Origin of the sequence: Flavobacterium sp. 38-13 (assembly GCF_001899155.1) — a bacterium.
Taxonomy (GTDB): Bacteria; Bacteroidota; Bacteroidia; order Flavobacteriales; family Flavobacteriaceae; genus Flavobacterium; species Flavobacterium lindanitolerans.
In genome coordinates, this window is sequence record NZ_MKVG01000018.1 from 30,851 (window position 1) to 146,193 (window position 115,343).

Consider the following 115,343-nt stretch of genomic DNA (forward strand, 5'->3'; position numbering starts at 1 on the left):
TGTTAGGTAGAAAAACAGAAGCCTTTACTATGGCAACGAAATTGGCAAAAGAAATGTCTTCCAACCGATGGATGTCAACACAAACTACTGCTTATTGTTTGTATGCGATGTCGAAATTCGCACAGCAGAACGGAACGAAGGGAATTGATGTAAGCTTTACCAGCAGAGGTAAATCGGAAACGATTAAAACGGCAAAAGCATTTGCTGACAGAAGCCTGCAGGTAACCGGAAGTGGCAATTCGGTTACGGTTAAAAATAATAAAAATACGACACTTTACATAAAAGTGATTACGAGCGGCATCCTGCCTATCGGACAGGAACAGACAGAACAGAGAGGCTTGTCTACAGATATTACTTTCCGTGACCGAAAAGGAAATGCCATCAATGTTGCTTCACTGGCACAAGGAACGGAATTTGTAGCAGAAGTTACGGTTTCCAATACCAAAGGCGAAACGGTTGAAAATGTTGCCCTGACGCAGATTATTCCATCGGGCTGGGAAATTGTCAATACGCGTTTCACGGATTATGGAAGTTTTGCGGACAACAAGGTAGATTATACGGATATTCGTGACGACCGTACGAATTTTTATTTTACGCTCAAGTCAAATGAAACCAAAACCTTCAGGATTCTGCTGAATGCATCCTACCTCGGGAAATATTATTTGCCGGGAGTACAATGTGAAGCAATGTATGACAATTCCTATTATGCCAGAACGCAGGGACAGTGGGTTAATGTCGTGAAATAACACCTTGAAGGTAAAGCCTTTTGTGAAGAAGCCTAATTGGAGTAGGAATTGAAAAGTAAGATAAAGGCGTTTTTTAAACGCATATTGGATAGGATAAAACGCAATCCGAAGAAATCTGTTTTCTTCGGGTTGCTTTTTATTGCCTACTATTTTTGCCTGCCAAGAACACTTTTTGAGCAGCCTTATTCTACCGTAATTGAAAGCGAAGAAGGTGAGCTTTTGGGAGCTAAAATTGCCCGTGACGGACAATGGCGGTTTCCGGCACAGGATTCCATACCTGAAAAATTCAAAAAATGTATCGTCTATTTTGAAGATGAACATTTTTACCAACATCCAGGATTCAACCCGATTGCGATGGTCAAAGCCGCAAAACAAAATCACGATGCGGGTAGGGTAGTTCGTGGCGGAAGTACGTTGACACAGCAGGTTATCCGACTTTCAAGAGGTGAAAAGAAAAGAAACTATTTCGAAAAGCTGGTCGAGTTGGTATTGGCAACCCGTTTGGAATTTCGCTATTCCAAAGAAAAAATATTAGAATTGTATGCCGCCCAAGCTCCCTATGGGGGAAATGTTGTAGGTCTGGAAATGGCTTCCTGGCGTTATTTTGGAGTACAGCCGCATCAATTATCCTGGGCCGAAACGGCAACATTGGCGGTACTTCCCAATGCGCCCAGTCTGATTTATCCGGGTAAAAACCAACAAAAACTTCTGAATAAGCGGAATGGCTTGCTAAAAAAATTATATCAGGAAAAAATAATCGATAAAACTACCTATGAGCTTTCCGTATTGGAAGAGTTGCCTCAAAAGCCTTATGACTTGCCCCAAATAGCGCCGCATTTGCTTCAAAATGTTGCCAGAAGACAAGAAGGCACAAGAGTAAAGACAACGGTCAAATTTGCACTTCAAAATCGCGTGAACCAAATCGCCACGCAATATTATAATCAATACAGACAGTCGGAAATTTATAACCTGGCCATAATTGTTGTAGATGTCGAAACAAGAAATATCCTGAGTTATGTAGGTAATTCTCCAACAGACAAAGACCATCAAAAAGATGTTGACATTATTACGGCTCCAAGAAGTACAGGTAGTATATTAAAACCCTTGCTCTATGCTTCGATGCTTGATGCAGGAGAAATACTTCCTAATACTCTGGTTCCGGATATTCCAACACAAATTGCGGGTTATAGCCCTAAAAACTTCGATTTGACTTATGACGGAGCTGTTCCGGCACATCGAGCCCTGTCGCGTTCGTTGAATATTCCTTCAGTACTGATGCTTAAAGACCATGGCGTTTATCGTTTTTACGACCAATTACAGCAGTTTAAGTTGCGGGATATCAACAAGCATCCAAACCATTACGGACTCTCACTCATTCTTGGTGGAGCAGAAAGCAATCTTTGGGATTTGACGAAAACCTATGCCGGACTAACTTCTACTTTAAATTACTTTACGACGCATTCGGCAAAATACCGTACGGATGAATTCAAGGAACTGAACTGGTTGCACGGAGCAAAATTGGATTTCGGAAAGGAATCTTATGATAAGAAAAACTTAGGCGCGGCGTCTATCTGGCTAACCTATAACGCCATGAAAGAAGTCAACCGTCCGGAAGGTGACGAAGCCTGGAAATTCTATGACTCATCACTGGAAGTGGCCTGGAAAACAGGAACCAGTTTTGGCAACCGCGACGGATGGGCCATCGGGACAAATTCAAGATATGTAGTAGGAGTGTGGGTTGGAAATGCTTCCGGTGAAGGACGTCCTTCTTTGACAGGAGTAGGAAGTGCGGCACCTGTTTTGTTTGATGTGTTCAATCTTTTGCCCAGAAAAAAATGGTTTACGACTCCGTATGATGATTTGGAAGAAGCCGAAGTTTGCCAGTTGAGCGGACATATTGCAGGCGAATATTGCCCCAAAATCAAACAGTGGATTCCGCTAAAAAGCAAACAGACTACGGTTTGTCCTTATCATAAATTGATACATCTTGATGCTTCGGGAGAATATCAGGTAAACAGCAATTGTGAAGATGTAGACCGGATGGTAGCAAAACCCTGGTTTGTATTGCCTCCGGTTATGGAATTGTATTATAAGACCAAGCACATCAATTATGTTCCATTGCCGCCTTTTCGGGCAGATTGTCTCGGATCTTCTTCTTATTCAATGGATTTTATTTACCCAAAAGAGAATGGCAAAGTCTATCTTACCAAAAATTTTAACGGAGAAATCCAGCCCTTTATCATAAAAGTGGCCCATTCCGACCAAAAGGCGAAACTATTCTGGTATCTTAACGATAAGTTTTTAGGTACAACACAAACTTTTCATGAGATGTCTGTAGAAGCAAAAACCGGAAAATATTACATTACGGTAACAGATGAAGCCGGAAATGAAATCAGCAGGAGGATTGAAATTGTAAAAGAATAGCAGTTTGTATAGAACAAAAAAACCGCCAATCTTGCGAGAGGCGGTTCTTTTATCTAATCTTTAATTTCATTTCCATTTTTATCATAGAAATGATATTCTAAAAACGTGTAAGCGTCACGAGGTATTATTTTCACCCATTTTTTATGTTCAAAAAACCATTTTGAACGTAATGATGGAAAACCTTTAGTAAGGTATGCTGCCACAAAAGGGTGTGCATTCAGCACGATTTTTTTGTGGGCTTTCAATAGTCGTTCGACATCTGAAGTAATTTTATCTACAATCGAGATCGGAGCATCAATTTCCCCATGTTCATTGTTAGGGTCTTCTTCTCTGGTCTTAATATTCACTTCAGGTCGTACTCTTTGCCGTGTAATCTGGATCAAACCAAATTTACTAGGCGGCAAGATTTTGTGTTTGGCTTTATCATCGCTCATTTCTTCTCTCAGGAAATCGAAAAGGACTTTACGATTTTCCGGATTAGACATATCAATAAAATCGACAACAATGATGCCGCCCATATCTCGCAGGCGGAGCTGTCGTGCCACTTCAGCAGCGGCGATGAGGTTTACTTCTAAGGCTGTATCTTCTTGATTGGAAGCTTTGTTTGAACGGTTTCCGCTGTTGACGTCTATAACGTGCAAAGCTTCAGTGTGTTCAATAATCAGATAAGCTCCTTTGCTCATGGATACTGTTTTTCCGAAGGAAGTTTTGATTTGTCTCTCTATGTTATATTTTTCGAAGATAGGCGTGTCTTTGGATTGATAAAACTTTACTATTGATTGTTTTGAAGGGGCAATTTCTTGCAGATAATCCTTCGTTTCATTGTACAACTCTTCGTCATCTATATGAATTCCCGTGAAGGTATCATTGAATACGTCCCGTAAGATGGAGGAAGCTCTGTTGAGCTCTCCTAATACTTTTGACGGATGATGAGCAGTTGGTAATTTTTTGCACATTGCAGTCCATCTGCTGAGCAGATTCTGCAAATCTTTGTCTAGTTCGGCTACTTTTTTGCCTTCTGCTACTGTTCTCACAATAACACCAAATCCTTTTGGACGGATTGACTGTACGAGTCGTTTAAGACGATCTTTTTCTTCTTTGGATTCTATTTTTTGCGATATAGAAACTCTGTCAGAAAAAGGAACGAGAACAATAAATCGGCCGGCAAGAGAAAGCTCTGAGCTAATTCTCGGACCTTTGGTCGATATAGGTTCTTTGACAACTTGTACTAAAATGGACTGGTTGGCACTGATTACATCAGTAATAACTCCATCCTTATCAATCTCTTTTTCAAAAGGAAAGCTTTTTAGGGAGAAATCTTTTAATTTACCTGCGCTTACAAGTTTTATGAATTTCAACTGAGAAGTCAGATTAGGACCCAAATCGTGATAATGTAAAAAGGCATCTTTTTCAAAGCCTACGTTTACAAAAGCAGCATTTAGTCCCGCAACGGGTTTTCTGATTTTGGCAATAAAAATATCGCCCACCTGAAAGTTGCTTTTTTCTTCTTCTTTGTGTAATTCAATTAGTTTTCCATCTTTTAATAAGGCAAAATCTACGGCATCCGAACCAGATCTGATGATCAGTTCTTTATTCACACTGTAAATTTTTATCTGTTTTTTCAGAAAATAGAAGATAGAGAAAAGAGTGTAGATTTAAAATCTAAAATCTAAAGTCTAAAGCCTAAAATCTTATCTACAGATGGATTAAACAATAATTTAACAGGTATTGTACCCGGAGAAAATAGAGTCACAAAAGAAAAAATCAAAGGCATAACAGCGCCTCATTTTTTATTCTTTCTTCAATAATTCTATTTTCAAATTTCAATGAACTATAAATATTCTTAAAAAAGAAAAAAGTAGTCAGACTACTTTTTCTTCTTATGACGGTTAGCTCTCGCTCTCTTTTTACGTTTGTGAGTCGCTACCTTATGTCTTTTTCTTTTTTTACCACTTGGCATATTTTGAAAATTTAGTGATTAATAAATTAGTTTACTTTAGCTTCGGTATTCGTTTTAACTCCTTCAACAAAAACTTTTGCCGGTTTGAATGCAGGAATATTGTGTGCAGGAATTTTAATTGTAGTGTTTTTAGAGATATTTCTACCTGTTTTTTCAGCTCTTGTTTTGATGATGAAACTACCAAAACCTCTTAAGTAAACATTATCACCCGTTTCCAAAGAGTTTTTTACTTCGTCCATAAAAGATTCAACTGTTGCTTGAACATCTCCTTTTTCAAGACCTAATTTTTCTGAAATTTTCGCAACGATATCTGCTTTCGTCATTTTCTTTCTATTTTAAATTTATTGTGTAAAATTTTGAGGTTGCAAATATATGAATTAAAAAAACAATATTTCAACCATAAACGATTAAAATTTAATAACATAAACTTTTACTTTTGCTAACCAATTTTATCTGATGGAATTTTCTAACTTATTAATCCAATGGTATTTACAAAATAAACGCGATTTACCCTGGCGAAATACGGTCAATCCGTACCATATTTGGCTGTCAGAAATTATGCTCCAGCAGACGCGTGTGGCGCAGGGTTTGCCTTATTTTTTGTCATTTACCAGTTCATTTCCAACCGTTTTAGATTTGGCAAATGCTGACGAGGAGCAGGTATTGAAGCTTTGGCAGGGTTTGGGTTATTATTCAAGGGCAAGAAACCTTCACAATACGGCAAAATTGGTGGCATTTGAAAGGGGTGGTGTTTTTCCGGATAATTATAAAGAACTGTTACAGCTAAAAGGAGTAGGTGAATATACTGCTGCGGCCATCGCTTCTTTTTCGTATAATGAAGTGGTTCCGGTGGTTGATGGAAATGTTTTTCGCGTACTGTCGCGATATTTTGACATTGAAACGGATATTGCTTCCATTGGAGCCAAAAAGGAATTTACAGAGTTGGCAAGCGAACTCATTCCACACGACAATCCTGCTTTGTTCAATCAGGCCATTATGGAGTTTGGGGCGCTGCAATGCGTGCCTAAAAATCCGGATTGTGGAACATGTGTGCTGAATTCGGGCTGTCTGGCACTGCAAAAGAATAAAGTAAACGAACTTCCCGTCAAGTTGAAGAAGACAAAAGTGCGCAATCGCTATTTTAACTATCTTGTTTTTTCAGATGACAACCAGAATCATATTGTAAGAAAACGAACCGAAAAAGGAATCTGGCATAACCTCTATGAATTTCCATTAATCGAGACGGCAGCTGAAGTCGATTTTGATACGATTTCAAAATTAATTTTTGAAGAATATGGTTCAAAGTTTGAAATTTTTTCAATAAAGCCGTTAAAAAATGACGTTATTTTGCATAAATTATCACATCAGCATTTGCATATTCGCTTTTTTCGGGTGTCTGTTCAAGGCGAGATGGAAAATGCAATGTCTTATGAATCAATGATTTCATTGCCATTTCCAATTGTAATTTATAATTTTATAGAAAAAGATTTGCCATAATTTATAAGGTTTATCAGAAATTATTATATTTGAAGGTTTACTAACTCCCCACGAAAAATGAATGGTACGCTAAATAAAGTGATTTTAATTGGGCACCTAGGCGATGATGTCAAGATGCACTATTTTGAAGGTGGTAACTGCATTGGCAGATTTCCACTGGCTACGAATGAAATTTATATTAACAAGCAGACAAACGAAAAGATTGCTTCTACGGAATGGCACAATCTTGTTGTCCGGAATAAAGCAGCCGAAATCTGTGAAAAATATCTGTCAAAAGGCGACAAGATATATGTTGAAGGAAGGATAAAATCCCGTCAATGGCAAACAGAAGAAGGTGTTACAAAATATACTACCGAAATCCAGGTGACAGAATTTACTTTCCTGACAACGAAAAAAGATATTGAAGCTGGTAAGCAAGGGTCATCAGTTGATGTAAAATCTGCCAATTTTGATTCTAACTCACCTGAAGAAGATTTGTACTAATAATGTTTAGAAAAAGTATAGGCCTTTTTATTTCCGGATGTATTCTTGCTTCTGTATGGGGTTGCCAGAACGACACAGTTCCAAAACCGGCAGGACAATTAAGACTGGAATATCCAAAAGCCCAATATGTACACTTTGAAAATAATTGCCCTTATACGTTTGATATAAACGAAGACGCAATTATTTCGCAAAAAGGAGATTGTGATTTTACAATCAGCTATCCAAAAATGAAGGCCACAATTTATCTGACTTACAAACCTGTTAAGAATGATATTGAGGCACATTTAAGAGATGCCCAAAATCTGACTTACAAACACACTATTAAGGCTGATGATATTGTGGAGCAGCCTTTCGTGAATGAAAAAAGCAAGGTTTATGGTATGTTCTACCGGGTTGGCGGCAATGCGGCAACTAATGCCCAGTTTTATGCTACAGACAGTCTAAAGCATTTTGTCACCGGTTCTGTATATTTTTATGCAAAGCCTAATTTTGACTCAATTATGCCGGCCTCAAGCTATGTCAAAAATGATATGCAGGTATTGATGGAAACATTAAAATGGAAATAAAAAAAGAGAACCAATTTGGTTCTCTTTTTTGTTTTATCTTGTTTTGAGAAGCATTAAGCGCTTTTTGCTTTTTTCTCATCTGTACCACAAGATTTCTTACCTGAACAGCATCCGCCTGCTTTTGCATCTTTAGCTTTATCATCGTGGCAAGAAGCTTTCTTGTCGTCTTTTTTCTTTTTCTCTTTTTCCTTTTCTTTCTCTTTGTAAAGCATTGCTTTGTCAGCAGATGATTTTACATTAGAAACTTTGTAAGTGGTTCCGCCTGCAACAGCTTCTACTGTTTCAACTAATGTTTCAGGAGTTTGTTTTGCAGCATCATAAGCTACGGTAGCTGTTTTCTTTTCGAAATCAACTTTGGCTTCCTGTACGCCGTCCAGGCTGGCTAATTTTTTCTCAATGGTTTTTGCGCATCCAACAGCACATGACATTCCGTCGATTTGGAAACTTGCGGTTTGTAAGTTTTCAGCAGTTGGTTTCGTTGCAGTCGTGTCTGTAGCAGTTTCTGTCGGTTCTCCGGTTTCTGTTGCTTTTGGCTCGTTTTTGCAGCTTACGAATAACATTCCTGAAAGCGCAAGGATAAGTAATGATTTTGAAAAATTCATAATGTTGTATTTAAATTTGAATTAACAATCCCTTTGAATTTTAAAGGTTTACAAAATTAATAAAAAAAGAAACGGGAAATTCGTTAAAATGACAGAATTTTGGGCTGTAAAAAATGAGTTATGAAAGCAGTGCAGTCCAAATGGATTTTCTTATTCTTCCTTTCCTTGATTTGGGGGAGTTCCTTTATTCTGATAAAAAAAGGTTTGGTGGGCCTTACGCCATTTCAGCTGGGCTCGTTGCGGATGATTTTTGCGGCTGTTTTTCTTTTGGCAATAGGCTTTAAAAGCCTTAAAAATATCAAGCAGCACCAATGGAAATATATTGCACTGACGGCAATGATGGGGACTTTTTTTCCGGCATTTCTTTTTTCGATTGCCCAAACACAAATTGACAGTTCTATCAGTGCTGTTTTAAATTCACTCACGCCTTTGGCAGCATTGGTTTTAGGGGCATTGGTTTTTGGGCTGAATTTTCAAAGAAGGCAGATTTTTGGTGTGACGATTGGCTTGTTTGGGAGTGTTTTGTTGATTTTGAGCGGAGCTGTAAACCATCCCGGACAGAATTACTGGTTTGCGACCCTGGCTGTCTGTGGTGCTATTTGTTATGCTGTGAATGTCAACCTGATTAAAAAATATCTTTCGGATGTAAATCCTTTGAGTATAACGGTAGGCAATTTCGCCGTTTTATTGGTTCCGGCTCTTATTATTCTGTTTACTACAAATTTTCATGAAGTGGTACATCTGCCAAATGTAAAAACGTCGATGCTTTTTATAAGTGTCCTGGCCGTATTTGGAACCTGTGTGGCGAATGTGTTGTATTTTAAGCTGATACAGATTTCTTCCCCGATTTTTGCTTCATCCGTAACCTATATGTTGCCAATTGTGGCTTGCTTTTGGGGTATTCTGGATGGCGAAAGCCTTACTCTGGTTCAGGCTCTAGGCGCTTTTATCGTATTGATCGGGATTTATTTGTCTGCTAAAAAATAAACTCGCAATTCTATTTAATTTTAAGCTTTGCGTCATTGCGTCTTTGCATGAAACAGTTGCTCGCAAAGACGCAAAGTTTATAATACTTCTGCATGAAAATATTTCGTGTTTCTCCTTTGGGTGAAATTTACCGCATAAAAAAAGACTGCCATTGCTGACAGTCTTTTTAATTTTATGTTTGATTCGGATTATTTGAAATCTGCATCAGAAACACCTTCGTTGATTTTTACATCAGAAGCTGTTAATTCGATTTCGATACCCACATTTAATGTAGTTTTAAAAGGAACTTTTACGCCTTTTACATCTTTGTAGTCAGAGAAAGAAACTACCTGAGTCATTTGCTGTCCCTGCATTTCCTCAGTGTTTGCTTCTGCCAGTTTCAATCCAGTTGTTACATCATAGTAAAGCGTCTTTTTACCGTCTTTGATAGCATATGCCTCTTTTCCGTCAATAGACTCGATTCCGGATAAAGTGATTCCAGGTTTTGTAGCCAAAGTCAATTCCGGGAAAGGAAGAGAATAGAATTTTGCGTTAGCAATTTTATCTGCGCTGTAGTCTTCTTTTTGACCTTGAGCCGACTCATATCCTTTAGTTCCGTCAAAAACTTCTTTGCTTAATGTTTGGCCCATACCTTTAACTTCGTCAACTTTTTTACCGGCTGCAGAAGATTTTCTTGTCATGGTAACATCAATTCCCTGAACTTTTCCGTTTAATGTAGAGAATACAGTTTTTACTGACTTCGCATTTTTGTCTCCACCAATTGCTTTGATGTAGTTGTCAAATACAGTTTTTGCTGTTACACCGGCAGGAACCGCTTTTTTAGCAACAGGCTTATCCACCTGGTTTCCGAATTTGTCGAAATAGAACATCGGGATTCCAAGTTTTTCAAGACCTGGCAATACGTCACTTCCTTTACCTGTAATGATAACTCTTGTATTGTCAGCAAGGAAATACTTGTTTGCTACTCTCATGATATCATCAGCAGTTACTGCGTTGATGTTCTTGATGTAGTTTTCGTAGAAATCACCAGGAAGGTTCTGTGTTTTGGTCAATAAAGCATAACGGGCAACAGTTCCCGGTTTTTGGATTTGCATTACGAAGTTTCCAATGTATCCAGCCTTTACGTTTTTCAACATGTCCGGAGCTACTTTTTCAGTTCTGATTCTTTTCAATTCTTTGAAGAATTCAACTACAGCGCTATCAGTTACGGCATTTCTAACCTGAGTGTTAGACTTGAATTTTCCAACATATTTGTCACCTCTAATGTTTGAACGGGCGCCATATGTCCATCCGTGAGCTTCTCTCAGGTTCATGTTTAGGTAGCTGTTGAAGTCACCACCAATAATTTGATTAGCCAAAAGAACAGCGAAATAATCTTTATCAGTCATCTTTAGGTTAGAAACGTTAACCAAAGAAATTTCAGACTGAACAGCGTTTGGCATGTCCACAAAGTTAATCTGTGTGTATTGAACATCTTTTGGGTCAGCATAAGTGATTACCGGAGCGGTAGCTTTTTTCCATGAACCAAAATATTTCTCAACAGCCTTTTTAACGTCTTTGAATTTTACATCACCTGTAATAACAAGGTAAGCGTTAGCAGGAACAAAGTAAGTAGTATAGTTCATGATGGCATCATTCAAAGTAACTTTGTTGATGCTTTCTTCAGTAAGATATTCTCCGTTTGGATGATTTTTTCCGAAAACCAATACATCTTCAACACGTGAAGCTACAGCCTGAACGCTTTTCTCCTGAGTTTTTAAGCCTTCAATCAGTTTTGTTTTTTCTTTGTCAAGTTCTTCCTGAGTGAAAACAGAGTTTAAAGCTCCGTCAGCCATCAATTCAAGAATTCTGTCAGAATATTTTGAAAGACCTGAAGCATAAGCTCCGTTAGCGCTAAATCCGATGTTAGCCCCAAGAAAATCAATTTCTTCGTTGAAAGCATCTTTTGACATCTTTTTAGTACCGCTTCCAATTAATGCGCTGGTAATTTCAGCAACACCTTTTTTATCGCCTTCTGCGTAAGGAGCATTGTCTAATGTCAGGTTGTAGGAAACTCTTGGAAGTTTATGGTTTTCAACAACCATTACTTTCAATCCGTTTTTTAATTCAAAGGTTTCAGGCTTCCCGATATTGATAACCGGAGCAGGACCTGGTTTTGGCTGTGGTCTGTCTTGTGCTTGCATAATTACTGTTAAGAACAAGCTTGATAAAATGAATATTGTCTTTTTCATGATGTATATCTTAGTTTTGAGCTTTGTCTTTTGCTGGTACGTAATCCAAAATCAATCTTTGGTTCGGGTTCAGGTATTTTTTTGCAATATCTCTGATTTCCTCACGAGTGATAGAGCGATAGATTTCAATCTCGGTGTTGATAAGGTTGATATCGCCGTACAGCATGTAATATGTAGCCAGGTTTTCTGCAATTCCTTCTACTGAAGCATTGCTGTTTACATATTGGTTCTCAAATTTATTCTGTAATTTCTGGAAATCTTTCTCAGAAATTAATTCTGTTTGAAGTTTAGTAACTTCTTCATCGATTTCTTTTGTAAGTGCATCAAGAGAAGTATCTCCCATTGGCAAACCATAGATGAAGTAAACGCCGTAGTCTTCCTGGCTGTAGTTGAAAGCGCCAATTTCTAAAGCCATTTTCTTCTGGTCAACGATTTTTTTGTAAAGTCTTGAACTCTTTCCATCGCTAAGGATAGAAGAAATCATATCCAAAACTTTTGCATCACGGGTTTTCATTGAAGGCGTTCTGTATGCCGTTACCAACATCGGAATCTGGATGTTTGGGTCTTCATAAGTAGCCTTAATAGTTTGAGTGATTGGGTCTTCAGTAAAAGTCTGTTTTGTAAGGTCTGTTTTTCCTTTTGGAATTGACCCGAAATATTGTTTTACCCATTTGATGGTTTTGTCGTACTCAATATCACCTGCCACAACAAGAACTGCGTTGTTAGGAACGTAGAACTTTTTGTTGAATGCCTGGAATTCTTCCAGAGTTGCAGCATCTAAATGTTCCATAGAACCAATAGGAGCCCAACGGTAAGGGTGTTTTTTGAACATGTTTTGTTTTACGGCAGTAATAAGATTTCCGTAAGGCTGGTTGTCTACACGTAATCTTTTTTCTTCCTTAACAACTTCGTTTTGCGTATCAACTCCAATTTGGTTGATTACAGGGTGCATTAATCTTTCAGATTCCATCCATAAACCTAACTCAAGGCTGTTAGAAGGGAAGATTTCATAGTAGTAAGTCCTGTCGTCTGAAGTATTTGCGTTATTGGTTCCTCCGTTTCCGGAAACAATTTTGAACCATTCTCCACGACCTATATTTTTTGTTCCTTCAAATAAAAGGTGTTCAAAAAAGTGAGCAAAACCAGTTCTTTCCGGATTTTCGTCTTTGGCTCCAACGTGATACATTACCGAAGTAATTACAACTGGAGCTGATTTGTCTTGATGCAAGATCACATGAAGACCATTTTCTAGTGTATATTCTTCAAAAGCTACTTTTTGAGCTGAAGCAACACTCCCGAGCATGAGAACTGAACCCAAAGCCATTAATGATTTTTTCATAACGATTAATAAATTTGTTATTGATTTTGACATTAGTATGCCAAATATGTGTTTTGTTACGCCAAATGTAGTTTTTTTTTAAGATTTATTCATGTAAATATAACTTTTTAACGGCTGAATGTTTTTACTTTTCGGAATGTTCTTTCCCGGGGTTAAAATGCTGTCTCTTTGAAGGTTGAATTTTTTTATAAGAACAATTGCAGGATTAATATTTAATCGTATATTTGCAACCTTAAAATTTAACTAAACATTATTGTTATGTACGCAATCGTAGAGATAGCAGGGCAACAATTCAAAGTAAGCAAAGACTTAAAGGTTTATGTTCACCGTTTAGCTAACAAAGAAGGAGATGCAGTTTCTTTTGCAAAAGTTCTTTTGTTGGATGATAACGGAACAATCACTTTAGGCGCCCCGGCTGTAGAAGGTGCTTCAGTAGAAGCCAAAGTGTTACAACACTTAAAAGGAGACAAAGTAATCGTTTTCAAAAAGAAAAGAAGAAAAGGTTACAAAAAGAAAAACGGACACCGTCAATATTTGACTCAAATCCAAATTTCCGGAATTACTGTTTCAGGTGCTAAAAAAGCTGCTGCTAAGAAAGAAGCTGCTCCTGCAACTGAAGAAGCGGTAGAAGCTCCAAAGAAAAAAGTAGCTAAGGCTAAAAAAGAAGATACTCAAGAATAATTAACATTTAAAACCAGTACGTCATGGCTCATAAGAAAGGTGTCGGTAGTTCCAAGAATGGTAGAGAATCAGAATCGAAACGTTTAGGTGTTAAGATTTATGGTGGTCAAGCTGCTATTGCTGGAAACATCATCGTTAGACAAAGAGGTTCTAAGCACAACCCGGGAGAAAACGTTTACATGGGTAAAGATCATACTTTACATGCAAAAGTTGACGGAGTTGTTAAGTTCCAGAAAAAATCTGATAACAAATCTTTCGTTTCTGTTGTTCCGTTTGAAGCATAAGAAAACCAAGATTTTTAGATACAAAAAGCCCATTCGAAAGAATGGGCTTTTTTGTTTTATTTGATTTTTGCTTTTTCTAAGGTTTCATTATAACCTTCCTTCATGTCTTCTTTGGCTTTTTGTGCTCCTTCTTTGATATCTTCAGAAGTTTCTTTTATGCCATCTTTGGTTGCTTCCCAGGCACTTTTTGCCTTGTCAACCGCAATCTGTGCTAATCTTTCGGCTTCCTTGTCGCCTTTTGCCTTAGCTTCTGCTAATTTCTTTTCAGCCTCGTCCAGATTGGCTTTCGCCTTTTCACTTAATTCTAGGTTCAGGCCGTTTTTCGTTGTCGTGGTGGTCACGGTCGTTTTTCCGTCTTCAGTTGTTGTTGTAACTGTTTCTTCTTTCTTGCAGGATGTAGCGAGAAACATACCGCCTATCGCTACCATAAACATTACTTTTTTCATTAGGTTGTTATTTAGTTCTTATAAAAATAACAAAAAAGAAGAATATACAACATTAAGTAGGGTTGATTATCGAAAATCTATATTAAAATATATTCCGATAGGCACTTAATACTTTACGACTCTGCGCCTTTGCGAGCAACTATTTTCACGCAAAGGCACAGAGTCGCAGAGTTTGTAAAGGGAGAGAACTCCTGTTTTGCGTCTTCTTTCATTTTGATATAAACTTCCGGATTGGAATTTAAGAGTAGATAATTCGGAAAGGAACAATGTTGATGGCCCGGTTTTCAATCATCAATTTTAAATCTTCACTCAGGAAATACCATTCTTCCTCATTATAATAGTCTTTGTCCTTTCTTTCGAGATAGATGTCAATAGTGGGAGTATAGCCCACATTGCTGTCCAGGCTCGTCTGTATGCCATTTTTTACTTCCACTCTTGTAATAGCATCACCAAAATGATTTTTGCAGAGAATGATAATGTCCTGACGCGTTACCACTCTCTGGTTAGAAACCAGGTTTTCACGATATGCATAGATTTTCTCCGAATTGGAAAGTTCGTCTTTTCCGCCCTGGGTTGTAGACAGAAACATAATGTTGTCTCTTTCAAAATCAGAACCTTTATGGGCGACCAATCTTGAAAAGGTATTAATCTTGTTGGCGCTTTCGCCATTGGTTGTCCAATATTTGGCGAATAAGGTTCCTTTGTTGGAATTGCTGGTAGTATTGAGTATTAAATACGGGTTATTGATATTTTGCATACCTACCTGTGACATCTTATTTCTGAAACGTGAAATAATCTGGTTGATTTCTTTCAGGTTATTGTCTGTAAAATCATGTCCGAGTCTGGAAAATGCCGCGGCTTCATCCCGAATCAGGTCAATGAGATAGTTTATTTCTTCCGTCGCATTTCTTTCGTCAAAACGGGCGATGCCTCCAAAACGTAGGTAGGCATAGTCGTTGTCGCCCTTTTCATCATCGTTTTTGATAACGTCAAACTCGTTGTTCTTGTCATCAGTAACCGAGAAAAGCTCAAGAAAAAACTCGTTGTTCAGGTTCAGCGGATAAATATTCAGGAGGTTTTTGATATTTCCCTGTACCTCATTCAGTTTTTTGTTGATGACAGGAAAACAATTGTTGGCGCAGAAGATTTCAGAAAGAATATCTTTCCCGATAACATTAGGAAACTCAATGCGAATCCAAATCAGTTTTTCGTCGGCCAGAACTTTTAATTCTTCAGCAGGAATAAAACTACTCAATTCTGAAGGCAAGGAATAGTTATTATCAATATTGATAATGTCTTTTATAGTGATAAAATTCTTGCGGAAATAGTCGTTTGCGTGTTCCTGTGTCCGTTCAATATGATAGAATTCTTCCTGAATGAGTTCACCGTAATTGTTGGAATAATTTTCATCGTTGTTGTATCCTTGCACAGTCTGCAACAGATGGTCGTTTAAATACCATTTGGCACGTGGCAGAAAGTGGAAAAAGGTATTCCTGTTGTGGATATTTTTCAGATAAAAATAAAACATCAGGTCTTTGATGATTCCGTCGCCCTGGTGTTTTAGTCCAAGCCAGATGGTTCCGTGAGGTGCCGGCTTAATGTAATTATTACTGCTGACCGTTTCCCGGAACTGTTCTTTCACAATCTGCTGTACTCCGCTTGGAAGGATTACATAGTTGAGTTTATTGCGGTTCAATTTTACAGGCTTTGTTGGCCCGAAAAAATAGTTTTTGATTATGTTTTCTGTTGGATTGTACGGATTTGCCTCTTTTTTCTGGAAGTAAAACTGATGGTGGTCATTTAGTATCACTTCATTTTCTACAGGATAAGCCCTCACAATGGCTCTTGCCGGTGTTGCTTTAGCCGATGCTGTTGGTGTAAGGATATCGACCAGCCGTTCTGTAATCCTTCTTCGGCTGGAATAGATTTCGTTGGAAATTTTTTCCAATTCTTTGGCGCATACATCAAAAAGCAAATTGACAATAGGGTCAAAGACATTTTCCAGTTCCACGTCAGAATAGCCCCATTGTTTGGCGGCACGTTTGAGTAGTCGGTCTTTAATCTGATCTTTTGATAATGAATTCATTGATGATGCTTTTATTTAAATGAAAATGGCGCTAGAAAATAAGAACTCTTGTAATAATAAGGCTGGTTTGTTTTTTTGATTACTCCGTAAACCACAATGTCAAGACGTTTTTTGACGCGAATATTGGTTTCGTAGCTTACCGTATCTTCACTTACGCCAAGCGTTACATCGGTAACGGTCAGTCGCTTTTCATATTTTTTTACCTTTTCATGTACAGATTCCTTAATCATGTCTTTTAGCTGGTTGGCATTAGACAACAGGTTAAAATCGGTTTCCCAGATAATGGTGCCAAAATCGTCATCATATTTATATTCTCCGAAAATCGTAGTGATTATCAGGGAAATATACTGTGCCAAAGATTCTTCGATAGTGACTTTCCTTATATCTTCACCGCTTGACAGCCGCTTAAAATCAATTGGAATCTTGTAGTATAGGTCTTTCATGTTCTATCGTAAATTTAATGGCTCCTTCTTCATTTAATGTGACTTTCAACGAATCGCCTTTTTTGATTTCGTTGGAAATAATCATGCGTGACAATGGCCTTTTTAACTGATTGCGGATAGTTCCTTTGATTGGTCGCGCCCCATATTCCGGCGTGAAACCCATCAGGGCAATCTGTTCTTTGTCTTTTTCGTCTATATGCAGCGTGATGTCCAATTTTTCCAGAAGCTGCAAAAGTTCTTTCTTTAAATGGATATCGAAAATTCTCGAAACGCTTTTTCTGCTGATTGGTGCAAATGGGATGATTTCCGTAAGACGTCCTAAAAACTCGGGTCTGAAATAGCCGGTCATCAATTGAATAAGGTCGTTTGATTTTGGGATGATGTCTTTTTCAAATGATTTTACAATAAAATCAGAACCAATATTTGAGGTAAAAAGAATTACCGAGTTTGAAAAATCACCTTCCTTGCCTAAACGGTCGTGGAGTTTTCCTTCGTCCAGTATTTGTAGGAATACGTCAAAAACTGATTTATGGGCCTTTTCAATTTCGTCAAACAAAACGATGGAATACGGTTTTTGTCTGATTTTGTTAACAAGAAGTCCGCCTTCTTCATAGCCTACATATCCTGGAGGTGCCCCGTATAAAAGTGCTGCAGAATGTTCTTCTTTAAACTCTGACATGTCCAACCGGATAATGGCATTCTCGTCACCAAAAAGGAAGTCAGCCAATGATTTTGCCAATTCTGTTTTTCCGGTTCCTGTTGGTCCCAAAAAGAAAAAGGAACCTATTGGCTGTCCTGGTTTTGTGAGTCCGGAACGGGATTCCAGTATGGCATCAGAAACTACTTTCACGGCATGGTCCTGACCAATAACTCTCTTTTTTAGGGTATTTTCTATATCGAGTAATCGTTCGCGTTCATCAGATTTTACTTTTCCTGCCGGGATTCCGGTAATACCCGAAACCACGTGCGACAGGTGTGATGGGGAAACAATGTTTTCTTCTTCATTCAAGCGTTCCAGGCTTTCTAAAAGACTTTCCAGATGCGCTATTTTCTTATCGCTGGCAACAGAAGAGAAATTGTCCTCGTCTTCGCTGAAAAGCTTACCGGTTTTATTTTGGATATCAGAATGAAGCCAAAGCATCTTTTCTTCTTTTTCAATTTCCTCAATACTATCATTGATGGCCGAAAGCTGTTTTTTTAATTCCGGCAGTTCTTTTTTGATAGTTTCTTTGGCCACTTTTAAAGATGACATGGTTCTGTCAATCAAATCCAGGGCAGAATCCGGAAGCGATTTTTCCTTCAGATAGCGTTTTGAAAGTCGGATAGATTCTTTAAGTCCTTCTTCATCAATGCTAAAATCATGATGTGTCTGGTAATGCGAAATCACATTTTTAATCATTCGTAAAGCCAATTCCTGATTAGGCTCGTGGATTTCCAAAGTTTCAAAACGTCTGGAAAGGGCATCATCCTTACCAAGCGATTTTCTGAATTTTTCTGTAGTTGTGGCTCCAATAAAAGTAATGTCGCCCTTAGAAAGTTCAGATTTTATAATGCTGCCAATACCATTGCCCTGATTGGAATCAAACAGTTCGTGGATATCGTCTATAAAAAGTATCGGCTTTTCATAGCCCTTTACTTCATTGAAGATTTTCTGTAAACGGTCTTCTACTTCGCCTTTGTAGGAAGCACCGGCGAATAAAGGCCCGATATTGATTTCAAAAACCGAAGCATTATTAAAGGCTGCCAAAATAGACTTGTCTCCAATTTTATGGCAAAAGCCTTCAATTAGTGTCGATTTCCCGACACCGGATTCTCCGATAACGATAACGTGTGGTTTCAGTTTTCGGTTTAATATTTCTGTAATGGTCTTTAGTTCTTCATCACGTCCAATCATCGGGATAGATTGCTTTGACTTCAGATGTTTTATTTTGTCCGTACAGTATTTGTCTAAGGTAGAGCTTCCTGTTGGGGTGATTTTTGTTTTTTCAGAATTGTTTTGCGGTTTTGCAGTTCCTGAATCAAACATTGATGATAAATCAGCAGGCGTCAAAGGCAATGACTTTAGCTGGTCGTGTGAAAATCCCACGCCGGGAGTTACCAGTGCTTTTAGGATGGGAACAAAGCTGGTTTCGTCACCCGTCTTCTTTGCAATATCTTCGGCTTCTGTCAGCACGGCATTCATACCGCTGTCCGGAGCCGGGTCATCGCTTGGTTTAGAAGATTTTGGATACTCGCTGATTCGGATATCGGCCCATTCATCCAAATAAAACACGTCTATTCCTTTGGCATCCAACTCACGCATGAAATTGAATTGCGGATTCAAAAGCGCCTTTAGCAAATGAGCAGGAGCATACTTTTGGTTGAAATTATCCTTCGCATATTGTTTTGCAATATGAATTGCCTGCAAAATATCTTCTGTGACCATGATTTTCTGATTTAGTTCGTCCTTCTGTTCAATTGCTGCGTTAATCTCAGGTCGCGGAGCAATTCCTTATTCTCTTCTTCGTATTCTTTTAATTGCTTGTTGAGCAGGTCAATTTCCTTTTTAGAATCATTGACTTGCAACAACAGTTTCTTTGTTTTAACCAAATCGTTAATCGTCAGAATGACATTGTCATATAGTTTTAGTCCCTGGTCAGAATCGGCAGGGATTTTTTCTTTCAGGTCTACCAATTCAAAGCTGATGTTCTGTTCAATGAACTGGAAGCTTTCAGGAGCCTTGTCTAATGAGTCAATCAAAACGCCAATGTGCTCCAACCTGTCAGAGAATTGTTTCTGAAAGTTAAACTCGGTCATGATTTTGTCATTTTCGCTTTTGAGAACTTCATTTTCTTTCAAAGGCAGCTTGTAATTGAAAAATATTGCAAAAAACAATACTCCGGTTGTGATGATAAACATCAATAGGAACAAGAGGAAAGCGGAAGTTCGTTCTTTTCTATTTAAAATATCCATGTTTGGTGTCGATTTTGGGTTGGTTTATTCTGCTAAAAAGGTTGGCGATGAATTAGGAGAATTATTGTCTTTGTCACTATTGCCAAAGAAGCTTGGCTTTTCGTTTCTGACAATATTTTCGTTGACAAAGATTCCCGTGTCGCGTTTTTTGCCGATATAGTCGAGCTGGTTTAAAATAGTAAACAGATAGTCAATTTTTGAAATAAAAGTATTGACCTGGTTTACGGTTGGCTCAATATCATAAGCTTTGTATTTGGTGTTTATAGTTTCAGAAAACAGCCTTTCATAGTCGCCACTGGAGATTTCTGTCCATTCCGAAAAATAGTTGAAAAGCATTTCTTTTCCGTCTCCCGAAAAAGAATCAAAGCTGTTTTTGATGATTCGCGCCAAACTGACCGTGTTTTCCAATACTTCCATCGGTTTCATGGAGAAATTCACCCATTTGCTTCTTGTGATGTTTTGGGCCACATAACTCAAAATCTTTTCGCAGGCTTCAAAAACCATATTGGCAATCAGGTTTTCATCTTCTGTACTGTTCCTGAACCTGATTTTTTGGGAAATCTGAACCGAATTGAACTCCAACTGCTTGAAGAAAGATTCGTAGTTTTCAAATAAGGTAATCAGGGTAGGATGGCTGTTGATTGTAAGACTTGGCGGAATAAAATCGGTCAGGATTTCATAGTTGTTAGCCGAAGTCTTGAATTTAGCCAAAGGAAATTGTAAAGCGCCAATATTATTTTGGTTGACTTCGCTTTCAATAACGCTGGTCAGGAAATAACGAGACATGGCATTTGGAAAACGTGGCGGCACTTCCTCCATGTTTTGCTCGCCCGTTGGTATTCTTTGGAAAGGATCGACATTCAGTAAAAGAAAGTAATTGTTTTCTTTAAGGTCGAAATCCTTCAACTCAATTTTCTCGTTAAATTCTCCGGTATAGTCGGTAATCTCAATTCTTCCTCCACCCGGAGTTACCGCCTTGAGAAGTTTAATGCTAACGCTTAATTCGTTGTGAGCATCGATAGAAATTGAATACTGGAATGGTCTTGACAAATGAGTCGACAATAAGCCGTAATTCAGTTCATTTACGCCAAGATTGCGCGCATCCCGAACCAAATCTTCAATATTGTCCTGTAAAGTGATGAAATGGTTTTTGTTGATCTTCATTCCATCGATCCAGTTTACCGGAAAGTGTTTTATATTTTCAGCCATAACTAAATGAAATTATATTCGTTGACAAATTATCGTTGCTCCGTCTTTAATGTTGTTAGTGTCTATTGCTAGTTCGGGGTCTATGTAATCGGATGAGCTGAACCATTTCGGCTTCGTGTAAAAATACCATCCGTAAGGCTGGTTTTTATCGTCCAGATAGCGGACCTGGCTGTTAGGGTTCTTCTCGTTGTAATCGTTTATGAAATAATAAAACAGTTTGCCAAAGTCAAAGGCACGCGGTGCTTTTACTTTGAAATTGATAATTGTTGAATCGTTCGCTTTTTTCGTAAATACTAAATTTACGATAATTATATTTCTCATTTCAGAAATATGGGGTGCCGGATATTTTGAATTTACCGGATAGAACCATCTTTTATGAAGTTTGGCCGGAATCGAAATGGCAGTTCTGAAAAGACAAAAACAAAGTGTCGGAATCAGGAAAAAGAGCATGGCTCCCAGATAATAATACATATACGGCAGTTCCTGGAAATGTCCTACCAGCATAATTACAAAGGCTTCCATGAAAATTCCGGACACAATAGCAATAAAAATTTCCTTGTAGATTTCCTTTGCATCAAACTGCTTGAAATAGAGATGGAAAAATGTCAGGTGAATGGCACCGGCAATTAGTAAATAGACCTGAAACGAAATAAAACGGATGTTTACCGTTGTGTCTTTTAAATTAAATAATATGGCCCCAAAAACAAGGAGCATGAGTCCTTGACAGAGTATATAGATAAAATAGCTTTTTTTCTCTTGCCTGAATTTGGGCGTTTTCATCCCAATAAACATGCTGATAATCATCGCTACTGCAATGGCTAAAAAGATATAGACTAAGGTTTCGGTTCCTCCGATGTGGTTTAGATATTTTCTCATATTACTGTTGATATTCCGAGTCTTGATTTATAAATCGTATCGTCCATTGCAAAAAGTTCGTCTTCTGAATTCAATTGGATTTCAAATGAGTATTGCATTTGGAAAGGCAGAAAAAGGTTGAAGAACGTAGTCAAAAAATTCTCTAATACGTGGTCGTCAAAATAATCGGGAAGATTGTCAGGATTTTTTAACGGTCCAACGATGAAATTATATTTTTTCAAAAATATTTCCTGGTTGCTTTGCAATGTAGTGGTGATGCCCATAATCATTTCGCCTGAATTTTCCTCAATATCATGGCCGTTTTCCAATTGGATGTTTTTAGACGTGTAACTCACTTCTTCTCCCAATATTTTTTCCAGCATTTTGCTGATATCGGAAATGTTTTGACCTGAATTTCCTTTGAGTTTCATCAGCGCATAAAACATTTTTACGGTCAATACATCCGGAATGTTCTTTTCGATGCCTAAAATCATTCGGATGATGTCGGCAATTCCGTTAGTGCTTAATTTGGAGAAAAAATCAGATTCATGCCTTTCTATCTGATGGCGGAACCGGAAAAGCTCGTTTTCTAAAGGATTATAGAAATGACGGGCTTCTTTTTCTTCTTTTTTGCGAATTTTGAATTCCTGCGAAGGGTCGTGCCTTTGGTCACGGTTTCTGTAATTATGCGTGATGCTTTCCGGCAATATATCATAAAAACCGTCACGGCTGGTATTGATGTGCAGGATGTCCGAATCGTTCACATCTGTTGTGATGCTCATCGTATCCTTGCTGAATTTTCTGTAAAAAACGCCATTTGCCTTCAGGACAATATCCAGGTCGTCTGTTTTGTTTTTCAGAAGCGCATCAAATAACAGTTCGGCCTTCAGGTCGAAAGGTGTCAGGTTTCTATGATTTTCTATAAAAAATCGATTTTTTGTCATAGCTAATTATTGCTTAAATCTGCCAGCGGCTACGAAATTTTTTTTCCAATATGCTTTTTTTAAGCTTGAGATTTCGACACCTCCGACCAGGTTTGCTGAAAAAAACTTATTGTTCTTGAGATAAATTCCAACATGAGAGATAATTTTTTCATCGGTAATCCTGAAGAAAACCAAATCTCCCTCCCGTAATTTTTCGTCTGACTTAAACAATTCAATCCTGTTGTCCATGCTCATTTCTGAAGCAGTCCTCGGGAGTTCTTTTTTATATACATGTGAATAAAGCTCCTGCATCAAAGCAGAGCAATCAATACCAGCTCGTGTTTCTCCCCCGTAAATATATTTCGTGCCTTCCCAGCTTTTTATAAAAATGTACAGTTTTTCGTTTATTATTTCTGTTTCACTTACTTCCAATTTTTTTGCAAAATACTTTCGGTCATCGTCGCTCAAAGTAGTACTGTAGGAATATTTTGCATTTGAGTTTTTCTTATTGTTTCCAGCTTGCGATTTAACGAAATCATCGGTAATGACAAAGTCTTTTTTAGGCAGGCAAGAGACAAAACATACACTCATAAGGCTTAAAAAAATAAACTTTTTAAACATATTAAATGGCGTTTTAGTTCTGCAACTCTTAACTAGATAGATAAATATTCGTTGAGCTTTTGAAGGGGGAAGCTGATTATCTAAATATAAAAATTTTGGGAACTAATTTATACATTTAGGATTTAATATCCATTTCCATGATGTTAAATTAATACTTTTTACCCATTAAATTCACAATTAACACTTAGACAAAGTGAATTTAACAAAATATTATCATTAATTAGGAAGGCAGGAAAATCAAGTGTTCGCGCTTTAAGCATATGTTAAATCCTTGTGACTTTAACAATAATTTTTTTCATAAACTATTTTAACTTGAAAAACCAAAGGAAATTTTTATAAATTTGGAATAAGACAAATTTCGCTTATTTATCGCCCCCAGCAATTTATAATTAATAATTATAAAATGAATAAGAGTAATCAAATAAAAACCCATTTTGATGGAAAAATTATATTGTTCTTCTTTATAATTTTTGTCATGTCATGTGGGCTGCTGGCCTTTAAGATAAACAATAAAGCGATTTGCACCGTAAAGGAGTTCAAAATCGATGCTCCTACATTTAAAGCAGGTGAGTTAATCACTTTTTCAGATATTACCCCTAATTCCTATGAGTGGAGATGGTATTTTGGGGACGGGAGTAAAATTTCTTACCGTTCAAAAGTAGCACACTCATTTTCTAAGCCAGGAAAATACACCGTAAAGCTTTTGGTTAACAACAGCTGTACAATTGAAAAAACGATTACCATTCTTCCAAAGAATGATGTGATTGATGAAAGTCTATTGCCTAAATTTTTTGCTCCTACAGTAGTATATGAAGGCGAACAGGTACGTTTCAGAGACTCAACAGCACATGCCAAATCATGGGAGTGGAGATTTGGAGACGGAATCAAAATTGATGCGATTGATCAGAATCCTACCTATGTATACAGGATTCCGGGAGAAAAAATAGTGTCGCTGGTTGTAAATGGCGATATTAAATATGTAAAGCAGAAAAAAATAACAGTACTACCTGCCAAAAAAGAAACTAAAGATGTTGTTTCTGAAAGATTGGCAAGAAGAAGCAGTTCCAGAGCCGATATCGTTGATGAATATTTCAAGCAATTACCGGAAGCGCCAAAACGAAGTGCCGAAATTGCCGGAATTAATGAGGAGAAATTCAAAGCCATATTGATGGGCATTTGTGAAGACAAACTTTCTTTTGATAATGTAAAACGTTATTTCTGCGAGGACGATCTGCCACTGGTTAAGCTTCGCAATGGGAAAACAATTTCACTGAAAGAGCTTGATGATGCAATTCGTGACAGAAATATCAACATCAAAAAGATCGAATTGCAAAGAGACCAGGACGGATGCGTAACAGTTATCAATCTGAACTACAGATACAAAACAATTTTTTAAAGCTCTTTCTCTATACTATAAAATTAATATTTAATACTAGACAGCATGGCAAATTCATTTTCAAACAGTTATGGAATCGGGGGTAACGAAGTCAGACAGGAAGGTCAGGAAAGCATTCTCGAAATCCCACAAAATAAAACTTTAATCGCCCAAAAATTAACGCCTAATACGCCTGTGCGTCCGGAAATCGTTACAGGTTTAAAAAATATGGATGAGGTTTTTGAACATTTTGATCCAAAAATCAATGTGGCTTTCGAAGATGAAGACGGTAAAGTTACGCGTGAAGAATTAGGATTTAAAAATATTGGAGACTTTTCTATTAATGGTCTTATAGCCCAAAGTCCGTTTCTGACAGATTTAAAAACTAAAAACGAACAATATCAAAAAATGATCAAACAATTAAAAACCAATAAGGTTTTAAAATTGGCGCTTCAGGATCCTGATGCAAGACAGTCGATCATTGATACTATTGAAGCATTAATAAAAGAAATTGAACAATCTGATAAATAATTAAGCCATGGCAAATCAAGAAAACACTAAAGCAACAAATACAACATTGGCGAATCAGGAACGTTCAACCAGAACACTGGAACAAAATGTTGAATCTTTTATACAGTACGGAGGCTTCGATTTATTGGAAGGCGCTATTGAAGGTGTCCAGAACCTAAACCCTGAGCGTAAAGCACGTAAAAATATTTTCTTAAGCGAAAGCAGCAAAAAAGCAGAGCGCCAGGCATTAAAAACAGTGCTTAAGCTTTGGGCAGAATCATTAAAGACCACAGACAATCTGTTGGATTTGGTTTCTGAAAGTGCTAAAAAATCAGATATAGCTGAACAGACGCTAAAGAAAAACCTTGCTATTGCTGTTGCAGAGTCAAAAGAACTGGAAGAAAACTACAGAACACTTTCGCTTTTCTATAAAAATACTGAAGAAAGTAAAGTTAAGAATGTGTCCATCATGAATGCAGAATTGGACCAGTTGAAAGATCTTGACAATTCTCGTTTTATCGATAACATTCAGGAAGAATTAGTAAACGGATTTGACCGTTTGGATTTACGCCAAAATTACTCGCTTTTAGTAATCCCCGGCTATTTGGGCTCGAACAAGGTTATTGAAAAATGGGCAAAGATTGCTTATGATAATAAAGTAATGCTGATTACAGATTTCCAGCATTTGGATGAACCGGATGATGTTATGGAAATGTTTGAATCAGCTAACCTGACAGGTGGTGACACCTATCGTTCTAATGTAATGATGGCATGTAACTGGCTGGTAGGTCGTGGAAAACATGATGAAATCGAAGAAGACGATCATTTATTTATTCCGCCATCGACTGCATTGGCAGGAAAAGTATACAACACTTTGATGTCTCAGGTAACTGCTGGTAAGAAATACGGAGGAATCAACGAGGTTGACGGAGTAAAATTCGACTTAAAGAAGAGCGAAATTGCCAACCTTGAAAATTTAGGATTGATCCCGATGGTAAACGAGTATGGAAAAGTTATGGCTTTTTCGGGCAAAACGCTTTTCAACGGTGACAACCTTGGACTTCAGACATATTCTGTTGTAAGGGTTTTTGACTATGTGACCAAAGTGCTGATGGATTTCCTAAACAGAAGAGCTTTTGAAAACTTCAATGCCAAAACAAGAAAGGAAATCCTGAACCAGATTGTCAAATTCTTAGACAATGTTGCCGGACCAGACAAGCTTATTGAAGATTTTGAAATCAAGAGATTTGAACAGGATCCGAATCAGAAAGACAGAATATTTTTGGATATCCGATTGAAACCGTATTTCCCGGCTAAGAATTTCCTTATCAAAATGGATGGCCAAAAAGGTGATGACGGTAATGATTGGGATACTGAATATGCTGAATCAAAATAAGATTGGGCTGAAACATCCTTATAATGTTAAAAAACAATGTATTAGCATTAATTTCTTGATAATTTAACCTCAAATTAATTGCAGGGAATTTAAAAAATTAATATCTTAGAGTAACTGAAAATCAGAATAGTAGAATAGAAAATCCCCCCAACTTCTATCACAATTAATAAATTTTAATCTTTAAATTTTTTTATTATGTCATTCAAATCAAAACTAAAAGTTGGCGGAAAGGAATTAAACATTTTGAACGCTTCGTATGATTTGCATCAAGAAGTAGATGCTAGTGGTCGCCCATCTTCTGTTACACGCGGAGGAACAATCAATTTAACTGTCGAATCAACCGGAGATTCATTCTTTTTTGAATGGATGACTAACAACTTCGAGAGAAAAGACGGATCAATCCAGTATGTTAAGCGCGATACCGACGCTAAACTTAAAGAAATGAACTTCAAGGAAGGATATCTTGTAAAATACAGAGAGTCTTTCGATGCTCAGGATGGAAATCCTTTAACTGAAACCTTCACAATTTCTGCAAAAGAAATTTCTATGGGTGGCGGTGAGCACATTAACGAATGGGTTTAATTCAATTAGAATTACTTTCAAGTTTTTAATGATAAAGGGTTTGTGCTGTTACATTCCCTTTATCATTATATCGTACTATTTGCAGTTTTTTTAATTATTTAAATCTATCTACTTATGTCATTTTTAGCAAAGCTTGAAATTGATGGAGAGGTATTGAATGTTTTGGAATTTCAATGCACTCTTGGTCAAGATACAGATAAAAGCGGAAAGCCGTCTGCTGATCCGGCTGGCGGAAAAATCCGAATCGTTGTAGAATCTACAAAAAGTACCATGCTGTTTGATTGGATGGTAAGCAATTCCCAGACTAAAAACGGTAAACTGACTTTTTACAGGCGTGACGCCATATCGAAAATGAGGGAGCTTCAATTTAAAGAAGCCTATTGCATTCGATATGATGAGGCTTTTGTTGCCTATAATACTATGTCCATGAGAATTGAAATCGTGATTTCAGCAAAAGAAATTAATATGAACGGTTCTCAATTTGTAAGAAACTGGCCGTTGAAATTCTAAAATAAATTTTATGGACGAACTTAATACTAAATTTTTTATAGGGTTGAGTTGGCATTTCGGCGGAGGTCCAAAATCATATTTTAGCGGTACAGCCGGCGTGGGTGTCAGCAGAAGATTTGGTCCGGTTGATCCGGGTGTTAACATCGCCATCAATGCCTATAATGGAGGTATGGGAGCGCTTTCAGGCAGTAATGCCATGAATTTTGATGTTGTCATGACCGGGAAACTGACAGTTGGTGGGGGTCGTACCAATCCAATGTCTGTCTATCCTTTACATATGGATAGCGGAACAGGAATGGAAGACACCTATAAATATTCAGGAACACTCGGAACCAGCATGGTCCTGAACAATAACGACAGGAATCAGCAGGTAGGTTTTGTACAGCTAAGAGCCGGTAATTTCGGTTTCCAGTTCTACAATGACTTTGGCGGTTTTAAGAAAATTGGTATTGCCGATGGACACGATCGTTGGTGGACCGGAGGTGGAAAGGTGATCCTGGGAAATAACAGAAGCAACTATCAGATGATTATTGCCAGTGATGTTTTTACAGCTGACACTGATTCTGAAAGTGTTACTGATTCTGAAGCTGCTAAACGAAGTCTTGCTGATTTTGAACAGCGACATATTGGAAGCAGCGGATTTGAAAAATTCAAGGATAAGGCATTCAACTATACGCCTACTACAGCTACTGAAGTTGGTCAGGATTTTTTAAATTTTAAAAGAGATGGAGTTGCGTGGAATCCTAATGCACATTCATTTGACCTAAACCAGGGAAGAACTTCTTTTCATGCAAGAACGCCACAAGGTAGTATAGGAATCAATGGAATTGGCCAAGGCCATATGTATTCGCAGGATATGATACACCGATTTATAAATTTTCACCTGATCCCGTCTGAAAGACCAAACTATTGGGAAGTACAGATAGGACCTAATATTAATACAGGATTTTAATGAAAAATAATTTATGGATTATGATGCTCCTGGCGGCTCTTTTTTTTTCCTGTTCCAAAAAGGTATACGTCAGGAATGACTATCATTTGTTTGAGGAAAATTTCACCCTTGCTCCGGATGCGCTTTTGAGAACAGACGGAGTTTATGTTTTAGAATCTATCTGGAATAAGGATACGGGAGAACGTAAGGCTGATGAGCATATTTTCTATAAATTTTACAATACCGGGCAAGCAAATCTTACTGTTGATTTGGATAGCAAAATAAAAAGGGAAGAGGACTATCTCGAAAGCATTAAAGAACATATTGCTTCAACCAATAAAGCTGGATTTAAAACCCATTTGGAAGGATATTATCGTCTTCAGGGCAATAAAATAGTGATAGAACGTATTACCATACCCCGTGATGTGGCAGTTTACAGCTATGGATATGTAGAGAACGGAAAGCTGGTAATTGTTACAGAAACTATTGACGGAAAAGGAAAGTTTAGCGACAAGCATTTCACAGATAATTATAAGGCAACCTATGTTTTTGTGCCTTTGGAAAAATCAGGGCTCAGTAATTTGAAGCCCGGATGGTAATCAGAAAAAGATGAAGATTGGGAAAAAATACATACTCCTGTTTTTTTTCTTGGCTATACAGTTACATGGTCAAGAAAAAAAATATGCCGTTTCTGATCTTGATAATGCCTATCTTCAGGAAATGAAAGCTGAAAATGCGGAACTTTCTGCAAGGATTAAAACCTTTCCTCAGGAAATACAAGACATCAACAAGAAAGTCAGTCAGGCTATTCGTGAAAATAATGCTTCAAAAGCATTGGAACTGGCTGTTGAAATGGATAAAAAATATCCGAAAAACGCCGACATCAAGAATTTTATCGGGAAGCTGAAAACCAAAGAAGCAAAATATGATGAAGCCGTACTGCTTTTTGATGAAGCTTTGGCTATCAATCCGGGTAACAAATGGTTTTACATAAACAAAGCAACAGCTTTGGCGGAAAATAACAAAATTGAGGAAGCGCTAAAAACAATAGAAAAGCTCAATTCGGCCTATCCAAATTGGAGTATCGGCTATAATTTTAAAGCGTCCTTATTCAGAGAACTGAATCAGCAGAATGAAGCCCTGAAAGCTTATGAACAGGCTTTAAATGCAGCACCTCCAAGCGCTCAGATACTGACAAACAGGGGGGACTTTTACTTGGAATTAAGCAGAGAAGAACAGGCAATTGCAGATTATAAAAAAGCATTGGAAATACAGCCGGATTATGCTAGAGCGAAGGAAAAACTAAAATCAATTCCAAAGACGGTTTCCGATAAGAAATAAAAACAGTTTATTAAAAAAAGTAGAGTCATGCCAATCAGTACTCAGATAAAAATAGAAATAGCAGGAGAAACACTTACCCGTTTTTCAAAATTAGTGATCGATCAAAAAGTGCATACGCACCATAGATTTTCACTACTGCAGCCTTTACCTAAAGAATTTGTAAGCCAGGCCATTGATAAGGCTCAAGGTTATATTGGGCAAGCCATAAAAATAACAATCAATCCGTCCAATATGATGACGGCCTCTCCATTAACTTTCAATGGTATTATTACCGAAGCTCAGATGGTTCGTACAGCTGGAGCTTCCGGAGGTATAATTATTAATGGTTTTAGTCCGACTATTTTATTGGAAGGTACACCTAATACGAAATCATATACTGATAAGTCGCTTGCGGATATCGTTCAGGAAGTGACAGGTAATTATTCCGCTGATAGTCTTAAACCGGCCGTTTCCGTACAAAAAGATGCCTCTTTACCCTATACGGTACAATATTCGGAAAGTGATTTTTCTTTTTTATGCAGGATTGCACAGAAAAAAGGACAGTGGTTTTATTTCAATGGAGAAGAACTGGTATTTGGTAAACCGAAATCTAAAAACTTTACTTTAGAATATGGCAGGTCACTTCATTCCTTTAATATTGAAATGAGGGCCAAATCTCTTGGATTTGAATATGTGGGTTACGATCCATCCAATGGTGAAACCCAAAGAGCAAGCTCTTCAGAAGCGAATTATCAGCCCGAAGGTTACTCAAAATCCGTATTCGAATCGTCAAAAAAACTATTTCCAAATTCGTCAACAATGCTGTATTTCCATTCTTTGGAAGAAGGAAATTCAAAAACCCATTTGACAGACCGTGTAACGACCCAATTGCAGTCTCGTGCTGCGGATCTCGTAACTGCAAAAGGCGATTCTGATGAAACAGGATTAAGAATAGGCGACGTAATAAACATCAAGGAGCCGGCTTTTTCGCTGACAGGAAATCTTTTGGACGGATTACAGGAACAAAATTTTGGCAGTTATATCATTACTGATATTATGCATATCTGCGATGAGTCAGGAAATTATCACAACACTTTTGATGCTGTGCCTGATACGGTCGTTTCACCACCCTATGGCAACGTACACAGTTTTCCGGTTGCAGAATCACAGCCGGCTACTGTAATTTCAAATGATGATCCGGCCGGACTGGGAAGAATTCAGGTTGCTTTTGCCTGGCAAAAAGATTCAGGTGCCAATACACCATGGATTCGTATGACCAATCCGCATTCCGGAGGAGGAAAAGGATTTTATTTTATTCCGGAAGTAGGTGAGGAAGTCCTTGTTGGTTTTGAAGGAGGAAATGCTGAAAAACCTTTTGTATTGGGCGCTATGTATAATGGTTCTGCCTTGAGCGAATATCACACTTCTGGGAATGATAAAAAAGTAATCCAAACCCGTTCTGGTACGAAAGTAATCATGAATGATGCCGAAGGAAGTATCTTTATTGAAGACCCGAGTGGCAATACATGGCTTATGGATGGAAAAGGAAATATCAATGTAAATGCTCCAAAAAACATGACGTTTACCATTGGCGAAAACTTTAATATTTCTGTAGGTAAGGACATGATTACAAACATTGGCGAAAACAGGACTACCAATGTCACATTAAAAGATAAGCTGCAGGCTCAGGAAGCATTTGAAACGATTGACCAGAATAAAACAGTCAAAGTAAGCGGTGACCTGAAAGAAAGTACCGGAACGACGACACACAAGGCAGAACAGGGAGATATATTCTTCCAAAGTGCCGGTGTTGCCAAAGTGTTGGGAGCTATAGATGCTAAAGTGAATAAAGGATAAACATTGAGGCCAAAATCATACAAATGAAAATCGCGAAATCTTATTTTTTCTTCTTGTTGCTCTTGCTGGCCTTCAGTAGTTCCTGCAAAGAAAACAACACAAGTAAAAACGATAAAGACAAAGCACTTAAAGACAATAGTACAAAAACAATGAATGTAGAAAAATTTTACTGGGAAGAAAACATCAATAGCCCGTTAGGGTATCCTGTTGAGGTCTACAGAGGTGGACTCGAAGCCAAAGACGGGAGCTATGTGAGTTTGAGTCTTGGTCCTGATGCAGGCAACTGGGGAGAATTAGGAAGCGGAATGAGCTCAGGCGAGAAACCTGTTCCAAACCGGCTTAATGTAACCTGGATTTCATATGCAGAAAATATTTTCTACGACATCGATACCGAAATTGACCATGATAAAATGGTAAAGCTTTTTAAGGAAGGCTACGAAGAAAATAATAAGAAATGGGGCCGAAGAAAAGAAAATTATAGAACCATAATTGTAGGTTTTGCGCCGGGTGGAGTAGCCGTAATCTGGTTGGCCGGAGCGGGGAAGCAAGTAGAAATAGGCAGATATCAGGCAGAGAAAATTACGATTCCGCAGGAAGAAATTGACAAACTGGATAGCCATGACAAACTTCTTTTTGATGAAGCTAATGTCAAGAGAATCATGTCTAAAGAAAGTTTTGTGCCGCTGGAAGTTCAGAAAGCAAATCAAAACAAACCGATTCCCTTCGGATTATGGGACACTTATAGAAAACAGTACGATTGGAAAATTGACTTTGTTGTAGATAACGGCGGAAAAGTAGCCGATTTCAGCTATACTTTATTTAATGGAGAACGAGATGAAATCTTTCCTGAAAATCTTCCGGAAAAAACATATGCCAAAAGAGCTATACCAAAGCAGTTGAGTTTGGGATGGCACGACCAGCAAGGACAGCTTTATGGAGGTTCTCTCGATTTTAATGAAAAAGAAATCTTTAATGCATTTGCTGCTATCTATGAAAAAGACCCGAATGCCAAAGCAACGCTGGTACTTACGGTAAATAAAACAAACACATATCTGACGGTTACGCTGAAAACAGATGATAAAACAATAGCATTAAAAGAAAACAATATCAATATTTTCAAATCGCGTAAGAAATAGATTTGAAATTTTTGACAGATTAATAGAATAGCCATGGGTAAGAGTTTTGTATATAACACCGGTGAATCAAAAGGTCCTGAAGAAGAGCTGGAAATGACTTTTGGCGTCTTTATTGATGGAACTTTAAACAATAAAACAAACACGGAACTTAGAAGGAAATACAGGAACGGCGGTGTCGAAAATTTGACCGATGAGCAGATAGCGGAATCGGTAAAAAGAGATGAAGCAGCTTATAAAAGGCTGATGAAAAAAGGCGTTCCTGCAAATCCTACAGAATATGAACAATACTTAATCGGTTCCCACAGAACCTATATGGACAAAATGGGAACCGACAACAGCTACAGTAACGACTACACAAATGTAGCCCGGATGTGGAAGTATTGTGACAAGGAATACCGTATCTATGTTGAAGGTATGGGAACAGATGACAAGCAAAAAGACAGCCAGGATGGTTTTGCTTTTGGAGCAGGATTAACCGGAGTCAGGGCCAAAGTAAGAAAGGCTTGCGAAATCATGGCCAATAAGATTAATGAAGAAAAAAGAAAAGGTAATAACAGAAACAAGGTACTGACCAAAATAACGGTCGATGCTTTTGGTTTTAGCCGTGGTGCTGCTTCAGCACGAAATTTTGTACATGAAGTAAATGTCAAAAAAGCATATGAACCCAAGCCATTCAATATGCCGGACGGTTATTATCCTATAGACCCGTATTCTGAAGGAATGCCGGTTAGAAAATACAGGAGAACCATTGGCGATGCAGATGGATTGGAAGTAAATTCTGAAGTTTTGGTGGAAGGAAAACTGCCAAGAATGGGACATTTGGGGTATAGCATCCTGAAAAATACAGATATAACCGCTGAAGAACTGGAAGATATCACACTTGTAGTACGATTCATCGGGATTTATGATACGGTTTCTTCCTATGGTGAAGGAGGAGGAAGATTGGGAGAATATGATGTTAATGGTGAATTGAAAGATGACAGCTTTTTTAAGAAAGCGGCAAAAGAAGTATTCTCCACTCATTTTGATAATGACGTGGAAGAATTGCAACTGAATAATTTGGGCTATTTCCAAAAGATGGTGCATTTCACAGCAAAAGACGAACACCGGAAAAATTTCTCGCTGACCCGAATCCGACAAATCAAGGACAGGGCGATTGAAAAAAACCTCCCGGGTGTGCATTGTGACATTGGCGGCGCCTATGAAAATGAAACGGAGTATAAAGACGAAATAGAAACATCAAACCACAAACCATTGTGGCAGCTGGAAAAATACAGGCAGGAATTAATAGCCGGAGGTTGGTATCATGATGACCAGATAGAAATAAACAACAAGTTCTGGAATTTTTTAACGAGTGGAATTGTATACAGAAAGCTGAGCGGAACACGATATGTCAGAAAAGAATACAGCTATTTGCCATTACATTTCATGGAAGAATTTGGCAAGGACATGATGAAAACCCAGGCAAAAAGTAATGCACTGATTGATGACCTTACAATCCAATACAGCGTTGAAGGTAATCAGATATTAAAACAGGCAAAAACATATCTGGAAGGCTATATGAAAGATGAAATTCCGGAATGGGATTTTGTCAGTGACGAAGAATTGGCAAGAAGGAAACAGGAAAGAATCAACAGAGAAAATCTGGAAAAACTGTTGGAAGAACTGGAAAAAAGCAAAGTTTACGAAGAACAAAATGCAACGGGATTTGACGGGCAAAAGCAATACTGGCCAACCATGCCTCCTGGATTGGGGCAGGAACCGGAACCGGATCCCGATCCAAATGTTATAAACATAGAAGAAGTTGTGGTGACAGCCTATCATCCGCAGACGCTCCTGAGAAAATTGCGTAACCAATATTTCCATTGGTCGGCATCAAGAGACTGGTTTGGTATGGAACCTGCAAAGAATAGAATTAGAGGTGAATATTAAGATTATAAAGAATGATTTCAATAGTTCACGGATTAAGAGAATACCATCTCGAGCCTAAGGTTGGAGCACGATATAGCTATCGGTTTGAAACAATAGTTGACGATTTTTCGAATAAGAGAAGTCCGGTTCACAAATCGTATATTAGGGAAGTACAGATTATGCCAATTGGTAAAGAAGGGTATTTGGACGTTTATCAGATTTTTACGGCCAGAATTTCTATCAAAAGTAATGTAGCAGTAGCTGATGAATATCTGATAAAACAAATTGGTTATGCCTTTGACGAAATAGAAGCCGGAGTAGATTATACAGGAAAAATTGTACGTATCTTTAATAAGGAAGAATTGAGTTCCAGATGGGATAAAACAAGGGAAAGGCTTGAAGTTGAATATGAAGGGAAATTTATACAAAACTATTTTAGTCAGATTTCCAAAATTCTGAATGATGAAACCAGACTAATCGAATTTTTGTCGACCTATAAAATGTTCGGACTTTATTTTCATGGTTTGTTTGGCAATTATCTTTTATGGGAAATGCCGATAGTCAGAAAAAAAATAGTCGATGATTTTAAAAATTGTGAAGCGGAAGAAAAGATTCATCCGGAAAAGAAAGAATGGGTCAGATATCAAATAGAAGGCAGGTCGGAAAACATAAATAAATACGAAGGAGAACTGCTATACAAAGATTATCAATTGCAGGAAGCTTTGATTGAAATTGAAGATGATACGCAATCTGTAAAATATGCCACGCTTTTTTTAGGTTAGAAAAAGCACAAAATATGTTGCCATGGAAGATGTCAAAGAAAATAATAAAAAAGAAATAGCCGAAAAGCGGGAAGAGCGCGAAAAAGAGGATAAAGTCTCTGAAGATCTCAAGCTTGTCATTGATATGGCAAAAATACAATGTACGCTTTGTACAAATCCGCAGGGAATCCTGAAGGTCAATTTTGACACGCCTACAACCCAGGATAAATTGACTGCTACGGTTGTTGAAAAAGACATGCGAAGCCTTATTTTTATGGGAACCTGTATCAAAAGCCCCAATAGTGCCGCTCCATGTGCCTCAGTAATGCAACTCGGAGACTGGAAAGATGTGGGAACACTTAAAGTTCAGGATCAATTTCCGCTGTTGAAAAAAAGTACGATTCCGTGCAATTATGGTGGAAGCACCATAGAAATTACTGATAGCGGGCAAAGGAGTGCCCCGGCTGAAGTTGCCGCTGTCGCAGCACCGGTACCTCAGGAGGAAGAAGTTTTAGTAAACGGACATTTCTACAATACAGATGGCACTTTTGAAGGAAAGGCCGATAAGAAAGAATATAAAGGAAGTGTAAACGACGTATATGTATGCTCCGGAAAAGAAACTAAAAATGATTCCAAGGGAAAACCGGTTGAGGTATTCAAAAATGCTGAGCTTCTGAAAGAAAACGGGACAAATATTACACATTCTGATTTTTGTTATGTAGCATACATTGTCAGCCATGAGGCAGGTGAAGAAGATCTGAAAGAATTGAAATGTATTGCTTATGCCAGCTTTAATCGGGCAAAAAATACAAAAACAACATGGAAAAAATTGCTTTCCACAGGATATTCATCTGTTCCAAATAAAACAGAATTGTCACAGACCAAAAAAGACAACAAATCAAAATTAACCAGACAGGCACTTTTTTATGTTTTACAAGATAAAGATGACCTGACAAAAGGAGCTGAGTTTTGGGATGGAACCGACTTTTTAGCCTGGGGAAATTCTGAAACCAATCCCTATAACAAATTAGGACAGAATAAATTCGATGAATATAAGTTTGTTGAGATTCCAAAAGATGTTTACGATGAGTTTTTGAAAGCTAACGGAACTTCTGCCCGATACAAGGATAAAGAAAATCACGATGCCAAAACAGATAAAGGAACCCACGAACACACTAAAAAGAAAGTCAAAAAACCTGTTATAGGAAAAGATGGCAAACAGGAAAAAGGAAAAGACGGCAAACCACTATTTCAGGAAGTAGAAGTTGCCGATAGAATAAAATACGCCATCCCTGCTTCTGACTTTACAGATACGAACAATTGGACAAGTGGTAATTTTTATTATGATACAGGTGTCAAAACCACAAATGGAATATCCGGAACTATTGCTGCCGGAAAAAGTGTTTTTTGGAAACTAACCCCAACAAGATTAACCAATGCAACTGAAGTTAAAAAATAAAATTATTACAACGGTAATCCTTTCTTTCAGTACACTGCTATTGTCTTTTTGTGTCTCAAAAATGACCTCAGAAAACTACACTATAGCATGGGTACAGCAGATTACGGTTGAAAATGGAGAGAAAACAACCGATAATTTTTATGGTATTTTCCCTAAAAATAATGACACAATCTTTATTTACAAAGCTGCTGAAGATGACCCAAAGCGAATCGAAAAGCAATACCGGTATACTTTTAAAAAAACACCAAAAAATACAAACGCAATTGATTTTTATTACAAAGAAGATACGCAGCCTGAAGAAACCATAAGGGTTCGGTTTGAAAAAAATAAGGTGTTTGTTAATGATGATAGCTATACCGTAAATGAATCCTACTATAAATTCCTGATGCAAAAAGTATTACAGGAAAATTCGGTTCTTGAATTAGCAGCCTTGACAAAAGATGGTCTAGGCGATTATCAGCCACTATTTGAGCCGTTAAGTAAAAACTGGGGACAAACTAAATCAGAAAAAGGATTTAAACTTTTGGAAATTGCCACCAAAAACAAAAACAACCAGACCGATTCTCAGTTTTTTCAGCAAAAAGTCACTTTTTCTTATAGCAAGCAAGGTGATTTCTTAAAAGCAGAAGGGGAAAATTATAAGAAGACAAAGGCTAAAGCCAATCAGAAATATCTTAAATATGACATTTCAGAAACCAATGAAAGATCGTCTTCTGAGATTGAATTGTACCAGAATAAAAAGACGCTTTCAGATTCTGTGTCTGTCAGATGGGAACAATTTTCAACGGCAAAAGAATACAGTTTTATAAAATACCAATCCAAATTGCAGAAAAAAATAATAAGCCAAAAGCCAAAACCAGATAGCGATTTTACGAAGTTTTTTTAAAAAAAGTTTTTTTTGTTTTAAATAGCGTTAAGGTTTTATATCCAGAATGTTACGATAGTATTTTTTCTTAATAAAAAGTTAAAGAAATCAATTTTAAGCCATAAAAACAGTAAATTCACTACACATAATTCGACAAACTTCCCCCCTCGAAATCTATTAACCATTAAAATCTAATGCTATGTCGATCAGCACTCAGATTCAGATTCAGATTGGGGGAGAAAACCTGACCCGCTTTTCTAAACTTGTCATCAACCAGAAGGTGCATTCGCACCATCATTTTTCTATTTTACAGCCACTTCCAAAAGAATTTGTAAGTCAGGCTATAGACAAGGCTCAAAAATATGTAGGGCAGTCAGTCACTATCAATATCAAGCCCTCTAACATGATGACAAATTCTCCGTTGATTTTTAACGGAATCATCACAGAAGCCCAAATGATCAGAACGTCCGGAGCTTCAGGCGGTATCATTATCAATGGTTATAGCCCTACAATTTTACTGGAAGGTCCGCCAAACACCCGTTCCTTCAATGACGAAACCTTATCAGGAATAGTTAAGGAAATATTGAAAGATTATTCAGGCGACAGTCTGAAACCGACTGTAGAAATTTCAAAAGACACAGCACTGCCTTATACCGTTCAATATGCGGAAAGTGATTTCTCATTCCTTTGCAGGATAGCGCAAAAAAAAGGACAATGGTTCTTTTTTAATGGTGAAGAGCTACAGTTTGGCAAACCGAAATCTAAAAACTTCACATTGGACTACGGAAGAAGTCTGCATTCTTTCAATATTGAGATGAGGGCAAAATCACTCGGATTTGAATACCTTGGTTATGACCCATCCAATGGAGATACTCAGAAAGCCAGCTCGGCCGAAGTAGATTACCAACCTCAGGACGGCTATTCAAAAGCGATTTTTGAGTCCTCCAAAAAACTTTTTACAAACACTTCTACCATGCTGTATTCCCATTCTTTAGAAGAAGGGAATTCCAGAACGCACCTGATCGACCGTGTTACCACGCAGTTGCAATCGCGAACCGCAGATATGGTTACGGCCAAAGGTGAATCCGATGAGACCGGTTTGCGTATTGGTGATGTAGTATCGATTAAGGAACCTGCTTTTTCCCTGACTGGAAATATTCTGGATGGTCTGCAGGAGCAGAATTTTGGAAATTATATCATTACCGATATCATGCATGTTTGTGATGAGTCGGGCACCTATCATAATACTTTTGATGCTGTTCCGGAAAGTGTTGTTGCTCCGCCTTATGGAAATGTACATAGTTTTCCAACAGCTGAATCACAACCGGCAACCGTGATTTCTAATGCTGATCCTGCCGGACTCGGACGCGTTAAAGTAGCCTTTGCCTGGCAGAAAGATGCTGGTAAAAGTACGCCTTGGATACGAATGGTAAACTCACATTCCGGTGGTGGCAAAGGATTTTATTTTGTGCCTGAAGTTGGCGAAGAAGTATTGGTGGCTTTTGAAGGCGGCAATGCAGAAAAACCTTTTGTATTGGGAGCAATGTATAACGGAAGCGCTTCCAGCGGATATAGCACGTCAGGAAACGACAAAAAAGTAATCCAGACCCGTTCAGGAACAAAAATTATCATGGACGATGCGGCCGGAAGTGTATTTATTGAAGACCCGAGCGGAAATACCTGGCTTATGGACGGGCAAGGCAATATTGATGTCAATGCGCCCAATAACATGAAAATAACGGTGGGCAAAAATCTGGATATCAATGTTGGAGAAAACATGGCCACTACAATAGGTGCCAACGAAAATATCTCAGTTGGTAGCAATAAAACAGAAACTATTGGGAAAAACTACATTCAATCTTCTGAAAATAAAAATGTTACGGTTAAGAATAATAAAACCGACAATGTTGGAGAAAGTTACAGGCAGATTACAGGAAATTCGGATATCCAGACTTCTAAAGGTGATTTAAAATTGAGAGGAACTACGCTAACGGTAATCCAGGGCGGTAAAGATGTGAAAGTTAGTAAAGGATAATCTTATTTATAGTATAAGTTATGGCTACAGAACAGCACAAGGCTCAACTCGAAAAGAAAAGAGCGGAACGAAAAGAAAAGGATTCCGGAGATTCTCCTTCAGAAAAGCGAGAAGTAGTCATGCATGGCGCCAAGCTAAAATGTGAATATGCACAACAGTTGGGTGAATTAAAAGTAACTTCGAACGAATTGAGGCTTCAGGATCAATTATGGGCTACACAAGGCGATGGCAACAATATGATTAACCTTCAATTTAAAGGAACCTGTGGACATCCCAAATGGCCTGCAAGAAACATGCAGCCGCCACCCTGTATGAGCGTGATAAAATTAAGTCCATGGGAAAATCTTGGAACTACTGAGGTACAGAACCAGAAAGTGCTGGTCAAAGAATCAACGATAACCTGCAATCCTGAATTTAATACGGCAGTAGCAAGCCCAATACCCAATGTCGAAAGTATTGCGATTAAGCCATCTCCACTAATCATAAATGCCCATTTCGCAAAATTTGAGCTAAAAACGGAAAAGAATGTCACCACTTTCAATTTAACAAAAGTAGATGAACGCGGATTAAGTTATGGTGTTGCCTTAGTTATAGAAACCGTTGGGTTAGCTGGAAAAAAATTGAAAGTAAAAATAAAAAGCGGTGTCAGAAAAGTACTTTCAGATGTGGATACGGCAATAAGTTTTATTGATTTAAAAGATATTGATGCCATTACAAAACCGGAGAATTATAAAAATGTAAAAGCAAAAGACGAATTTGAAGTGGAAATAGGAAAATTAGCGTCTGATGCTACATTATCAAATAAAGATACTTTTAAAGATAAAGGCATTTTAAAATTAATGCTCAACCAAAAACCGGATGATTTGTCATTTGATTTGGCAAAACTCATTGCAGCCGATGCCAGTAAAGAAGCGTTGGTTTATGTAGAAATAAATTGCTCAGAACCTAATGTGGAATACATGGGAGTTGACAGTGGTTCAGGCACCAAAAATGCCTTCTTAAAAGAAGAGGGTAAGTATTTCAAAATAAAAAACAAAGAACAGGCCTGGCTTACAACAGCCAGAAAAGAAATGGAAAAAGGAGTAACCGAAGCCACTCATTGCAATACTATCATTAATGATTACCATCAGGTAAACAGGGAACACAAACCTTCCGGCTGTGCAACGATTACCAATGCGTGGTGCGCTTCATTTGTGGGCTGGTGCTTGACCCAAAACAGTTTTTCTGCCCAATGTGATCCCGGAGCTTACAGTTACGGACATACCAATACAAGATATCGAAATAAGAAAGTGGTAAAAGACGGAAAAACGGTCATATTGCCAGACCATTTTGATGATCCGGTTTGGGCTAAAACCACTAATGGCGGCAAATTAGCTTTAGGCTCGATATGTGTCGTAAACAATAAAAAGCACGTCACTTTTGCCGTAGCTAAAAATAAAGAAGGAACCCATCTGTTCGGATTAGGAGGAAATCAGGGAGATGCCGTTAAAGTTAGTGCTTACAGTGTAAGAAATTCAAGTGTTTATCCAATAGAGTATACAATTAACGAAGAAGATTATGAATTACCAATCTATTATAGAGAACTTAAAGGTGAAAGTGTTACTTAGGCTTTTATTACTGGTTGCTTTTCTTCCAAATGAAGTTGTATCACAAGTCGTAAAAGTTGATTCGATCTCAATTTCTAAAGAATGGAAAGATTGCAACGGAATGAACAAGTTGACAGTAAACGTAAATGCTTTATGTAATCCTGATGAGCCTCCTTTTGATGGTCATAAAACAATGATTGATGTAAGCCTCAAAAACAAAAAACATTCCTTAAATGTGCAATTCGATGATCCGGATTATCAAATGGAAATGATTGCTTTTAGTGAGAAAAACATTTGGTTTTATAACTTAAAAAAAGCCAGGGTAATTTTTATTCCGTTCTCCTATTGCAGTAATTCTGATTCAGAGAAAAAGCTCTCTTATATTATTTTATATAACGACAAAAAATATTTGTATCACATTCCTTTTAAATGCACAGAAGAAGACGATTGTGTTCTGAATGCAGATTTAAATAAATCCATGAGTGATTTGAATCCTAAAATAAGGACGGAACTCATAAAGAAAATTAAATCCCACTATAAAAAAGGAAGTGACTTCAACTAAAAAACCAAATTGCAATGGCACAAAGTGAAGAACAAAATAACGAATCGTATTCAGCAAATCCGAATCAAAAAGTATATGATACGCCACATGTTGTTGATCATTTAGTGGATGTTATTGCCATTTATTTTGCCGAAAAAAAGAAGAAATTTAAATGGACACCCAAAGAAGAAACCTATACGGTAAATAAAGGTGGAAAAATTGCCGATGTCAAAAAAAAATATACAGATACCTTTAAAGCCGAAAAAAAGACCATTCGGAATCTGGCGACAGATCCTGATCATACAGCGGCTTTAAAACCAAATGATCAGATAAAAGTAACCTGGGAAGAACAAGAGGAAGATGGATTTGAAATGGTAAAAATTCCAAAAGCAACGATTGGGAAAAAGGTTTACATCGTAGCAAATTGTCATGGTGATAAGGCAAAACTGACGGTTCAAATCAATGAAAACAAATTAGCCAATACGGAAGCTGTTTATGATGCCCCGGTTAAATTTTTGATTGGAGATCAGGAAAAAGACAAGGTTGAATTTTCAATTACAAAAGATAAAAGTGAATACGAGCAGGAAATTACGTTACGGCCCAAAACAGATGCCGATTTAAAAAAGCTGGTAGAAAAATTTGATAAGAGAACCGGTAAAAATGCTTTTGTATATTTAAAAGGGGAAGTGACAGAAACCTCAGACGAAATAAAGTTTCCTGATGAAACACATGAGTTCTTAAATAAAGAACAGGAACGATTTGAAGTTTTAGGAACGCCATGTTATTGTAATAGGGATATTACCGTGGATGAAATGATAAATCTGATTTATCATCTCAGAGACAAACAAAATTATGTAAGCAAACGAGACCATTTCTTTAACAACGGAAGTGAAAAAATAACCGAGATTTCTATTTCTACCGGTAAAATTTCAGACAATAGAGATAAAATTCAATTATTCGTCAATGAAATGAATGCTATGTTTAAAAAATTCAACATTAATACATGCAAAAGAAAGATTCATTTTATAGGGCAGATGTATTTAGAAACGATAAGTTTTACATACACTTATGAAAGCAGAACTTCTGTGCCGGACAATTATAAAGGAGGAGTGGATTTCCAGGGTAGAGGTATGAAGCAAATAACGCATGATTACAATTACCTGGCTTACTATGATTATATCAATACAACCACCTTTTATGATACCTATATAGCCACAAGGAGCGGTTATGAAAGTGTTGGCGATTGTGTTGCAAAGAGGCCGGCCGCCACTACTGCCGGATTAGACACCGCCTTTTATGATGGTTTAAAAACGTTTGCAAAAAAAATATCTCAGGAATTATTCCATGCATTTAATTCAGCGGGATGGTTTTCTACAGTTTATAAGCCAACTACCCTCACCGAAATGGATAAAGGACTAGAAGATGAAAATATAAGGTTAGTTACCGTGGCTATAAATGGTGGTGAAAATAATTTGGCTGAAAGAAAGAATTATACGAAATGGACTAGAGAATTTTTTAAATACGATACCGAATGCGTAAGAAGATAACAACCAGTTTATTGATTACTTGTATGATTTTGCTTTCATGCAAGGCCCAAAATCATAATGCAGCAGAGAAAAACACTCTTGTTGCAGATTCAACTTTGGTATATGAAAACAACAAGGTCATTGGTAAAATTTCCCAGCCAACAATCTACAATTGTAAAGCATGCTATACCGTAAGCAATAGTAAAATAGGAAACATAAAAATTAAAGTTCCGGTTTCAAATAAGGTGATCAATAATCAATCCGTGTTAGAACAGGATTTTGCCATTGACAAAGTCATCAAAAATGGTAATAATACGGTCATTAAATATTCAAGTACATCCTCTTCCAAAGCTTATGAACTAGAGGTGAACAAAGATTATATTGTTAGAATGCTGACTTACAGTTATGGGTCAAAGGATATAAAAATTGGAGAAAATGACTATGCATCATTTCAGGCCAACTCAATATGCCAAAACGAAAAGAAGATTAAAATTAAAGATACAATTACACTAAATGACGGCTATGTTTTTGCAACTAAAGATTGTTTTGATTGTCCGGTAAAATATACGATTGAAGATTGCATAGCCAACAGAAAAAAAGGTGTTAAAATGAATTGGGAGTAATCGTTTTTAAATTTCATAATTCAAAAGCAAAAGTCTTACTATGCGAAATATTACCGATACAGTTGAAGGCATAAAAGAATTAGATATCAGCTTGTATCTTGAAGAGCATTTGCAGTTTTATAAATTTTCAATGATGGAAATAACCACAGAAAACGGCAATGTTTTAAAAAGTGAAGTTAATAAAACAATACACTCAACAATATTAAAAAAAGATTTTGAAACCTATCTGATCCAGTTGGAAGTCTTTGATATCGAGTATAAAAACAGAACCGTTTCACTGACTGAGAAAGATTTTTTAGGACGTATTGCTGAGGTAAATGATGATATAATTCTAGAAACAGACGAGCATTTAAATATCAATAAACTGGTAAACCAGCATCAGATTCAAAAAAGGCTGGAAGAAAAAATAGAAAGATTAGCCAAAAGTAATGTTGGGCCTAAAGTAGAAGAAATGTTTCAATATCTCAGGGAGTTTTACAGCAACGATAGGAGGATTCTTTTAGATATAAAAAACTATAGACAGCATGGTCTGCTTCTGAATCCGTTTTATGACAGATATACGCCTTTATCGGTGAAAAAAAGAAGTGTAAGATATTTGAATTTTGTGGAAAATGCGGTCGTTAATATTGGGGAAGAAGCCCGCGTAAAAAAAATAAAATTAAAAGAACGGGAACTCGAAGTTGGAGTAAAGGGAAAAATGATTGCGCCATTCTACAACGACATGATTTTTAAGTCAATAAAAAAGAAAGAAGTTTCATTTGATTCTGAAAAAGACAAACCCAGCCTTGACAAATATGAAGGCAGTTTTATTTTTAATATGAATACCGGAACGGTTAAAAAAGCGAGTATCGAGATTGAGTTTTCACTCGGTAACAATTATAGAAAAACAATAAGCTATCAATTAAATGAATTAAACGATGCCGATAACAATTGATGATACAGGACAAACAGTAACGCTGAATCCGCCGTATTCGCCAGTTACGCCAGACGATAGCCTGCAAAAGATAACCCGTGTTTATTTTGCAAAAAAGACTGTTACGAATGAAGGAGCAAATGTGGCATTTACGCGAATAGATTCACTCCATGCACAGCAGGAAGGCGGACAAAACCTGCCATATGATTCTGTTTTGGGTAAGACTGTTTATCTGGTTATCGAAACCGAAAATATGGCAACCTTGTCTATAGATGTTGTGATTCGTCCGGCCGACAATACATTGACAGGAAATACAGAAACCCTAAACCTGATGTGGTTCAATCCGTCAACCCAGAATTTCGAAGTCAGGAGAAAAATGACTGCTGTTGTCGGCAATTTTGATGCCCTGAACAATAAGGGAACAACCGAAAATCCATCCGGTTCACATGAGCATTATACTAATCTGGCAGACCATGAAAACAAAGCTATTATAAAATTACAGCTAAGGCCATCCTTACGAACCGATTTCAATACCTGGGCAGCCAATATAGCGGCGGCGGCTACACACACGGCCAATCTGGAAGTAGTTGTGGAAAGAACAGATAATGAGCCTTGCGCTTACGGTCCTGACAGTACAGAAGAAGTTAAAGAAGCGGGTATTTTCCTGAATAGTGATGCTCAGGGAAGATTTCGGGTTGGCAACAGGAATTTTTATGAAATCTACGCCAGAGTTTTATCAGGAAGAACCAACAACAGAAATACCTACACAGATGGCACCTATAATTTCCTTCCTATGAACGGTACAGTCAGGAGGAAAATCAGCAAGCTTGAAAATCCAAGTTCGACACAGGTTACCTATTACCATTACGATATTTATGGCAATGAAGTATTTATTGCTACCTGTGATAAAACATCGGTTATGGGCAGGAATAACGGACAGCAACTTGGAGCAGTGCCGCCAGGTGCGCTTCGTACAGAAAATGCTCCTGCCGGAGGCGCGGCCCAAACCAATCATATTTTTGCAAATGCTATTGTCACAACCGGAACGCACAGAAATGACAGAAATGCCAGAGCTTTTCCGGGTGCACTCAGGATTGTCCGCTATACGGCTTCCGGAACCAATGTACCTTTGGTCAGAATGCCGGATACGCTTAATGTTACTGTAAACGGTAGGGTTATTGCCTATGGATTCTCCAATACGCAAAGACGATTCTGTAATCCGGATTGTTTCGCAGCTTTTGTGGGTGTGTTATCGCAATACGGATTAGCAGGTGTAAATTCAACAGGAATGTGTTTTGGCGATGCAACCAGCTATCCTAGTTTGGCACACCCCAATGGAGATAGCGTAGACACTAGCTATCTGGCCAACCGACAAAACGAACAGGATTTATTAAATGCTTTCGTAGACTGGAATTTTGCCCAGGTAATTGCCGGAACAACACAGCAGGCCTGGCTACGAAATGCGCACAGATATGCGGGAGACCACAACGACCATTTGCATTCCGGAGATTTTGACAGTAATTCGATTCATAACATCTACCAATGAGAAAAATAGTTTCCATACTCGTTTTTATAGCCACTCTTTCCTGTAGTAAAAGTATCAGTCAGGTCAGTACTATCAAAAAAATAAGCGAATCTGCTAAAGTAAATCTGCCTTATGGAGACAAAAATGTACTTCATGAATTTCCTGCCGATTGGTCAAGAGGTGATGCCTTACAGGATTCTTTATATAATAAGATGAGCTTTTTTTTATTTCAGGATAAGGACAATCCCGCCAGAAGCACAATTGCAATAAATTATCCTAAAGCAAAAACTTTTATAGCTAAAGACTTCATTCCCTCAAATGAAATAAAAAACGGGAAGTCAAAAATAGAAATCAAAAGCGCTCAGGTTTTTGATGGCAAGAACTTCAAAATAATTTCCGTACTCTATGAAGGTAAAATAGACTGTAAGACCTGCGAATATCCCGAAAGTCAAACCCAGAATGTATTATTGAGCATTAAAGACGGAAAAGTGATTGATAAATTACCTGTGTCCTACCTTAACGGAAGCGATTTAGGGCAGTCAGCAAGATATTTTTATATTGATTCTGACAGGATAATCCATCTCAAAGATTTTAAGTCGGATGAAGAAGGTGTTACTTTTGCCCAATATCTCAAATATAAAATCACGCCTGACGGCAAATTTGCCAAACTATAATAACTAAAAAACCCCGCCTAAAGCGAGGTTTTTTTATCTTAAATCTAAATTCAGAATATTAAGTAAGATAAAAGATAATAGACGATAGATAAAAGATGATTTCGTTATTCCAAAATCTTAAATCTCAAATCAGAAATCTAAAATAGATTAATATCTGTAATATTCAGGCTTAAACGGACCTTGAACTTCTACTCCAATGTAAGTAGCTTGTTCTTCGTTTAAAGTTTCCAACTCAACACCTAGTTTTGCAAGGTGAAGGGCAGCTACTTTTTCATCCAGGTGCTTAGGAAGCATGTATACTTCATTTTTATAGGCAGCACTGTTTTTCCATAATTCAATTTGAGCCAAAGTCTGGTTTGTGAAAGAGTTACTCATTACAAAACTTGGGTGACCTGTAGCACATCCTAAGTTTACAAGACGTCCTTCAGCCAGGATGATAATATCTTTTCCGTTGATAGTGTATTTATCTACCTGAGGCTTGATTTCGATTTTTGAAGCACCGTGGTTTTTGTTCAACCAGGCCATATCGATTTCGTTATCAAAGTGACCAATGTTACAAACAACAGTCTTGTCTTTCATTTTTTCGAAATGCTTACCTACCACGATATCTTTGTTTCCTGTTGTAGTGATGATAATATCAGCATTAGCAATAACAGTATCCAGTTTTTTAACTTCATATCCGTCCATAGCTGCTTGCAATGCACAGATTGGATCGATTTCAGTAACAGTTACAATAGAACCTGCACCTCTGAAAGAAGCAGCAGTTCCTTTACCAACGTCACCATAACCACAAACCACAACTCTTTTTCCGGCCAACATCAAATCAGTTGCACGACGAATTGCGTCAACAGCAGATTCTTTACAACCGTATTTGTTATCAAATTTAGATTTAGTAACAGAATCGTTTACGTTAATTGCAGGCATTGGCAATGTGCCGTTTTTCATTCTTTCGTAAAGTCTGTGAACTCCTGTTGTAGTTTCTTCAGAAAGACCTTTGATTCCGGCAACCAATTCAGGATAACGGTCAATAACCATATTAGTCAGGTCACCACCATCATCCAAAATCATGTTCAATGGCTTTCTGTCTTCACCAAAGAATAAAGTTTGCTCAATACACCAGTCAAACTCTTCTTCGTTTAGTCCTTTCCAGGCATAAACCTGAATTCCTGCAGCAGCAATTGCAGCAGCGGCCTGGTCTTGCGTAGAGAAGATGTTACATGATGACCAGGTTACTTCAGCTCCAAGAGCAACCAATGTTTCAATCAACACCGCAGTCTGGATTGTCATGTGAAGACAACCTGCAATTCGAGCACCTTTCAAAGGCTGTTCGTCTTTGTATTCTCTGCGAAGCGCCATTAAACCTGGCATTTCAGCTTCTGCTAATTCAATTTCTTTTCTTCCCCAAGCTGCAAGAGAAATATCTTTCACTTTGTAAGCCACAAAAGGTAATGTCGTTGTACTCATCTATTTGTATATATTTGTATTATCAAATTTTTTGCAAATTTACGGAATTACTTTTTATTAAAATAATCGGAAAAAATTATTTAAGGTTTGTTTAATAAGAGGTAATTGTTTGATTATTAAAGCCTGCCACGAATTTTACTTCTGAGGTTCTCGTATAAAACCGCAAGGTTGATTTATTTATTAATTAGAAATGCCCTTATATAAAGTCATACATTTTAGTCCGTCCATAAAAGTCCTGATTTGGAAAATCACGGAACCTTTTGACGAGCTTTTTTCTCAAGTCCTATTGAAAGAAAAAACGCTTGGCAGATTGCAATCCATGAAATCAGAAGTGCATCAAAGGGCTTTCCTGAGCGTCAGGAAACTGCTCCAGGAGGCAGGACATAATGATTTGCAGCTTCATTATGATGAATTTGGCAAGCCACATCTCGAAAATGAAACCCATATTTCCATTACCCATTCGTTTGATTTTTCTGCAATTATCTTAAGTGATGAAAATGTGGGGATAGATATTGAGCTTCGCCGTGAAAAAGTAATGCTTATCGCAGAAAAATTTGTTGACGAAAGCGAATTCAGATTTCTGGATAAAGAAAAAAAAGACGATTATGTTTCCAGATTAACCGTAATCTGGGGCATAAAGGAAGCTATTTTTAAAATCCGTAATGAAAAAGGAATCAGCTTCAAAGACCATATTTTTGTAGCACCTTTTGAAATGACAGAAAAAAAAGCAAAAGCACTTCTGACTTTTGGAAACCTAAATATAGAATTTGATATCTGTTTTGAAGAAATCGAAAATTATACGCTTGTATATGCCTTTCAAAAAGGAAATCAGTAAGCCCAATGCAAAACATCTATAACGAAATACTACAGTCCAAAAAAGAGAAAAAAAAGCTTCTGGCCATTCTTCTCGATCCCGATAAGATTTCTAAGGATTCATTACAAAGTATTATTCCTAAGATAAATCAGTCTCCGGCTACGCATATTTTTATTGGTGGAAGCCTGGTGCTTACCAATACTATTGATGGAATCATCCGGGAATTAAAACAGAAAACGGCACTTCCTGTTTTGCTTTTTCCGGGCAACCCGTCGCAAATCTCCATTGAAGCCCATGGCATTTTATTCCTTACTTTGCTGTCGGGCAGAAATCCGGATTTTTTAATTGAACATCAGGTCAAGGCAGCACCAATTTTAAAAAAAACCAATCTGGAAATTATTTCTACAGGTTATATATTGATTGATGGCGGCAACCAGACTGCCGTAGCTTCAGTGAGTAAGACAATACCATTGCCTAGGCACAATTCAGATATTGCAGTGGCAACAGCGTTAGCGGGTGAATTTTTAGGAAACAAGTTGGTTTATCTGGAAGCAGGAAGCGGTGCAAAACTTTCAGTTCCTTTAGAAACGATTTCTCTGGTTTCAAAAAACATAGAAATTCCATTAATTGTAGGCGGAGGCATAAAAGACATCCAGGGAATTGAAGATGCCTATGCCGCCGGAGCAGATTTGGTAGTGATAGGGACTGCTTTTGAAAATGACTCCAATTTTTTTATAAATTCTAACCTGATGCTTCATGATTGATTTTTTCCTCAATGCCTATAAAAATACACCGGTTATTGATATTATCCTGGAAGCTATAGTTTTTATTACCGGAATCCTGAGTGTTTATTTTGCCAAAAAAGAAAATATATGGGTCTATCCAACGGGTATTATTGCGACAGTAATCACGGTATATCTGCTTTATAAAGCAGGCTATTTTGCCGATATGACGCTTAATATTTATTTCTCCGTTATGAGTATATATGGTTGGATTAACTGGTCAAGGAAGAAAGAAGATGACTATGTTGTCAAGATTTCAAGGACAAATACAAAGCAGAAAATTATTGGGGTATTGTTATTTTTTCTTACTATTGTTGTAACATATTTCGTATATCACCTGTTCGGTAAGGAAATCAAACCTGAGAATTATATCGACATATTTACGTCAGGATTGTTTTTTACGGGAATGTGGTATATGGCAATGAAAAAGATTGAAAATTGGACACTATGGATTATTGCAGATATCATAGCTGTTCCGTTGTATGCCTATAGAGGATTGGGGATGTTGTCATTGCAATATGTAATTTTTACAATTTTGGCTATTTTAGCTTACATAGAATGGAGGAAAATCTTAAACAGCAGCCCACAGATAAAATCAGAATAGCATTGTATGGACCGGAATCTACCGGAAAAACTACATTAGCAAAACAATTGGCAGAACATTTTCAGTCGGTATGGATTCCCGAATTTGCCCGTGACTATTTACAGGAAAAATGGAATCGTTCCAAAGAAATTTGCCAACCGGAAGATTTGCTTCCCATTGCAATCGGGCAAATGCAACTCGAAAATAAAGCCCTGTCTGAATCCGGTAAATATCTTTTTGCCGATACGAATCTAATGTGTACCAAAGTCTTTTCGGAAATCTATTACAGTTTCTGTGATTCTACTTTGGATAAGGCTGCCCGAAAGCACAAATACGACCTTTTTTTCTTAACAGACATTGACGTTCCTTTTGAAAAGGACGATTTGCGGGATAAGCCTGATGAAAGAGAAATGCTTATCCGGAAATTTGAAGAAGCCCTGATTGAAAATAAAAAACCTTATATACTGCTTTCCGGGAATAAAGAAGAAAGATTGCAAAAGGCAATTGCCATTCTGGAAGATTTGGAAAAATCAAAAGCATTGGGATTTGATTCTTACGATTTTGTGCAGATATACAATCAGGGAATAAAAATTGATACCGTAGCGAATTATCTTAGAGTATTTAATACGGGCATTCCAAAAGCAGTTTTAGAAAGGCCGGCTTCATTAACAGATGGAATTATGCCACTTTCTGAAGAAGAAGCGGTTTATTATGCCAATCTATTTGAATCTAAAAAAGACAGGCTGAAAATTCAGAAGTTTGTACCTGCCTCAGGGGCGGCCAGCAGAATGTTTAAATTCCTGAATGAATTTGTCAACGAATACAAATTAGGCAATGAAACCATAAATGCCTATATTAACAGAAAACGTTGTGGGGCTATGCCGGTTTTCCTGATTGGTATAGAAAAATTTCCGTTCCATAAAACGGTTTTGGAATATACGCAGGTGAAATATCCCGAGTATAAACAATGGGACAAAGACACGCGTTTTTTCTATTTTGTAAAATCATTGCTCTCATCCAATCATTTTGATTTTGCCTCCAAACCTAAAGCAGTATTGCCTTTTCATCAATATGGCGATTATATTGCCACGCCAATAGAAGAACATTTGAATGAAAGCGGTTCGTATGCGTTTTCGTCAGGTATTTCCGGTTTGCATTTTACAATTTCTGAAGAACATCAGGACTCCTTTGATAAAATTATAAATGACGTCAAGCCAAAGGTAGAAGCCAATACAAATGTGCAGATTCATGTGGATTATTCTTATCAGCATAAAACAACAGATACGCTTGCAGTCGACCTTCAAAACAATCCGTTCCGTCTGGATGATGGCAGTTTGTTTTTTAGGCCGGGTGGACATGGTGCCCTGATAGAAAATCTTAATCAATTGTTTGCGGATGTTATTTTTATAAAAAATATTGACAATGTAATCCAGAACCACATCCACATTATCAGTTTGTATAAAAAAGCATTGGCGGGTATCCTGTTGGAATTTCAGGACAGGATTTTTACTTTTCTTAAAGTGCTGTCAACGGAAAATATCCAAAAAGAAACAATTGACGAAATCGTAGAATTTGTAAAGTCAAAACTTCAGATTGTTATCAATGCCGATTTCCAGAAATATACACGTGAAAATAAAGTGAGTCATCTTCAGGAAATCCTGAACAGGCCAATTCGTGTTTGCGGAATGGTCAAAAATGAAGGAGAGCCCGGTGGTGGTCCGTTTTGGGTGAGAGATGCAAAAGGAAATGTTTCCTTGCAGATAGTAGAATCCTCACAAGTCGATATGCAAAATCCTGCGCAGGCTAAAATATTGTCAAGCGCAACACATTTTAATCCTGTCGACCTCATTTGTGGTACAAAGGATTACAGAGGTGAAAAATTTGATTTGAAAGAGTTTATTGATAATGAAAGCGGTTTTATTGTAGAAAAAAATAAAAATGGAAAACCAATCAAAGCCTATGAATTGCCGGGGCTTTGGAACGGAGCTATGGCAAAATGGATTACCATTTTTGTAGAAGTGCCCCTCATTACTTTTAATCCGGTAAAAACAGTAAACGATTTACTAAAACCGGCACATCAGCCGCAATAATTTTGGATACGGAAAAAATAATATCAGAGCTAAAGTTTAAGGCTGTCAGGAGCAGCGGGGCAGGAGGACAGAATGTCAATAAGGTTTCCTCCAAAATTGTCCTGTCTTTTGATTTGGGAAACTCAAAAGCACTTTCGGTAGAGGAAATTGCGATTCTTGAAGAAAAACTGGCACCACGCCTAACCAATGATAAAATACTTATCCTGAATAGCGACGAAGACAGAAGCCAGTTAAAAAATAAGGAGATTGCTATAAAAAGACTGCTCCATTTACTACAGCAGAATCTTATTGTCCCAAAGGAAAGAAAGGCCACAAAAGTGCCCAAAGCTGTTATTAAAAAACGAATCCAGAACAAAAGAAAACTGTCTGAAAAAAAGGAGTCCAGAAGAAAACCTGACTTTTGATTAAAAAATCCCGATTCAAGCCTGCTTTATCTTAATACTTTTCTATCTTTGCCCTGTCTCAAAGGGGTGCTCTAAATAACGAGCTGAGATTATACCCAACGAACCTGGGCGGGTAATGCTGCCAAGGGAGAATGACAACTTTTTAGAGTGCACGCTTAAAACTTGTCGTTAAGTACAATCAATTAATTTAAACAAAGAATAATTACCCCTTTTATTCGTAAGAAAATTTACGAATGAAAACTTTATTCAAAAAAAATGAGCTTGGGCCAAAAAAGAAAAAGAGCCTAAGCTTGCCGGAATCATTTCTTGATGCCAAAACAATGGCCGGAATTGCAATTTTTGTTTCAGCCTCTCTTTTTGCACAGGAAAAAACGGTTTCCGACACTACAAAAACCAGGAATCTGGATGAGGTTCTGGTTTCTGCCGTACGTGTTACGGCGCAGACTCCCGTTACTTTCAGTAACATTAGCAAAAAAGAATTGGAATCCAGAAATTTAGGGCAGGATATTCCGGCCTTGTTGAATTATCTGCCATCGGTGGTAGTGACTTCCGATGCCGGTAACGGAATTGGATATTCAGCAATCAGTGTCAGAGGTTCTGATTCCAGAAGAGTTAACGTAACACTCAACGGAATTCCTTACAATGATTCTGAATCGCAAGGCACTTTTTGGGTCAATATGCCCGATTTCACATCATCCGTTCAGAACATACAATTGCAGCGTGGGGTAGGAACTTCTACCAATGGAGCCGGAGCTTTTGGTGCCAGTTTGAACCTGCTTACAGATTCGTATGCAACCGAAGCCAATGGCGAAATTTCCAACTCTTTCGGAAGTTTTAATTCCAGAAAGCATACACTGAAATTCAGCAGTGGATTGATTAAAGACCATTTTGAGCTGGCCGGACGCGTTTCTAATATTAAATCTGATGGCTATATTGACAGGGCATCGTCAGATTTGAAATCCTATTTCTTTCAGGGAACATATGTAGGCAACTCGACATTAATAAAAGCGTTGGTGTTTGGAGGAAAAGAAAAAACATATCAGGCCTGGAACGGACTCGAAGACCCGGAAAAGCTTAAAAATGACAGGACTTACAATACGGCAGGAGAATATGTTGATGATAACGGTGTAACGCGTTTCTACGATAATGAGACGGATAACTACGACCAGGACCATTATCAGTTGCACTGGAACGAGCGTTTTTCAGACAATTGGAGCACAAACCTTGCCTTTCACTATACAAAAGGAAAAGGGTATTATGAAAACTACAAAAAGAAGCAGGATTTATCAGAATATGGGATTGAACCACAGATAATTGATGGTGTAGAAATAAAGAAAAGCGACCTGATTCGAAGAAAATGGCTGGATAATGATTTTTACGGAACTACATTTTCTGCAAACTATAAAAAGGAAAAAATAGATTTTATCTTAGGTGGTGGCTGGAATAAGTATGAAGGAAGCCATTTTGGGAATGTTTTGTGGACGCGAAGTGTTATCCTTCCGGAATATGATTTTAAATACTATGACGATTTTTCGACCAAGACCGATTTTAATGTTTTTGCAAAAATCAATTACAGGCTGAATGAAAACTGGAGTCTTTTTGGAGACCTGCAATACAGAAATGTAGGATATAAAGCCAATGGGGCAGACACCGGTCTTGTGGATGACAACTTTAATTTCTTTAACCCTAAAGCAGGTATTACTTATCTTGTCAATGACGAAAACAATATTTATTTCTCCTATGCCCGTGCGAACCGCGAACCAAACCGAAGCGACTACGAATCCGGAAATCCAAAACCTGAAAAGCTGAATGATTTTGAATTGGGCTGGAGATACAGCTCGCCTAAGACAAAAATCAATGTCAACGGATATTACATGAGATATAAGGACCAGCTTGTCCTGACAGGTGCTTTAAACGATGTTGGAGCGCCAATACGCCAAAATAGCGGAGAAAGTTACAGGCTTGGATTGGAAATCGATGCTACTCTTTTTGTAGCAGAGAAATGGATTTTCCGTCCAAATCTTACCATAAGTACTAACAAAAATGAAGATTTTGTTTTTCAGCGTGATGGGGTCCTGGAAAAATTGGGGAATACAGATATCGCCTTTTCACCAAATGTGATCTTTGGTAATGCCATTACGTTTTTGCCTGTAAAAAACATGCAGGTTTCACTTCTGACAAAATTTGTAGGAGACCAATATATGGGTAATATTGATTCAAAAGCCTCAAAATTGAAAAGCTATGCTGTGAATGATTTGAATATTTCTTATGAAATTAAAACCAATACGGTTTTTAAATCGATTATCTTTTCAGGGCTGGTGAATAATATTTTTGATTATGAATATGAATCAAATGGTTATTTCTATACTTATGATGACGATTATTCCAATCCGGGTACTATAAAAACAATCGAAGGAGCCGGATATTTTCCACAGGCAGGGATTAATTTCCTGGCAGGAATGACATTGAAGTTTTAAAAATTAGTTTTTTAATTATTTCCCGAAGCCTGGCAGGATATATGACCTGTCAGGTTTTTTTATTTCAGGATATTTTTCCATTCGCCCGATTCGGCAAATTCTTTTATAACCTTATTTCTTTGAGCTAAAAAGGAGCGCAAATAGTTTTCCAAAAAAATAAAATCGGCTAATTTTCCCAAAATACCCAAAGGCGATTCATATTCAAAAATATCGGTCATCAGGGTTTGGTTGCCAACAACTTCAAAATGATGTTCGTGCCGGAATTTTTTGAAAGCACCTTTAATCATTTCATCGGCAAAAAAAGAAGGGCGATTATAGTCGGTTATTTTGGAAGTCAGATATTTTGTGAATCCTAAATGTTTTGCACGCCATGTCACAGTATCGTTTAATCCAATTAACCCTGAAGTTTTGCCAGACACGGCTTTCTCCTGAGTTTGTTCTGTCGAAATGGTATGCAGGTCTATACTCCTGGATAGGTCAAAAACGACATCCAGCGGAGCTGTAATTGCAGTTTTTAAACAGATTCGGGGCATTTTAATTATACACCCGGATAACGTTTCCGGTAACCTGGATTCGGTAAGGCTTTAGCGGATATTCAACATCGGCATTCGGAAGTCCGGTGAACAGACTGTACATCACATCATCACATGGGCAAACAGCATTGATTCCTTCAACTACAAGTCTCGAACAGCTACTGGCGTATTGATTGGGGCAGCTGGCATCATAAGCTTTGAAATTTCCGGCTCCGGCATTAAAAACAATAATACCGTTGGCACCGGCGCCATTAAGCGTAATCAGCTTGCCGTTTCCTGTATATTGCAGGTCGCTGTAAAGCGGAAGATTTAAATTGATATCGACACTAAAAGAATAGTTGGGGATATAAGGATTCCGGTTGTTGATTTTGCTGTCGGAGCATGCTGAAATCGCAATGCCGATAAGCAAAAGGACAATAATCTTTTTCATAGCAAAAATTTCTGTTCTATAAATTTGTTGAAACAAATTTAATTTAATTAACTTTGGTTTTATATACTAGCAGTATTAAATATTAAATTGAATTAAAAATACTATCTTTGTGAAAAGAAATCCCGTCGTGATGGGATTTTTTCTATTTTATATAAACGACGAAATTATGAGTAACGTATCTTATTATACAGCGGAAGGCTTAAAAAAATTGAAAGAGGAACTAGAACAGCTAAAAAGTATTGAACGCCCAAAAGCGTCACAGGCTATTGCTGAAGCTAGAGATAAGGGAGACTTGTCTGAAAATGCAGAATATGATGCGGCTAAAGAAGCTCAGGGTTTGCTCGAAATGAGAATTTCAAAACTGGAAGAAGTCTATGCTAACGCCCGTTTGATTGACGAGTCGCAGCTTGACGTGTCTAAAGTTTTGGTATTGTCAAATGTGAAAATCAAGAACCAGTCCAATGGTATGGAAATGAAATATACGCTTGTTGCAGAAAGCGAAGCCGACCTGAAATCGGGAAAAATTTCCGTGACATCACCAATCGGAAAAGGACTGCTTGGTAAATCGGTAGGCGAAATTGCAGAAATTACGGTACCAAACGGTATCCTGAAATTTGAGATTTTAGAAATCACCAGAGACTAATCATTTAAAGTTTAATCCTAAATCTAAAAAGAATGAGCTCGATTTTCACTAAAATAGTCAACGGAGAAATTCCTGCCTATAAAATTACCGAAGATGCAGACTATCTTGCGTTTTTGGATGTGAATCCAAATGCCAAAGGTCATACTTTGTGCATTCCAAAAAAGGAAATCGACAAAATCTTTGATATGGATGAAGACCATTATTTGGGATTGATGAAATTTTCCAGAAAAGTGGCAAAAGCATTGGAAAAAACTGTGGTATGCAAAAGAATAGGTATGGCCGTAATAGGACTTGAAGTGCCTCATACACACGTGCATTTGATTCCGCTTAACGAAATGGATGAAATGCGTTTCCAAAACAAAGTAAAACTGACTAAAGAAGAATTTGAAGCATTGGCTAAGGAAATCCAGGCCAATTTGTAAATTCTTTTTAAAAAGTATAAAAGCCGCAAATTCAATTTGAATTTGCGGCTTTTTTTATAGCTTTCTTAAGCTAACCAGCATACAGGTTCCCTTTCCTAATTCTGATGAAAACACTTTGATTCTTCCATCGTGGTATTCTTCAACAATTCTCTTTGTCAAGGAAAGTCCTAGTCCCCAACCGCGTTTTTTGGTCGTAAATCCGGGTTCGAAAATTTGTTTGAATTCTTTTTTAGGAATTCCTTTTCCGGAATCACTCACTTTTATCTTTACAAAACGGCTGTCTTCTTCAATAACAATCGATAAATCGCCGCGACCTTTCATGGCATCAATGGCATTCTTGACCAGATTTTCAATCGTCCAGCTATGCAATATCGGATTGATTGAAGTCATGATAGGATGGTTTGGCGCCTTAAACGAAAAATTAATCTGGTTTGAAAATCTTGATTTCAGATAGTCATACGATTGTTCCGTTTCGGCAATAATATCTTTTTCTTCTAAAACAGGCTCTGACCCGATTTTTGAAAAACGATCAGCTATGGTCTGCAATCTTATGATGTCTTTTTCCACTTCCGTGACTGTAGTTTCATCAACATCATCAGCCTTCATGATTTCGATCCAGCCAAGCAATGAGGAAAGTGGCGTTCCAATTTGATGGGCCGTTTCTTTTGCCATACCAGCCCACAGCTTGTTTTGGGTAGCCATTCTGCTGGCGCGATAGAAATTAAAAATTAAAAGCCCAAATAAAACCAGAATCAGAAATAGGGCTATAGGATAATATTTCAGGTTGTTTAAAAGTGATGAATTTCCATAATAGACATATTGGGTTTCTCCGGGTAATTCAAGAGCTATTGGCTCGTTTTCATTTTTGAAATTTTCAAAGAAAGCCTTGGCCTTAATAGAATCGTTGGCAATTTCGTCATCAATATTTCTCATTCCCCTGATATTTCCATTTTGGTCTGTCCATACAATCGGGATAGTTGTGTTTTTATCAACAATCTGTCTTGGAAGTTCAATATCATCATTTTCCAAATCAGCGTTATTGATGGTTTTTAAGGAAGTAGCCCAAATTTGCATTTTGACATGTTCCTCGTTTTTAAAAATCTGGAAGAAAGTGTAAGTGTTCCAAAGAATCAGGGAAATGATAATAAAAGAGATTATGATAATAATCCAGCGAGTGACATTTCGTTTTTCAGAAAACTGCATAAATTTTATTTTGAGGTATAAATATAAGCAAAAGATATAAAGTCAAATTTTGAAACTGTTTATAAATCATAAACACTTCGCTTATTCTTCTTGATGCAATTTATTACTTTTGTTTAAACGCAGAATTTTATGATTAGTATAATACCGAAGGAAATCCCGACAGCAAAATTGCAGGGGTATCTTCAGGGGTCAGTAGGACCAAGGCCAATAGCCTTTGCCAGCACGATGGACCATAACGGAAAACCGAATTTGTCACCGTTTAGTTTTTTTAATCTTTTCAGTGCGAATCCGCCAATTTTGATTTTTTCGCCCTCAAGAAGAGTCCGGGACAATACTATAAAACATACGCTGATTAATGCCGAAGCTACCCGTGAAGTAGTCATCAATGTTGTTACTTATGATATGGTACAACAAGCATCTTTGGCAAGTACAGAATATGGAGATGGAGTAAATGAGTTCTTAAAAGCCGGATTTACGGCTATTCCTTCGGATTTGGTAAAGCCTTATCGCGTAAAGGAATCTCCCGTACAGTTTGAATGCAAGATACAGGAAATTATCAGCCTTGGAACAGAAGGCGGAGCCGGAAATCTGATTATCTGTGAAATCGTTAAGATGCATATTGATGAGAAGATTTTAGATGAAAACGGAAGTGTGGACCAGCATAAAATTGATTTGGTTTCGCGTTTGGGGGGGAATTGGTATTCGCGTTCGAATATGGGATTGTTTGAAGTTGAAAAACCATTGACAACCTTAGGTATTGGAGTAGACCAGATTCCGGATTTTATAAAAGAAAGCCCGGTTTTTGATGGTAATGATCTAGGCAAACTGGGGAATGTTGAAGCATTGCCTACAAGCGAAGAAGTTGCTATATTTGTAGACCAGAATTTTGCCGTAAAAGGTGTGTTAAGTTCTGATGATCAGGAGAAAGTGCATTTAAAGGCAAAAGAATATCTTGACAATAATGAAGTGATGGCGGCATGGAAAGTGCTGTTGTCTGAAAAAATATAATGAGACGGCTGAATTTACAAGCCATATAAATAACAAAAACAATAGAAGATTATGGAAGTTACAGGAAGAGTTAAGGTAATAAATGCCGAACAGCAAATTAGTGCGTCATTTAAAAAGAGAGAATTGGTCGTTACAACAGACGAACAGTATCCGCAACATATCATGATTGAGTTTACGCAGGATAAATGCGATTTGTTGAATAATTATACGCCAGGTGAGCCTGTAAAGGTTTCAATCAACCTAAGAGGAAGAGAGTGGGTAAATCCACAAGGTGAAACCAAATATTTTAACAGCATCCAGGGCTGGAGAATTGAAAAATTGCAGCCTGAAGCACCTTCTGCTCAACAAGCACCGCCAATGCCAGCCAGAGAGGCTTTTGAGCCGGCAAATGACTATAAAGAAGAAGAGCACGACGACCTGCCTTTCTAATCAAAAAATAGAAAATTGTAAAAACCGCAACTATTGCGGTTTTTTTGTGACTTTAAGAAAAAATGAGATTGTATTTCCTTAGCAAAGAATTGTTTTTTCCTCCTGTGGAAGAAGCTAATCCGGATGGTACATTGGCCATTGGCGGTGATTTGTTGCCAGAAAGGCTTGTATTGGCTTACAGGAGCGGGATTTTTCCATGGTTTGATGATGATGAGCCTATTCTTTGGTGGTCGCCGCCGGAAAGAATGGTTTTGTTTCCTGATGAGTTTAAAGTTTCTAAAAGCATGAGGAATATATTGAACCGTGGTATTTTCAGAGTAACATTCAACCAAAATTTCAGGGATGTTATTTCCAACTGCAGCACAATCAGCAGAGACGGTCAGCAGGGAACGTGGATTTCTGAACAGATGATTGAAGCCTATGTGAAACTCCATGAAATGGGAATTGCAAAGTCTGTAGAAGTCTGGCAGGATGAAGTACTGGTTGGAGGGCTTTACGGTATTGATTTGGGACATGTTTTCTGTGGTGAAAGTATGTTTTCCAAGGTTTCCAATGCCTCTAAAGTAGCTTTTGTTTCGTTGGTCAGGAAATTAAAGGAGGAAAATTATAAACTTTTGGATTGCCAGGTTCATAATAGCCATTTGGAAAGTTTGGGAGCCAGGGAAATTTCGAGAGAAGATTTTATGGCGATTCTTAAAAAAGAATATTGATGAGAAAAAACACTATAATTATTGGGTTGCTGCTATCTGTTTTATACGCTTGTAATTCGGTTAAACTGCCAGATGTAAAGGTTAATGCATATCCATTAGGCTATTCTCAGAAAATAGAAGGAGACAGCCTGATTATTACGCTAGACAACAGGTTGGAATGTCCGGTGCGGATAGTCTTAAATGATTCTTCTTTAAATAAGCGTTTTGAAAACAAAGGAATTGTAGTGCTGGAACCCAAAGAAAAGAGAAGGACTGGTGTTTTTTTAGGGCGTAAAGAATATACTGCCGGGGCAAATTATATGCTGGGTAACGCCATCAGCTATCCAAAAGATAATAAGCTGTCCTTACCATTTCAGAATGGTAAACAATATAAGATAGTACAGGGACATAACGGGAACTTTTCCCATAATGAAGGATTGTCAAAACTAGCCCTGGATTTTGATTTAAAAGTGGGTGATACTGTATGTGCGGCTGCCAACGGTTATGTTGTGGGTCTTGTCGATAAGTATAAATACTATGGCAAAAACAGCTCATGGAAAGATTATGCCAATTTTATCACGCTTTACCATCCGGAAACGGGTCTGTTTACAGAATATGTGCATTTAAAAGAGAATGGTGCAAAGGTAGCAGTAGGGGATTTTGTGAAAGCAGGGCAGCCTATTGCCTTATGCGGAATGATAGGTTGGACTACAACTCCTCATTTGCATTTTGTTGCCTATTTCAGAAATACAGATTGGAAATCTGAACCTATAGAAATTGACTTTGCAGAGAATTACAAAAGTGGAAGTTTAAAACCCGGAAATGTCGTAAAAAAATGATGTTGAGAATGCTGTGGCCTTACTTTTTGGTCCAGCATTCACCAACATGGTCGTTTACCATTCCGGTAGCCTGCATATGTGCATAAATAACGGTAGAGCCAACGAATTTAAATCCTCTTTTTTTCAAATCTTTACTGATTTCGTCAGAAAGTGGAGTTGTAGCGGGAACATCAGCCAATGTTTTTGGATTGTTTATAATGGGCTTGCCTCCGGTAAATTTCCAGATATAATCTGAAAAACTTCCGAATTCTTTTTGTGTTTCCATAAAAGCCCGGGCATTGGTCACGGTAGCACGTATTTTTAACTGATTCCTTATAATTCCTGTGTCCTGTAAAAGTTCCTGTATTTTTTCTTCGGTATATTGAGCCACCTTTTTATAATCAAAATTATCGAAAGCTTTTTTGAAGTTTTCTCTCTTGCGAAGTATGGTAATCCAGCTCAAGCCGGCCTGAAAAGTTTCTAAGGTAAGGAATTCGAAGAGTTTTTGGTCGTCATAAACAGGAACGCCCCATTCTTCGTCATGGTATTTTTCATATAGGCTGTCGCCAACACACCATCTGCATCTGATTTTTTCCATTGCTTCGATTTTACTCCAAATATAAATAAAAATCCCGCTTCGGAAGAAGCGGGATCAGTATATAAGATAGTGTTCAGGAGATTATCCTAAAGCAGCTCTTTTGAAGCCAGTAACAGTCAAGCTTGGGTCAACAGATTTTACATATCCGGAAACGCTAACAGCACCGTCTTTAATGTAATCCTGGTTTACCAATGTATTGTCTTTGTAGAAACGTTGGATTTTACCTTTAGCGATGTTATCTAGCATAGCTTCTGGTTTTCCTTCCTGACGCAATTGATCTTTAGCGATTTCTACTTCTTTTTCAATGATAGATGCATCAACACCAGCCTCGTCTAACGCGATTGGGTTCATAGCAGCAGCCTGCATAGCAACGTTTCTGGCAGCTTCTTCAGCACCAGGAACATTAGCAGAAAGAGAAACTAGAGTAGCGATTTTGTTACCTGCGTGGATGTAAGATCCAACGAAAGCACCTTCTAATCTTTCGAAAGAACCGATTTCGATTTTCTCTCCGATAACTCCGGTTTGCTCGATTAATTTGTCAGCAACAGTGATTCCGTTGAAATCAGCTGCTAAAAATTCTTCTTTAGTCTGGAAGTTTAAAGCAAGGTTAGCCAAATCTGTAGCCAACTTTACGAAACCTTCATTTTTTCCAACGAAGTCAGTCTCACAGTTCAATGAGATTACAACACCAGAAGTTTTATCTGCATTTACAACAGCGATAGCAGCACCTTCAGTAGATTCTCTATCAGATCTGTTAGCAGCTACTTTTTGGCCTTTTTTACGTAGGTTTTCGATAGCTAGTTCGAAATTTCCGTCAGCCTCAACAAGCGCTTTTTTGCAGTCCATCATCCCGGCACCAGTCAGGGTTCTTAATTTATTTACATCTGCAGCAGTTATAGTTGCCATTTTAGTGTGTTTTTTTAAGGGTTAAAAATAAAAAATTCCAAAGTCTAAATTCCAAATCCCAAGTTTATTAAATTATCAACGTATTGTAATTTATCTGGAAATTGGAATTTAAATATTTGGAATCTAATTTAATTTATTCTTCAGTAGAAGCTTCTACAGTCTCGTTTGGAGCGTCAGTAGCTTCGTCAACTGGCTGTTCAACTTCTTTGTCAGAAGTAGTGTTTCTGTCAGAAAGACCTTCGATAACAGCAGCAGTTACTAAAGATAAAATTTTCTCAATTGATTTAGAAGCATCGTCATTTGCAGGTATTACATAATCTACCTCTCTTGGGTCAGAGTTTGTATCTACCATTGCGAAAACTGGAATGTTTAATTTTTGAGCTTCTTTAATCGCGATGTGTTCAGCTTTAATGTCTACAACGAACAATGCAGCAGGAAGTCTTGACATATCAGCGATAGAACCTAAGTTCTTCTCTAATTTTGCACGAAGACGATCAACCTGTAAACGTTCTTTTTTAGATAATGTCATGAAAGTACCGTCTTTCTTCATTCTATCAATAGAAGCCATTTTCTTAACCGCTTTTCTGATAGTTACGAAGTTAGTCAACATACCACCTGGCCATCTTTCAGTGATGTAAGGCATGTTTGCTGCAGCTGCTTTTTCAGCTACGATATCTTTTGCTTGTTTTTTGGTAGCAACGAATAATATTTTTCTACCTGATGCAGCGATTTTTTTCAAAGCTTCATTAGCTTCTTCGATTTTAGCTGCAGTTTTATATAGATTGATAATGTGGATTCCATTACGCTCCATATAGATGTAAGGAGCCATGTTTGGATCCCACTTTCTAGTCATGTGTCCGAAGTGAACACCTGCTTCTAGTAATTCTTTAACTTCTACTTTGTTTGCCATTTTAATAAATAGTTTACGTTCTGTTGATTAGCAATGTATAAATGGCGGATTACCGGCTGAATACATTTAGATGCTAAACTAATTTCCTGCCTCGACAGGGAATAACAACATTGTTTTGAATAATAAATGAACGGTGTCTTTTCTGTTACCGAAAAGACGGTAATATTAACGTTTAGAGAACTGGAATCTCTTACGAGCTTTCTTCTGACCGAATTTCTTACGTTCAACCATTCTAGGGTCTCTTGTTAATAAACCTTCTGGTTTCAGGATAGCTCTGTTTTCAGCATTTACTTCGCACATTGCGCGAGCGATTGCCATTCTTACAGCTTCTGCCTGACCAGTTGAACCACCACCATAAACGTTTACTTTTACGTCAAAGCTTGAAGCATTCTCAGTCATTGAAAGAGGTTGCAAAACTTTGTACTGTAAAGTTGCAGTCGGGAAGTAAGTTGTAAATTCTTTTTTGTTTACCGTGATGTTTCCAGTTCCTTCTGTAACATAAACACGGGCAACAGCGGTTTTTCTTCTACCGATTTTGTGAATTGTAGCCATTACTTAAGATCGTTAAGGTTAACAGTTTTAGGTTTTTGAGCTTCGTGAGAGTGCTCAGAACCTACAACAACATTTAAATTTCTGAAAAGTTGTGCGCCTAATTTGTTTTTAGGTAGCATTCCTTTTATTGCTTTTTCCACTAAAGATGCAGGGTTTTTTGTCTGTAATACTTTAGCAGTCAAAGTTCTTTGTCCTCCTGGGTAACCTGTATGACGCATATAGATTTTGTCATCCAATTTGTTACCTGTAAGGTTGATTTTTTCCGCGTTGATAACAATTACGTTATCTCCACAGTCCACGTGCGGTGTATAACTCGGCTTGTATTTACCTCTAAGGATCATAGCGACCTTTGAAGCAAGACGGCCCAAGTTATGACCTTCAGCATCAACAACAATCCACTCTTTCTTTACAGTGGCTTTGTTTGCTGAAATTGTCTTGTAGCTTAATGTGTTCACAATAATTTATTTTAATTAAACATTCCATCCCCAATAAAGGGGTTGCAAAAGTACAATAATTATTTTTAAATGCAAATACCTATAAAAGATTATTTTAGAGGCTGATTATCAGATTGAAAATCTGTAAATGAAGAAGGGCAAATGTAAGCATTATTTTTAATTTACTGATTCAATAAGGACGGTGGTTGATTTTTAAAAATAAAAAACCATCTAAAAGGCTTTAGATGGTTTGCTGGAAGTATGAATAGGTGATTTTATACAATAAACAAATTGGCTATGTTCACAGATTGTTGTGTGGTTAGCGGTTCGTCATAGGATTCTGATCCGGCCAATCCGGGAATTGCAGGTCCTAACGATCCGTTGTTTACGGTGCTGGTATTAAATCCTGCCTGGGTTACATTTTCTTCTCCGTCATAGACTGCTTGTGTTGCAGATGGCATTCCGGCGCCTCTTTGGTTTCCCGTAATCCATCCTTTAAGTCCTCGCAATCTTCGCACTTCCGAGGCATGGCGGGCTTCTACAGAATGAATCTGCAAGGCGGCTGTCAGTAAATCGGGTGTCGATATCAAATTGCCGGCTTGTCCTTTATAGGCTCTTACTCCCGTATCTTCAAAAGCCTGTGCCAATACTAAAAATTGCTGGTATGCGGCGGTGGCGCCTATTCCTGTAGTATTGAAAGGATCAAAAGCGCCTCCGACTGTAAAGTCAAACGTTGGTTTTGCAACCGCACTGGCTCCGAGCCCTGCAATCAGGAACTCCACATGGCTGGCTTCGTGCTTTGCAATCTGCATGAATACTTTTTCGTCTCTTCCGCCGGTTGGAATAACTCCGGATTCCAATCCTAATCGATAGAATTCGTCTTCAAGATATTCTAATGTTAAGGCAAGCTGTAAGGCTCCAATAGGTGTGCTTGGCGTAGGCCCTATATCTGAAGCAAAGGCTTTGTTGGTAAATGCCGCCAGTCCTAACGGAATTGAGGCCAGTGCTAAATTTTTACCTAGTTGTCCAAATTGCCCGAAACTATCTCTTCGGGAACCTTTACTGTTCATTAAATGGTCATCAGTAAAGGACTCTATAAATTTTAATAGATTCATAATTTCTAATTTTTTTGGTTAGTGTTTAAGGTAAATAGGTAGCCGTGAACTCCGTTGTGATAAAACTGCCGGCTATGGGAAGTATCTGCGATGGATTTTTGGCGGCATCCAGACCATTTGAGGCGTTGACAACATCATCGCCTGCAAAATCATTCGAATTAGGATTGATCAAACTCCTTATAGCGGAGGCGTGCCTTGCTTCAACAGAAACAATTTTACCTGCCAGCAATAAATAATCAGTACTTGTAATTAATTTTCCTGCTCCGTTATAAGCTGCAACACCTGTATCTTCTAATGCTTTTGCTGTCCCCAGAATAGAACTCCTGCTGCTAAAGTTTACAGTGCTGAAATCAAATTGCAATGCAGGAAGCAGTTGAGTAGAAGGATTAGGCAGGGCTCCGGTTAAAGCGACCTTGAAGAATTCTCTGTGGATTACTTCGTGGGCGTATAAATCAGAGAGTATCTGTTGTTCTTCGCTGTTAAAAAGTGCCCCGAAATTATTCAGGTTGACAACACGTGTATAAAAATCGGCTTCAAGCTGTTCTAGTGCATAGGCATAAGTCAAAACACCCAGGTCGCCGCTTCCAAGATCAAATTTGCCGTTTCGTACTCCGGGAGCATAAGGGCCATTGTTCATGGAATCATCGTCATTATTACAGCCGGTTAAGAGCAATCCTGTGGCTGCCATAGTGAGTCCGCTAATCTTTAAGAAACTTCTTCGATTGGTTCCCGAAGTTAGCTGTTCTTTTACAGTTACTACGTTTTTCATAAAGTTAGACATTTAAAGGTTAATAATTCATTGGTTGATTTCAGACTTTAGCAAGAGCCTGATTGAGTCATTTACGTAGTAATTGTGTTGGTGGTTTTCATAAAATGTTATATAATTACCATTTATACCGGTATTATTTTGTGTTTTTATTTATCAGGAGTGTGAATGTTTGTTTTTGATTTAACCTGCGTCAAAAGTGTGCTATTCATCAGGAAGCATATTACTTTTTTAAAAAACCGAAAGAATAGGAGATAGTTGCTGGTTTACTTATTGTAAGGTTTAATACGAATTTTAAGTGTAATTTCTATTTTTTCACTTACTTTACATTTCCTTAATTATATGAACAGCGATGAAACCAAAAGCAACCTTAAAGCAAATAGCCAAAGAATTGAATGTGTCTGTCTCTACTGTTTCTAAAGCATTGAGCAACAGCCCGGAAATCAGCGAGCCTACAAAAATTAAAATTCAGGAATTTGCTAAGCTTAAAAATTACAAGCCGAATAATATTGCCATCAACCTGAAAAACCGAAGCACAAAGACCATCGGGGTTATTATTCCGAATATCCTGAATCCGTTTTTTGCCAAAGTGTTTAGCGGAATTGAAAAGAAGGCAAATGAAAAAGGCTATAATGTGATTACCTGTATTACTAATGAATCTCTAAAAAAAGAAATCCATACGATGGATATGCTTAGCAACGGAACAATTGATGGGTTTATCTTGTCAATTGCGGAAGAGACGCAGAAACAGCAGGAATTTAAGCATTTCAAGGATGCGATTTCAGATGGTATTCCTATTGTTATGTTTGATAGGATTTCTGATGAAGTAAATTGCGATAAGGTAATTGTTGATGATTTCGATTCTTCGGTAAATGCTGTGAATCATATGATACAACTGGGTTGTAAAGATATAGCGCTGCTAACAGCGATTGACAACCTGAGCGTAGCGAAGTTAAGGGCGCAAGGCTATGCAAAGGCTTTAACTGATAATGATATTGCAATCAATAAAAATTTGATTATCCGTACTGATAATCCGGATGAGTTTGATTTCCGATTGAATGAGCTTATCAATACTCAAAAAATTGACGGTATTTTTGCGTTAGACGAGCATGCTTCGACTATGGCAATGAAAATGGCTATCAAAAAAGGAATTAAAATCCCTGATGAACTCTGTGTAATTGGTTTTGCAGACGGTGTTTGGTCCCGAAGATTAACACCAAGTCTTTCTACTATCAGCCAGCACGGAATTGAAATAGGAGAAGAAGCGGCCAAGATGCTTATTGAAAAACTGGAAAGTAAGGAGGAAGAATATGCTTACCGTACAACGGTTATCAAAACCGAACTGCGCCAAAGAGATTCTACCCGAAAGTTACCATAAAACAAAACCCGCTAATCGCGGGTTTTGTTTTTTTATAGGTTTATTTTTCTTTAGTGAGCTTGAATTCATGACCGCCTTGCAGTATCGTCATTGCATTTGGCGAAAAGACCAATTCTAAACCGGCAGGGTCAAAATTGAATTTGGTGTCGCTTAAAGGATTAAGCGGAAAAGATTCCTGACCGGTTGCCTGGCAAATTAACACGCCGTTTTCTTCCTTGATTGAAATTTTTAAAGGAAAATTAGGGTCGGAGTAGATGCCCACATATTTTTTAAGAATGGCAACATCAACGGTAGCCGTTTTCAGATTAGGGAATCGGTAAGGCATTTTATAATAAATACTCAAAATTCCAATCATTATTCCGTCTGTGTCATAACCTTGCCCGTTGTCAAGCAATGCAATGCTGAGTTTTTCTTTTGGATAATGAATCAAAGAAGACGTAAAACTTTCGATTCCGCCTGAATGTCCATAAAATCTCCTTTCTGCAAATGGCATGGCGAATATTCCTTTTCCATATCCTTTTTCGATAGTAATCATAGTGTCCAGGGAAGGCTGCTTTAATAATTTTCCGGAAAATAATGCGTTGATAAAGGCAGTCAGGTCGGAAGCAGATGATAAGATAGCACCGGCACCACCCGGAATAGACATATCTTCTTTTGAAGCGTCTTTCCAGTTTTTTCCATCCCATTCATAAGAAAGGGCTTCATTTTTTGCTCCGGTGGAAAACCCTGTGTTTTTTAGCCCTAATTTTTGGATGATTCGGGAGTTAATATTGTCCGCATAGCTCTTTTTCGTCAGGTCTTCAATAATCCAGCCCAGGATGACGTAGTTGGAATTACTGTATTCTGCCTTTTCTCCCGGTTCAAAAACAGGCTTGCCTGCTTTGATTTTCTTCATCAGTTCGCTACGTGTTTTTGGCAGTTTTGCATAGGTTGGATAATCCAAATCATTTGTAAAGCTGTAAATACCGCTGGAATGGCTGAGAAGATTGTCGATAGTGATGTGTTCTGAATTTTGTATTGTCGGGAAGAATCTGGACAGTTTGGTGTCGAGTGTCAGTTTTTTTTCTTCGATAAGCTGTAAAATGACAACCGACGTGAATGTTTTTGTAATAGAACCAATTTTATATCGGGTTTGGTTATCTGCCTTGATTTTGTTTTTCACATCGGCATAACCATAGGTGTTTTCAAAAATAATCTCGTCGTTATTTCGAATGGCAACGCTTCCCATGAATTTATTATTCGAACTAAGATAATTCAATAGGCTGTCGATTTTGTCAAATCGTGTCTCACTTTGTCCAAATGCGTTTAAGGATAAGGAGATGGATAGGAATAAGAATATTTTTTTCATGATAAAAACAGTGTCCTAATTATTAATAATCATATTTTTATTTCGGATATCAATTGTAATCTTATCGCCAAGCCAGTTTATACTTCCAATCGCTTCATAAATCAACCCGTCAATAAAAGTAGCCTTAAAATTAGTGGCTGAAATTTTGTTGCTCGATTCAGTATTTATTTTGGAAAGGTTGGTGTAATAATAATTGTTTCCTTCAGTTGGCTTGAAATCGCTTTTCTGATGTTTCATTTCTGTTTTTGAAGGGTCGATTCCTAACGATTGCATGTATCTCGAATTGAATCTGAATACGTTGAAGCCGGCGCCACTGTCTAAATTCATTTGTACAACAAGTTTGTCGTTGAGTTGAACATAGGTGGCTATCCCTAAGGTTTTTTCTAAATCATCTGAAATCTGGATAGGGATAGAAATACCTTTTTTTGCGAGTTCTTTGACTGATTTTTCTGTTTCTAAAACCAATACTTTATCCTTGTAATCGATGGTGATGGGAATGTTTCTGAAAGGTAATAACGATATCAGGCCATCAACAGGGAAATCCAAATCAATAACAGTAAATTTTTCAGCGTTTAACTTTTGGTTGCCAATTTCTAAACTTTTCGTATCCCAAAGATCCGCTACAATCTCTTCGCCTGTAGCCCTGTGGCCGGTATAAAATCCATCCGTTTTTTTCAGGTCTTTCACGTTGTCCGCAAATTTCTTTGTCAATAAATTAAGTCCGGCACCGGTGTCAAAAATAAAATTTCCTTCTACATTATTTATTTTTGCTTTTACTAAAATATGACCACTTCCAAGCAGCGTAAAGGGAATGGAGATTGTTTTATTGATTTGTTCCTGTCCAAAAGAATTCAGGCATAAAAGCAGGCATAGAAATAAAGCAGTTTTTTTCATTGTAGGGTTTTGAGTGGTTATTTATATGACGCAATTTGTCTGTTTCTGTTACACCTTGCTATTTTAATGTGCTTCCAGCCAATTATGTCCTTTGCCCAAATCTACAATTAAGGGTACATCCAGTTTAAATGCATTTTCCATTTCCTGCTTAATCATTGGTTGTATTTTTTCAAGTTCACTATTATGAACGTCAAAAACAAGTTCATCGTGTACCTGGAGTAACATTTTACTCTTCCAGTTTTCTTCATTTAAGCGTTTGTGGATATTAATCATGGCTATTTTGATAATGTCTGCCGCGCTTCCCTGTATTGGGGCATTGACAGCGTTTCGTTCTGCCGCGCCGCGAACAACAGCGTTTTGTGAATTAATATCTTTTAAATAGCGCCTTCTTCCCAGAATGGTCTGAACATAACCGTGCTGTCTGGCATATTCAATCTGTTCCTGAATGTAGGCTTTCAATCTTGGATAGGTCAGGTAATAGGCATCAATCAGGTCTTTAGATTCGGAACGCGAAAGCGATGTCTGGTTGCTTAATCCAAAAGCAGAGACTCCGTAGACAATCCCGAAGTTTACGGTTTTGGCGTGGCTTCGTTGCTCACGGGTGACTTCTTCCAGAGAAACATTAAAAACTTTCGCAGCGGTAGAAGCGTGAATGTCTTCACCGTTTTGGAAAGATTTTACCATTTCCGGATCGCCACTCAGTGCTGCAATAATTCGCAATTCAATTTGAGAATAATCGGCAGAAACCAAAGTGTAGTTTTCGTCTCTTGCAATAAATGCTTTTCGGATTAGACGGCCTCTTTCCGTACGGATTGGGATATTCTGCAGGTTCGGATTGTTGGAGCTAAGACGCCCTGTTGCGGCTACAGTCTGCATATAATCCGTGTGAACTCTTCCGGTTTTTTGGCATACCTGTAAAGGCAAAGCATCCACATATGTGTTAAGCAGTTTTACCAATTGTCGCCAATCCAGAATGTCCTGAACAAACGGACTTGATAATGCTAAATAAGAAAGAACTTCCTCACCGGTAGCATATTGTCCGGTTTTGGTCTTTTTTTGTTTGGTTCCGCCAATCTTTAACTTGTCAAATAAAATCTCTCCCAATTGTTTTGGAGAGGCCAGATTGAACTTTTCTCCGGCATTTTCATAAATCTGGTTTTCCAGTTTTTGTATATCGTCCTTTAGTTCTTTAGACAGGTTGTGCAGGAATTCGACATCCAGATTGACACCTTCTCTTTCCATATCTGCAAGAACAGGAACCAGAGGTACTTCTATTTCCTCAAATAATTTTTTAGTGTTGGTGCTGTCCAGCTCTTTGCTGAAAATGTCTTTTAGCTGGAGGGTCACGTCTGCATCTTCTACCGCATATTCCTTGACATCTTCAACAGGCACTTCCCGCATGTTTTTTTGGTTTTTCCCTTTTTTTCCAATCAGTTCTTCGATAGACTGCGGAGAATATTGAAGATAGGTCTCGGATAAAATATCCATATTGTGGCGCATATCCGGGTTAATCAGATAATGGGCAATCATGGTGTCAAATATTTTTCCTTTGACTTCAATATTATAGTTGGCCAGGACTTTCAGGTCATACTTTAGGTTTTGGCCTATTTTTTCGATTCCTTCTGCTTCAAAAAACGGGATAAATTTGTTGACAAGAGTTTGAGCCTCGGTTTGGTTTTCAGGGAAAGGAACATAGAAACCCTTGCCTTTTTCCCATGAAAATGACATTCCGACCAATTCAGCAGTCAACGGGTCGATTCCGGTTGTTTCTGTGTCGAAACAAACGCTTGTTTGCTTGAGCAGGTTTTGCATGAGGAATTTTACCGCCATGTCGCCTTCAACCAATTGATAGAAGTGCTCGGTGTCTTTTAGTGTCTTATAAAAACTGGTTTTAACTTCTCCCGTTGTTTCGTCTGTTGTGGTAGCAAAAAGGTCAAACTGCTCTTCATTTTTTGCCTGCGGTTTTTTATATAGCTTGGCATCCGGCTGATTGTTTGCCGCCGGTAAAGAGCTACCGGGTCTGAAAATCGCATCAAATTGCTCTGCCATTCTCCTGAATTCAAGTTCCTGGAAAATCGCTTCGGTTTTTTCAATGTCCGGGCGTGTAAGCTCGTAATCCGTTTCATTAAATGTCACATCACAATCTGTAATAATAGTTGCCAGTTTTTTGGACAGGATTCCCTTTTCCTTATTGGCTTCTATATTTTCTTTCATTTTGCCTTTCAGCAAATGCGTATTTTCGAGAAGGTTTTCCATTGTGCCAAATTCCTTCAACAGTTTTTTGGCGGTTACTTCTCCTACGCCGGGAAGTCCGGGAATATTATCAACGGCATCACCCATCATTCCCAGAAAATCAATTACCTGCTCCGGTCTTTCGATTTCAAATTTTGCCAAGACTTCCGGAACACCCCAAATTTCAATACCGTTCCCCATTCGGGCCGGACGGTACATAAAGATGTTTTCAGAAACCAATTGTGCAAAATCCTTATCAGGCGTAACCATAAACACTTTGTAGTTTTGTTTTTCGGCCTGTTTTGCAATAGTTCCTATTAAGTCGTCGGCTTCGCATCCGGCATATTCAATAATAGGAATATGCATTGCTTTTAGCAATTCATGAATATAAGGAATCGCAATCTGGATGGCTTCAGGTGTAGCATCACGATTGGCTTTATAATCGGCAAACATTTCACTTCTTACATGGCTCCCTTCCTTATCGAATGCTACTGCCAGATGGTCTGGCTTTTCCCTTTTAATCAAATCTAAAAGGGAATTCATAAACCCCATAATGGCTGAGGTATCCATTCCTTTAGAGTTGATTCTTGGGTTTTTAATAAATGCGTAATAGCCTCGGAAGATTAAAGCGTAGGCATCAAGAAGAAATAGGCGTTTTTGCTGTGACATAAAAAATGGTTTCTATAGCTTTCAAAAATACAAAACTTAAGGTGTAAAAATAGAAAAACCGATGCTAAATAATCAGCATCGGTTCTTCATAAAAAAACAAAAAACTAACTAAAAGGATATGGAACTAACATGTAATTTATTTTTTAATGACTTTCTGTTTGGCTGTCTGTCCGTTTATAAAATCAATATGGAAAATATAAATTCCGTTGGCCACATCAGACAGGCTTATCTGTGATGTTTTTTGGATGGAAACTAACTGACCAAGCTGATTGTAGATTTTTACCTCCTTGATTTCTAAATCGGTTAATAAGTTGACAATACCGTTTGTTGGGTTTGGATATAGTTTGAAATTGGTTTTGTCAAAACCGCCAACGCTAAGGTTTTCTTCAATATTCAGGGTGTAATCTTCTGCCTGTCCGTAACTGTCCGTATTGCACGCAGGAATAGTTGATGATTGGTATTTTTTCAATACTCTCATTCGAACACTTCCGATAGTTGCTGTTGCTGGAACTGTAATTTCGGCATTTAATTCTACAGCATCTTCGCCAGATGAATTGGAAAGGTAGCCTAACGATTGGCCTTCGCTATCTTCAAAAGTTCCGTTGTTGTTCCAGTCGATATAGACTTTGAAATAACCGGAATAGGAACCGTTTGTATTTCCTTTTAATCGGATTGGATAGGTGTTTCCAACTCTAACACTTCCAACTATTGAAGTGAAATTTTCATAAGCCGGACTTGATGTTGAAGCTGGCGAAGTATTGCTGATACCGGCAAATTCAACCAGTGTGATAGGTTCTGTTCCTTGTGAGAAATTTGGCGTACAATAGACCAGAGGCTGATTGCTAAGCTGTATCTGGATTTCTCCAAAAATAGTATTGTCTATAATTGAAGTAGCGCGCACTTTTACCTGACCATTCATAATTGCTGTCAGTAATCCGGTTGAGCTGATTGTTGCCAGGGTATTGCCTTCTGCGATTGACCAGGTTACATTTTGGTTTGCTTCTAAAGGCAGTATGTTTGCGGCTAATTGCAATGTTCCTCCTGAAGTTGTGATTTCTGCCGGAGTACTGTTTTGTGTCGTAACTGTAATAGAAGTTGGCGGAGTTGCGTTGGCAATGGCTTCTAAAGAAAATTCATCGATTCCTAATCCATAAGATGAGGTACCACCATTGGTTATTCCTTGTGCAATTACAAAGAAAGGTGCTGCATAATACGATTGTGGAATGGCAACAGTATAATTGTACCAACCGGCTGCTGTAACTGTAGGTTCAAGAGTTGTTTTAAGCGATACAGAAAGTAGTTCTGTAGCACCGCTTAATGAATTTGTTGTGTTCACATGGAATTTTACAACATCTGTAGCATGTCCGTTTGTGTTTCTGTAAATCCAGACTTTCATGCGAATCAACTCATGTGTTTGTGCAGAGAAGTCGAATAGAGGGCTGATAAGCAAGGCACTTGAATTGTTGTAAGCTTTAATCATTTGTCTTTCACCGCTTATTCTTGTCGGAACTTCGGAAGTCCCTGTTGATACAGCCCAATTCGCAGTTCCGGTAATCATAGTTGTTGCCCAGCAGGAAAGGTCGGTCGCATTAAAGCTTTCTGTATAAGGAAGAGCCGTAACAGATTCGCATAAAGTAGAAATATTTCCAGTTGAAGAGTAAACGCCACTGCAATTGCTTACCGCTTTTATCTTATAAAAATATTTGGTGTTGCTTGATAATCCGGTTACCAGGAATGTTGTCTGTGAAGAAGTTTGTGTAAATGGAGAGCCGGCAACAGGGCTTGAAAAGTCACTATTGGTAGCCACTTCAATAACATAATTGAAAGTAGCTGCATTTCCGCTTGCCGGAGCAGCCCAATTAAGGACAAAGCTGTTCATTGTAGCGTTCGCTGAAGTTATCTGATTAACAGGAGCCGGACAGTTTACCGCATCTGAAGTCAATGGAGCTGTTGTGTTATAAACAGGTCCTCCTGTGCAGGCAGTATTTATTGCATAAACCGTATAGGTGTAGGCAGTATTTCCCTGAATGCCGCTAGAGCTATTGTCTGTGAAGTTTGTATTGCTACCACTATAGCTTACGTAAGCGTTAAGTGCGGTATTGTTGCCTGTGGCATAATTTGTTCCGTTTTGCGGAGGGTTTGGAACAGTTCCTTGCGGAGTTCTCAATACCAGATATTTGTCTGCTCTCGGACTTGCTGCCGTAAAGCTTCCGTTTATGATAATACCCTGTATGTCAAATGTCAGAGCAGTAGGTTGCGATGCCGGAACCACGCATGGTGAAGGCGGTACCCATGTGAAGGTGTAACCTGAACCTGGCAAGGAAGTGGAATTACAGGTCATCGATGAAGTGTTTGACGAACCGGCAGCGGAAAGTATCCAGTTGCTTGTGGCAACTCCGCTGGAATATCTGTTGTTGAAATCGGAATTTATAGCTCCGCGAAGTCCAACCTGCGCCGTTGCCGAAGTTGGTGTTCCTGTTACTTTCAGGTCATAAACAATATTGATTTCTCCGTTTTCTTTCAGGCGAATTTGAAAACTCCAGTCAAAATAACTGGTGATTGAGGTAGAACTTAAATAGGGCCTGAAATGCATCCATTGAATTACAAATTCCCTGTTAGGTGCCGTTCCTACTTCCTGAGTACTGATGCTTCCCGTTCTTCCGTCAATATTGTATAAGGCGTGCATATCTGTGGCAACGGCTGCAATCGCGCCGTCAAATGTAGTTGCACTATTCGAAATAGGAGTATTGCCGCTTGGGGATGTTGCTCCAAAACTTACAAAACCATCAGCATGGATGTTTAATGCTGTAAAAGTGGTTCCGTTAAATGGAAAACTGAACGGAATTGCAACGGCATTGTATTTATTGTCGTCAATTGCACCTGTTCCTGTTAATGAGGTAGGCTCCGCAATTAAGGTTGGGTTGGTCAAATCTGTAAAGGTTCCGACACTTTGTGAGAATCCATAATTGACAATCTGTGCTGATGCTGTTCCATAAATAAGCATCAGAAGCAGTAGGGTAAATGTTTTTGTGTAATTTGTTTGCATGTAAAAGTATAAATGATTAATTGTTGCGCTAGTCCTAAATCAGAACCAGGTTATTGTACTATTTTTTAATAATTTTTTTGTTGGCTGTTTGTCCGTTTTCGAAATCGACACAAACCATATAGATACCGTTGGCAAGATTTTCCAAATTGAACTGCGTCTGTTTTTGTGTGGTGATAAGCTGTCCTAAATGGTTGTAAATACTAATGTTTCTGATGGCTTCTCTGGTCTTGATATTGATTAAGCCTTCTGTTGGGTTTGGGTATAATTTGAAATCGTTTTTGTTAAAAATAACGGTGTTTAAATTTCCGTCATTGATTGTCTTGTTTTCGTAAAGCCTTGTTTGTGCTACGTTATCATCTTCAAAGCCAATGGTTAGTAAATCCATATCTCCATCATTATCATAATCAAGCCATTGACCTTTAGACATGTATACGGCTATAATGGGAGCACTGTTTTCAGTGTCTAAAGTATAGGTTCCATTACTGTTTTTCTTATATAACAGTACTGTATTTTCATTGTTAGCATTGCGTCCAATTGAGAAAATATCAATGAGACCATCGTTGTTGTAATCTATAAATTTTGAATTTCCATTGTAGATACCTGTAAAGCCATTTTCCTGAATCGTAAAGTTTCCCGAACCATCATTTGTGTATATCGTCAATGTTGGAATGCGAGAGTAGTTGGTTCCTGAAATCAATAGGTCAGGATAACCGTCATCATTGATGTCCATAGCGTCAATTGAAGAAATATAGATACCCGGTAGGGTTGTAGTTTTTTCTGTAAATGTTCCGCTTCCTGAGTTTATGTAAAGTTTGGTTTCAGGCCTATAGTTTGTGCTTAATCCCGTTATCAGAATGTCGGGATTTCCGTCTGCATTGGCATCAAAAACCTTTATAGCACTAAAATAGGTTCCCAGCAGTCCTGCATTCAGGTCTGAAAAAGTACCGTCCTGGTTTTGCCTGAAGACTTTTGTGATGTATTGTGAACCCAGATTTCCGTTGACAACAATGTCTGGTAAACCATCATTTGTCAAATCGGCAATAGCAACCGAACCGTATTTTACACCCGGAATGCCTGATGTTGTGTTTTTGGTAAAACTACCGTCGCCGTTATTGTAATAGATTTCAAAAACTATCGGTGAATTTTCCCCGGTTTTTGTTCCTGTTACAATGAAATCCTGGTTGTTATCACCATTAAGGTCACCCACAGCAATGGCAGAATACATTATCGGGCTGAGGGCAGTATTGGTATTTTCTGCAAATATTCCGTTGTTGTTTTTATAAAGTCCTGAATATCCCGTATATCCCGGCTTGGCTCCCGAAATGATAAAATCAGTTTTTCCGTCGTTGTCAAAATCTGCCACGGCGCTATCACCGTAAAATACGCCCTGGAATGTCTGGTTAGTAACTGCTTGAAAAATTTGGCTGTACATAAAACCGCCATTTAAAATTGTGATGAATAGAAAGAATGTTTTTTTCATGGTGTATAGTATTTGTATATGGTTTATAATTTCTCAATAATATAATAACCGGAAGTTTAGTTTTGCAGATATTATTCCTTACTGCTTTCCGTATTGTAATTATAGCGCCAGCCTCAAAAAATGGGACCAGCGCTATTGGTATTATTTTTTGATAATCTTTTTGTTGGCGGTTTGTCCGTTTTCAAAATCGACGCGAACCATATAGATGCCGCTGGCAAGATTTGTCAGGTTTAGCTGTTCCTGTTTTTGTTTAACAATAAGCTGCCCCAAATGATTGTATAGGCTAATATTCTTAATAGCTTCTTTTGTCTGGATATTCACTATGCCATTGGTTGGGTTTGGATATACTATGAAATCATTTTTACTGAAATCAATTGTACCCAGGCTTTCCTGAATGTTTATGGTGTAATCTTCTACCTGACCGTAATAGGCATTCAGACAGGCATCAAATTCTCCCTCTTCATAAATATTCCATTGGTCTTTGATGATTCTCATTCTTGTATCACCTATAACTGCTGTAGCCGGAATAGTAATGCTTACGGTTGCTTCTATGGCATCAACTCCGGTTGAAGGCATCAGTACGGCATGATAGTATTCTGTCTGCATATCGAAAACCCCGTCTTTGTTCCAGTCAAAGAATGCTCTTATATCATGTTCGAATTGGCCAACTGTGTTTCCTTTTACAGTTAATTGATAGGTATTGCCTCTGACTACGTTTCCTACAATTGAAGTGAAATCTTCATAAGCTGGAGTCGTATTTACAGCTTCTGAAGTCAGGTTATTGATGTCAGAGAAATTAACCATTGTGATGGGTTCTACATCATAATCTACCGAAACAGTGCAATAGGTTGATGTGGTTTGCGGATATTTCATACATCTGATGGCTGCTGCCTGAGCTCTCGGGCCACCTGCAGATGGGTTGGCTATTGTACTGCCTACATACATATATTTAGCTCCTGATGAACTCGTTGTAGAACTCCAGAAATAACCTCTTGTTCCAACGAAACTAAATGACCCCGATGCAGCCCTGTATCCTGATGCAGGAAGTTTTAAAACGCTTTGGAAAGCTGTCGCAGGGTTTTGTATGTTTTGCGATTCCTTGATTGCGGTCCATTCTGCTTCTGTTGGAAGTTTCCATCCGTTTCCTAATGCCTTACATGGGTCGCAACCGTTTACTTCTGTTGCAGCTGAAGGAGTGGCAGCTTCCCATTTGTCGCTTAAAGCGTTTGGTGTCCACCAACCTGTATAATGGGTTTCGCTTCCTACAGCTAGCCCCAACGGATTGTTTGGTGTTGGAACTGTTCCTGTAACTGAATTTCTTTTTTGGTGTCCGTCGTCCCATCTTCCCCATTGGAACAAATCGCCGTAAGAAGCTTCATCGTTTTGAGCAGTGGCAACGCTGACACTTCCAAGATTTTGTTGCAGCCAGATATTACCGTCGCTACCACGAACGGTAGTATAAGTTACGCTTGTTCCTTCATAGGTGAAAGTCACGCAACCTAAATCTCCGGTATTGTTACCCGGCTCACCGCAAGTTTCCTGATTGATTGTTTTGTTTTTGTATAACCTTGTTTGCGCCACATTGCCACCTTCAAAACCAATGGTAAGCAAATCCAAATCGCCATCGTTGTCAAAATCCAGCCATAGGCCTTTTGACATATTCACACCAACAATGGGAGCGCTGTTTTCTGTGTCTAACGTATAACTGCCGTCAAGGTTCTGCTTGTATAATACTACTGTGTTTGTACCGGCTGCATTACTCCCAATTGAAAAAATATCAATTAGTCCATCATTGTTATAGTCTACAAATTTTGAGTTCCCGTTATAGGTTCCTGTAAAGTTGTTTTCCTGGAGAATGAAATTTCCGAAACCGTCATTCGTGTATATAGTAAGGCTTGGAGTTGGCGTATAGTCGGTTCCGGAAATCAACAAATCCAAATGTCCATCATTGTTGATGTCTAAAGCATCAATAGAGGAAAAATAAATGCCTGGTATGGTTATCGGCTTTTCTGTAAAAGAACCGCTTCCTGAATTGGTATATAATTTGGTTTCAGGGATATAATTGGTGCTGAATCCGGTTACCAGAATATCCGGATATCCGTCTGCATTGGCATCAAAAACTTTTATAGCACTAAAGTAAGTGCCCATCAGTCCGGCATTCAGGTCAGAAAAAGTACCGTCAGAATTTTGTTGGAAAACTTTTGTGATGTATTCGGTGCCTAAGTTTCCGTTCACAACAATGTCTGCCACACCATCATTTGTCAGGTCTGCAATTGCTACCGAACCAAAGTTTACACCCGGAATTCCGGAAGTTGTGTTTTTAGTAAATGTACCGTCGCCATTGTTATAATAAATTTCGAAAACGACAGAAGCATTTTCTCCTGTTTTGGTTCCCGTAATGATGAAATCCGGTTTGTTATCGCCGTTGAGGTCACCAACAGCTATTGAGGAATACATTATCTGGCTAATGCCAGCATTTAGGTTTTCAGTAAAAGCACCATTATTGTTTTTATAGAGTCCGGAATATCCTGTATAGCCCGGCCTGGCACCCGAAATGATAAAATCGGTTCTTCCGTTGCTGTCAAAATCGCCTATAGCAGCATCGCCATAAAACACGCCTTGAAACGTCTGGTTGGTGACTTCCTGAAATATTTGACCCTGTAAAAGACTGCAGGTAAAGATTGTTGTTACTACTAAGTATATTTTTTTCATAATTTGTGGATTTCTAAACACCACAAAGTTATTTATTTAGATTAAATAAAAATAAGATGAAATTTAGTTTTGTCAAATATTCTTTTTACGGCTTTCCGTATTTACGATTTCTAAATATTTTAACATACAAATTTTATTATGTGATAATTCGGTTATAAAATAGGAAGCCAATTCGGGCAGTTAAATCCTGTTATAGTTAAAATTTATCCAATTAAATCCAGAGCAGTAGCATTATTTATTTACTTTGCTTAAATTCTAAATCAAACTAATGCTTCGCTGGATATTTTTTATTGCTTTTGTTGTTTTGGTAGAACTATATGCATTTCAGGCATTCAAGACAATTACAAGAGCGAAATGGATTCTGATTCCGTACCAACTTATTTCACTTGCCATCATTATTTTTGTCATTTATTCGTTTACCCAGTTTGACAGGACTGTGGGGCAGAACCGGCAATCATTAATAACTATCGGACTTGTTTTGTTGACCTTTTTGCCAAAATTGGTTCTGACTTTTATTTTGTTTGGAGAAGATATTTATCGTGTTTTTTCGGGAATCATTACTCATTTTTTGGGTAATAATGACAGGGGACATTTTCTTCCGGACAGAAGAAAGTTTATAAGCCAGGTGGCACTTGGAATTGCCGCGGTTCCTTTTGTTTCTCTTTTGTATGGTATGACGGTAGGGAAGTACAATTTTAAGGTTATAAGGCAGACTTTGTTTTTTCCGGACCTGCCAGATAGTTTTGACGGAACGACAATCACCCAGATATCTGATGTACATAGTGGCAGTTTTGATAACCCCGAGAAAATCCAATATGCAGTTGATTTGATTAATGAACAGCAGTCGGATCTGGTTCTGTTTACGGGCGATATAGTGAATACACATGCTACAGAAATGCATCCCTGGATTGATACATTTAAAAAAATACACAACCCGAAACTTGGAAAATATTCTGTTTTAGGAAACCATGATTATGGCGAGTATGTGGAATGGCCATCCGACAAGGCGAAATCAGAAAATTTCGAAGCTATTAAAGATTTGCACAGGCAGATTGATTTTAAGTTATTGCTCAACCAGAATGTAAAAATCAGTAACGGGACCGATGAAATTGCTTTGATTGGAGTTGAAAACTGGGGGCATAATTTTAAAAAAGCAGGCGACTTAACAAAAGCGTCGGAAGGTTTGACAGATTCCGATTTTAAGATATTGATGAGCCATGACCCTTCGCATTGGGAATATGAGATAAAAAATCACCAGACAAAATACCACCTTACATTAAGCGGGCATACGCACGGTTTGCAGTTTGGAATTGAAATTCCCGGTTTTTTCAAGTGGAGCCCGGTCCAATATATTTACAAACAATGGGCCGGATTATATGAAAATGTGGGGCGTTATATTTACGTAAACAGGGGCTTTGGATTCCATGCCTATCCGGGCAGGGTGGGTATTTGGCCGGAAATTACAGTCATTACACTAAAAAAAGGTGAAAATGTAGCATAATTCAGCAAATATGCTACATTTGTATAAAAAATTGTTGTAATTTAGAAATAAAGTCAAAGTAAATTTTCAATTATGTCAAAATTTGGAGAACTTATCAACGCCTCTGTACCAGTCTTAATTGATTTTTATACAGATTGGAATGAACAGTCTGTATCAATGCATCCCGTGATTAGAGATGTGGCCGCAGCTTTGGGAGACAAGGCAAAAGTGATTAAGATTGATGTAGACAAAAACCAGGAATTGGCTGATGCTTTGCGTATTAAAGGGCTCCCGACGCTTATGATATATAAGGAAGGTCAGATGGTTTGGAGACAATCTGGAGAGCTGGACGCTAATACTATAATTGGTTTGGTGCAGGAGCAGCTTTAGCTAATCTTGTCAAAAACAAATCCTTTCTCTTTTAGACGGCGTATCGCTTCAGGCAATACAAATTGAAGGTTTCTGAAAGCCTTTATGCTGTCATGGAAAACAATTACGCTTCCGCTTGCCGTATTCTTTATTACATTCTCAAGGCATTTTTCCGGCGTGGTGTTTTTATCAAAATCCATACTTATAACATCCCACATAATAATTTTATAGCCGAGCCTTCTCAATAATCTGGATTGGGACGGGCTTATTTTTCCGTATGGAGGACGAAAAAGTTTTGTTCCCTGTCCGTCGCCTTTAACGTGTTGTTGGATGGCTTTTTCGCATGACATGCTGTTTTCAATGTAGTCTTTTTTAGGAGTATCCCAGCCTTTCAGATGGTTGAAGGTATGGTTGCCAATCGCATGGTCTTCCCGGATTACTCTATGGAAGATGTCAGGATGCTTTTCAATATTGTCGCCAATGCAAAAGAAAGTGGCTTTTATGCCGTGTTCTTTTAATACATCAAGTACCCATTCTGTAATTTCGGGAATAGGGCCGTCATCAAACGTAAGGTAAATTGTATTGGCATTATTAGGAATATCCCAGGTGTATTTTGGAAGAGCCCATTTAATTAACCGATTTGTTTTTACCCATAAACCCATCTCAAGTCTTTTTAAAGTAGATGTGCCAATTTGAATTTCAAATTGGCACATCGGGAATCCCATGCAGGGAATTTTATTTATTCGTTATCTCGTTCAAAACGTTTAAACATTGCGTTGTAAGAATTGAAGTCTTTTTTGTTTGCTTCATAGAATTCCTTATCGCCGCGGTCTTTCATGACTTCAAGTAGTCCTCTGTAACGCTCAATGTCGGTAACAATGTCAACATAATAATCGTTCTGTTCTGTAGCGGAGAATGTTTTGAAGTAAGTCAGGCTTTCCTGATACTTTTTCATTAGTTTCTTCAGAATTTCCCTTGCTTTTTCTTTTTCGCCCACTTCATAATAACCTCCGGCAAATGGCTCAACGAAAGCATAGTATCCGTATTGGTCTATTGGCATTTGCTTCATCGCCAAATCAATAATGTCTTTTGCCTTTTTAGGTTTGCCTTCATTGATTAGCTGTTCCATCAGTCGGGCAAGATTTGTTCTGTAGCTGATGCTGTTTTTGCGCGTTTCAGGGTCATGGTAAATCTTGGTACTTCCACCATTACCCCAATCCCATTTCATGACAATATCATACATCTTATCAGAATCAATCTGCCCCATATCCATTGGGCTAGGAGCTTTTGAAAGCGCTGTTTTTACAGGAACCAGTTTGTAAACCATTCCATCCAGCTGTAAATAATCTTTCATCCATAAGTAGTCATCATCTCCAAAGCTTCCTCCGGTGAAATAAATAGGACGTTTCCAGTTATTGTTGGCTACGACATTTAACATCATCAAACGGTTTTTGTAAAGAGCCCTGTCCTTGATGTCAATATCAATATAAGGAACAATCGAGTCATAATATTTAGGAGAAACTACCTTGTTGGCAATAATTTCCTCCTTATTGATAGGAATCCTGATTTTGTTAGTCGGGAAATAGTGGATTTTTTGTCCGTTTGGAAGCTCATACAGCGCTCTTGGGTCATTCAGAGAAAGGAAATTCATAAAATCGTTAATATTCCATCTCTTGTCTGTTTGTGGCCTGTGTATTGAGTAATCCAGTTTATCTCCCACATATTGCTCGTGCTTAAAGGTTATTGGTAATGGCTCAGAGCTGTAGGCTTTTGCCTTCATCTGGTCGATGTACCAATCCGTCATAAATAAGCTGGTGTTTACAATACGAACATCGGTTCTGATGTTTTCGATTTCCTGAGCATACCAAAGCGGGAAGGTGTCATTGTCTCCAATAGTAAACAGAATGGCGTTTGGTTCGCAGGAATTCAGATACGCTTTTGCCATTGCAATTGCAGTATATTTGCCGGAACGGTCATGGTCGTCCCAGTTTTGAGAAGCCATTAAAACCGGAGCAGCCAATAAGGTAGTTGCAATAACAACCGGCCCTGCAATTTTAGGGTTGAGCCATTTTTTGATAAAATCAAATATCGCATAGACACCAAATCCAATCCAGATGGCAAACACATAGAAAGAACCTACCAAAGCATAATCTCTTTCGCGCGGCTCAAACGGCCTTTCATTCAGGTAGATTTTTAATGCCAGCCCGGTAAATAAGAATAAGGCAAGCAATACGTAAAAACTTTTCAGGTCTTTATTTGCATGATAGATTAATCCTATGATTCCCAGAATGAAAGGAAGGAAATAATACAGATTGCGTCCTTTGTTGTTCAAAACGTCCGATGGAAGGTTTTGCTGAGAGCCCAGACGCGCTTCATCAATAAAATTGATTCCGCTCATCCAGTTTCCGTCCAGGTTGTCATATTTTCCCTGGTTATCGTTCTGTCTTCCTGTGAAATTCCACATCAGATATCTCCAGTACATATATCCGAACTGGTATTCGAACATGAACTTAAAGTTGTCTGCTGTTGTAGGTTTGTCAATGATTAGGTAATCACCATAGGATTTAAGGAATTTATGGTATCCTTCAGTGTCAATCTGTCCCGAAGCATAGGCTTTGCGGAACTCATCCACATTTTTCTCCATTTCGGCACGCAATTGTGAGGTGTAGTGTGCCAATTCCTCTTCAGACAAATCGTTTGGATTAATGCCGTATCTTGGAAGTTCTTCTTCGTATTCGTAATTAGGATTCATTCTGAAATTCAATACATGGGTAAATGTCATGTAGTTTTCAGCATGTTCAGGGCTCCACATTCTTGGCAGGAAAGCCTTGTGATTGTCGTCTGTATTTTGTTCGGCGTTTTTGTAATTGTTTACGATTACATATTTTCCGGTTTTATAGTCTCTTTCGTAGTTTGGAGCCTTGTCAAGATAAGGGTTGTCCTTGTCCAGTCCGGCATAAGTATCCGAAAATTGCGGACCGTAGAATAATGGGTTTACACCATACTGCTCCCTGTTGTAGTAAGCAAGAACTTCTCTCGCATCTGATGGCTTGTTTTCGTTGATAACCGTATTGGCATTGGCGCGTATTGGAAGCATCATCCAGGTAGAGAATCCAATCAGGATGAAAAGGACGCACAAAATCATAGTGTTGTACTGTATAAAGCCTTTTTGTTTGGTGTATTTTAATCCGAAGTAGAATAAGACTACAAACAGCAACGCAACAAAAATAGTTCCTGAATCAAAAGGCATTCCTAAGCTGTTGACCATAAAAACTTCGGTTTTTCCAAAGAATCCCATTGTTAAAGGCAAAAGCAGTTTGAAGATGAAAAGTAATATTGAAACGACTACTATGTTGGCAATAATGAAATTCTTGATGGTAACGGTCTTGTAATGCTTGAAATAGTATAAGAATCCGATAGAAGGAATAGTAAGCAATGCCATGAAGTGAACCCCGAAAGAAAGTCCCACAATCAATGAAATAAGCAGCAGCCATCTGTTTCCGCGAGGCGTGTCCATATCCTGTTCCCATCGTAATCCCAACCAGAACAATACGGCTATAAGCAAACTGGCCATGGCGTAAACTTCTGCTTCTACAGCATTAAACCAGAAACTGTCTGAGAAAGTATAAGCCAGTGAACCTACAAATGCACTGCCTAAAATTGCGATTGAGGTATTTTTGTCAATTTCGGAGAATCTTGAAACCAGCTTTTTTAATAATAAGGTCAGCGACCAAAACATAAAAAGAATGGTAAATGCACTTGAAAAAACAGACATCATGTTAACCATTAAAGCCACTTTTGAGGCATCTGTCGCAAACATGGCGAAGAATGCGCCCATCATCTGATAAAGAGGGGCTCCCGGTGGGTGGCCTACTTCGAGCTTGGCGGCAGTAGAGATGTATTCGCCGCAATCCCAGAAACTTAATGTGGGTTCAACAGTCAGGGAGTAAGTCACCAATGCAATAGCAAAGGCTGTCCATCCCAAAATTGTATTCCATTTTTTAAAGTTGAAAGATACCATACAGAACTAATAAAATTTATACTTGCAAAGAAAATGCTTTTTTATGTAACGAAAAGCTAAAAAAAAAATATTCAATAAAAATTGAATAAAAATTTGCGCAATATGTTTTTTGTGCTAAATTTGCACCCGCAATCAAGCACTGCTGGCCTATGGTGTAATGGTAACACAGCTGATTTTGGTTCAGTCGTTCTAGGTTCGAGTCCTAGTAGGCCAACAAAAAACCTCTCAAATTTTGAGAGGTTTTTTTGTTTATAATCGGTTTTTATTAAATTTTGAAAGTAACGACCGGTCTTTGTGCATGGTTGACTAAGTCTTCGCTGATGCTTCCGTTGAAGAAGTGGGAAAGTCCTTTTCTTCCGTGAGTGCTCATTCCAATTAAATCGGCATTAATGCTTTTTGCAAAGTTCAGAACGCCTTTTTCCACATTCGTATCGTTGTAGATGTGAAAAGTATAGTCGCTAATGTCAAAATTGGAAACGAAATCCTGCATGATTTTATTGGAAACTTCAGTAGACTTGAAGCTGTTCGGAGTGTTTATCATTACCAGGTTGAGATGTGCGTTGAATTTTTTTGCAAATTCTACGACTTTGGCAAAAGAACCTTTTATTTCGTCTGTAAAATCAGAGGCAAAAACAAATTTTTCTACGCTAAATTCTCCTTCTTCTTTTTTGATGACCAATACGGGAATGTCTGAAGAGCGAACCACTTTTTCTGTGTTAGACCCGATAAACATTTCCTGGAAACCGCTGGCTCCATGAGAACCCATAACAATAAGGTCTACATTGTTTTTTTTGCTGATGTTGATGATTCCTTCGAATGTTTTTTCGAACTGTATAATTTCTGATACCGGAATTCCTTCAAGATAGCTGATGTCCATCAGGCTTTCCAGTTTTTCGATGGCCTTGTTTTTGAAAAACATGATTTCAGGAATGTCGCTTCCGGAGCCTATCGCATCGCTTCCTTGTCCCGGAAGTTCCAGCATATGGAGAAGCACGATTTCTCCGTTATTTTTTTTAGCAATCTGGGCGGCAACTTTCAGGGCATATTCTGCGTGGTCAGAAAAATCGGTTGGAACTAAAATTTTTTTCATAATTTTAAGTATAAGTATGTGATTATACAGTTTGTTTTTTCTTACATAAAGGTAAGAATTTAATTTAATATGGCACAATATACTACAATGATTTTCAATATAGAAAAAAAACACTATATTTGCAGCGTTATTTATTAAAACTTAAATAATGAGGGGACAAATAGTCCCCTCTTTTTATAAAAATATGACATTTAAGGAAAAAGTTAGTGAGTTATTAAAAGCGGGCCTGGAAGAAAAACCATCCATTTTTCTTATCGATCTTACGATAACCGATGCTTTCAAAATTATTGTTACTTTAGATGGTGATAATGGTGTAACTTTGCAGGACTGTATCGACATCAGTCGTGCTATAGAGCATAATCTCGACCGCGAAGAACAGGATTTTTCTTTGGAAGTGGCATCGGGAGGTGTTTCGGCTCCGCTGAAACTGGTAAGGCAGTATAAGAAAAACATAGGTAGGACACTACAGGTAAAGACTGCGACCGATATTATAACTGCAGAACTTGCTGATGCAAATGAGGAATTCATCACATTGGTATGGACTGCAAGAGAACCTAAAAAAATAGGTAAAGGAAAAGAAACTGTTGAGAAAAGACAGGAGATTCCGTATACTGACATAAAAGAAGCAATTGTTACAATAACATTTTAATTTAAAGAATAGGCATGGAGAATATTGCATTAATCGAGTCATTTTCAGAGTTTAAAGACGACAAGCTGATTGATCGTGTAACGCTTATGGCGATTTTGGAAGATGTGTTTAGAAATGCATTGAAGAAGAAGTATGGTTCTGACGATAATTTCGATATCATTATCAATCCTGATAAAGGCGATATGGAAATTTGGAGAAGAAGAGTTATTGTTGCCGATGAAGATCTGGATTTTGAAAATGAAGAAATTACATTGACGGAAGCAAGAAAGATCGAGCCGGATTTCGAAATTGGCGAAGAAGTTTCTGAAGAAGTAAAGTTAATTGACCTGGGAAGAAGAGCTATTCTTGCTTTGCGCCAAAATCTGATTTCAAAAATACACGAACACGATAATACGAACCTGTATAAGCAATTTAAAGATTTAATTGGCGATATTTATACTGCAGAAGTGCACCATGTTCGTCCAAGAGCCGTAATTTTGGTGGATGATGAAGGAAATGAAATTGTGCTTCCTAAAGAAAAACAGATTCCGTCAGACTTTTTCAGAAAAGGAGATAACGTTCGAGGTATAATCGAGAATGTGGAGCTAAAAGGAAATAAGCCGCAGATTGTTATGTCCAGAACATCTGAAAAGTTCCTGGAAAAATTGTTTGAGCAGGAAATCCCGGAAGTATTTGACGGACTAATTACTATTAAAGGAGTGGTTAGGATTCCGGGCGAAAAAGCAAAAGTAGCTGTAGATTCTTATGATGATAGAATTGACCCTGTTGGAGCTTGCGTTGGTATGAAAGGTTCAAGAATTCACGGTATTGTTCGTGAATTAGGAAATGAGAATATTGATGTTATTAATTATACGACCAATACGCAATTGTTTATTACAAGAGCATTAAGCCCGGCAAAAGTTTCTTCAATTAAAATAAACGAAGAAACTAAAAGAGCTGATGTGTTCCTGAAATTGGAAGAAGTATCAAAAGCAATTGGTAGAGGCGGACACAATATCAAGCTGGCTGGTCTTTTGACCGGATATGAATTGGATGTTATCCGTGAGGGTAATATCGCAGAAGAAGAAGATGATGTTGAATTAACAGAATTCTCTGATGAAATCGATGCTTGGGTAATCGAGGAATTTGCAAAAATTGGCCTTGATACTGCAAGAAGTATCTTGAAACAAGATGTTAATGATTTAGTTAGAAGAACAGATTTGGAAGAAGAAACAATTCTTGATGTAATAAGGATTCTAAAAGAAGAGTTCGAAGACTAAACTCAGCAACAACACAACAAAAAAGGTAATAATAAAAAGATTTTATGTCTGAAGAAAGAGTAATAAGAATAAACAAGGTTTTAAGGGAATTGAATATTTCGTTAGATAGAGCCGTTGACTATCTTAAGGATAGGGGTATTGCTATTGATGCTAACCCAAACGCAAAAATATCTGATAAGGAGTATGACATTCTGCAAAGTCAATTTGCTGGCGATAAGGGGAGAAAAGAGGCTTCTAAAGAAGTTGGGGAAGAAAAAAGAAAAGAGAAAGAGGCATTGCGTATTGAAAGAGAGCGTGAGATAGAGGAAAAACGCAAACAGGAAGAAGAACGCCAACGTCAGGAAGTCATCAAAGCTAAGGCTGTATTGAGCGGTCCTAAGCAAGTGGGGAAAATCGATTTGGAGCAAAAAGCTCCGGCGACAGAACCAGCTCCAAAAGCCACTGAGCCAACTCTTGCTCCAGAAAAACCTGCTGAGCCTGTACAGGAAGTTGTTGAAAAACAAGCGGCTCCGGTTGAAACGCCAAAGCCTGTTGAAGTTTCAAAAGAAAAGGTGAAGCCTGAGGTTGTGAAGGAAGTTAAAAAAGAAACAGTTGCGCCAAAGGCTGAAAATGACCAGCCTGTTGCTGAAGAAGCGATAGCAACACAATATCAAAAATTATCAGGAACTACTTTCACGGGCCAGACAATTGACTTGTCTCAATTTAACAAGCCTAAAAAGAAGAAGGAAGATCCGAAGGCGGCTCCAAATAAGCCGGGTACTCCTGGTGCTGCGGGTGCTAATGCCAACAACAATAACAAGAATAAAAGGAAGAGAATCCCTGGTAAGCCTGGAACTCCGCAAGGAGGTGGCCAACAAGGTCAGCAGCCCGGAAATGGTCCGCGTCCGGGGGGCAATAATGCAGGCGGTAACAACGCCAATAGAAATGCCAGACCTGGTTTCAATAAAGGTAACAGACCTGCAGTTGTGGCAAAAGTTGAGCCTACAGAAGAAGAGGTTAAAAACCAAATCAGAGAAACCCTGGAAAAACTTCAGGGTAAAGGAAATAAATCTAAGGCTGCCAAATACAGAAGAGATAAAAGAGATACGCACCGTCAGAAATCTGATGATGAGCAAAGAGCATTAGAAGAAGGAAGTAAAACAATCAAGGTGACAGAATTCGTTACTGTTGGTGAAGTTGCTACCATGATGGATGTGCCAATTACTAAAGTTATCGGTACTTGTATGGCTTTGGGTATCATGGTGACCATGAACCAGCGTCTGGATGCAGAAACATTGTCAATCGTGGCTGATGAATTTGGCTATGATGTTGAATTTATTACAACTGACATCGAAGAAGCTCAGGAAATTATCGAAGATAAAGAAGAGGACTTGGTAACAAGAGCTCCGATAGTAACGGTGATGGGTCACGTTGACCACGGTAAAACTTCCCTTTTGGATTATATCCGTAAAGAAAACGTAATTGCGGGTGAATCGGGTGGAATTACACAGCACATTGGAGCCTATGCGGTAACTCTGGATAACGGACAAAAAATTACATTCCTTGATACTCCGGGTCACGAGGCGTTTACGGCGATGCGTGCCAGAGGAGCTCAGGTAACCGATATCGCCATTATTGTGGCTGCTGCCGATGACGATATTATGCCGCAAACCAAAGAAGCAATCAGCCATGCTCAGGCAGCTGGTGTTCCAATGATTTTTGCGATTAACAAGATTGATAAGCCGGCCGCTAACCCTGAAAAAATTAAGGAACAATTGGCAGGAATGAACTTATTGGTGGAAGATTGGGGTGGAAAATACCAATCTCATGATATTTCTGCTAAAATAGGTACCGGAGTTAAGGAGCTTTTGGAAAAAGTATTGCTTGAAGCAGAAATTCTTGACTTGAAAGCCAATCCTTCTAAAGCCGCAGTCGGAACTGTTGTTGAAGCACAGTTGGATAAAGGTAGAGGTTATGTGACTACAATTCTGGTTCAGGCCGGAACATTAAGAGTAGGTGATTATGTATTGGCCGGTAAAAACCACGGTAAGGTTAAGGCTATGTATGATGAAAGAGGAAATGCCGTTAAAGAAGCAGGACCTTCAACACCAATCTCTATTCTTGGTTTGGACGGAGCGCCAACAGCGGGTGACAAGTTCAATGTTTTTGAAGACGAAAGAGAAGCGAAGCAAATCGCGGCTAAGAGAACACAGTTAATCCGTGAGCAGTCTGCAAGAACCAAGAAACATACTACCCTGGCAGAACTTGGAAGAAGAATTGCTTTAGGTCAGTTTAAAGAATTGAATATTATTATTAAAGGAGACGTTGACGGTTCTGTTGAAGCATTGGCAGATTCGTTCTCTAAACTGTCTACAGAAGAAATCGAAATCAAGATCATTCATAAAGGTGTTGGTGCGATTACTGAGACCGATGTCAACCTGGCTTCTGCGTCTGATGCGATTATTATCGGATTTAACGTCAGACCTTCCGGAAATGCAAAACAATTGGCAGAGAAAGAAGAAATCGATATCCGTAACTACTCTATTATCTATGATGCAATTGATGACCTGAAAGATGCGATGGAAGGAATGCTTTCTCCTGAAATGAAGGAAGAAATTACCGGGACTGCAGAAATTCGTGAAACGTTCAAGATTTCTAAAGTGGGTACAATTGCCGGATGTATGGTTACAGACGGTAAAATCTTCAGGAGTTCTAAAATCCGCTTAATCCGTGACGGAGTAGTTATTTACACCGGCGAACTGGCAACCTTGAAACGCTTCAAAGACGATGTTAAAGAAGTGTCGAAAGGTTATGATTGCGGTATCCAGATTAAAGGTTATAATGACATCGAACAGATGGATATTATCGAAGCCTTCCAGGAAGTTGCAGTTAAGAAGAAACTGAAATAATTAGATAAAAAACCCCGATGCGAAAGCATCGGGTTTTTTGTTTTTATCGTTTAATCTATTTGCCGGGCTTTATAAGCAGTGCGTTCGGATACTTTTTCTTTAAATCGGCCAGATTGCGTTCAGCTTCAATTTTAGTCTTAAAATTTCCAATCCATACCTTGTAGGTTGGCGTATTGAAAACAATGGTGCCATCCAGGGTTTTGAACTCTTTCTTGAAATCCTGCAGCATTTTCTTGGCGTTCTCACTATCGCCATTAAAAATCTGAATTTTATACCTTTCATTTACGGTTAAAGAAGAGTTGATTTTACGTTTTTCGTTTAGCAATTGTTCAAATTTTGGGTCTTGTGTGACCTTAATGTTTTTTTCTTGTGAATGGGCTGAAACTGTTAAAAATGCTATGAAAGAAGCGTTTAAGAATAGGGATTTCGGACTTAAAATTCTCATAATGAAGTTAATTTTGTACAAATGTAATATTTCTGTTTTTAACCAAATCTAAAAAAATTATTTAGAATTAATATAAATTGGTATTTAAGACTTATTTAAGGTTTTGAGAATAGTTCATAAGTCGTATTTTTGTGCAAGTTTTAAAGAACGTATTGAATTTTCTCGTTATTTTCTTATGAGAAAAAATCATACCAAAATTAGTCGATAATCATTTTTAAATATGAAAAAGGTGGGTAACCATAATTCGATTTCAAGAATATTACTGTTCAGTTTAGCGCTAATGCTAACATTTTCCGTTTCATCTTTTGCTCAAGATCCAGCTGCTCCAGCTGCCGAAGCCGCGGCTCCTGCTGCAGGTGCTGGCGATGTTGCTGCCGGTAAAGCGCTTTTTAATGCCAACTGTGCTGCGTGTCACAAATTAGACGCGAAGATGACAGGTCCGGCTTTGAGAGGCGTGACTGAAAGACATGATAAAAAATGGCTTCATGCCTGGATTAAAGATAGCCAGGCGATGATTAAGGCTGGTGATGCTGCTGCGGTAAAAGTTTTTAACGAAAACAACAAGTCGGTAATGACTGCATTCCCTCAGTTGTCTGATGCTGATATTGATAATATCCTGGCGTATACATCTGAGCCAAAAGCTGAGCCTAAAGCTGCTGCTGGTGGTCTTTCTACTGATGGTGGAATGGAGCAAGGCGGTGTTGGTGTTTCCAACAATGTAATCCTTGGTGCGTTAGCTCTTGTTATGGCAATGTTGGTTGTGATGTTGTTCTTAGTGAACAATGTTCTTGGCAAGATTGCTAAAGCAAACGGTGTTGAGCCAATTAAGAAAGAGCCTACTATTCCAATCTGGATTGCTTTTGCCAGAAACCAATTCCTGGTTTTGGTTACTGTAATCTTCCTGATGCTAGCCAGCGGATACTTCGTATATGGTTATTTGATGCAGGTTGGTGTTGATCAGGGTTATCAGCCAATCCAGCCAATCCACTATTCTCACAAAATCCACGCTGGTGATAACGGTATCGACTGTAAATATTGCCACTCTTCTGCAAGAGTTAGTAAAACGGCAGGTATTCCTTCTTTGAATGTTTGTATGAACTGTCACAAGAATATCTCTGAAGTTGCCGAAACTACTGCAACTCCGGAGCACAGTAAAGCTTTCTATGATGGAGAAATCCAAAAGCTATACGATGCAGTGGGTTGGGATAAGGCAGCTCAAAAATATACCGGAAAAACACAGCCTGTAAAATGGGTTAGAATTCATAATCTTCCTGACTTTGTTTACTTCAACCACTCTCAGCACGTTTCTGTTGCTGGTGTTGAATGTCAGACTTGCCACGGTCCGGTTGAAACATTTGAGCTTATGGAACAACACTCACCACTTACAATGGGATGGTGTGTAGATTGCCACCGCAAGACAGATGTTAAGATGGAAGGTAATGCATACTACGAAAAAATCCATGCTGAACTTGCTAAGAAGTATGGTAAAGACAAACTTACTGCCGCTGAAATGGGCGGATTGGAATGCGGTAAGTGTCACTATTAATCAATTATTAAGAAGCTAATATATATATACGATGTCATCAAACAAAAAATACTGGAAAAGTGTTGAAGAACTAAACGATAATAGTTCTATTGTTGAGACGCTCAGAAATAACGAATTCGCAGAACCAATTCCTGTGGAAGAGTTTTTAGGAGACAAAGAATCATTATCAGCAACATCAACATCACGTCGTGATTTCTTAAAATATGTAGGATTTAGTACAGCAGCAGCATCTTTGGCGGCTTGTGAAGGTCCGGTAATTAAGTCGATTCCTTACGTAGTACAGCCGGAAGAAATTATTCCTGGTGTTGCAGATTATTATGCAACAACGATGGCTGACGGATTTGATTTTGCTAACATCTTGATCAAAACCCGTGAAGGTCGTCCAATTAAAGTTGAAAACAATATTGTTGACGGAGTAAAACTTAGTGCTAATGCAAGAGTTCATGCTTCCGTTCTTTCTTTATACGACAGTACTCGTCTAAAACAGCCTAAAATTGCAAAAAAGGCCGCTTCATGGTCTGATGTTGATGCAAAAGTTAAAGCTAGCTTAAACGATGCAAAAGCAAATGGAGGTCAGGTAGTATTACTTACAGGAACAATGGCGAGTCCATCTACTGATAAGCTGATTGCTGAATTCATTGCAAAGAATCCTTCTGCAAAACATGTAGTTTATGATGCGGTTTCTGAATCCAATGCTTTGGATGCTTTCCAAATGGCATATGGAGAAAGAGCTTTGGCAGATTACGATTTCTCTAAATCAGAAGTAATCGTTTCTGTTGGTGCTGATTTCTTAGGAGACTGGCAAGGTGGAGGATTTGACTCAGGATATGCAAAAGGACGTGTTCCGAAAAACGGAAAAATGTCTAAGCACATCCAGTTGGAGTCAAATATGTCTTTATCAGGAGCAAATGCTGATAAGCGTATACCATTGACAATTACGGACCAAAAACATGCTTTGGTTAAAATTTATAATATCATCACAGGTGCTTCTGTTGGAACTCAAAAAATTGCAAGAGAAGAGGAAGTGGTAAAAGCGGCGCAGCAGCTTAAATCGGCAGGATCAAAAGGGGTTTTGGTTTCTGGTTTGGATGATTTAAATGCACAATTGCTTGTGTTTGCTATCAACAATGCATTAAAATCCGAGGCATTCAATCCTTCCGGTGCAAGATTGACCAGAAAAGGTGATGCTAAAGCAGTTGCTCAATTAGTAGCTGATATGAAAGCAGGTAACGTTCATACATTGATTATGAATGGTGTAAACCCGGTTTACACACTTGCAGCTTCAAAAGATTTTGCTGAAGGCTTGAAGAAAGTAAAATTATCAGTAGCCTTCTCTTTGAAAGAAGACGAAACTGCTGTTCTTTCTACAATTGCCGCTCCGGCTCCTCACTACCTGGAATCTTGGGGAGATGTTACAATTTCTAAAGGAAATTACAGCATCATGCAGCCAACGATTCGTCCATTATTCGATTCAAGACAATTCCAGGAAGCTATTTTGCTTTGGTCTGATAATTCAACTTCTTATTACGATTACCTAAAAGCTGTCGGTTCTTCAATTGCTTCAGGAACAACCTGGAACAAATTGGTTCACGATGGTGTTTATGCTACGCCTGTAACTGCCGTTTCTGGTGGTAATGCAGATTATGCTAAAGCAGCTTCTGATTTGGCTCAGGCTAAAAAATTAGGTGAATTTGAATTGGTTCTTTATACTAAAACAGGAATGGGAGACGGCCAGCAGGCTAACAACCCATGGTTGCAGGAATTCCCGGATCCGATTACGCGTGTTTCATGGGATAACTATGTAACAGTTTCAAGAGCTGATGCTGAAAAATTAGGAGTAGAAAACTACAACGTGGCAAACGGAGGTTTGAACGGAAGTTATGTTTCTATCGAAGTTGGTGGAGCGAAACTGGAAAAAGTTCCTGTTATCATCCAGCCAGGTCAGGCAGTAGGAACAATTGGTGTTGCTTTAGGTTATGGCCGTAAAGAATCATTAAAAGAAGAAATGCAGGTAGGTGTTAATGCCTACGCATTATATGCAGGTTCAAATGCAAATCAAGGCGCGAAAGTTGCTAAAGTTAGCGGTGATCACGAATTTGCCTGCGTTCAGTTGCAAAGAACATTGATGGGAAGAGGAGATATTCTTAAGGAAACGACTCTTAGCGTATTCAATGACCCTAAAGTGGATGCCAGCGTATGGAACCCGGCTCCAATGGTTTCGTTAGACCACAATCCTGTTAAGGCAAATACAGTTGACTTATGGGATTCGTTTGACAGAACAATCGGACACCACTTTAAATTGTCTATTGACTTAAATTCATGTACAGGTTGTGGTGCTTGCGTCATTGCTTGTCATGCTGAAAATAACGTTCCTGTTGTAGGAAAAGCAGAAGTTAGAAGAAGCCGTGATATGCACTGGTTGCGTATTGACAGATACTATTCTTCTGAAGAGACTTTCGCAAAAGACAACGAGAAAAAAGAAGGATTCGAAGGATTATTCGGAGATAAAGGTTCTCTTGGAGGATTTGGAGAAATGGAACACCCTTCAGATAACCCTCAGGTAGCATTCCAGCCGGTAATGTGTCAGCACTGTAACCACGCTCCTTGTGAGACTGTTTGTCCGGTTGCTGCAACATCACACGGTCGTCAGGGACAAAACCACATGGCTTACAACAGATGTGTTGGAACCCGTTACTGTGCTAACAACTGTCCGTACAAAGTACGTCGTTTCAACTGGTTCCTGTACAACAAAAACTCTGAATTCGATTTCCACATGAATGATGATTTAGGTCGTATGGTGTTGAACCCGGATGTAGTTGTTCGTTCAAGAGGGGTTATGGAAAAATGTTCATTCTGTATCCAGTCAACTCAAGCTGTCATCTTGAAAGCGAAGAGAGAAGGAAGACCGGTTAAAGAAGGTGAATTCAATGATGCTTGTGCTTGTTCTGCAGCATGTACTTCAGGTTCGATGGTGTTTGGAGATGTAAATGAGAAAGAAAGTCCTGTAGCTAAATTAGAGCAAGACCCAAGAATGTATCATTTGCTAGAACATGTTGGAACAAAACCTAATGTATTCTATCACGTAAAAGTTAGAAATACCTAGTCATAAATAATTAATTAAGAAACAAGATAAAGGATTATGTCGTCTCATTACGAAGCACCCATTAGAAAACCTTTAGTTATAGGTGATAAATCTTATCACGATGTAACAGTAGATGTAGCTGCACCTGTTGAAGGGAAAGCCAACAAACAATGGTGGATTGTATTTTCAATCTCCCTAGTCGCATTCCTTTGGGGATTAGGCTGTATCATATATACTATCTCTACTGGTATCGGTTCATGGGGATTAAATAAAACAATTGGATGGGCTTGGGATATCACTAACTTCGTTTGGTGGGTTGGTATCGGTCACGCTGGAACGCTGATTTCCGCAGTACTTTTATTATTCCGTCAAAAATGGAGAATGGCGATTAACCGTTCTGCAGAAGCAATGACCATCTTCTCGGTTGTTCAGGCGGGTCTTTTCCCAATCATTCACATGGGTCGTCCATGGTTAGGATACTGGGTATTGCCAATTCCAAACCAGTTCGGGTCACTTTGGGTTAACTTTAACTCACCGTTGCTTTGGGACGTATTCGCGATTTCTACGTATCTTTCTGTATCATTGGTTTTCTGGTGGACAGGTTTACTTCCGGATTTCGCAATGCTTAGAGACAGAGCAATCACTCCTTTCACAAAAAGAATTTATTCAATCTTAAGCTTCGGTTGGAGCGGTAGAGCAAAAGACTGGCAACGTTTCGAAGAAGTTTCTTTGGTTCTTGCAGGTTTGGCAACGCCACTTGTACTTTCTGTACACACAATCGTATCTTTTGACTTCGCAACATCCGTAATTCCAGGATGGCATACTACAATCTTCCCTCCGTACTTCGTTGCGGGAGCGGTATTCTCAGGATTCGCAATGGTAAACACCCTGCTTATCATCATGAGAAAAGTTTCTAACCTTGAAGCTTATATCACACTACAACATATCGAATTGATGAACATTGTAATCATGATTACAGGTTCTATCGTAGGTGTGGCTTATATCACTGAGTTGTTCGTTGCATGGTATTCAGGTGTTGAATACGAACAATATGCATTCCTGAACAGAGCTACAGGTCCTTACGCTTGGGCTTACTGGGCGATGATGACATGTAACGTATTCTCTCCTCAGTTCATGTGGTTCAAAAAATTAAGAACAAGTATCATGTTCTCTTTCGTTATCTCGATTGTGGTAAACATCGGTATGTGGTTTGAGCGTTTCGTAATTATCGTAACTTCATTGCACAGAGATTACCTTCCATCTTCCTGGACAATGTTCTCACCAACATTCGTTGATATTGGAATATTTGTCGGAACAATCGGTTTCTTCTTTGTATTATTCTTGTTATATGCTAGATCTTTCCCTGTGATTGCTCAAGCAGAGGTTAAGACAATCTTGAAATCTTCTGGAGAAAACTATAAAAAACAAAGAGAAGAAAATAAACATTCACACCATGAGTAATAAAGTTATATACGCTATTTATAATGATGATGACGTGCTTATGGATGCCGTTAAGAAAACACGTGCAGCTCATCACCATATTGAAGAAGTTTTCACGCCTTTTCCAGTTCACGGATTGGACAAAGCAATGGGAATATCTCCAACCCGATTAGCAATCTGTGCTTTCTTATACGGATTAGTAGGTCTTTCTGTGGCAACAACAATGATGAACTACATCATGATTTCTGACTGGCCTCAGGATATCGGTGGAAAGCCAAGTTTCAGCTATATCGAAAACATGCCGGCTTTCGTTCCGGTTATGTTCGAGATGACTGTTTTCTTTGCTGCCCACTTAATGGTAATCACATTCTACATGAGAAGTAGATTGTGGCCATTCAAAAAAGCAGAAAACCCGGATGTAAGAACTACAGACGATCACTTTTTGATGGAAGTTGCAGTTCATGGAGACGAGAATGAATTAGTTGCATTCTTTCAAAATACTGGAGCAGTAGAAGTTAAAGTAATAGAAAAGCATTAAGAGTAGATATGAAAAGTTTATATAAAATAACACTTTTAGTAGGAATCGCGATAACAGCAGTTTCTTGTCACAACAAGAGAAAGCCAAATTATCAATACTTTCCTAATATGTATGAATCAGTAGGTTATGAAACCTATTCTGAGTCTGGTGCTTTTAAAGATGGAAAAGAAGGGCAATTGCCTGCAAAAGGTTCAATTCCAAGAGGTTTCCAGCCTTATGAATATGAAAATTCAACAGCCGGTTATGAATTGGCAAAAGCTAATTTGAAATCTCCATTAGATTCAATTGCAAGAAATTCTGACAAGGGAGCGAAGCTATTCGGTATCTATTGTGCAATCTGCCACGGAGAAAAAGGAGACGGAAAAGGTAACCTGGTTAAAAGAGAGAAATTCTTAGGTGTTCCTAGCTATGCTGATAGAGTTATCACTGAAGGAAGTGTTTTTCACGTAGAGACTTACGGATTGAATGCAATGGGTTCTCATGCGAATCAATTATCTGTTGAAGAGCGTTGGATGGTTGCAGCTTATGTGATGAAACTAAAAAGTGAATTATAATTGTAGAACAAACTGATCTTAATAGATATGTACACATTTTCAAGCAAATTAAAAACCTTTTCTATTATCCTTATGGTTGTAGGTATCCTTGGGGTAGGATATAGTTTTTTAACTGCACCAAAAAATACAGCTGAAGTAGAGGAAATCCTTAAGAAAGAAGCAGAAGAGCACGGCGGACATGGCGGACATCATGAAGCAGTGGCTGGCCATGACAAGCATGAAGCTCATGGAACTGCTACAGAAGCTCATGAGACAGTAGCAGCCGCAGAAGCTAAACCTGAAGCTTCAATGGCAGATTCAGTTCATGTAGATACAATTTCAGTTACTAAAGATACAGCTCACGCAGTTGCAGCAACAGAAGAACACCATGATGATCATGCTGCTGTTGTGGCTCACGGTCATGACAAAGCAGAAGGCGGTCATGATGATGCTCATGCAGCAGAACACGCAAAACACGTAGAGCACGTTTTCCACCAATTAAAAAACAAGCCTTGGGCAGCCGTTTATGTAGCAGCATTGTTTTTCATGTTGATTTCATTAGGTGCATTAGCATTCTACGCAATCCAACAGGTTGCTCAGGCAGGATGGTCTCCGGTTTTATTTAGAGTAATGCAGGGAATCACGGCTTATTTGCCTTGGGGTTCTATTATTGTATTTGTTCTTTTGGCACTTGGAGCTTTCCACGTACACCATTTGTTTGTATGGATGGACGCAGATTTATTAGACCCTGCAAATCCTAAATATGACAAACTGATTGCAAACAAATCAGGCTACCTGAACGAATATTTCTGGTTAATCAGAGCGGCAGTTTTCATCATCGGATGGAACCTTTACAGATATTTCTCAAGAAAGAACTGTTTGGCTCAGGATCAGGCAAGCGACAACGCTTTCTACAAAAAGAACTTCAAAATATCAGCAGGATTCCTCGTATTCTTTATCGTAACAGAATCTATCATGTCCTGGGACTGGATTATGTCTGTTGACCCTCACTGGTTCAGTACATTGTTTGGATGGTACGTTTTCGCAAGTTTCTTCGTAAGCGGTATTACAGTAATCGCTATGGTTACATTGTACCTGAAATCAAGAGGATACTTGGAATATGTAAACACAAGCCATATCCACGATTTAGCTAAATTCATGTTTGGTATCAGTGTATTCTGGACTTACTTATGGTTCTCACAATTCATGTTGATCTGGTATGCGAATATTCCTGAAGAAGTAACTTACTTCATTACAAGAATCGAGCAATACAACCTGCCTTTCTTTGGAATGGTTGCCATGAACTTCCTTTTCCCGGTATTGATTTTGATTAATACAGACTTCAAACGTTTGACCTGGATTGTTGTTATGGCTGGTGTTGTTATCCTGGCAGGTCACTACATTGATTTTTATAATATGATTATGCCGGCTACTGTAGGTGACCGTTGGTTCATTGGTGCAGGTGAAATTGGAGCGATATTCTTCTTCCTTGGGTTATTTATCTTCGTAGTCTTTACAGCGCTATCTAAATCTCCTCTATTGGCTAAGAGAAATCCATTTATTGAGGAAAGTAAACATTTTCATTATTAATATTTAAAGAAAAAAACAGATGACAAGTTTGTTGGTAATTATAGTTTTAGTTTTATTAGCTGTTGCGATTTGGCAATTAACTAAAATTTTCGATTTGACTCAAATTGGCGGTCTAAGTGATAACTCACAAGTTGCCAATGACAGAGACAATAATATTAATGGATATATGATGTTTGCCTTTCTGGGTTTCATATATGTTACGACAATTTATTGCATAATTAAATTTGGTCACTTCCCATTAATGAGCAACTCTGCTTCTGAACACGGGCAGGATGTAGATAACCTGATGTGGATTTCGATGATTTTGATCTTCACTGTTCAATTCATTACTCAGGCTCTTTTGCACTACTTCGCATTCAAATACAGAGGTAAGCAGGGAAAGAAAGCATTATACTTTGCAGATAATGATAAATTAGAGTTCATCTGGACTATTATTCCGGTAATCGTATTGGCTGGTTTAATCTTATACGGATTGTATGCATGGACAAACATTATGTTTGTTGACGAAGATGAAGATGTTATCGTAGTTGAACTATATGCAAAACAATTCTCATGGGAAGCCAGATATGCAGGTGAAGATAACGTGCTTGGAAAAGCAAACGTAAGATATATTGAAGGAGTTAACACTCTAGGTGTTGATGTGTCTGACCCTAATGCTCAGGATGACAAAGTAGTAACAGAGTTACACTTGCCAAAAGGTAAAAAAGTATTGTTCAAGATGCGTTCTCAGGACGTATTGCACTCTGCTTACATGCCACACTTTAGAGCTCAGATGAACTGTGTTCCTGGTATGGTTACTCAGTTTGCATTTGTTCCTACTAAGACTACGGCTGAAATGCGTCAGCATCCGGATATTGTTGAAAAAGTAGCACACATCAACGAGCTAAGAGCTAAGAAAAGTGTTGAATTAGTGAAAAAAGGGGAGCAGGGATTAGATCCTTACAATTTTGATTTCCTATTGCTATGTAACAAAATTTGCGGACCTTCTCACTACAACATGCAAATGAAGATTGTTGTAGAAAGTGAAGCTGATTTCAAAAAATGGTTAAGCGACAAGCCAACATTGGTTTCTGCAGTTAAAGCTGAAAAAGAGCCTAAAGCAGAAGAAGGTGCAGCAGCACCGGCAGATACGACAAAAGCTCCAGTAGCAGATACAACTAAAGTTGTAGCAGCCAATTAATAATTAGTATATCTTTTAAATAAAATTTAAATTATAATATATGTCAGCAGTAGGTCACGATATCGATCACGGACACGATCACGAACACGAACACCACCATAAAGATACCTTCATCACGAAGTATATCTTTAGTATCGATCACAAGATGATTGCCAAGCAGTATTTGATTACTGGTATCATCATGGGTATTATTGGTGTGGGAATGTCAATGCTTTTCAGAATGCAATTGGCCTGGCCAGAAGAATCTTTTGGCGTGTTCAAATTTTTCCTTGGAGAGAAATTCGCTCCGGGAGGAGTAATGCGAAACGATGCTTACCTTGCTTTGGTTACAATTCACGGAACAATCATGGTATTCTTCGTTTTGACTGCCGGATTGAGCGGTACGTTTAGTAACCTCTTGATTCCATTGCAGATTGGTGCGCGTGATATGGCTTCCGGATTTATGAACATGATTTCATACTGGTTGTTCTTCCTTTCAAGTTTGATTATGGTGATTTCTCTTTTCGTAGAGTCGGGACCAGCATCTGCAGGTTGGACAATTTATCCTCCTCTTTCGGCTTTGCCTCAGGCAATTCCAGGTTCAGGTACAGGTATGACATTATGGTTAGTATCTATGGCTATTTTCATCGCTTCTTCTTTGATGGGGTCGTTGAACTACGTAGTAACTGTTATCAACTTAAGAACTAAAGGGATGTCAATGACAAGATTGCCACTTACAATCTGGGCTTTCTTTATTACTGCTATCATTGGTATCGTATCTTTCCCGGTTCTTTTATCAGCTGCATTATTATTGATTTTCGATAGAAGCTTTGGTACTTCATTCTTCCTTTCTGATATCTATATCGCTGGAGAAGTATTACACTACCAGGGAGGTTCTCCGGTATTGTTCGAGCACTTATTCTGGTTCTTAGGACACCCTGAAGTATATATCGTATTATTACCGGCTCTTGGTATTACATCTGAAATTATTGCAACAAACTCTCGTAAGCCAATCTTTGGTTACAGAGCGATGATTGCTTCTATATTAGCGATTGCATTCCTTTCAACTATCGTTTGGGGTCACCACATGTTCATCTCGGGTATGAACCCGTTCCTTGGATCGGTGTTTACCTTCACAACATTGTTGATTGCAATTCCTTCTGCTGTAAAAGCATTTAACTACATCACGACCTTGTGGAAAGGGAATCTGCAGATGAACCCTGCGATGCTTTTCTCAATCGGATTGGTTTCTACGTTCATTACTGGTGGTTTGACAGGTATCATCCTTGGAGATAGTACTTTGGATATCAACGTTCACGATACGTATTTCGTGGTAGCGCACTTCCACTTGGTAATGGGTATCTCTGCACTTTACGGAATGTTTGCCGGAATCTACCACTGGTTCCCAAGAATGTTCGGTAGAATGCTAAACAAAAACTTAGGTTATATTCACTTCTGGGTAACTGCTATCTGTGCTTACGGAGTATTCTTCCCAATGCACTTTATTGGTATGGCAGGTCTTCCAAGACGTTACTATACAAACACAGCTTTCCCGTTATTTGATGACTTGCAAAACGTAAACGTATTGATTACTGTATTTGCTTTAGTTGGAGGAGCTTTCCAGTTGGTATTCCTTTGGAACTTCTTCGTAAGTATTTTCTACGGAAAGAAAGCAGTTCAAAACCCATGGAGATCTAATACTTTGGAATGGACAGCTCCGGTAGAACACATTCACGGAAACTGGCCTGGAGAACTTCCTGAAGTTCACAGATGGCCATACGATTACAGCAAGCCTGGCTTTGATGATGATTTCGTTCCGCAAACAGTGCCAATGAAAGAAGGCGAAGAAGAACTTCACCATTCATAAATTATAAAAAGAATAAAAAAATCCGTTTCAAGAAATTGAAACGGATTTTTTTTTGAAAAAAAATTAGGTTTTTTGTCCAATTTCAAAATCCCGATTGTCATTACAGTATATAACAATTAAAACTTCAAATAAAATGGAACAAAGAATCAACATTCATGTAAAAGGACAGGAAGCCATGAAAACACTTTTCGGGATTGGTGCCTACCTGAAAAAATCACCAGTAGAATTGGCACTTTTAGAATTGGTTTATTTTCGAGTATCTCAAATTAACGGTTGTGCCTATTGTTTGGATATGCATTCAAAAGATGCCCGTGCAAAAGGCGAAACAGAACAGCGTTTATATGGTTTGAGTGCCTGGAGAGAAGCGCCTTACTACACCGAAAGAGAAAGAGCTGCATTTGCCTGGGCAGAAGCACTGACTAAATGTGAAGTGACAGATGCGGTCTATGCAGAAACAGCATCGCAATTTTCGGAACAGGAATTAATTGATCTGACTTTGGCAATTACGACCATCAATACTTGGAACCGAATCAACATTGCTTTTCCTCATGCAATCGGAACCTACAAAGTTGGCCAGTTTGGCTGATTTTTAAATTGGAAACTTTCACTACATTTAATAATTTCAAAAACAGTATAACATGAACGAGTTCGTATTAATAATCCGTAGAGATATGATCAGTAAGGATGCAACACCATCACCGGAACAAATGCAGGCAGCAATCAAACCATTCCAGGATTGGATTGGCGGTATAGCGGCCCAAAACAAATTAGTTGCGCCACCCAAAAGATGGGATTCAGACGGTAGGGTTGTAAAAGAGGATAATGTCGTGACAAACGGACCTTATGCCGAGATAAAAGAATCGGTAGGAGGTTTGTTCTTAATCAGGGCAGAGAATTATGAGGAAGCCGTTGAAATTGCCAAAGGATGTCCTATTTTAAAATGGGGTGCCAGTGTTGAAGTGAGAATGGCTGTTCCAACAGAGTAGTTTAAAAGATGAAAGACAGCCAACTGTTGCACAATTTATTCAGGACAGAGTATCGGAAACTGGTTTCGGTACTCTGTTACCTCTTTGGTATCAAACACATAGAAATTGCAGAAGATATTGTTAGCGATACATTTCTTGCTGCTACAGAAACATGGAGTTTAAAAGGCATACCGGATAATCCAACGGCATGGTTGTATACCGTCGCCAAAAATAAAACCAAAAACCATCTTAAACGCAATGTCTTCTTTGAGCAGAAATTATCCCCCGAGTTTAAATATGCTGCCCAGAAATCGGAAGAAATAGTAATAGACTTATCTGCCAGAAATATTGCAGATAGCCAGTTAGCCATGATTTTCACGGTCTGTGACCCGTGTATTTCGACAGAATCGCAGGTGGCTTTGGCTTTGAATCTGCTTTGTGGTTTCGGAATTCGGGAAATTGCTGATGCTTTTTTGACGAACAAAGAAGTCATTTACAAAAGAATCAACCGAGCCAAGGAAAAGCTGAAAGCAGAAAACATAAAAATACAACAGCCTACTATACTGGAGATCAATGACAGGCTGGAACCGGTTCTCACAACCTTATACCTGTTGTTTTCGGAAGGATATTATTCTTCTTCACAAAATACCATCTTGCGAAAAGATCTTTGTGCCGAAGCCATGCGGCTTGTGCATCTGCTAATGGAGAACAAAGCGACCAATAAGCCATCCGTAAATGCGCTATTTTCCCTAATGAGCTTCCATTCGTCACGATTTGATGCCAGAACCAATGAAAAGGGCGAAATCGTCTTATATGACGACCAGGACGAAACAAAATGGAACCAGGAATTAATTATCCAGGGAACCTATTTCTTAAACCAGGCGTCAACCGGAGACAGAATAACGAGGTACCATCTTGAAGCCGGAATTGCCTATTGGCATACGCAGAAAGAAGACACCGATGAAAAGTGGGACAATATTCTCCAACTTTACAACAGTCTGCTCATATTAGAATATTCACCAATTGCAGCACTCAACCGTACTTTTGCATTAGCCAAAGTTCATGGTAAAGAAAAGGCAATTCAGGAAGCAGAAAAGCTAAATTTAAAAGATAACCATTTTTACTTTTCACTGTTAGGACATCTGTATACTGATTTTGACAACCAAACAGCGTTGGCACATTTTAATACTGCTTTCAAATTGGCAAAATTGGAAACAGACAGAAAAACCATTACAGAAAATATTAAGAAACTTGTTTATTAGGATTGACTCTCCTCAGATTTGGGCTTTGTAATATAATAAACAGGAATTCCCGCCAACATAATGGCAACACCCCAGCCACACGTTTCAAGCCTTGTAATCAAAAGCGAAATACACAAGGCAGAAGCAGTAATGATATAAAGTATTGGTAGTACAGGATAGCCAAAAGCTTTATAAGGGCGTTCAGCATCAGGCATTTTTTTTCGAAGTATAAATATGCCGTAAATGGTCAAAATGTAAAAGATAATAACAATAATCATCACATAATCCAGCAGGGCGCCATATTTTCCGGTAAGGCATAAAACCGAAGTCCAGATGCATTGCGCCCATAAAGCCCAGGCAGGAACACTGGCGGTATTGAGTGCGGCAGCTTTTTTGAAAAACAATCCGTCTTTTGCCATTGTGTAATACACTCTTGCTCCGGCCATAATCAGCCCATTGTTGCAGGCAAAAGTGGAAATCATAATCATAATGGCAATAATCAAAGTACCAATATTACCGAAAATATAGTTGGATGCCACTACAGCCACCCGGTCTGATTTGGCAAGAGCAATTTCTTCAAATGGCACAACAGCCAGATACATCAGGTTGGCAAGGATATAAAGAACAGTCACAATAAAAGTTCCCAAAAATAAACTCAATCCCACATTACGTTTTGGATTCTTCATTTCTCCGGCAATAAAAGTCACGCCATTCCAGGCATCACTGGAAAATAACGAACCCACCATAGCGGCTGAAATTCCGGTTATCAATGCCGTACCGCTAATAGGCAACCATGATTTGGTATCGGCATTATAGGATTTTGTATTCCAGGCATCTGCCCAATTGGCATTCCAGATATCTGCTTTTGCAGCCATAAACAATCCAAAAACAACAAGGCCAAGAAGCGAAAGAATTTTAATAATAGTCAAAACAGTCTGAAGCGTTTTGCTGTTTTTAACACCGCGGCTGTTGATATAGGTCAGCAGTATAATCGTAATGATAGAAACAATCTGTGCCGCATTTAATTTAAAAGAGCCAATCGTAAATAAAATATTTTCATCGCTCAAAGGCTCATACAAATAAGCCGCGAATTTTGAAAAGGCAACACCAACCGCTGCAATCGTGCCGGTTTGTATAACGGCAAAAAAGCTCCAACCATATAAAAAAGCAATCAGTTTGTTGTAAGCTTCTTTAAGATAAACATATTGTCCGCCCGCTTTTGGGAACATGGAGCTCAACTCTCCATAACTCACTGCGGCAATAACGGTTATCAATCCGGAAATGACCCAGATTAGCGTCAGCCATCCGGCAGAACCGACCTGTCTGGCAATATCGGCACTCACAATAAAAATTCCGGAACCAATCATGGAACCCACAACGAGCATCGTTCCATCCAATAATCCTAATTCCCGCTTTAAATGATTGTCTTCTTGTTGGTCTTTCATATAATTTTTTAAGGTTGTTTGTTAATTTGTGTTAAAGATATTAAAAAAACCTTATTTTGACTGGTGTCGATTTTTTCTGTACCTTTCCTCATTCCCTAACTTTAAATTTTTTTTGCTATGAGTGATAAATATGCTGACATTCCATTGGTTCAAAATCAGGACAAGAGAAGATTCGAAATGGAAGTTGAAAATCATATAGCCTTTATTGAATACATCATCAACAAAGACAACATCATGTATCTTACACATACCGAAGTGCCAAAAGCTTTGGAAGGTAAAGGCGTAGGAGGAAGCATGGTTGAGAAAGCCCTGAATTTCGTTAAGGATAACGGATATACTTTAGCGCCACTTTGCCCGTTTGTTGCGGCCTATCTGAAAAGGCATCCGGAATGGCAATCTATTTTGGCCAAAGGCTATAATGTAGGGTAATTAGCCCGGACAGGAAATCAACATTTTCTCTATCTTTGCCAGATGAATGCAAATCTAGATCCAACAAGCAACAATTACAATTCAGAAGAACTTGATTTTGAAAAAAGATTAAGGCCTTTGTCCTTTGATGATTTCACAGGGCAAGATCAGGTATTGGAGAATCTGAAAGTATTTGTCCAGGCAGCTAATCTTAGGAAGGAAGCATTAGACCATACGTTGTTTCACGGACCTCCGGGTCTGGGAAAGACGACGCTTGCCAATATTTTGGCAAACGAATTGGGTGCCGGTATCAAGATTACGTCTGGTCCTGTTTTGGATAAACCCGGAGATTTGGCAGGACTGCTCACCAATCTTGAAGAACGCGATGTGCTTTTTATTGATGAAATCCACCGTTTGAGCCCTATTGTGGAAGAATATTTATATTCTGCAATGGAAGATTTCAAAATTGACATCATGATAGAATCAGGTCCAAACGCCAGAACTGTACAATTAAATCTGAATCCGTTTACACTTGTTGGGGCTACCACGCGATCCGGATTACTGACAGCACCTATGCGTGCCCGTTTCGGAATCCAGAGTCGCTTGCAATATTACACGACAGAACTTCTGACTTCAATAGTTGAACGCAGCTCGGCAATCTTAAAAATGCCAATTACAATGGAAGCAGCGATCGAAATTGCCGGAAGAAGCCGTGGAACTCCCAGAATTGCCAACGCATTATTACGAAGAGTACGTGATTTTGCCCAAATTAAAGGAAATGGGAAGATTGACATAGAAATTGCAAAGTTTTCATTGAAAGCCCTGCATGTCGATGCCCATGGATTGGACGAAATGGACAACAAAATCCTGACAACAATTATTGATAAGTTTAAAGGAGGGCCGGTAGGATTATCGACCTTGGCAACAGCAGTTTCAGAAAGCGGAGAAACGATTGAAGAAGTCTACGAACCGTTTTTGATTCAAGAAGGTTTTATTATAAGAACCCCTAGAGGAAGAGAAGTTACTGAAAAAGCCTATAAACATTTAGGGAAAATCAGGGCAAATATCCAGGGAGGACTTTTTTAAATTTAAGATTTAAGATTTCTGACTTCTGAAATTTAGGATTTAAGATTTTTGATTTGTGTTGTGGGGTTGAAGAGAATAAGATATAAGCCATTTAAAATAATTATGCACGACCTCGGAAGAATTAAAAGCAAGAACAAAAAGTTCTCGTTAATGGTAATTGATGTGGTAGAAAAACTGCCAAATACAATTTCAGGAAGGGCAATTGCCAATCAGATAGTTAGAAATGGTACTTCGGTAGGAGCAAATTACAGGGCTGTTTGTAGGGCAAGAAGTGATAGGGGATTTATTTCCAAAATGTCAATTGTCATCGAAGAAGCTGATGAAACCTTATTTTGGATAGAAATTCTTCAAGAGAAAAAATGGATTGATTACACACAACTAAACCAAATCTGGAAAGAAGGAAACGAACTAACAGCAATCTTTGTCAGCACAGTCAAATCAATAAAATCCCGCATAAACAAATCTTAAGTCTAAAAGTGTAAAGTCACAAGTCTAAAGTCACAAGTCTAAAGTCATAAATCAAAAATCATAAATCAAAAATCCAAATACACGCAATTTATAAAATCCGAAGCCCAGCGCCTCGGATTTATTTCTTGTGGCATATCTAAAGCAGGATTTTTGGAAGAAGAAGCTCCAAGATTGGAAGCATGGCTAAAGAATAATGCCCACGGACAGATGGGTTATATGGAAAATCATTTTGACAAAAGATTAAACCCCACGCTTTTGGTTGACGATTCAAAAAGCGTCATTTCGTTATTGTTGAATTATTATCCGGAACAAACCCAGATAGCAGACAGCTATAAGATTTCAAAATATGCCTACGGACAGGACTATCATTTTGTCATAAAGGAAAAACTAAAGGAATTCCTTTTTTCGATTCAGGAAAATATCGGTGAAGTTTCGGGACGGGCGTTTGTAGACTCGGCTCCGGTTTTGGATAAAGCCTGGGCGGCCAAAAGCGGGTTAGGCTGGATTGGCAAAAACAGTAACCTTTTGAGCAAACAGGTAGGCTCTTTTTTCTTTATTGCGGAACTGATTGTCGATTTGGAACTGGAATATGATACCGCTGTAACAGACCATTGTGGCTCCTGTACAAAATGCATCGATGCCTGTCCTACAGGTGCGATTATTGCTCCCTATGTAGTTGACGGAAGCAAATGCATATCCTATTTCACTATAGAATTAAAAGACAACATTCCTCAGGAAATGAAAGGCAAATTTGATGATTGGGCTTTTGGTTGCGACGTTTGTCAGGATGTCTGTCCGTGGAACCGGTTCTCCAAACCTCATAACGAACCATTATTCAACCCGAATCCGGAATTGCTTTCCATGACCAAAAAAGACTGGGAAGAAATCACAGAAGAAACATTTCGGGCCGTTTTTAAAAACTCCGCTGTTAAGCGTGCCAAATATGATGGCTTGAAACGGAATATTGATTTTTTAAAATAGATGAAAAATTAGAAAAAGTATTTCGGGTTTATATTTTTATTTTGCGACTCCAGATTGAAAAAAGCTGCTCGCAAAGACGCTGAGCCGCAAAGTTTATGAAGGAAATCATTAGAGTCACATTCATTATGTGGTATAGACTTCCCAAATCCGCGTAATTAATCCGTGATAATCCGCGCTTAAAATAAAAAAAGAATTGAATGGAAACCTTTTAAAATCAGATTTTTTATTTGCGACTCTAGGTTGAAAAAAGCTGCTCGCAAAGACGCTGAGCCGCAAAGTTTATGAAGGAAATTTATTAGAGTTGCATTCATTATGTGGTATAGAGTTCCCAAATCCGCGTAATTAATCCGTGATAATCCGCGTCTAAAAATAAAAAAAAACAAGCCTTTCAAAACAGATTCCTTTATATGGTCTAAACTTTCCAATAGACAAAACTTTAAATAAAAAAGCCTCACTAATGAGGCTTTTAGTATTATTTCTTGCTTTGAATCCAATTATTAATCTTGTCTTCCAGTATTTTTAAAGGCAAACAACCTGATTCCAGAACCTGATTGTGGAATTCCTTTATTGAGAATTTGGCTCCCAATTCCTTTTCAGCTTTAGTACGAAGCTCGCGTATTTTCAATTGCCCTATTTTATAAGACAAAGCCTGTCCCGGAATCGCCATATAACGTTCGATTTCAGCAACAATACTTTCAGCCGGTTCTGCTTCATTTTCCATAGAATATTGAATAGCCTGTTCGCGGGTCCAGCCTTTGGTATGCAATCCTGTATCTACTACAAGACGAATGGCGCGGTGCATTTCAGCACTCAACATTCCAAAATATTGATACGGGTCCTGATAAAGTCCTAATTCTTTTCCTAAGGATTCGGTATACAGTGCCCAGCCTTCACCATAAGCATTAAACCATATCGTTTTTCTAAATTCCGGAAGGCTGGTGTTTTCCTGCTGCAATGAAATTTGATAATGATGTCCCGGTATTGCTTCATGTAGGAACAAATCTTCATCAGCATAGAAGTTGTATTTCTTAACGTCTGGAATTGGAACGTAGAAAATACCCGGTCTCGTTCCGTCAACCGAACCCGGATTGTATTCCGCACTGGCTGATTTTTCCCTAAAAGCTTCGGTTCTTTTCACAACAAAAGGCGTTTTAGGTTTTAAATCAAAAAGCTTATCCAGATTTGGCTTCATCTTTTCATGAATCGCATTGAAGTTGTCGATGACCTGTTGTGGTTCAGTAAATGGCATCAGCTCTTTTTTGTCACGAACATAATTAAAGAAATCCTTCAGGCTTCCCTTGAATCCAACCTGGTTTTTGACTTTTTCCATTTCGGCAGAAATACGCGCTACTTCATTCAGACCTAACTTATGGATTTCATCAGCCGTAAGGTCGGTAGTCGTATAACGTTTAATAAGATGCTTGTAATAAGCGTCACCTTGCGGAATAGCATTAATGCCACTTGTAGTCCTGCTTTTTGCCAGATAGTCTGTGCTCACATAATTGTATAAGTTTTTAAGAGACGGTACTAATTTTTCAGTAATCAGTTTTGTGTAGTTGTCTGTAATCGTTTTCTTTTCATCCTCTGTAAATGTTTTTGGAAAAGCATTTAGCGGAGCATAAAATATATGGGTCTTGTCTTCTTTGGCCAAATCTTTTAATTGAGGAATTACTTTTAAGGTCAGTGCTTTTGGCAGCACATATCCTTTTGAAACGCCTTCTTTCATCTTGGCTTCAGCAGTAATAACCCAATCGTTAAAACCATTTAGTCTTTCCAGCCAGTTGTTATAGTCTTCTACAGTTTTGAATGGCTGTGCGCTTGAACCGCTGGCATATTGGCCTATCATCAAAGGCATTCCTTCAAACTGGTTGATAGGCATCAGGTCTTTTCTGAATGTGAGAGCTTCCAGATTTGCATCACATTCCCAAGCCAGTATTGCTTTACTTAGCTTGTCATTTTCAGACAAAGTAGAATCGTCAAATTTTGCGAGTTCCTCTTTGTATTTTGTAAAAAACGCTTTTATTTTAGCGATATAGTCATCACTAAGGTCATTCGGAAGCAGGTTGTTATAGCGATTGTCGCCTGCACTGGTCGCTTCCAGAGGGAAAAGTTTCAGCCTTTCCTGATAGTAGTTTTCTAATATTGTTTTCAGTTTTTCATCCTCTTTTTTAGAAGTCTCTCCCTTTTCTTTTTGGCAAGATTGAAGGCTGGCGGTAATAATGCATAGCATTAAAAGCAGTTTTTTCATAGTTGCAATGAATTTGTAAAATTTATGAAGCATTGTTGATGATAACGAAATGTACAAAAAATAATAGAACATAAAATACATTCGTTAAAATGATTGTTTATTTGGCAAAATACTCTTAAACATAATATAAAGAAAAGAATAGCATTAAAAGTTTCTCAGTTTCATTCAGACTTTTACCTTTGTAAGTCCGAATAAAATATACAAAAATGAACAAGTACAGTAAAAGAAGAGAAGCGCTGTTATATCATGCGAAACCATCGCCTGGGAAAATCGAAGTCGTTCCAACCAAAGCATATGCAACACAGAGAGATCTGTCGTTAGCCTATTCGCCGGGTGTAGCCGAGCCTTGTCTTGAAATTGCGAAGGATGTAAATAATGTTTATAAATATACAGCAAAAGGAAACCTGGTAGCGGTAATTTCAAACGGGACTGCCGTTTTAGGATTGGGAGATATTGGTCCGGAAGCATCAAAACCGGTAATGGAAGGGAAAGCTTTATTGTTTAAAATCTTTGCCGATATTGATGTTTTTGATATTGAAGTAGATACTAAAGACGTCGAAAAGTTTATTGAGACGGTAAAAAATATAGCTCCAACTTTTGGAGGAATCAACCTGGAGGATATTAAAGCTCCGGAATCATTCGAGATAGAAAGAAGGTTGGTTGAAGAGTTGAATATTCCTGTAATGCATGATGACCAGCACGGGACTGCAATTATTTCATCAGCCGCCTTACTTAATGCTTTGGAATTGGCCGGAAAGAAAATTGAAGACGTAAAAGTGGTGGTTTCCGGTGCCGGTTCTGCGGCTTTGGCTTGCGCTAATCTATACGTATTGCTTGGAATTAATCCTGAAAATGTTATCATGTTTGATAGAAAAGGTTCTCTTTCTAAAAACAGAACAGATATATCTGACATGCAAAGGAAATATGCCAATGGAGAAAAAAGCATAACGCTGGAAGAAGCATTGGTTGGTGCCGATATTTTCCTTGGGCTTTCTTCCGGAAATGTAATGTCGGCAGAAATGCTGATGCAAATGGCAGAAAACCCGATAGTTTTTGCGATGGCGAATCCAATCCCGGAAATTGACTATCACCTTGCCGTTGCAACCCGTAAGGACATTATTATGGCTACCGGCCGTTCGGATTTTCCTAACCAGGTAAACAACGTATTGGGCTTCCCGTATATTTTTAGAGGAGCTATCGATGTACGTGCGTCAAAAATCAATGAAGAAATGAAGATGGCTGCCGTAAAAGCATTGGCTTTATTGGCAAAAGAAACCGTTCCGGAGCAGGTAAATATTGCGTATGGAGAAACCAAACTGGTATTCGGAAGAGATTATATCATCCC

The 115,343-nt window shown here is 38.3% G+C and carries 101 protein-coding genes and 1 tRNA gene (1 of these 102 cut by a window edge); 65 read left to right on the forward strand and 37 right to left on the reverse strand.

Features of this window, described 5'->3' with window-relative positions; translation table 11 throughout:
• A partial coding sequence (locus tag BGO88_RS12540; RefSeq protein WP_502686510.1) for an alpha-2-macroglobulin family protein occupies nt 1–746 on the forward strand: 746 nt, incomplete at its 5' end.
• 48 nt (nt 747–794) lie between these two features.
• Nucleotides 795–3,170: a penicillin-binding protein 1C gene (pbpC, locus tag BGO88_RS12545; protein WP_286707090.1), complete on the forward strand. Its 2,376-nt coding sequence runs from the start codon at nt 795–797 to the stop codon at nt 3,168–3,170.
• 53 nt (nt 3,171–3,223) lie between these two features.
• Here pbpC and BGO88_RS12550 read toward each other — a convergent pair whose 3' ends face one another.
• Both BGO88_RS12550 and BGO88_RS12555 read right to left on the reverse strand, forming a co-directional pair.
• On the reverse strand, nt 3,224–4,768 hold the full coding sequence (locus BGO88_RS12550) for an Rne/Rng family ribonuclease (RefSeq protein WP_101471212.1): 1,545 nt from the start codon (nt 4,766–4,768) through the stop codon (nt 3,224–3,226).
• Between the two features lie 388 nt (nt 4,769–5,156).
• Nucleotides 5,157–5,453, reverse strand: a complete 297-nt coding sequence (locus BGO88_RS12555) for an HU family DNA-binding protein (RefSeq protein ID WP_056067901.1) — start codon at nt 5,451–5,453, stop codon at nt 5,157–5,159.
• A 133-nt stretch (nt 5,454–5,586) separates the two neighbouring features.
• On the opposite strand from BGO88_RS12555, the gene mutY reads away from it, so the two are divergent.
• The 3 genes from mutY to gldD are packed head-to-tail and all read left to right on the forward strand — an operon-like array spanning nt 5,587 to nt 7,676.
• On the forward strand, nt 5,587–6,627 hold the full coding sequence (gene mutY / locus BGO88_RS12560) for an A/G-specific adenine glycosylase (RefSeq protein ID WP_286707091.1): 1,041 nt from the start codon (nt 5,587–5,589) through the stop codon (nt 6,625–6,627).
• A 57-nt stretch (nt 6,628–6,684) separates the two neighbouring features.
• Complete coding sequence (locus BGO88_RS12565) at nt 6,685–7,110, forward strand: single-stranded DNA-binding protein (RefSeq protein WP_056067905.1); 426 nt, start codon at nt 6,685–6,687, stop codon at nt 7,108–7,110.
• Nucleotides 7,111–7,112: 2 nt separating this feature from the next.
• Nucleotides 7,113–7,676, forward strand: coding sequence for a gliding motility lipoprotein GldD (gldD, locus tag BGO88_RS12570; protein WP_056067907.1), 564 nt, complete (start codon nt 7,113–7,115; stop codon nt 7,674–7,676).
• Between the two features lie 53 nt (nt 7,677–7,729).
• Here the strand turns inward: gldD and BGO88_RS12575 are convergent, their stop codons facing one another.
• Complete coding sequence (locus tag BGO88_RS12575; protein WP_082482161.1) at nt 7,730–8,278, reverse strand: heavy-metal-associated domain-containing protein; 549 nt, start codon at nt 8,276–8,278, stop codon at nt 7,730–7,732.
• A gap of 120 nt (nt 8,279–8,398) precedes the next feature.
• Between BGO88_RS12575 and BGO88_RS12580 the strand changes: the two genes are divergently transcribed.
• Nucleotides 8,399–9,265, forward strand: a complete 867-nt coding sequence (locus tag BGO88_RS12580) for a DMT family transporter (RefSeq protein ID WP_286707092.1) — start codon at nt 8,399–8,401, stop codon at nt 9,263–9,265.
• A gap of 188 nt (nt 9,266–9,453) precedes the next feature.
• Here the strand turns inward: BGO88_RS12580 and BGO88_RS12585 are convergent, their stop codons facing one another.
• Together BGO88_RS12585 and BGO88_RS12590 are read right to left on the reverse strand one after the other, a co-directional pair.
• Nucleotides 9,454–11,496, reverse strand: a complete 2,043-nt coding sequence (locus BGO88_RS12585; protein WP_286707093.1) for a M16 family metallopeptidase — start codon at nt 11,494–11,496, stop codon at nt 9,454–9,456.
• Nucleotides 11,497–11,506: 10 nt separating this feature from the next.
• The gene (locus BGO88_RS12590) at nt 11,507–12,835 is read right to left on the reverse strand and encodes a M16 family metallopeptidase (protein ID WP_101472023.1); all 1,329 of its coding nucleotides are present in this window, start codon (nt 12,833–12,835) and stop codon (nt 11,507–11,509) included.
• Nucleotides 12,836–13,093: 258 nt separating this feature from the next.
• On the opposite strand from BGO88_RS12590, the gene rplU reads away from it, so the two are divergent.
• Nucleotides 13,094–13,516 (forward strand): 50S ribosomal protein L21, encoded by a 423-nt coding sequence (gene rplU, locus BGO88_RS12595; protein WP_056067913.1) that lies wholly within the window; start codon nt 13,094–13,096, stop codon nt 13,514–13,516.
• Between the two features lie 23 nt (nt 13,517–13,539).
• Nucleotides 13,540–13,800, forward strand: a complete 261-nt coding sequence (rpmA, locus tag BGO88_RS12600; protein WP_056067915.1) for a 50S ribosomal protein L27 — start codon at nt 13,540–13,542, stop codon at nt 13,798–13,800.
• 56 nt (nt 13,801–13,856) lie between these two features.
• Here the strand turns inward: rpmA and BGO88_RS12605 are convergent, their stop codons facing one another.
• From BGO88_RS12605 to BGO88_RS12645, 9 genes are all read right to left on the reverse strand, one after another.
• Entirely contained in the window at nt 13,857–14,246 is a 390-nt protein-coding gene (locus BGO88_RS12605) for a hypothetical protein (protein WP_273236591.1), read from the reverse strand.
• 238 nt (nt 14,247–14,484) lie between these two features.
• Complete coding sequence (locus BGO88_RS12610; RefSeq protein ID WP_286707094.1) at nt 14,485–16,332, reverse strand: hypothetical protein; 1,848 nt, start codon at nt 16,330–16,332, stop codon at nt 14,485–14,487.
• An 11-nt stretch (nt 16,333–16,343) separates the two neighbouring features.
• Nucleotides 16,344–16,775 (reverse strand): GPW/gp25 family protein, encoded by a 432-nt coding sequence (locus BGO88_RS12615; protein ID WP_056067921.1) that lies wholly within the window; start codon nt 16,773–16,775, stop codon nt 16,344–16,346.
• Nucleotides 16,744–19,200 (reverse strand): AAA family ATPase, encoded by a 2,457-nt coding sequence (locus BGO88_RS12620; protein ID WP_286707095.1) that lies wholly within the window; start codon nt 19,198–19,200, stop codon nt 16,744–16,746. The genes BGO88_RS12615 and BGO88_RS12620 overlap by 32 nt, the downstream gene beginning before the upstream one ends.
• Nucleotides 19,201–19,211: 11 nt before the next feature.
• Nucleotides 19,212–19,727, reverse strand: a complete 516-nt coding sequence (locus BGO88_RS12625; RefSeq protein WP_056067925.1) for a type VI secretion system transmembrane protein TssO — start codon at nt 19,725–19,727, stop codon at nt 19,212–19,214.
• A gap of 24 nt (nt 19,728–19,751) precedes the next feature.
• A complete protein-coding gene (locus BGO88_RS12630) occupies nt 19,752–20,891 on the reverse strand; it encodes a hypothetical protein (protein WP_147433807.1) in 1,140 nt (379 codons plus the stop codon).
• A gap of 57 nt (nt 20,892–20,948) precedes the next feature.
• Nucleotides 20,949–21,812 (reverse strand): TssN family type VI secretion system protein, encoded by an 864-nt coding sequence (locus BGO88_RS12635; RefSeq protein ID WP_056067929.1) that lies wholly within the window; start codon nt 21,810–21,812, stop codon nt 20,949–20,951.
• Nucleotides 21,809–22,735, reverse strand: coding sequence for a hypothetical protein (locus BGO88_RS12640; RefSeq protein WP_056067931.1), 927 nt, complete (start codon nt 22,733–22,735; stop codon nt 21,809–21,811). The genes BGO88_RS12635 and BGO88_RS12640 overlap by 4 nt, the downstream gene beginning before the upstream one ends.
• A gap of 6 nt (nt 22,736–22,741) precedes the next feature.
• Nucleotides 22,742–23,335: a C40 family peptidase gene (locus tag BGO88_RS12645; protein ID WP_082482163.1), complete on the reverse strand. Its 594-nt coding sequence runs from the start codon at nt 23,333–23,335 to the stop codon at nt 22,742–22,744.
• Between the two features lie 403 nt (nt 23,336–23,738).
• On the opposite strand from BGO88_RS12645, the gene BGO88_RS12650 reads away from it, so the two are divergent.
• The 22 genes from BGO88_RS12650 to BGO88_RS12755 all read left to right on the forward strand — a co-directional run bounded on the left by BGO88_RS12650 (nt 23,739) and on the right by BGO88_RS12755 (nt 47,371).
• Complete coding sequence (locus BGO88_RS12650) at nt 23,739–24,731, forward strand: PKD domain-containing protein (protein ID WP_286707096.1); 993 nt, start codon at nt 23,739–23,741, stop codon at nt 24,729–24,731.
• A 45-nt stretch (nt 24,732–24,776) separates the two neighbouring features.
• Nucleotides 24,777–25,241: a hypothetical protein gene (locus BGO88_RS12655; protein ID WP_056067937.1), complete on the forward strand. Its 465-nt coding sequence runs from the start codon at nt 24,777–24,779 to the stop codon at nt 25,239–25,241.
• Nucleotides 25,242–25,248: 7 nt separating this feature from the next.
• Nucleotides 25,249–26,616 (forward strand): DUF5458 family protein, encoded by a 1,368-nt coding sequence (locus BGO88_RS12660; RefSeq protein WP_056067939.1) that lies wholly within the window; start codon nt 25,249–25,251, stop codon nt 26,614–26,616.
• A gap of 195 nt (nt 26,617–26,811) precedes the next feature.
• Nucleotides 26,812–27,198, forward strand: a complete 387-nt coding sequence (tssD, locus tag BGO88_RS12665) for a type VI secretion system tube protein TssD (RefSeq protein WP_056067940.1) — start codon at nt 26,812–26,814, stop codon at nt 27,196–27,198.
• A 114-nt stretch (nt 27,199–27,312) separates the two neighbouring features.
• Nucleotides 27,313–27,708, forward strand: coding sequence for a type VI secretion system tube protein TssD (gene tssD / locus BGO88_RS12670; RefSeq protein ID WP_056067942.1), 396 nt, complete (start codon nt 27,313–27,315; stop codon nt 27,706–27,708).
• Nucleotides 27,709–27,718: 10 nt separating this feature from the next.
• Nucleotides 27,719–28,660, forward strand: a complete 942-nt coding sequence (locus BGO88_RS12675; RefSeq protein ID WP_286707097.1) for a polymorphic toxin type 23 domain-containing protein — start codon at nt 27,719–27,721, stop codon at nt 28,658–28,660.
• Nucleotides 28,660–29,238: a hypothetical protein gene (locus tag BGO88_RS12680; RefSeq protein WP_286707098.1), complete on the forward strand. Its 579-nt coding sequence runs from the start codon at nt 28,660–28,662 to the stop codon at nt 29,236–29,238. The genes BGO88_RS12675 and BGO88_RS12680 overlap by 1 nt, the downstream gene beginning before the upstream one ends.
• 10 nt (nt 29,239–29,248) lie before the next feature.
• Nucleotides 29,249–29,980, forward strand: a complete 732-nt coding sequence (locus tag BGO88_RS12685) for a tetratricopeptide repeat protein (RefSeq protein WP_286707099.1) — start codon at nt 29,249–29,251, stop codon at nt 29,978–29,980.
• Between the two features lie 27 nt (nt 29,981–30,007).
• Nucleotides 30,008–31,816 carry a type VI secretion system Vgr family protein gene (locus tag BGO88_RS12690; RefSeq protein WP_273236604.1) on the forward strand — a complete coding sequence of 603 codons (1,809 nt, stop codon included), beginning with the start codon at nt 30,008–30,010 and terminating at the stop codon, nt 31,814–31,816.
• A 23-nt stretch (nt 31,817–31,839) separates the two neighbouring features.
• Nucleotides 31,840–32,952 carry a DUF2931 family protein gene (locus BGO88_RS12695; RefSeq protein ID WP_286707100.1) on the forward strand — a complete coding sequence of 371 codons (1,113 nt, stop codon included), beginning with the start codon at nt 31,840–31,842 and terminating at the stop codon, nt 32,950–32,952.
• Between the two features lie 33 nt (nt 32,953–32,985).
• Nucleotides 32,986–34,884 (forward strand): phospholipase effector Tle1 domain-containing protein, encoded by a 1,899-nt coding sequence (locus BGO88_RS12700; RefSeq protein WP_286707101.1) that lies wholly within the window; start codon nt 32,986–32,988, stop codon nt 34,882–34,884.
• A gap of 11 nt (nt 34,885–34,895) precedes the next feature.
• On the forward strand, nt 34,896–35,645 hold the full coding sequence (locus BGO88_RS12705) for a hypothetical protein (protein WP_286707102.1): 750 nt from the start codon (nt 34,896–34,898) through the stop codon (nt 35,643–35,645).
• A 22-nt stretch (nt 35,646–35,667) separates the two neighbouring features.
• Complete coding sequence (locus BGO88_RS12710; protein WP_286707103.1) at nt 35,668–37,083, forward strand: DUF4280 domain-containing protein; 1,416 nt, start codon at nt 35,668–35,670, stop codon at nt 37,081–37,083.
• A 61-nt stretch (nt 37,084–37,144) separates the two neighbouring features.
• Nucleotides 37,145–37,969 carry a hypothetical protein gene (locus tag BGO88_RS12715; RefSeq protein WP_286707104.1) on the forward strand — a complete coding sequence of 275 codons (825 nt, stop codon included), beginning with the start codon at nt 37,145–37,147 and terminating at the stop codon, nt 37,967–37,969.
• A gap of 178 nt (nt 37,970–38,147) precedes the next feature.
• Nucleotides 38,148–39,983, forward strand: coding sequence for a type VI secretion system Vgr family protein (locus tag BGO88_RS12720; protein WP_286707105.1), 1,836 nt, complete (start codon nt 38,148–38,150; stop codon nt 39,981–39,983).
• Nucleotides 39,984–40,003: 20 nt separating this feature from the next.
• Nucleotides 40,004–41,590: a PAAR-like protein gene (locus BGO88_RS12725; RefSeq protein ID WP_286707106.1), complete on the forward strand. Its 1,587-nt coding sequence runs from the start codon at nt 40,004–40,006 to the stop codon at nt 41,588–41,590.
• Nucleotides 41,574–42,131, forward strand: a complete 558-nt coding sequence (locus tag BGO88_RS12730) for a hypothetical protein (protein ID WP_286707107.1) — start codon at nt 41,574–41,576, stop codon at nt 42,129–42,131. Before BGO88_RS12725 ends, BGO88_RS12730 begins: the two co-directional genes overlap by 17 nt.
• Before the next feature lie 14 nt (nt 42,132–42,145).
• On the forward strand, nt 42,146–43,657 hold the full coding sequence (locus tag BGO88_RS12735) for a hypothetical protein (RefSeq protein ID WP_286707108.1): 1,512 nt from the start codon (nt 42,146–42,148) through the stop codon (nt 43,655–43,657).
• On the forward strand, nt 43,642–44,259 hold the full coding sequence (locus tag BGO88_RS12740) for a hypothetical protein (protein WP_286707109.1): 618 nt from the start codon (nt 43,642–43,644) through the stop codon (nt 44,257–44,259). The genes BGO88_RS12735 and BGO88_RS12740 overlap by 16 nt, the downstream gene beginning before the upstream one ends.
• Before the next feature lie 40 nt (nt 44,260–44,299).
• Entirely contained in the window at nt 44,300–45,193 is an 894-nt protein-coding gene (locus tag BGO88_RS12745; protein WP_286707110.1) for a hypothetical protein, read from the forward strand.
• Nucleotides 45,177–46,718 carry a hypothetical protein gene (locus tag BGO88_RS12750; RefSeq protein ID WP_286707111.1) on the forward strand — a complete coding sequence of 514 codons (1,542 nt, stop codon included), beginning with the start codon at nt 45,177–45,179 and terminating at the stop codon, nt 46,716–46,718. The genes BGO88_RS12745 and BGO88_RS12750 overlap by 17 nt, the downstream gene beginning before the upstream one ends.
• Nucleotides 46,715–47,371: a hypothetical protein gene (locus tag BGO88_RS12755; protein WP_286707112.1), complete on the forward strand. Its 657-nt coding sequence runs from the start codon at nt 46,715–46,717 to the stop codon at nt 47,369–47,371. The genes BGO88_RS12750 and BGO88_RS12755 overlap by 4 nt, the downstream gene beginning before the upstream one ends.
• 147 nt (nt 47,372–47,518) lie before the next feature.
• Here BGO88_RS12755 and ahcY read toward each other — a convergent pair whose 3' ends face one another.
• Nucleotides 47,519–48,835: an adenosylhomocysteinase gene (ahcY, locus tag BGO88_RS12760; RefSeq protein ID WP_286707113.1), complete on the reverse strand. Its 1,317-nt coding sequence runs from the start codon at nt 48,833–48,835 to the stop codon at nt 47,519–47,521.
• Between the two features lie 190 nt (nt 48,836–49,025).
• Here ahcY and BGO88_RS12765 point away from each other — a divergent pair, with 190 nt between their 5' ends.
• The 6 genes from BGO88_RS12765 to BGO88_RS12790 all read left to right on the forward strand — a co-directional run bounded on the left by BGO88_RS12765 (nt 49,026) and on the right by BGO88_RS12790 (nt 55,985).
• Complete coding sequence (locus BGO88_RS12765; RefSeq protein ID WP_286707114.1) at nt 49,026–49,670, forward strand: 4'-phosphopantetheinyl transferase family protein; 645 nt, start codon at nt 49,026–49,028, stop codon at nt 49,668–49,670.
• 5 nt (nt 49,671–49,675) lie between these two features.
• Entirely contained in the window at nt 49,676–50,413 is a 738-nt protein-coding gene (locus BGO88_RS12770) for a phosphoglycerol geranylgeranyltransferase (protein ID WP_286707115.1), read from the forward strand.
• Entirely contained in the window at nt 50,406–51,035 is a 630-nt protein-coding gene (gene pnuC / locus BGO88_RS12775) for a nicotinamide riboside transporter PnuC (protein WP_273236627.1), read from the forward strand. The genes BGO88_RS12770 and pnuC overlap by 8 nt, the downstream gene beginning before the upstream one ends.
• The gene (locus BGO88_RS12780; protein ID WP_286707116.1) at nt 50,990–53,104 is read left to right on the forward strand and encodes a DUF4301 family protein; all 2,115 of its coding nucleotides are present in this window, start codon (nt 50,990–50,992) and stop codon (nt 53,102–53,104) included. The genes pnuC and BGO88_RS12780 overlap by 46 nt, the downstream gene beginning before the upstream one ends.
• 2 nt (nt 53,105–53,106) lie before the next feature.
• The gene (arfB, locus tag BGO88_RS12785; RefSeq protein WP_101471240.1) at nt 53,107–53,508 is read left to right on the forward strand and encodes an alternative ribosome rescue aminoacyl-tRNA hydrolase ArfB; all 402 of its coding nucleotides are present in this window, start codon (nt 53,107–53,109) and stop codon (nt 53,506–53,508) included.
• 233 nt (nt 53,509–53,741) lie between these two features.
• Nucleotides 53,742–55,985: a TonB-dependent receptor gene (locus tag BGO88_RS12790; RefSeq protein WP_502686511.1), complete on the forward strand. Its 2,244-nt coding sequence runs from the start codon at nt 53,742–53,744 to the stop codon at nt 55,983–55,985.
• A gap of 59 nt (nt 55,986–56,044) precedes the next feature.
• Here the strand turns inward: BGO88_RS12790 and BGO88_RS12795 are convergent, their stop codons facing one another.
• Both BGO88_RS12795 and BGO88_RS12800 read right to left on the reverse strand, forming a co-directional pair.
• Nucleotides 56,045–56,518 (reverse strand): SRPBCC family protein, encoded by a 474-nt coding sequence (locus tag BGO88_RS12795; protein WP_286707117.1) that lies wholly within the window; start codon nt 56,516–56,518, stop codon nt 56,045–56,047.
• Nucleotide 56,519: 1 nt separating this feature from the next.
• Nucleotides 56,520–56,948 carry a Rieske (2Fe-2S) protein gene (locus BGO88_RS12800; RefSeq protein WP_056067993.1) on the reverse strand — a complete coding sequence of 143 codons (429 nt, stop codon included), beginning with the start codon at nt 56,946–56,948 and terminating at the stop codon, nt 56,520–56,522.
• A gap of 166 nt (nt 56,949–57,114) precedes the next feature.
• Here BGO88_RS12800 and greA point away from each other — a divergent pair, with 166 nt between their 5' ends.
• Nucleotides 57,115–57,591 carry a transcription elongation factor GreA gene (gene greA / locus BGO88_RS12805; protein WP_056068452.1) on the forward strand — a complete coding sequence of 159 codons (477 nt, stop codon included), beginning with the start codon at nt 57,115–57,117 and terminating at the stop codon, nt 57,589–57,591.
• A 32-nt stretch (nt 57,592–57,623) separates the two neighbouring features.
• Nucleotides 57,624–58,013, forward strand: coding sequence for an HIT family protein (locus BGO88_RS12810; protein ID WP_056067995.1), 390 nt, complete (start codon nt 57,624–57,626; stop codon nt 58,011–58,013).
• 54 nt (nt 58,014–58,067) lie between these two features.
• On the opposite strand, the gene BGO88_RS12815 is transcribed toward BGO88_RS12810, so the two are convergent.
• On the reverse strand, nt 58,068–59,216 hold the full coding sequence (locus BGO88_RS12815; RefSeq protein WP_286707118.1) for a sensor histidine kinase: 1,149 nt from the start codon (nt 59,214–59,216) through the stop codon (nt 58,068–58,070).
• Nucleotides 59,217–59,345: 129 nt separating this feature from the next.
• Between BGO88_RS12815 and BGO88_RS12820 the strand changes: the two genes are divergently transcribed.
• The 4 genes from BGO88_RS12820 to BGO88_RS12835 all read left to right on the forward strand — a co-directional run bounded on the left by BGO88_RS12820 (nt 59,346) and on the right by BGO88_RS12835 (nt 62,181).
• Nucleotides 59,346–60,224 (forward strand): flavin reductase family protein, encoded by an 879-nt coding sequence (locus BGO88_RS12820; protein ID WP_101471243.1) that lies wholly within the window; start codon nt 59,346–59,348, stop codon nt 60,222–60,224.
• A gap of 51 nt (nt 60,225–60,275) precedes the next feature.
• A complete protein-coding gene (locus BGO88_RS12825; RefSeq protein WP_056068001.1) occupies nt 60,276–60,653 on the forward strand; it encodes a DUF3127 domain-containing protein in 378 nt (125 codons plus the stop codon).
• A 68-nt stretch (nt 60,654–60,721) separates the two neighbouring features.
• Nucleotides 60,722–61,363 carry a leucyl/phenylalanyl-tRNA--protein transferase gene (aat, locus tag BGO88_RS12830; RefSeq protein ID WP_286707169.1) on the forward strand — a complete coding sequence of 214 codons (642 nt, stop codon included), beginning with the start codon at nt 60,722–60,724 and terminating at the stop codon, nt 61,361–61,363.
• The gene (locus tag BGO88_RS12835) at nt 61,363–62,181 is read left to right on the forward strand and encodes a M23 family metallopeptidase (protein ID WP_286707119.1); all 819 of its coding nucleotides are present in this window, start codon (nt 61,363–61,365) and stop codon (nt 62,179–62,181) included. The genes aat and BGO88_RS12835 overlap by 1 nt, the downstream gene beginning before the upstream one ends.
• Before the next feature lie 19 nt (nt 62,182–62,200).
• On the opposite strand, the gene BGO88_RS12840 is transcribed toward BGO88_RS12835, so the two are convergent.
• From BGO88_RS12840 to BGO88_RS12870, 7 genes are all read right to left on the reverse strand, one after another.
• Nucleotides 62,201–62,758, reverse strand: coding sequence for a DNA-3-methyladenine glycosylase I (locus BGO88_RS12840; protein ID WP_286707120.1), 558 nt, complete (start codon nt 62,756–62,758; stop codon nt 62,201–62,203).
• A gap of 81 nt (nt 62,759–62,839) precedes the next feature.
• Nucleotides 62,840–63,664 (reverse strand): translation elongation factor Ts, encoded by an 825-nt coding sequence (tsf, locus tag BGO88_RS12845; protein ID WP_056068006.1) that lies wholly within the window; start codon nt 63,662–63,664, stop codon nt 62,840–62,842.
• Between the two features lie 133 nt (nt 63,665–63,797).
• Nucleotides 63,798–64,574, reverse strand: coding sequence for a 30S ribosomal protein S2 (rpsB, locus tag BGO88_RS12850; RefSeq protein WP_056068008.1), 777 nt, complete (start codon nt 64,572–64,574; stop codon nt 63,798–63,800).
• Nucleotides 64,575–64,739: 165 nt separating this feature from the next.
• Nucleotides 64,740–65,126: a 30S ribosomal protein S9 gene (rpsI, locus tag BGO88_RS12855; RefSeq protein WP_056068009.1), complete on the reverse strand. Its 387-nt coding sequence runs from the start codon at nt 65,124–65,126 to the stop codon at nt 64,740–64,742.
• The gene (gene rplM, locus BGO88_RS12860) at nt 65,126–65,581 is read right to left on the reverse strand and encodes a 50S ribosomal protein L13 (RefSeq protein WP_286707121.1); all 456 of its coding nucleotides are present in this window, start codon (nt 65,579–65,581) and stop codon (nt 65,126–65,128) included. The genes rpsI and rplM overlap by 1 nt, the downstream gene beginning before the upstream one ends.
• 254 nt (nt 65,582–65,835) lie before the next feature.
• Nucleotides 65,836–66,675, reverse strand: a complete 840-nt coding sequence (locus BGO88_RS12865; RefSeq protein WP_056068014.1) for a ferritin-like domain-containing protein — start codon at nt 66,673–66,675, stop codon at nt 65,836–65,838.
• Nucleotides 66,676–66,700: 25 nt separating this feature from the next.
• Nucleotides 66,701–67,444 carry a ferritin-like domain-containing protein gene (locus tag BGO88_RS12870; protein WP_056068016.1) on the reverse strand — a complete coding sequence of 248 codons (744 nt, stop codon included), beginning with the start codon at nt 67,442–67,444 and terminating at the stop codon, nt 66,701–66,703.
• A gap of 349 nt (nt 67,445–67,793) precedes the next feature.
• On the opposite strand from BGO88_RS12870, the gene BGO88_RS12875 reads away from it, so the two are divergent.
• The gene (locus BGO88_RS12875; protein ID WP_056068018.1) at nt 67,794–68,819 is read left to right on the forward strand and encodes a LacI family DNA-binding transcriptional regulator; all 1,026 of its coding nucleotides are present in this window, start codon (nt 67,794–67,796) and stop codon (nt 68,817–68,819) included.
• Nucleotides 68,820–68,859: 40 nt separating this feature from the next.
• Here the strand turns inward: BGO88_RS12875 and BGO88_RS12880 are convergent, their stop codons facing one another.
• The 6 genes from BGO88_RS12880 to BGO88_RS12905 form a co-directional block, all read right to left on the reverse strand.
• Entirely contained in the window at nt 68,860–70,167 is a 1,308-nt protein-coding gene (locus BGO88_RS12880; RefSeq protein WP_286707122.1) for a serine hydrolase domain-containing protein, read from the reverse strand.
• Nucleotides 70,168–70,182: 15 nt separating this feature from the next.
• On the reverse strand, nt 70,183–71,061 hold the full coding sequence (locus BGO88_RS12885; protein ID WP_286707123.1) for a retropepsin-like aspartic protease: 879 nt from the start codon (nt 71,059–71,061) through the stop codon (nt 70,183–70,185).
• 63 nt (nt 71,062–71,124) lie between these two features.
• Nucleotides 71,125–73,962 (reverse strand): DNA polymerase I, encoded by a 2,838-nt coding sequence (gene polA, locus BGO88_RS12890; RefSeq protein ID WP_286707124.1) that lies wholly within the window; start codon nt 73,960–73,962, stop codon nt 71,125–71,127.
• Nucleotides 73,963–74,098: 136 nt separating this feature from the next.
• Nucleotides 74,099–77,008 carry an NIDO-like domain-containing protein gene (locus BGO88_RS12895; RefSeq protein WP_286707125.1) on the reverse strand — a complete coding sequence of 970 codons (2,910 nt, stop codon included), beginning with the start codon at nt 77,006–77,008 and terminating at the stop codon, nt 74,099–74,101.
• A 58-nt stretch (nt 77,009–77,066) separates the two neighbouring features.
• Nucleotides 77,067–78,488: an FG-GAP-like repeat-containing protein gene (locus tag BGO88_RS12900; protein ID WP_286707126.1), complete on the reverse strand. Its 1,422-nt coding sequence runs from the start codon at nt 78,486–78,488 to the stop codon at nt 77,067–77,069.
• Between the two features lie 141 nt (nt 78,489–78,629).
• Entirely contained in the window at nt 78,630–81,200 is a 2,571-nt protein-coding gene (locus tag BGO88_RS12905) for an FG-GAP-like repeat-containing protein (protein ID WP_286707127.1), read from the reverse strand.
• 268 nt (nt 81,201–81,468) lie between these two features.
• Here BGO88_RS12905 and BGO88_RS12910 point away from each other — a divergent pair, with 268 nt between their 5' ends.
• Together BGO88_RS12910 and BGO88_RS12915 are read left to right on the forward strand one after the other, a co-directional pair.
• Nucleotides 81,469–82,701, forward strand: coding sequence for a metallophosphoesterase (locus BGO88_RS12910; protein WP_056068031.1), 1,233 nt, complete (start codon nt 81,469–81,471; stop codon nt 82,699–82,701).
• Between the two features lie 72 nt (nt 82,702–82,773).
• Nucleotides 82,774–83,070, forward strand: coding sequence for a thioredoxin family protein (locus BGO88_RS12915; RefSeq protein WP_056068034.1), 297 nt, complete (start codon nt 82,774–82,776; stop codon nt 83,068–83,070).
• Here BGO88_RS12915 and BGO88_RS12920 read toward each other — a convergent pair.
• Together BGO88_RS12920 and BGO88_RS12925 are read right to left on the reverse strand one after the other, a co-directional pair.
• The gene (locus tag BGO88_RS12920) at nt 83,067–83,711 is read right to left on the reverse strand and encodes a polysaccharide deacetylase family protein (RefSeq protein WP_286707128.1); all 645 of its coding nucleotides are present in this window, start codon (nt 83,709–83,711) and stop codon (nt 83,067–83,069) included. The genes BGO88_RS12915 and BGO88_RS12920 overlap by 4 nt on opposite strands.
• Nucleotides 83,712–83,788: 77 nt before the next feature.
• Entirely contained in the window at nt 83,789–87,070 is a 3,282-nt protein-coding gene (locus tag BGO88_RS12925; RefSeq protein WP_286707129.1) for a glycosyltransferase family 117 protein, read from the reverse strand.
• Between the two features lie 143 nt (nt 87,071–87,213).
• On the opposite strand from BGO88_RS12925, the gene BGO88_RS12930 reads away from it, so the two are divergent.
• Nucleotides 87,214–87,284: transfer RNA gene (locus tag BGO88_RS12930), tRNA-Gln, on the forward strand.
• Nucleotides 87,285–87,335: 51 nt separating this feature from the next.
• Here BGO88_RS12930 and BGO88_RS12935 read toward each other — a convergent pair.
• Complete coding sequence (locus BGO88_RS12935) at nt 87,336–88,160, reverse strand: universal stress protein (RefSeq protein WP_056068458.1); 825 nt, start codon at nt 88,158–88,160, stop codon at nt 87,336–87,338.
• A gap of 184 nt (nt 88,161–88,344) precedes the next feature.
• Here BGO88_RS12935 and rimP point away from each other — a divergent pair, with 184 nt between their 5' ends.
• The 3 genes from rimP to infB are packed head-to-tail and all read left to right on the forward strand — an operon-like array spanning nt 88,345 to nt 92,956.
• Nucleotides 88,345–88,809 (forward strand): ribosome assembly cofactor RimP, encoded by a 465-nt coding sequence (gene rimP / locus BGO88_RS12940; protein ID WP_082482170.1) that lies wholly within the window; start codon nt 88,345–88,347, stop codon nt 88,807–88,809.
• A 14-nt stretch (nt 88,810–88,823) separates the two neighbouring features.
• On the forward strand, nt 88,824–90,068 hold the full coding sequence (gene nusA / locus BGO88_RS12945; protein WP_056068041.1) for a transcription termination factor NusA: 1,245 nt from the start codon (nt 88,824–88,826) through the stop codon (nt 90,066–90,068).
• 44 nt (nt 90,069–90,112) lie between these two features.
• On the forward strand, nt 90,113–92,956 hold the full coding sequence (gene infB / locus BGO88_RS12950) for a translation initiation factor IF-2 (RefSeq protein ID WP_286707130.1): 2,844 nt from the start codon (nt 90,113–90,115) through the stop codon (nt 92,954–92,956).
• A 55-nt stretch (nt 92,957–93,011) separates the two neighbouring features.
• Here the strand turns inward: infB and BGO88_RS12955 are convergent, their stop codons facing one another.
• Nucleotides 93,012–93,401, reverse strand: a complete 390-nt coding sequence (locus BGO88_RS12955) for an SPOR domain-containing protein (RefSeq protein ID WP_056068045.1) — start codon at nt 93,399–93,401, stop codon at nt 93,012–93,014.
• 220 nt (nt 93,402–93,621) lie between these two features.
• Between BGO88_RS12955 and BGO88_RS12960 the strand changes: the two genes are divergently transcribed.
• From BGO88_RS12960 to BGO88_RS13010, 11 genes are all read left to right on the forward strand, one after another.
• Nucleotides 93,622–94,947: a c-type cytochrome gene (locus BGO88_RS12960; RefSeq protein ID WP_286707131.1), complete on the forward strand. Its 1,326-nt coding sequence runs from the start codon at nt 93,622–93,624 to the stop codon at nt 94,945–94,947.
• Between the two features lie 31 nt (nt 94,948–94,978).
• Nucleotides 94,979–98,050, forward strand: a complete 3,072-nt coding sequence (locus tag BGO88_RS12965; RefSeq protein WP_286707132.1) for a TAT-variant-translocated molybdopterin oxidoreductase — start codon at nt 94,979–94,981, stop codon at nt 98,048–98,050.
• Between the two features lie 36 nt (nt 98,051–98,086).
• Nucleotides 98,087–99,490: an NrfD/PsrC family molybdoenzyme membrane anchor subunit gene (nrfD, locus tag BGO88_RS12970; protein WP_056068052.1), complete on the forward strand. Its 1,404-nt coding sequence runs from the start codon at nt 98,087–98,089 to the stop codon at nt 99,488–99,490.
• Nucleotides 99,483–100,007, forward strand: a complete 525-nt coding sequence (locus BGO88_RS12975) for a DUF3341 domain-containing protein (RefSeq protein WP_056068054.1) — start codon at nt 99,483–99,485, stop codon at nt 100,005–100,007. Before nrfD ends, BGO88_RS12975 begins: the two co-directional genes overlap by 8 nt.
• Nucleotides 100,008–100,015: 8 nt before the next feature.
• Nucleotides 100,016–100,561: a c-type cytochrome gene (locus BGO88_RS12980; RefSeq protein WP_056068057.1), complete on the forward strand. Its 546-nt coding sequence runs from the start codon at nt 100,016–100,018 to the stop codon at nt 100,559–100,561.
• A 27-nt stretch (nt 100,562–100,588) separates the two neighbouring features.
• Complete coding sequence (locus tag BGO88_RS12985; RefSeq protein WP_286707133.1) at nt 100,589–102,130, forward strand: quinol:cytochrome C oxidoreductase; 1,542 nt, start codon at nt 100,589–100,591, stop codon at nt 102,128–102,130.
• A 19-nt stretch (nt 102,131–102,149) separates the two neighbouring features.
• Nucleotides 102,150–103,310, forward strand: a complete 1,161-nt coding sequence (locus BGO88_RS12990) for a cytochrome c oxidase subunit II (protein WP_056068062.1) — start codon at nt 102,150–102,152, stop codon at nt 103,308–103,310.
• Nucleotides 103,311–103,350: 40 nt separating this feature from the next.
• Nucleotides 103,351–105,156 (forward strand): cytochrome c oxidase subunit I, encoded by a 1,806-nt coding sequence (locus tag BGO88_RS12995; RefSeq protein WP_056068063.1) that lies wholly within the window; start codon nt 103,351–103,353, stop codon nt 105,154–105,156.
• A 133-nt stretch (nt 105,157–105,289) separates the two neighbouring features.
• On the forward strand, nt 105,290–105,742 hold the full coding sequence (locus tag BGO88_RS13000; protein ID WP_273236660.1) for a carboxymuconolactone decarboxylase family protein: 453 nt from the start codon (nt 105,290–105,292) through the stop codon (nt 105,740–105,742).
• 52 nt (nt 105,743–105,794) lie between these two features.
• The gene (locus tag BGO88_RS13005) at nt 105,795–106,142 is read left to right on the forward strand and encodes a YciI family protein (protein WP_056068462.1); all 348 of its coding nucleotides are present in this window, start codon (nt 105,795–105,797) and stop codon (nt 106,140–106,142) included.
• Nucleotides 106,143–106,150: 8 nt separating this feature from the next.
• The gene (locus tag BGO88_RS13010; protein ID WP_286707134.1) at nt 106,151–107,383 is read left to right on the forward strand and encodes an RNA polymerase sigma factor; all 1,233 of its coding nucleotides are present in this window, start codon (nt 106,151–106,153) and stop codon (nt 107,381–107,383) included.
• Here BGO88_RS13010 and BGO88_RS13015 read toward each other — a convergent pair.
• The gene (locus BGO88_RS13015; RefSeq protein ID WP_286707135.1) at nt 107,380–108,807 is read right to left on the reverse strand and encodes an APC family permease; all 1,428 of its coding nucleotides are present in this window, start codon (nt 108,805–108,807) and stop codon (nt 107,380–107,382) included. The two genes, BGO88_RS13010 and BGO88_RS13015, sit on opposite strands and share 4 nt — an antisense overlap.
• A 117-nt stretch (nt 108,808–108,924) precedes the next feature.
• Between BGO88_RS13015 and BGO88_RS13020 the strand changes: the two genes are divergently transcribed.
• From BGO88_RS13020 to queG, 4 genes are all read left to right on the forward strand, one after another.
• Nucleotides 108,925–109,236, forward strand: coding sequence for a GNAT family N-acetyltransferase (locus tag BGO88_RS13020; protein ID WP_056068070.1), 312 nt, complete (start codon nt 108,925–108,927; stop codon nt 109,234–109,236).
• A 42-nt stretch (nt 109,237–109,278) separates the two neighbouring features.
• The gene (gene ruvB / locus BGO88_RS13025) at nt 109,279–110,301 is read left to right on the forward strand and encodes a Holliday junction branch migration DNA helicase RuvB (RefSeq protein WP_286707136.1); all 1,023 of its coding nucleotides are present in this window, start codon (nt 109,279–109,281) and stop codon (nt 110,299–110,301) included.
• 102 nt (nt 110,302–110,403) lie between these two features.
• The gene (locus tag BGO88_RS13030) at nt 110,404–110,769 is read left to right on the forward strand and encodes a four helix bundle protein (RefSeq protein ID WP_286707137.1); all 366 of its coding nucleotides are present in this window, start codon (nt 110,404–110,406) and stop codon (nt 110,767–110,769) included.
• Nucleotides 110,770–110,826: 57 nt separating this feature from the next.
• On the forward strand, nt 110,827–111,750 hold the full coding sequence (gene queG, locus BGO88_RS13035) for a tRNA epoxyqueuosine(34) reductase QueG (RefSeq protein WP_286707170.1): 924 nt from the start codon (nt 110,827–110,829) through the stop codon (nt 111,748–111,750).
• A 472-nt stretch (nt 111,751–112,222) separates the two neighbouring features.
• Here the strand turns inward: queG and BGO88_RS13040 are convergent, their stop codons facing one another.
• Complete coding sequence (locus BGO88_RS13040; protein ID WP_286707138.1) at nt 112,223–113,998, reverse strand: DUF885 domain-containing protein; 1,776 nt, start codon at nt 113,996–113,998, stop codon at nt 112,223–112,225.
• Between the two features lie 206 nt (nt 113,999–114,204).
• Between BGO88_RS13040 and BGO88_RS13045 the strand changes: the two genes are divergently transcribed.
• Nucleotides 114,205–115,343, forward strand: partial view of an NADP-dependent malic enzyme gene (locus tag BGO88_RS13045; RefSeq protein ID WP_286707139.1) — the beginning only. Its footprint extends 1,159 nt past the window's final position; the window shows 1,139 of its 2,298 coding nt (coding positions 1–1,139); its start codon is at nt 114,205–114,207; its stop codon lies off the right edge, out of view.

Excerpts from the sequence above, each read along its gene's own strand:
- BGO88_RS12555 (WP_056067901.1), bottom strand. The coding sequence starts at position 5,453 with ATGACGAAAGCAGATATCGTTGCGAAAATTTCAGAAAAATTAGGTCTT.
- mutY (WP_286707091.1), top strand. The coding sequence starts at position 5,587 with ATGGAATTTTCTAACTTATTAATCCAATGGTATTTACAAAATAAACGC.
- BGO88_RS12565 (WP_056067905.1), top strand. The coding sequence starts at position 6,685 with ATGAATGGTACGCTAAATAAAGTGATTTTAATTGGGCACCTAGGCGAT.
- gldD (WP_056067907.1), top strand. The coding sequence starts at position 7,113 with ATGTTTAGAAAAAGTATAGGCCTTTTTATTTCCGGATGTATTCTTGCT.
- BGO88_RS12575 (WP_082482161.1), bottom strand. The coding sequence starts at position 8,278 with ATGAATTTTTCAAAATCATTACTTATCCTTGCGCTTTCAGGAATGTTA.
- BGO88_RS12580 (WP_286707092.1), top strand. The coding sequence starts at position 8,399 with ATGAAAGCAGTGCAGTCCAAATGGATTTTCTTATTCTTCCTTTCCTTG.
- BGO88_RS12585 (WP_286707093.1), bottom strand. The coding sequence starts at position 11,496 with ATGAAAAAGACAATATTCATTTTATCAAGCTTGTTCTTAACAGTAATT.
- BGO88_RS12590 (WP_101472023.1), bottom strand. The coding sequence starts at position 12,835 with ATGAAAAAATCATTAATGGCTTTGGGTTCAGTTCTCATGCTCGGGAGT.
- rplU (WP_056067913.1), top strand. The coding sequence starts at position 13,094 with ATGTACGCAATCGTAGAGATAGCAGGGCAACAATTCAAAGTAAGCAAA.
- rpmA (WP_056067915.1), top strand. The coding sequence starts at position 13,540 with ATGGCTCATAAGAAAGGTGTCGGTAGTTCCAAGAATGGTAGAGAATCA.
- BGO88_RS12605 (WP_273236591.1), bottom strand. The coding sequence starts at position 14,246 with ATGAAAAAAGTAATGTTTATGGTAGCGATAGGCGGTATGTTTCTCGCT.
- BGO88_RS12610 (WP_286707094.1), bottom strand. The coding sequence starts at position 16,332 with ATGAATTCATTATCAAAAGATCAGATTAAAGACCGACTACTCAAACGT.
- BGO88_RS12615 (WP_056067921.1), bottom strand. The coding sequence starts at position 16,775 with ATGAAAGACCTATACTACAAGATTCCAATTGATTTTAAGCGGCTGTCA.
- BGO88_RS12620 (WP_286707095.1), bottom strand. The coding sequence starts at position 19,200 with ATGGTCACAGAAGATATTTTGCAGGCAATTCATATTGCAAAACAATAT.
- BGO88_RS12625 (WP_056067925.1), bottom strand. The coding sequence starts at position 19,727 with ATGGATATTTTAAATAGAAAAGAACGAACTTCCGCTTTCCTCTTGTTC.
- BGO88_RS12630 (WP_147433807.1), bottom strand. The coding sequence starts at position 20,891 with ATGAAGATCAACAAAAACCATTTCATCACTTTACAGGACAATATTGAA.
- BGO88_RS12635 (WP_056067929.1), bottom strand. The coding sequence starts at position 21,812 with ATGAGAAAATATCTAAACCACATCGGAGGAACCGAAACCTTAGTCTAT.
- BGO88_RS12640 (WP_056067931.1), bottom strand. The coding sequence starts at position 22,735 with ATGACAAAAAATCGATTTTTTATAGAAAATCATAGAAACCTGACACCT.
- BGO88_RS12645 (WP_082482163.1), bottom strand. The coding sequence starts at position 23,335 with ATGTTTAAAAAGTTTATTTTTTTAAGCCTTATGAGTGTATGTTTTGTC.
- BGO88_RS12650 (WP_286707096.1), top strand. The coding sequence starts at position 23,739 with ATGAATAAGAGTAATCAAATAAAAACCCATTTTGATGGAAAAATTATA.
- BGO88_RS12655 (WP_056067937.1), top strand. The coding sequence starts at position 24,777 with ATGGCAAATTCATTTTCAAACAGTTATGGAATCGGGGGTAACGAAGTC.
- BGO88_RS12660 (WP_056067939.1), top strand. The coding sequence starts at position 25,249 with ATGGCAAATCAAGAAAACACTAAAGCAACAAATACAACATTGGCGAAT.
- tssD (WP_056067940.1), top strand. The coding sequence starts at position 26,812 with ATGTCATTCAAATCAAAACTAAAAGTTGGCGGAAAGGAATTAAACATT.
- tssD (WP_056067942.1), top strand. The coding sequence starts at position 27,313 with ATGTCATTTTTAGCAAAGCTTGAAATTGATGGAGAGGTATTGAATGTT.
- BGO88_RS12675 (WP_286707097.1), top strand. The coding sequence starts at position 27,719 with ATGGACGAACTTAATACTAAATTTTTTATAGGGTTGAGTTGGCATTTC.
- BGO88_RS12680 (WP_286707098.1), top strand. The coding sequence starts at position 28,660 with ATGAAAAATAATTTATGGATTATGATGCTCCTGGCGGCTCTTTTTTTT.
- BGO88_RS12685 (WP_286707099.1), top strand. The coding sequence starts at position 29,249 with ATGAAGATTGGGAAAAAATACATACTCCTGTTTTTTTTCTTGGCTATA.
- BGO88_RS12690 (WP_273236604.1), top strand. The coding sequence starts at position 30,008 with ATGCCAATCAGTACTCAGATAAAAATAGAAATAGCAGGAGAAACACTT.
- BGO88_RS12695 (WP_286707100.1), top strand. The coding sequence starts at position 31,840 with ATGAAAATCGCGAAATCTTATTTTTTCTTCTTGTTGCTCTTGCTGGCC.
- BGO88_RS12700 (WP_286707101.1), top strand. The coding sequence starts at position 32,986 with ATGGGTAAGAGTTTTGTATATAACACCGGTGAATCAAAAGGTCCTGAA.
- BGO88_RS12705 (WP_286707102.1), top strand. The coding sequence starts at position 34,896 with ATGATTTCAATAGTTCACGGATTAAGAGAATACCATCTCGAGCCTAAG.
- BGO88_RS12710 (WP_286707103.1), top strand. The coding sequence starts at position 35,668 with ATGGAAGATGTCAAAGAAAATAATAAAAAAGAAATAGCCGAAAAGCGG.
- BGO88_RS12715 (WP_286707104.1), top strand. The coding sequence starts at position 37,145 with ATGACCTCAGAAAACTACACTATAGCATGGGTACAGCAGATTACGGTT.
- BGO88_RS12720 (WP_286707105.1), top strand. The coding sequence starts at position 38,148 with ATGTCGATCAGCACTCAGATTCAGATTCAGATTGGGGGAGAAAACCTG.
- BGO88_RS12725 (WP_286707106.1), top strand. The coding sequence starts at position 40,004 with ATGGCTACAGAACAGCACAAGGCTCAACTCGAAAAGAAAAGAGCGGAA.
- BGO88_RS12735 (WP_286707108.1), top strand. The coding sequence starts at position 42,146 with ATGGCACAAAGTGAAGAACAAAATAACGAATCGTATTCAGCAAATCCG.
- BGO88_RS12740 (WP_286707109.1), top strand. The coding sequence starts at position 43,642 with ATGCGTAAGAAGATAACAACCAGTTTATTGATTACTTGTATGATTTTG.
- BGO88_RS12745 (WP_286707110.1), top strand. The coding sequence starts at position 44,300 with ATGCGAAATATTACCGATACAGTTGAAGGCATAAAAGAATTAGATATC.
- BGO88_RS12750 (WP_286707111.1), top strand. The coding sequence starts at position 45,177 with ATGCCGATAACAATTGATGATACAGGACAAACAGTAACGCTGAATCCG.
- BGO88_RS12755 (WP_286707112.1), top strand. The coding sequence starts at position 46,715 with ATGAGAAAAATAGTTTCCATACTCGTTTTTATAGCCACTCTTTCCTGT.
- ahcY (WP_286707113.1), bottom strand. The coding sequence starts at position 48,835 with ATGAGTACAACGACATTACCTTTTGTGGCTTACAAAGTGAAAGATATT.
- BGO88_RS12765 (WP_286707114.1), top strand. The coding sequence starts at position 49,026 with ATGCCCTTATATAAAGTCATACATTTTAGTCCGTCCATAAAAGTCCTG.
- BGO88_RS12770 (WP_286707115.1), top strand. The coding sequence starts at position 49,676 with ATGCAAAACATCTATAACGAAATACTACAGTCCAAAAAAGAGAAAAAA.
- pnuC (WP_273236627.1), top strand. The coding sequence starts at position 50,406 with ATGATTGATTTTTTCCTCAATGCCTATAAAAATACACCGGTTATTGAT.
- BGO88_RS12780 (WP_286707116.1), top strand. The coding sequence starts at position 50,990 with ATGGAGGAAAATCTTAAACAGCAGCCCACAGATAAAATCAGAATAGCA.
- BGO88_RS12790 (WP_502686511.1), top strand. The coding sequence starts at position 53,742 with ATGAAAACTTTATTCAAAAAAAATGAGCTTGGGCCAAAAAAGAAAAAG.
- BGO88_RS12795 (WP_286707117.1), bottom strand. The coding sequence starts at position 56,518 with ATGCCCCGAATCTGTTTAAAAACTGCAATTACAGCTCCGCTGGATGTC.
- BGO88_RS12800 (WP_056067993.1), bottom strand. The coding sequence starts at position 56,948 with ATGAAAAAGATTATTGTCCTTTTGCTTATCGGCATTGCGATTTCAGCA.
- greA (WP_056068452.1), top strand. The coding sequence starts at position 57,115 with ATGAGTAACGTATCTTATTATACAGCGGAAGGCTTAAAAAAATTGAAA.
- BGO88_RS12810 (WP_056067995.1), top strand. The coding sequence starts at position 57,624 with ATGAGCTCGATTTTCACTAAAATAGTCAACGGAGAAATTCCTGCCTAT.
- BGO88_RS12815 (WP_286707118.1), bottom strand. The coding sequence starts at position 59,216 with ATGCAGTTTTCTGAAAAACGAAATGTCACTCGCTGGATTATTATCATA.
- BGO88_RS12820 (WP_101471243.1), top strand. The coding sequence starts at position 59,346 with ATGATTAGTATAATACCGAAGGAAATCCCGACAGCAAAATTGCAGGGG.
- BGO88_RS12825 (WP_056068001.1), top strand. The coding sequence starts at position 60,276 with ATGGAAGTTACAGGAAGAGTTAAGGTAATAAATGCCGAACAGCAAATT.
- BGO88_RS12835 (WP_286707119.1), top strand. The coding sequence starts at position 61,363 with ATGAGAAAAAACACTATAATTATTGGGTTGCTGCTATCTGTTTTATAC.
- BGO88_RS12840 (WP_286707120.1), bottom strand. The coding sequence starts at position 62,758 with ATGGAAAAAATCAGATGCAGATGGTGTGTTGGCGACAGCCTATATGAA.
- tsf (WP_056068006.1), bottom strand. The coding sequence starts at position 63,664 with ATGGCAACTATAACTGCTGCAGATGTAAATAAATTAAGAACCCTGACT.
- rpsB (WP_056068008.1), bottom strand. The coding sequence starts at position 64,574 with ATGGCAAACAAAGTAGAAGTTAAAGAATTACTAGAAGCAGGTGTTCAC.
- rpsI (WP_056068009.1), bottom strand. The coding sequence starts at position 65,126 with ATGGCTACAATTCACAAAATCGGTAGAAGAAAAACCGCTGTTGCCCGT.
- BGO88_RS12865 (WP_056068014.1), bottom strand. The coding sequence starts at position 66,675 with ATGAATCTATTAAAATTTATAGAGTCCTTTACTGATGACCATTTAATG.
- BGO88_RS12870 (WP_056068016.1), bottom strand. The coding sequence starts at position 67,444 with ATGAAAAACGTAGTAACTGTAAAAGAACAGCTAACTTCGGGAACCAAT.
- BGO88_RS12875 (WP_056068018.1), top strand. The coding sequence starts at position 67,794 with ATGAAACCAAAAGCAACCTTAAAGCAAATAGCCAAAGAATTGAATGTG.
- BGO88_RS12880 (WP_286707122.1), bottom strand. The coding sequence starts at position 70,167 with ATGAAAAAAATATTCTTATTCCTATCCATCTCCTTATCCTTAAACGCA.
- BGO88_RS12885 (WP_286707123.1), bottom strand. The coding sequence starts at position 71,061 with ATGAAAAAAACTGCTTTATTTCTATGCCTGCTTTTATGCCTGAATTCT.
- polA (WP_286707124.1), bottom strand. The coding sequence starts at position 73,962 with ATGTCACAGCAAAAACGCCTATTTCTTCTTGATGCCTACGCTTTAATC.
- BGO88_RS12895 (WP_286707125.1), bottom strand. The coding sequence starts at position 77,008 with ATGCAAACAAATTACACAAAAACATTTACCCTACTGCTTCTGATGCTT.
- BGO88_RS12900 (WP_286707126.1), bottom strand. The coding sequence starts at position 78,488 with ATGAAAAAAACATTCTTTCTATTCATCACAATTTTAAATGGCGGTTTT.
- BGO88_RS12905 (WP_286707127.1), bottom strand. The coding sequence starts at position 81,200 with ATGAAAAAAATATACTTAGTAGTAACAACAATCTTTACCTGCAGTCTT.
- BGO88_RS12910 (WP_056068031.1), top strand. The coding sequence starts at position 81,469 with ATGCTTCGCTGGATATTTTTTATTGCTTTTGTTGTTTTGGTAGAACTA.
- BGO88_RS12915 (WP_056068034.1), top strand. The coding sequence starts at position 82,774 with ATGTCAAAATTTGGAGAACTTATCAACGCCTCTGTACCAGTCTTAATT.
- BGO88_RS12920 (WP_286707128.1), bottom strand. The coding sequence starts at position 83,711 with ATGGGTTTATGGGTAAAAACAAATCGGTTAATTAAATGGGCTCTTCCA.
- BGO88_RS12925 (WP_286707129.1), bottom strand. The coding sequence starts at position 87,070 with ATGGTATCTTTCAACTTTAAAAAATGGAATACAATTTTGGGATGGACA.
- BGO88_RS12935 (WP_056068458.1), bottom strand. The coding sequence starts at position 88,160 with ATGAAAAAAATTTTAGTTCCAACCGATTTTTCTGACCACGCAGAATAT.
- rimP (WP_082482170.1), top strand. The coding sequence starts at position 88,345 with ATGACATTTAAGGAAAAAGTTAGTGAGTTATTAAAAGCGGGCCTGGAA.
- nusA (WP_056068041.1), top strand. The coding sequence starts at position 88,824 with ATGGAGAATATTGCATTAATCGAGTCATTTTCAGAGTTTAAAGACGAC.
- infB (WP_286707130.1), top strand. The coding sequence starts at position 90,113 with ATGTCTGAAGAAAGAGTAATAAGAATAAACAAGGTTTTAAGGGAATTG.
- BGO88_RS12955 (WP_056068045.1), bottom strand. The coding sequence starts at position 93,401 with ATGAGAATTTTAAGTCCGAAATCCCTATTCTTAAACGCTTCTTTCATA.
- BGO88_RS12960 (WP_286707131.1), top strand. The coding sequence starts at position 93,622 with ATGAAAAAGGTGGGTAACCATAATTCGATTTCAAGAATATTACTGTTC.
- BGO88_RS12965 (WP_286707132.1), top strand. The coding sequence starts at position 94,979 with ATGTCATCAAACAAAAAATACTGGAAAAGTGTTGAAGAACTAAACGAT.
- nrfD (WP_056068052.1), top strand. The coding sequence starts at position 98,087 with ATGTCGTCTCATTACGAAGCACCCATTAGAAAACCTTTAGTTATAGGT.
- BGO88_RS12975 (WP_056068054.1), top strand. The coding sequence starts at position 99,483 with ATGAGTAATAAAGTTATATACGCTATTTATAATGATGATGACGTGCTT.
- BGO88_RS12980 (WP_056068057.1), top strand. The coding sequence starts at position 100,016 with ATGAAAAGTTTATATAAAATAACACTTTTAGTAGGAATCGCGATAACA.
- BGO88_RS12985 (WP_286707133.1), top strand. The coding sequence starts at position 100,589 with ATGTACACATTTTCAAGCAAATTAAAAACCTTTTCTATTATCCTTATG.
- BGO88_RS12990 (WP_056068062.1), top strand. The coding sequence starts at position 102,150 with ATGACAAGTTTGTTGGTAATTATAGTTTTAGTTTTATTAGCTGTTGCG.
- BGO88_RS12995 (WP_056068063.1), top strand. The coding sequence starts at position 103,351 with ATGTCAGCAGTAGGTCACGATATCGATCACGGACACGATCACGAACAC.
- BGO88_RS13000 (WP_273236660.1), top strand. The coding sequence starts at position 105,290 with ATGGAACAAAGAATCAACATTCATGTAAAAGGACAGGAAGCCATGAAA.
- BGO88_RS13005 (WP_056068462.1), top strand. The coding sequence starts at position 105,795 with ATGAACGAGTTCGTATTAATAATCCGTAGAGATATGATCAGTAAGGAT.
- BGO88_RS13010 (WP_286707134.1), top strand. The coding sequence starts at position 106,151 with ATGAAAGACAGCCAACTGTTGCACAATTTATTCAGGACAGAGTATCGG.
- BGO88_RS13015 (WP_286707135.1), bottom strand. The coding sequence starts at position 108,807 with ATGAAAGACCAACAAGAAGACAATCATTTAAAGCGGGAATTAGGATTA.
- BGO88_RS13020 (WP_056068070.1), top strand. The coding sequence starts at position 108,925 with ATGAGTGATAAATATGCTGACATTCCATTGGTTCAAAATCAGGACAAG.
- ruvB (WP_286707136.1), top strand. The coding sequence starts at position 109,279 with ATGAATGCAAATCTAGATCCAACAAGCAACAATTACAATTCAGAAGAA.
- BGO88_RS13030 (WP_286707137.1), top strand. The coding sequence starts at position 110,404 with ATGCACGACCTCGGAAGAATTAAAAGCAAGAACAAAAAGTTCTCGTTA.
- BGO88_RS13040 (WP_286707138.1), bottom strand. The coding sequence starts at position 113,998 with ATGAAAAAACTGCTTTTAATGCTATGCATTATTACCGCCAGCCTTCAA.